At 74.4% G+C, this 115,343-nt stretch carries 71 protein-coding genes, 1 tRNA gene, 1 rRNA gene and 1 pseudogene (1 of these 74 running past the window's edge); 24 read left to right on the top strand and 50 right to left on the bottom strand.

All coding sequences use genetic code 11. The annotated features are described in order from the left end of the window. Both ACGF7U_RS29260 and ACGF7U_RS29255 read right to left on the bottom strand, forming a co-directional pair. Nucleotides 1-12,532, bottom strand: part of the annotated coding region (locus ACGF7U_RS29260) for a type I polyketide synthase (protein ID WP_393112132.1) (this coding region is incomplete at its 3' end). 700 nt of the annotated region lie to the left of the window's left edge; 12,532 of its 13,232 annotated nt are in view. Between the two features lie 43 nt (nucleotides 12,533-12,575). Then, a complete protein-coding gene (locus ACGF7U_RS29255) occupies nucleotides 12,576-18,155 on the bottom strand; it encodes a type I polyketide synthase (RefSeq protein ID WP_393112130.1) in 5,580 nt (1,859 codons plus the stop codon). Nucleotides 18,156-18,444: 289 nt separating this feature from the next. Here ACGF7U_RS29255 and ACGF7U_RS29250 point away from each other — a divergent pair, with 289 nt between their 5' ends. Continuing rightward, nucleotides 18,445-19,206, top strand: coding sequence for a thioesterase II family protein (locus tag ACGF7U_RS29250; RefSeq protein WP_393112128.1), 762 nt, complete (start codon nucleotides 18,445-18,447; stop codon nucleotides 19,204-19,206). Nucleotides 19,207-19,276: 70 nt separating this feature from the next. Here ACGF7U_RS29250 and ACGF7U_RS29245 read toward each other — a convergent pair whose 3' ends face one another. From ACGF7U_RS29245 to ACGF7U_RS29235, 3 genes are all read right to left on the bottom strand, one after another. Then, nucleotides 19,277-20,164 carry a class I SAM-dependent methyltransferase gene (locus ACGF7U_RS29245; protein WP_393112126.1) on the bottom strand — a complete coding sequence of 296 codons (888 nt, stop codon included), beginning with the start codon at nucleotides 20,162-20,164 and terminating at the stop codon, nucleotides 19,277-19,279. A 31-nt stretch (nucleotides 20,165-20,195) separates the two neighbouring features. Further along, entirely contained in the window at nucleotides 20,196-21,770 is a 1,575-nt protein-coding gene (locus ACGF7U_RS29240; protein WP_393112124.1) for a bifunctional 3-(3-hydroxy-phenyl)propionate/3-hydroxycinnamic acid hydroxylase, read from the bottom strand. 79 nt (nucleotides 21,771-21,849) lie between these two features. After that, the gene (locus ACGF7U_RS29235; RefSeq protein WP_393112122.1) at nucleotides 21,850-36,900 is read right to left on the bottom strand and encodes an SDR family NAD(P)-dependent oxidoreductase; all 15,051 of its coding nucleotides are present in this window, start codon (nucleotides 36,898-36,900) and stop codon (nucleotides 21,850-21,852) included. Nucleotides 36,901-37,196: 296 nt separating this feature from the next. Here ACGF7U_RS29235 and ACGF7U_RS29230 point away from each other — a divergent pair, with 296 nt between their 5' ends. The 5 genes from ACGF7U_RS29230 (at nucleotide 37,197) to ACGF7U_RS29210 (ending at nucleotide 39,993) form a co-directional block, all read left to right on the top strand. Further along, nucleotides 37,197-37,961, top strand: a complete 765-nt coding sequence (locus ACGF7U_RS29230; RefSeq protein WP_393112120.1) for a hypothetical protein — start codon at nucleotides 37,197-37,199, stop codon at nucleotides 37,959-37,961. Beyond that, on the top strand, nucleotides 37,942-38,982 hold the full coding sequence (locus tag ACGF7U_RS29225; RefSeq protein WP_393112118.1) for a 3-dehydroquinate synthase family protein: 1,041 nt from the start codon (nucleotides 37,942-37,944) through the stop codon (nucleotides 38,980-38,982). The genes ACGF7U_RS29230 and ACGF7U_RS29225 overlap by 20 nt, the downstream gene beginning before the upstream one ends. An 81-nt stretch (nucleotides 38,983-39,063) precedes the next feature. Beyond that, nucleotides 39,064-39,522 carry a DUF2975 domain-containing protein gene (locus tag ACGF7U_RS29220; protein WP_393112116.1) on the top strand — a complete coding sequence of 153 codons (459 nt, stop codon included), beginning with the start codon at nucleotides 39,064-39,066 and terminating at the stop codon, nucleotides 39,520-39,522. Beyond that, entirely contained in the window at nucleotides 39,522-39,728 is a 207-nt protein-coding gene (locus ACGF7U_RS29215; protein ID WP_091094605.1) for a helix-turn-helix transcriptional regulator, read from the top strand. The genes ACGF7U_RS29220 and ACGF7U_RS29215 overlap by 1 nt, the downstream gene beginning before the upstream one ends. Nucleotides 39,729-39,828: 100 nt before the next feature. Continuing rightward, entirely contained in the window at nucleotides 39,829-39,993 is a 165-nt protein-coding gene (locus ACGF7U_RS29210; RefSeq protein WP_393112114.1) for a hypothetical protein, read from the top strand. A 432-nt stretch (nucleotides 39,994-40,425) separates the two neighbouring features. Here ACGF7U_RS29210 and ACGF7U_RS29205 read toward each other — a convergent pair whose 3' ends face one another. Genes ACGF7U_RS29205 through ACGF7U_RS29195 form a run of 3 tightly spaced genes read right to left on the bottom strand, consistent with a single transcriptional unit; the run spans nucleotide 40,426 to nucleotide 43,455 of the window. Then, entirely contained in the window at nucleotides 40,426-41,121 is a 696-nt protein-coding gene (locus ACGF7U_RS29205; protein ID WP_393112112.1) for an HAD-IA family hydrolase, read from the bottom strand. Nucleotides 41,122-41,158: 37 nt separating this feature from the next. Beyond that, nucleotides 41,159-42,295: a Gfo/Idh/MocA family protein gene (locus tag ACGF7U_RS29200; protein ID WP_393112110.1), complete on the bottom strand. Its 1,137-nt coding sequence runs from the start codon at nucleotides 42,293-42,295 to the stop codon at nucleotides 41,159-41,161. Continuing rightward, nucleotides 42,292-43,455: a DegT/DnrJ/EryC1/StrS family aminotransferase gene (locus ACGF7U_RS29195; protein WP_393112108.1), complete on the bottom strand. Its 1,164-nt coding sequence runs from the start codon at nucleotides 43,453-43,455 to the stop codon at nucleotides 42,292-42,294. The genes ACGF7U_RS29200 and ACGF7U_RS29195 overlap by 4 nt, the downstream gene beginning before the upstream one ends. A gap of 326 nt (nucleotides 43,456-43,781) precedes the next feature. On the opposite strand from ACGF7U_RS29195, the gene ACGF7U_RS29190 reads away from it, so the two are divergent. The 4 genes from ACGF7U_RS29190 to ACGF7U_RS29175 all read left to right on the top strand — a co-directional run bounded on the left by ACGF7U_RS29190 (nucleotide 43,782) and on the right by ACGF7U_RS29175 (nucleotide 46,168). Continuing rightward, complete coding sequence (locus tag ACGF7U_RS29190; protein ID WP_393112106.1) at nucleotides 43,782-44,213, top strand: type II 3-dehydroquinate dehydratase; 432 nt, start codon at nucleotides 43,782-43,784, stop codon at nucleotides 44,211-44,213. 85 nt (nucleotides 44,214-44,298) lie between these two features. Continuing rightward, nucleotides 44,299-44,652, top strand: a complete 354-nt coding sequence (locus ACGF7U_RS29185; RefSeq protein ID WP_393112104.1) for a DoxX family protein — start codon at nucleotides 44,299-44,301, stop codon at nucleotides 44,650-44,652. A 7-nt stretch (nucleotides 44,653-44,659) separates the two neighbouring features. Continuing rightward, nucleotides 44,660-45,595, top strand: a complete 936-nt coding sequence (locus tag ACGF7U_RS29180) for an ROK family protein (RefSeq protein WP_393112102.1) — start codon at nucleotides 44,660-44,662, stop codon at nucleotides 45,593-45,595. Nucleotides 45,596-45,607: 12 nt separating this feature from the next. Beyond that, nucleotides 45,608-46,168: an NADPH-dependent FMN reductase gene (locus ACGF7U_RS29175; RefSeq protein ID WP_393112100.1), complete on the top strand. Its 561-nt coding sequence runs from the start codon at nucleotides 45,608-45,610 to the stop codon at nucleotides 46,166-46,168. A gap of 179 nt (nucleotides 46,169-46,347) precedes the next feature. On the opposite strand, the gene ACGF7U_RS29170 is transcribed toward ACGF7U_RS29175, so the two are convergent. Together ACGF7U_RS29170 and ACGF7U_RS29165 are read right to left on the bottom strand one after the other, a co-directional pair. Then, the gene (locus ACGF7U_RS29170) at nucleotides 46,348-47,853 is read right to left on the bottom strand and encodes an MFS transporter (protein ID WP_393112098.1); all 1,506 of its coding nucleotides are present in this window, start codon (nucleotides 47,851-47,853) and stop codon (nucleotides 46,348-46,350) included. Continuing rightward, entirely contained in the window at nucleotides 47,850-49,661 is a 1,812-nt protein-coding gene (locus ACGF7U_RS29165) for an IucA/IucC family protein (protein ID WP_393112096.1), read from the bottom strand. Before ACGF7U_RS29165 ends, ACGF7U_RS29170 begins: the two co-directional genes overlap by 4 nt. Nucleotides 49,662-49,761: 100 nt before the next feature. On the opposite strand from ACGF7U_RS29165, the gene ACGF7U_RS29160 reads away from it, so the two are divergent. Continuing rightward, on the top strand, nucleotides 49,762-50,964 hold the full coding sequence (locus ACGF7U_RS29160; RefSeq protein WP_393112094.1) for an RNA-guided endonuclease InsQ/TnpB family protein: 1,203 nt from the start codon (nucleotides 49,762-49,764) through the stop codon (nucleotides 50,962-50,964). Between the two features lie 14 nt (nucleotides 50,965-50,978). Here the strand turns inward: ACGF7U_RS29160 and ACGF7U_RS29155 are convergent, their stop codons facing one another. From ACGF7U_RS29155 to ACGF7U_RS29135, 5 genes are all read right to left on the bottom strand, one after another. Then, nucleotides 50,979-51,581 (bottom strand): GNAT family N-acetyltransferase, encoded by a 603-nt coding sequence (locus ACGF7U_RS29155; RefSeq protein WP_393112140.1) that lies wholly within the window; start codon nucleotides 51,579-51,581, stop codon nucleotides 50,979-50,981. Between the two features lie 5 nt (nucleotides 51,582-51,586). Further along, nucleotides 51,587-52,885, bottom strand: a complete 1,299-nt coding sequence (locus ACGF7U_RS29150; protein WP_393112092.1) for a lysine N(6)-hydroxylase/L-ornithine N(5)-oxygenase family protein — start codon at nucleotides 52,883-52,885, stop codon at nucleotides 51,587-51,589. A 28-nt stretch (nucleotides 52,886-52,913) separates the two neighbouring features. Further along, nucleotides 52,914-54,470: a pyridoxal phosphate-dependent decarboxylase family protein gene (locus ACGF7U_RS29145; RefSeq protein WP_393112090.1), complete on the bottom strand. Its 1,557-nt coding sequence runs from the start codon at nucleotides 54,468-54,470 to the stop codon at nucleotides 52,914-52,916. Nucleotides 54,471-54,613: 143 nt separating this feature from the next. After that, on the bottom strand, nucleotides 54,614-55,852 hold the full coding sequence (locus ACGF7U_RS29140; RefSeq protein WP_393112088.1) for an MFS transporter: 1,239 nt from the start codon (nucleotides 55,850-55,852) through the stop codon (nucleotides 54,614-54,616). Continuing rightward, nucleotides 55,849-56,559: a siderophore-interacting protein gene (locus ACGF7U_RS29135; protein ID WP_393112086.1), complete on the bottom strand. Its 711-nt coding sequence runs from the start codon at nucleotides 56,557-56,559 to the stop codon at nucleotides 55,849-55,851. Before ACGF7U_RS29135 ends, ACGF7U_RS29140 begins: the two co-directional genes overlap by 4 nt. 98 nt (nucleotides 56,560-56,657) lie before the next feature. On the opposite strand from ACGF7U_RS29135, the gene ACGF7U_RS29130 reads away from it, so the two are divergent. Together ACGF7U_RS29130 and ACGF7U_RS29125 are read left to right on the top strand one after the other, a co-directional pair. Then, entirely contained in the window at nucleotides 56,658-58,724 is a 2,067-nt protein-coding gene (locus ACGF7U_RS29130; RefSeq protein WP_393112084.1) for a penicillin acylase family protein, read from the top strand. Beyond that, entirely contained in the window at nucleotides 58,721-59,281 is a 561-nt protein-coding gene (locus ACGF7U_RS29125) for a GNAT family N-acetyltransferase (protein WP_393112082.1), read from the top strand. Before ACGF7U_RS29130 ends, ACGF7U_RS29125 begins: the two co-directional genes overlap by 4 nt. On the opposite strand, the gene ACGF7U_RS29120 is transcribed toward ACGF7U_RS29125, so the two are convergent. Further along, nucleotides 59,263-60,114, bottom strand: coding sequence for an ABC transporter permease (locus ACGF7U_RS29120; protein WP_393112080.1), 852 nt, complete (start codon nucleotides 60,112-60,114; stop codon nucleotides 59,263-59,265). The two genes, ACGF7U_RS29125 and ACGF7U_RS29120, sit on opposite strands and share 19 nt — an antisense overlap. A gap of 402 nt (nucleotides 60,115-60,516) precedes the next feature. Beyond that, complete coding sequence (locus ACGF7U_RS29115) at nucleotides 60,517-61,755, bottom strand: S8 family peptidase (RefSeq protein WP_393112078.1); 1,239 nt, start codon at nucleotides 61,753-61,755, stop codon at nucleotides 60,517-60,519. A 673-nt stretch (nucleotides 61,756-62,428) separates the two neighbouring features. Between ACGF7U_RS29115 and ACGF7U_RS29110 the strand changes: the two genes are divergently transcribed. Beyond that, nucleotides 62,429-63,271, top strand: coding sequence for a hypothetical protein (locus ACGF7U_RS29110; RefSeq protein ID WP_393112076.1), 843 nt, complete (start codon nucleotides 62,429-62,431; stop codon nucleotides 63,269-63,271). Nucleotides 63,272-63,451: 180 nt separating this feature from the next. Here ACGF7U_RS29110 and ACGF7U_RS29105 read toward each other — a convergent pair whose 3' ends face one another. Together ACGF7U_RS29105 and ACGF7U_RS29100 are read right to left on the bottom strand one after the other, a co-directional pair. Then, the gene (locus ACGF7U_RS29105) at nucleotides 63,452-65,089 is read right to left on the bottom strand and encodes an MDR family MFS transporter (protein WP_393112074.1); all 1,638 of its coding nucleotides are present in this window, start codon (nucleotides 65,087-65,089) and stop codon (nucleotides 63,452-63,454) included. Beyond that, nucleotides 65,086-65,565, bottom strand: a complete 480-nt coding sequence (locus ACGF7U_RS29100) for a MarR family winged helix-turn-helix transcriptional regulator (protein ID WP_393112072.1) — start codon at nucleotides 65,563-65,565, stop codon at nucleotides 65,086-65,088. The genes ACGF7U_RS29105 and ACGF7U_RS29100 overlap by 4 nt, the downstream gene beginning before the upstream one ends. Nucleotides 65,566-65,662: 97 nt before the next feature. On the opposite strand from ACGF7U_RS29100, the gene ACGF7U_RS29095 reads away from it, so the two are divergent. From ACGF7U_RS29095 to ACGF7U_RS29085, 3 genes are all read left to right on the top strand, one after another. Then, nucleotides 65,663-66,286, top strand: coding sequence for a TetR/AcrR family transcriptional regulator (locus ACGF7U_RS29095; protein ID WP_393112070.1), 624 nt, complete (start codon nucleotides 65,663-65,665; stop codon nucleotides 66,284-66,286). A 174-nt stretch (nucleotides 66,287-66,460) separates the two neighbouring features. Next, the gene (locus ACGF7U_RS29090; RefSeq protein ID WP_393112069.1) at nucleotides 66,461-66,886 is read left to right on the top strand and encodes a nuclear transport factor 2 family protein; all 426 of its coding nucleotides are present in this window, start codon (nucleotides 66,461-66,463) and stop codon (nucleotides 66,884-66,886) included. 286 nt (nucleotides 66,887-67,172) lie between these two features. Next, a complete protein-coding gene (locus ACGF7U_RS29085; protein ID WP_393112067.1) occupies nucleotides 67,173-68,438 on the top strand; it encodes a PP2C family protein-serine/threonine phosphatase in 1,266 nt (421 codons plus the stop codon). Nucleotides 68,439-68,498: 60 nt separating this feature from the next. On the opposite strand, the gene ACGF7U_RS29080 is transcribed toward ACGF7U_RS29085, so the two are convergent. Further along, a complete protein-coding gene (locus ACGF7U_RS29080) occupies nucleotides 68,499-68,765 on the bottom strand; it encodes a helix-turn-helix transcriptional regulator (protein ID WP_334523967.1) in 267 nt (88 codons plus the stop codon). A 75-nt stretch (nucleotides 68,766-68,840) separates the two neighbouring features. Between ACGF7U_RS29080 and map the strand changes: the two genes are divergently transcribed. Continuing rightward, nucleotides 68,841-69,659 (top strand): type I methionyl aminopeptidase, encoded by an 819-nt coding sequence (gene map / locus ACGF7U_RS29075; RefSeq protein WP_393112065.1) that lies wholly within the window; start codon nucleotides 68,841-68,843, stop codon nucleotides 69,657-69,659. Between the two features lie 578 nt (nucleotides 69,660-70,237). On the opposite strand, the gene ACGF7U_RS29070 is transcribed toward map, so the two are convergent. Together ACGF7U_RS29070 and ACGF7U_RS29065 are read right to left on the bottom strand one after the other, a co-directional pair. Further along, nucleotides 70,238-71,212: a serine hydrolase domain-containing protein gene (locus tag ACGF7U_RS29070; RefSeq protein ID WP_393112063.1), complete on the bottom strand. Its 975-nt coding sequence runs from the start codon at nucleotides 71,210-71,212 to the stop codon at nucleotides 70,238-70,240. 719 nt (nucleotides 71,213-71,931) lie between these two features. Next, complete coding sequence (locus ACGF7U_RS29065) at nucleotides 71,932-74,016, bottom strand: RICIN domain-containing protein (RefSeq protein ID WP_393112061.1); 2,085 nt, start codon at nucleotides 74,014-74,016, stop codon at nucleotides 71,932-71,934. Nucleotides 74,017-74,808: 792 nt separating this feature from the next. Here ACGF7U_RS29065 and ACGF7U_RS29060 point away from each other — a divergent pair. Then, complete coding sequence (locus tag ACGF7U_RS29060; protein ID WP_393112138.1) at nucleotides 74,809-76,326, top strand: glycoside hydrolase family 27 protein; 1,518 nt, start codon at nucleotides 74,809-74,811, stop codon at nucleotides 76,324-76,326. Between the two features lie 142 nt (nucleotides 76,327-76,468). Continuing rightward, on the top strand, nucleotides 76,469-78,235 hold the full coding sequence (locus ACGF7U_RS29055; protein ID WP_393112059.1) for a family 43 glycosylhydrolase: 1,767 nt from the start codon (nucleotides 76,469-76,471) through the stop codon (nucleotides 78,233-78,235). Between the two features lie 387 nt (nucleotides 78,236-78,622). On the opposite strand, the gene ACGF7U_RS29050 is transcribed toward ACGF7U_RS29055, so the two are convergent. The 11 genes and pseudogenes from ACGF7U_RS29050 to ald form a co-directional block, all read right to left on the bottom strand. Next, a complete protein-coding gene (locus ACGF7U_RS29050) occupies nucleotides 78,623-80,005 on the bottom strand; it encodes an RICIN domain-containing protein (RefSeq protein WP_393112057.1) in 1,383 nt (460 codons plus the stop codon). 194 nt (nucleotides 80,006-80,199) lie between these two features. After that, nucleotides 80,200-80,292: pseudogene (locus ACGF7U_RS29045) on the bottom strand (RICIN domain-containing protein); the annotation flags it as partial. Between the two features lie 927 nt (nucleotides 80,293-81,219). Further along, nucleotides 81,220-81,293 (bottom strand) — tRNA-Pro (locus ACGF7U_RS29040). 199 nt (nucleotides 81,294-81,492) lie between these two features. After that, nucleotides 81,493-82,896: a ribosome biogenesis GTPase Der gene (der, locus tag ACGF7U_RS29035; protein ID WP_393112055.1), complete on the bottom strand. Its 1,404-nt coding sequence runs from the start codon at nucleotides 82,894-82,896 to the stop codon at nucleotides 81,493-81,495. Further along, complete coding sequence (gene cmk, locus ACGF7U_RS29030) at nucleotides 82,893-83,573, bottom strand: (d)CMP kinase (protein WP_393112053.1); 681 nt, start codon at nucleotides 83,571-83,573, stop codon at nucleotides 82,893-82,895. Before cmk ends, der begins: the two co-directional genes overlap by 4 nt. A gap of 155 nt (nucleotides 83,574-83,728) precedes the next feature. Continuing rightward, complete coding sequence (locus tag ACGF7U_RS29025) at nucleotides 83,729-84,499, bottom strand: pseudouridine synthase (RefSeq protein ID WP_393112051.1); 771 nt, start codon at nucleotides 84,497-84,499, stop codon at nucleotides 83,729-83,731. Next, the gene (gene scpB / locus ACGF7U_RS29020) at nucleotides 84,486-85,499 is read right to left on the bottom strand and encodes an SMC-Scp complex subunit ScpB (RefSeq protein WP_393112049.1); all 1,014 of its coding nucleotides are present in this window, start codon (nucleotides 85,497-85,499) and stop codon (nucleotides 84,486-84,488) included. Before scpB ends, ACGF7U_RS29025 begins: the two co-directional genes overlap by 14 nt. Then, the gene (locus ACGF7U_RS29015; RefSeq protein WP_393112047.1) at nucleotides 85,496-86,533 is read right to left on the bottom strand and encodes a segregation and condensation protein A; all 1,038 of its coding nucleotides are present in this window, start codon (nucleotides 86,531-86,533) and stop codon (nucleotides 85,496-85,498) included. Before ACGF7U_RS29015 ends, scpB begins: the two co-directional genes overlap by 4 nt. Nucleotides 86,534-86,586: 53 nt before the next feature. Beyond that, nucleotides 86,587-87,510: a ParA family protein gene (locus tag ACGF7U_RS29010; RefSeq protein WP_036375269.1), complete on the bottom strand. Its 924-nt coding sequence runs from the start codon at nucleotides 87,508-87,510 to the stop codon at nucleotides 86,587-86,589. Nucleotides 87,511-87,736: 226 nt separating this feature from the next. Beyond that, nucleotides 87,737-88,702 (bottom strand): site-specific tyrosine recombinase XerD, encoded by a 966-nt coding sequence (locus ACGF7U_RS29005; protein WP_393112045.1) that lies wholly within the window; start codon nucleotides 88,700-88,702, stop codon nucleotides 87,737-87,739. Nucleotides 88,703-88,740: 38 nt separating this feature from the next. Next, nucleotides 88,741-89,856 (bottom strand): alanine dehydrogenase, encoded by a 1,116-nt coding sequence (ald, locus tag ACGF7U_RS29000; protein ID WP_393112043.1) that lies wholly within the window; start codon nucleotides 89,854-89,856, stop codon nucleotides 88,741-88,743. Nucleotides 89,857-90,081: 225 nt separating this feature from the next. Between ald and ACGF7U_RS28995 the strand changes: the two genes are divergently transcribed. After that, nucleotides 90,082-90,405 carry a TM2 domain-containing protein gene (locus tag ACGF7U_RS28995; RefSeq protein ID WP_393112136.1) on the top strand — a complete coding sequence of 108 codons (324 nt, stop codon included), beginning with the start codon at nucleotides 90,082-90,084 and terminating at the stop codon, nucleotides 90,403-90,405. Nucleotides 90,406-90,481: 76 nt separating this feature from the next. Here ACGF7U_RS28995 and ACGF7U_RS28990 read toward each other — a convergent pair whose 3' ends face one another. From ACGF7U_RS28990 to recN, 9 genes are all read right to left on the bottom strand, one after another. Beyond that, nucleotides 90,482-91,087, bottom strand: coding sequence for an NUDIX domain-containing protein (locus ACGF7U_RS28990; protein ID WP_393112041.1), 606 nt, complete (start codon nucleotides 91,085-91,087; stop codon nucleotides 90,482-90,484). After that, nucleotides 91,084-92,835: a CTP synthase gene (locus tag ACGF7U_RS28985; protein ID WP_393112039.1), complete on the bottom strand. Its 1,752-nt coding sequence runs from the start codon at nucleotides 92,833-92,835 to the stop codon at nucleotides 91,084-91,086. Before ACGF7U_RS28985 ends, ACGF7U_RS28990 begins: the two co-directional genes overlap by 4 nt. 150 nt (nucleotides 92,836-92,985) lie before the next feature. Next, nucleotides 92,986-95,394: a hypothetical protein gene (locus tag ACGF7U_RS28980; RefSeq protein WP_393112037.1), complete on the bottom strand. Its 2,409-nt coding sequence runs from the start codon at nucleotides 95,392-95,394 to the stop codon at nucleotides 92,986-92,988. Further along, the gene (locus tag ACGF7U_RS28975; protein WP_393112035.1) at nucleotides 95,394-96,584 is read right to left on the bottom strand and encodes a glycosyltransferase family 4 protein; all 1,191 of its coding nucleotides are present in this window, start codon (nucleotides 96,582-96,584) and stop codon (nucleotides 95,394-95,396) included. Before ACGF7U_RS28975 ends, ACGF7U_RS28980 begins: the two co-directional genes overlap by 1 nt. Before the next feature lie 55 nt (nucleotides 96,585-96,639). Continuing rightward, a complete protein-coding gene (gene murJ, locus ACGF7U_RS28970) occupies nucleotides 96,640-98,337 on the bottom strand; it encodes a murein biosynthesis integral membrane protein MurJ (RefSeq protein ID WP_393112033.1) in 1,698 nt (565 codons plus the stop codon). A 1-nt stretch (nucleotide 98,338) separates the two neighbouring features. Next, complete coding sequence (locus tag ACGF7U_RS28965; RefSeq protein ID WP_393112031.1) at nucleotides 98,339-99,205, bottom strand: hypothetical protein; 867 nt, start codon at nucleotides 99,203-99,205, stop codon at nucleotides 98,339-98,341. Between the two features lie 61 nt (nucleotides 99,206-99,266). After that, nucleotides 99,267-100,208, bottom strand: coding sequence for a copper transporter (locus ACGF7U_RS28960; protein ID WP_393112029.1), 942 nt, complete (start codon nucleotides 100,206-100,208; stop codon nucleotides 99,267-99,269). Between the two features lie 27 nt (nucleotides 100,209-100,235). Continuing rightward, nucleotides 100,236-101,414: a putative cytokinetic ring protein SteA gene (gene steA / locus ACGF7U_RS28955; protein WP_393112027.1), complete on the bottom strand. Its 1,179-nt coding sequence runs from the start codon at nucleotides 101,412-101,414 to the stop codon at nucleotides 100,236-100,238. A 119-nt stretch (nucleotides 101,415-101,533) separates the two neighbouring features. Further along, on the bottom strand, nucleotides 101,534-103,291 hold the full coding sequence (recN, locus tag ACGF7U_RS28950) for a DNA repair protein RecN (RefSeq protein WP_393112025.1): 1,758 nt from the start codon (nucleotides 103,289-103,291) through the stop codon (nucleotides 101,534-101,536). Nucleotides 103,292-103,381: 90 nt separating this feature from the next. Here recN and ACGF7U_RS28945 point away from each other — a divergent pair, with 90 nt between their 5' ends. Next, nucleotides 103,382-104,362: a TrmB family transcriptional regulator gene (locus ACGF7U_RS28945; RefSeq protein WP_393112023.1), complete on the top strand. Its 981-nt coding sequence runs from the start codon at nucleotides 103,382-103,384 to the stop codon at nucleotides 104,360-104,362. Between the two features lie 68 nt (nucleotides 104,363-104,430). Here the strand turns inward: ACGF7U_RS28945 and ACGF7U_RS28940 are convergent, their stop codons facing one another. The 5 genes from ACGF7U_RS28940 to ACGF7U_RS28920 all read right to left on the bottom strand — a co-directional run bounded on the left by ACGF7U_RS28940 (nucleotide 104,431) and on the right by ACGF7U_RS28920 (nucleotide 111,249). Then, entirely contained in the window at nucleotides 104,431-108,162 is a 3,732-nt protein-coding gene (locus tag ACGF7U_RS28940; protein WP_393112021.1) for a S8 family serine peptidase, read from the bottom strand. 297 nt (nucleotides 108,163-108,459) lie between these two features. After that, on the bottom strand, nucleotides 108,460-109,344 hold the full coding sequence (locus ACGF7U_RS28935) for an NAD kinase (RefSeq protein WP_393112019.1): 885 nt from the start codon (nucleotides 109,342-109,344) through the stop codon (nucleotides 108,460-108,462). 79 nt (nucleotides 109,345-109,423) lie between these two features. Beyond that, the gene (locus tag ACGF7U_RS28930) at nucleotides 109,424-110,284 is read right to left on the bottom strand and encodes a TlyA family RNA methyltransferase (protein ID WP_393112017.1); all 861 of its coding nucleotides are present in this window, start codon (nucleotides 110,282-110,284) and stop codon (nucleotides 109,424-109,426) included. Between the two features lie 22 nt (nucleotides 110,285-110,306). Continuing rightward, nucleotides 110,307-110,579, bottom strand: a complete 273-nt coding sequence (locus ACGF7U_RS28925; RefSeq protein WP_393112015.1) for a hypothetical protein — start codon at nucleotides 110,577-110,579, stop codon at nucleotides 110,307-110,309. 28 nt (nucleotides 110,580-110,607) lie between these two features. After that, the gene (locus ACGF7U_RS28920; RefSeq protein WP_393112013.1) at nucleotides 110,608-111,249 is read right to left on the bottom strand and encodes a phasin family protein; all 642 of its coding nucleotides are present in this window, start codon (nucleotides 111,247-111,249) and stop codon (nucleotides 110,608-110,610) included. Nucleotides 111,250-111,363: 114 nt separating this feature from the next. Here ACGF7U_RS28920 and ACGF7U_RS28915 point away from each other — a divergent pair, with 114 nt between their 5' ends. After that, nucleotides 111,364-111,702: an SCP2 sterol-binding domain-containing protein gene (locus tag ACGF7U_RS28915; protein WP_393112011.1), complete on the top strand. Its 339-nt coding sequence runs from the start codon at nucleotides 111,364-111,366 to the stop codon at nucleotides 111,700-111,702. An 85-nt stretch (nucleotides 111,703-111,787) separates the two neighbouring features. On the opposite strand, the gene ACGF7U_RS28910 is transcribed toward ACGF7U_RS28915, so the two are convergent. Together ACGF7U_RS28910 and ACGF7U_RS28905 are read right to left on the bottom strand one after the other, a co-directional pair. Further along, the gene (locus ACGF7U_RS28910; RefSeq protein WP_393112009.1) at nucleotides 111,788-112,804 is read right to left on the bottom strand and encodes an HAD-IIA family hydrolase; all 1,017 of its coding nucleotides are present in this window, start codon (nucleotides 112,802-112,804) and stop codon (nucleotides 111,788-111,790) included. Next, a complete protein-coding gene (locus ACGF7U_RS28905; RefSeq protein ID WP_393112134.1) occupies nucleotides 112,801-113,853 on the bottom strand; it encodes a Replicase polyprotein 1ab in 1,053 nt (350 codons plus the stop codon). The genes ACGF7U_RS28910 and ACGF7U_RS28905 overlap by 4 nt, the downstream gene beginning before the upstream one ends. Here ACGF7U_RS28905 and ACGF7U_RS28900 point away from each other — a divergent pair. Beyond that, nucleotides 113,812-115,158 (top strand): hypothetical protein, encoded by a 1,347-nt coding sequence (locus ACGF7U_RS28900; RefSeq protein ID WP_393112007.1) that lies wholly within the window; start codon nucleotides 113,812-113,814, stop codon nucleotides 115,156-115,158. The genes ACGF7U_RS28905 and ACGF7U_RS28900 overlap by 42 nt on opposite strands. Before the next feature lie 91 nt (nucleotides 115,159-115,249). Here the strand turns inward: ACGF7U_RS28900 and rrf are convergent. Continuing rightward, nucleotides 115,250-115,343 (bottom strand): 5S ribosomal RNA (rrf, locus tag ACGF7U_RS28895); the annotation flags it as partial.

Here is a 115,343-nt window from a genome sequence, read left to right as displayed (position 1 = left end):
CGTACGTGGGCAGGTCGACCACGCGCGGCCGGGCCCCGGCCTGCCCGTGGTACGCCGCCCAGTCGACCGGCACACCCGCCACCCACAACTGCCCGAGCGCCGAGGTCAACGCGCCAACCTCCGCCTGATCCCGCCGCAACGACGGAACCCGCCACACCGCACCGTCGGCGACGATCTCCGCCACCATCGCCGTCAACGTCGCGTCCGGCCCGACCTCCAGGAACGTGTCCACACCCTGCGCCCGCAGAGCCGCCACCCCGTCGGCGAACCGCACCGGCTGCCGCACGTGCCGCACCCAGTACTCGGGGTCCACCAGCTCCAGCGGATCCGCCACCGCACCCGTCACGTTCGACACCACCGGCACCCGCGGCACCCGCCAGTCCAGCCCCGCCACCACCGAGGCGAACTCGTCCAGCATCGGATCCATCAACCGCGAGTGGAACGCGTGACTGACCGACAACTCCTTGACCCGCCAGCCCCGCTCACGACACGCCGCCACCACCGAAGCGACCTCGCCGACGACACCCGACACCACCACCGACGCCGGACCATTCACCGCCGCGACATCCACCGCCACGCCCGTCAGGCCGATCAGCTCGGCGACGAGTTCCTCGGACGCCCCGACCGCCGCCATCACCCCACCAGCCGGCAGCGCCTGCATCAGCCTCCCGCGCGCCGCCACCAGAACACACGCGTCCGACAGCGACAGCATCCCCGCCACGTACGCCGCCGTCACCTCACCGATCGAGTGACCGGCGACGAAGTCCGCCCGCACACCCCAGGAGGCCAGCAACTCCCACAACGCCACCTCGACCGCGAACAAACCCGCCTGCGCAAACACCGTCTGATCCAACAGCTCGGCATCCGCAGATCCGGGCGCCGCGAACACCACCTCCCGCAACGGACGCGACAACAGCGGATCGATCTCCGCGCACACCCCGTCGAAGACGGAAGCGAACGCCGGGAACGCGTCGTACAACTCCCGGCCCATCCCGACCCGCTGCGAACCCTGCCCCGTGAACAACACCGCCCGACGACCCGCCGACACCACACCCGACGACCGACCCTCGACAACCCCGGCCAACCCCGCCAACAACTCCTCGACCGTCGAGCCCCACACCACCGCCCGGTGCTCCAACGCCGCCCGCGTCGTCGCCAACGACCAGGACACATCCGCCACCGACAGATCGGAACGATCCCGCACGAACGACGTCAGCCGCGCCGCCTGACCCACCAGACCCCGCGCCGAGCGCGCCGACACCACCCACGGCACCGGCACCGTGTCCGGTGACCCGGTCCGGCCGGTCTCGTCACCCGGAACCTTCCCCGGCACGGGCGCGGACTCTGCCGCAGCACCCTCCGGCTGCTCCAGGATGACGTGGGCGTTCGTGCCGGAGATGCCGAACGAGGACACCCCCGCCCGACGCGGACGACCCACCACAGGCCACTCCCGCGCCTGCGTCACCAACTCCACCGCACCCGACGACCAGTCCACATGCGACGACGGCGCATCCACGTGCAACGTCGCCGGCACCGTCCCACACCGCATCGCCATGACCATCTTGATGATGCCCGCCACCCCGGCCGCCGCCTGCGTGTGACCGATGTTCGACTTCACCGACCCGAGGAGCAGCGGCGTGGCCTCGCTGCGGCCCTGCCCGTACGTCGCCAACAGCGCCTGCGCCTCGATCGGGTCCCCGAGCCTGGTGCCGGTGCCGTGCGCCTCCACCACATCCACATCACCGGCCGACAACCCCGCCGACGCAAGCGCCTGCCGGATCACCCGCTGCTGCGACGGACCGTTCGGCGCCGTCAACCCGTTCGACGCCCCGTCCTGGTTCACCGCCGTGCCGCGCACCACCGCCAGAATCCGCCGACCCTCCCGCCGCGCGTCCGACAACCGCTGCACGACCAGGATTCCGACGCCCTCGCCCCACGCGGTGCCGTCCGCCGACTCGGCGAACGCCTTGCAACGGCCGTCCGCCGACAGCCCGCCCTGGCGGGAGAACTCGATGAAGGCGCCCGGAGTCGCCATCACGGTGACGCCGCCGGCCAGGGCCAGGTCGCACTCACCGGACCGCAACGCCTGCGCCGCCAGGTGCAGCGCCACCAACGACGACGAACACGCCGTGTCCACCGTCACCGCCGGCCCCTCGAAACCGAACGAGTACGCCACCCGACCCGACAGCACGCTCGCCGAGGCGCCGGTCGCGCCGTACCCGGCGAGCGACTCGCCGGCCTGACGCACGACGGTCTCGTAGTCCTGTCCGTTGGTGCCGGCGAACACCCCGACCCGGCTGCCGCGCAGCGCGAGGGGCTCGATCCGGGCGTCCTCGAACGCCTCCCAGGCGACCTCCAGCAGCAGCCGCTGCTGCGGGTCCATGGCGAGGGCCTCGCGGGGCGAGATCCCGAAGAACTCCGCGTCGAAGCCGCCCGCGTCGGCCAGGAACGCCCCGCGCGAGACGGAGGAGCCGGAGTGGGCCAGCGACTCCAGGTCCCAGTGCCGGTTGGCCGGGAAGTCCGACATGGCGTCGACGCCCGCCGCCAGCAGGCCCCAGAGCCCCTCCGGCGACTCGGCTCCGCCGGGGAACCGGCAGCCCATGCCGACGATGACGACCGGGTCGTCGCCGACGACGGGGCCGACGACGGCGGCGGCACCGGGAAGGGACTGCCCGCCGAGCAGTTCGGCGTGGATGTGCCCGGCGAGGGCGGCGGAGTTCGGGTAGTCGAACGCGAGCGTGCTCGGCAGCGCGAGGCCGGTGGCCGCGTCGAGCCGGTTGCGCAGCTCGACCGCCGCCAGCGAGGTGAAGCCCAGGTCCTGAAACGCTCGATCCGGCGCCACCCGCTCGGCGGACTCGTGGCCCAGCACGGCGGCGACCTCGGCGCGGACGAGGTCGCGGAGGGCACGCAACTGGTCGGCGCCGGACATCCCGGACAGGCGGAGACGCAGTTCGGCCGCCGGCACGGGAGCGTCGACGGCTGCCGCCGGGCCGGCGGCGGCGAGCAGGTCCCGGACCAGCGGGTCGTGGCGCCGACCGCCGGCGGCGGCGACCCGCGCCCAGTCGATGTCGGCCACCACGAGGTACGTCTCGTCGTGGTCGAGCGCCCGGAGGAGGGCGCGGACCGCCGTCTCCGGCGCCATCGCGCCGAACCCGGTGCGGGTGAGCCGCTGCTCGAACTCGCCGCCACTCACCCCACCGTCGGCCCACAGTCCCCAGGCGAGCGAGGTCGCCGGCAGCCCCTGCGCGCGACGCTGCTGGGCCAGTGCGTCGAGGAAGGCGTTGCCCGGAGCGTAGGTGGCCTGCCCGGCGCCGCCCATGAGCCCGGCGAGGGAGGAGAAGAGGACGAAGGCGGAGAGGTCCCGGTTCCGGGTCAGCTCGTCCAGGTTGCGGGCGGCGTCGACCTTCGCCCGCAGCGCGGTGGCCAGTTGGTCGACGCTCACGGCGTCGACCACGTTGTCGTCGAGCGCGGCGGCGGTGTGCACGACCGCGGTCAGCGGAAGCTCGTCGGGGATCGAGTCGAGCAGCGCCGCGAGCGCGGGGCGGTCGGCCACGTCGCAGGACGCGACGGTGACCCGGCTGCCGAGCCCGGTCAGTTCCTCGGCGAGGGCGGCGGCGCCCGGCGCCTCGCCACCCCGCCGGCTGACCAGCAGGAGGTGTTCGGCCCCTTCGGCGGCGAGCGCGCGGGCGACGTACGCGCCGAGCGCCCCGGTGCCGCCGGTGATCAGCACCGTGCCACGGGGCGTCCAGGATCGGCGCCGCCCGGCGTCCCGGTACGTGGCCCGGACCAGCCTGCGGGCGTGCCCGCCGGCCCGGCGCAGGGCGACCTCGTCCTCCCGACCGGCGCCGGTGATCAGCGTCCGGAGCCGGCGTACGACGTCCTGGTCGGGCTGCTCGGGCACGTCGACGAGCCCGCCCCAACGGTGCGGGTGCTCGGCCCGCAGCACGCTGCCGAAGCCCCACGCCATCGCCTGGACGGGGTCGACGTGCCGGTCCCGGGACCCGACGGAGACCGCGCCGCGGGTGGCGATCCAGAGCCGGGCGGCGATCCCGGCGTCCCCGAGCGCCTGCGCGAGCGCCACCGTGCCGGCGAGGCCCACCGGAACGGAGCCGGTCCCGGCGTGCGGTCGGCCGTCGAACGCGAGGAGGGAGAGCACGGGCAGCGCGTCGCCGTCGCGGCCGGCCGACGCCTCGGCGAGGTCGTGGGCGATCCGCTTCCGGTCGTACGCGGCGTCGACCTCGACGACCCGCGCGCCGGTGACGCCGAGGGCCGCCACCCAGTCCGTCACGGTCGCGTCCGCGTCGGCCGGTACGACGAGCAGGAACTCGGTGGCCTCGACGCGGTCGGGGGCGTCGGGAAGCGGCTGCCAGGTCACCCGGTAGCGCCAGGAGTCGAGGGCGACCTCGGCGTCCCGACGGCGTCGCCAGGTGGACAGCGCCGGCAGCACGTCCGCGAGCGGGGCGTCGGCGTCGACGGCCAGGCTCTCGGCGAGGGTCGCCACGTCCTCCGCCTCGATCGCGCGCCAGAAGTCCTCGTCGGCCGCGGTACGTCCGGCGGCGGGCGGGCGGTAGGACCGCGTCGCGGCGTTGATCCAGTAACGCCGATGGTCGAAGGCGTACGTGGGCAGGTCGACCACGCGCGGCCGGGCCCCGGCCTGCCCGTGGTACGCCGCCCAGTCAACGGGCACACCCGCCACCCACAACTGCCCGAGCGCCGAGGTCAACGCGCCGACCTCCGCCTGATCCCGCCGCGACGACGGAACCCGCCACACCGCACCGTCGGCGACGATCTCCGCCACCATCGCCGTCAACGTCGCGTCCGGCCCGATCTCCAGGAACGTGTCCACACCCTGCGCCCGCAAAGCCGCCACCCCGTCGGCGAACCGCACCGGCTGCCGCACGTGCCGCACCCAGTAGCCCGGATCGGTGACCTCACCGGCGTCCGCCACCGCGCCCGTCACGTTCGACACGACCGGGATCCTCGGCGGCTGCCAGTCCAGGCCCGCCACCACCAAGGCGAACTCGTCCAGCATCGGATCCATCAACCGCGAGTGGAACGCATGACTGACCGCGAGTTCCTTGACCCGCCAGCCCCGCTCACGACACGCCGCCACCACCGAAGCGACCTCGCCGACGACACCCGACACCACCACCGACGCCGGACCATTCACCGCCGCGACATCCACCGCCGCGCCCGTGAGGTCGATCAGCTCGGCAACCGATTCCTCGGACGCCCCGACCGCCGCCATCACGCCCCCGGCGGGCAGCGCCTGCATCAAGCGGCCCCGCGCGGCCACCAGAACACACGCGTCGGACAACGACAACATCCCCGCCACGTACGCCGCCGTCACCTCACCGATCGAATGACCCGCCAGGAAGTCCGCCCGCACACCCCACGACGACAGCAACTCCCACAACGCCACCTCGACCGCGAACAAACCCGCCTGCGCGAACACCGTCTGATCCAACAGCTCGGCATCCGCAGATCCGGGCGCCGCGAACACCACCTCCCGCAACGGACGCGACAACAGCGGATCGATCTCCGCGCACACCGCGTCGAAGGACGCCGCGAAGACGGGGAACGCCTCGTACAACTCCCGCCCCATCCCCACCCGCTGCGAACCCTGCCCCGTGAACAACACCGCCCGACGACCCGCCGACACCACACCCGACGACCGACCCTCGACAACCCCGGCCAACCCCGCCAACAACTCCTCGACCGTCGAGCCCCACACCACCGCCCGGTGCTCCAACGCCGCCCGCGTCGTCGCCAACGACCACGACACATCCACCACCGACACGTCAGACCGGTCCCGCACGAACGACACCAACCGCGCCGCCTGACCCACCAGACCCCGCGCCGAGCGCGCCGACACCACCCACGGCACCGGCACCCCGACGGGCGCGACGGGCGCCGGAGCGGACTCCGGCTCCCCCTGCTCGATGATCACGTGGGCGTTGGTGCCGGAGATGCCGAACGACGACACCCCCGCCCGACGCGGACGACCCACCGCCGGCCACTCACGCGGCCGCGTCACCAGCTCCACCGCGCCCGACGACCAATCCACGTGCGACGACGGCGCATCGACGTGCAGGGTCGCCGGCACGGTCCCGCGCCGCATCGCCATGATCATCTTGATCACGCCGGCCACCCCGGCCGCCGCCTGCGTGTGACCGATGTTCGACTTCACCGAACCGATAAGCAGCGGCTCGTCCCGCCCCTGGCCATAGGTCGCGAGCAGCGCCTGCGCCTCGATCGGGTCACCCAACGTGGTACCCGTACCGTGCGCCTCCACCACATCCACGTCACCGACGTCCAGCCGGGCGTTGGCGAGCGCCTGCCGAATCACCCGCTGCTGCGACGGACCGTTCGGCGCCGTCAACCCGTTCGACGCCCCGTCCTGGTTCACCGCCGTGCCGCGCACCACCGCCAGGATCTGCCGGCCCTCGCGCCGCGCGTCCGACAACCGCTGCACCAGCAGCACGCCCACGCCCTCGGACCAACCGGTGCCGTCCGCCGTGTCGGAGAAGGACTTGCACCGGCCGTCGGGCGCCATGCCCCGCTGCCGGGAGAAGTCGATGAACGTCTCGGGGGTCGCCATGACGGTGACGCCACCGGCGAGGGCCAGGTCGCACTCGCCGGACCGCAGGGCCTGCACCGCCAGGTGCAACGCCACCAGCGACGACGAACACGCCGTGTCCACCGTCACCGCCGGCCCCTCGAAACCGAACGAGTACGCCACCCGACCCGACAGCACGCTGCTCGCCGTGCCCACGCCGAGGTAGCCGTCGAGGGCCTCCGGCACGTCGGTCAGCCCGGCGGCGTGGTTGTGGTACATCATTCCGGCGAACACGCCGACCGGCCGGCCCCGCAGCGCGAGCGGGTCGATCCGGGCGTCCTCGATCGCTTCCCACGAGGTCTCCAGCAGCAGCCGCTGCTGCGGGTCCATGGCGAGGGCCTCGTGCGGCGAGATCTTGAACAGGTCGGCGTCGAAGTCACCGGCGTCGACCAGGAAGCCGCCCTCGCGGGCGTAGCTGCTGCCCCGACGCGTGCCGGACGGGTCGTACAGCTCCTCGACGTCCCACCCCCGGTCGGCGGGGAAGTCGGTGATGCCGTCCCCGCCGGCGACGAGGAGGTCCCACAGCTGCTCCGGGGAGCGTACGCCGCCGGGGTAGCGGCAGCTCATGCCGACGATCGCGATCGGCTCGTCGAGCGCCGCGACGGCGGCGACCGGGGCCAGCAGCGGGCCGGCGTCCGTGCCGGTCTCGGCGTCCAGGTGGTCGGCCAGGGCGAGCGGCGTCGGGTGGTCGAACACCAGGGTCGCCGGCAGCCGCAGGCCGGTCACCGCGCCCAGCCGGTTCCGCAGTTCGACGGCGGTCAGCGAGTCGAACCCCAGCTCGGTGAAGGGGCGACCGGCCTCGACGGCGGCGGCGTCGGCGTACCCGAGCACCGCCGCGACCTGGTCGAGGACGAGCCGCAGCAGGGCCGCGGCGCGCTCCTCGCGGTCGAGCCCGGCCAACTGCTCGGCCAGCGCGGTGGTCCCGGCCGGGCCGGTGCGCGCGGCGCGGCGGCGGGGCGCGCGGACCAGCCCACGCAGGACCGGCGGCAGGGTGCCCGCCTCGGCCTGGGCGCGCAGCGCCGGGCCGTCCAACGTCATCGGCACCGCCACCGGCCGGCCGGTGAGCAGGGCGGCGTCGAAGAGGGCGAGGCCGTCCGCCTGCGGGAGGGGTCGCACGCCCGCGCGGGCCAGCCGGTCGGTGTCGGCGCGGTCGAGGCCGGCGGTCATCCCGCCACCGGACTCGGCCCACGGCCCCCAGGCCAGGGAGAGCGCCGGGCGGCCCGCGGCCCGCCGCCGGTGCGCGAGCGCGTCGAGGTAGGCGTTGGCCGCCGCGTAGTTGGCCTGGCCGGGGCTGCCCGTCACGCCGGCCGCCGAGGAGTAGGTGACGAAGAGGCGCAGGTCCAGCCCGGCGGTCAGCTCGTGCAGGTGCGCGGCGGCGTCCACCTTGGGCCGGAGCACGTCGGCGAGGGATTCGGCGGTGAGCGCGGCCAGGGTGCGGTCGGCGAGCACGCCGGCGGTGTGCACGACGCCGGTCAGCGGGTGGGCCGGGTCGATCCGACCCAGCAGCGCGGCCAGGGCGTCCCGGTCGGCGGCGTCGCACGCCTCGACCGCCGCGCTCGCGCCCAGGTCGGCCAGCTCGGCGAGCAGGTCGGCGACGCCTTCCGCGTCGGCGCCGCGCCGACTGGTCAGCAGCAGGTGGCGGACCCCGTGCCGGGTGACCAGATGGCGGGCGACCAGCGCGCCCAGGGCGCCGGTGCCGCCGGTGACCAGGACCGTGCCGTCCGGGTCGAGCGCCGGTGCCGGGACGTCGGATTGCGGGGCGGCGACGAGCCGGGGCACCCGGACCACGCCGTCGCGCACCGCCGCCTGCGGCTCGTCGGCCGACAGCAGGCCGGCGAGGGCGGACGCGGAGCTGTCCCGGTCGTCGACGTCGACGACCAGGAACCGGCCGGGGTGCTCGGCCTGCGCGGAGCGGAGCAGACCCCAGACGGCCGCGCCGGCCAGGTCCGCCACCTCGGCGTCGTCGTCCACGGCGACGGCACCGCGGGTGAGCACCACCAGCCGGGATCCGCCGGTGTGCCGCTCGGCGGCGAGCCAGCCCTGGAGCACGCCGAGGACCTCGGCGAGCAGGTCGTGGACCGGGCCGGGGCCGGCCGCGGCGGTGCCGGCCACCGGGAACAGCACGACGTCGGGCACCCCGGCGTCGACCAGCGTGTCGAGGTCGGGGTGCCGGGCGGCGGTCACGCCGGCCGGCAGTGGCGCGGGGCGGTCGCCGAGTACGGCCCAGGTCGTGTCGTCCGCCGCGCCGGCGCCGCCGGCGTGCCGGGGCCAGTCGAGGCGGAACAGCGCGCGACGCCACGCGGACCCGCCGGGGCTCAACTCCCCGGCCGGCAGGGGCCGCAGCACCAGGGACCCGACCCGGGCGACCGGCTCGCCGGCGGCGTCCGCGACCAGCATGGCCACCGTGTCCGGGCCGGTGGGGGTGAGCCGTACCCGCAGCGCGTCGGCGCCGTGGGCGGAGAGCGTGACGGCGGACCAGGAGAACGGCAGCCGGGCCTGGCCGGGGTCGACGATGCCCAGCCCGACCGCCTGCACGGCGGCGTCGAGCAGCGCCGGGTGCAGCCCGTACCCACCGGCCTCGCCGGCCGCCGGCTCGGGCAGCGCCACCTCGGCGTACACGTCGGCGCCGAGCCGCCAGGCGGCGCGCAGCCCCTGGAAGGCCGGGCCGTACGCGAATCCCGCCTCCGCCGCCCGCCCGGTCAGCTCCGACACGTCGAGGGCGGTGGCCCCGGTCGGCGGCCAGTCCGCCAGCGTGCTGCCGCTCTCCCCCGGGTCGGGGGTGAGCAGGCCGGTGGCGTGCCGCACCCACAGGTCGTCGGTGCCGGACCGGCGGGCGTGGACGGTGAGCTGCCACGCGTCGCCGCCGGCCCGTTCGGCGGCGACCTGCACGTCGACGCCGCCGGTCTCGGGCAGCACCAGCGGCGCCTCCAGGGTCAGCTCGGCGAGCCGGTCGGCGCCGACCTCCGCGCCGGCCCGCAGCGCCAGCTCCACGAACCCGGTGCCGGGGAAGAGCACCACGTCGCGTACGGCGTGCTCGGCCAGCCAGGGCTGGCTCTGCACCGACAGCCGGCCGGTGAGGGTCACCTCGTCGCCGTCGGCCGAGCGGAACACCGCGCCGAGCAGCGGGTGGCCGGTCGGGGTCAGCCCGGTGGCGGTCACGTCGGCGGCCTGCGGCAGGGGCAGCAGCCAGTAGCGCTCGCGCTGGAACGCGTACGTGGGCAGGTCGACCGGCTCGGGCGGGCCGTCGAACAGGGCGGCCCAGTTCACGGGCACGCCCCGGGACCAGACGGTGGCGGCGGCGGCCAGCGCGGTCGCCGCCTCGTCGGAGTCGGCGCGCAGCACCGGGGCGCAGACCACCTGGTCCGCGCCGACGATCTCCTGGGTCAGCGCGGAGAGCACCCCGCCAGGTCCCACCTCGACGTACGCGCCGACGCCGAAATCGCGCAGGGTGGCGACGGCCGCGTCGAAGCGGACGGTGTCGCGGACGTTGCGCAGCCAGTACGCCGGGGAGGCGACCTCGTCGGGCGCGAGCACCGCGCCGGTCACGGTGGAGACCACGGGGATCCGCGGGGCGGCGAAGGTCAGCTGCCCGAGCACGTCGGCGAACGCGTCCAGCATCGGCTCCATCCGGGCGGAGTGGAACGCGTGGCTGACCCGCAGCCGCCTGGTGTTCCGGCCGAGGGCGGCGAAGTGCCCGGTGACCGCCAGCACGGCGTCCTCGTCGCCGGAGACGACGACGGACTCCGGGCCGTTGACGGCGGCCAGTCCGGCGCCGGCCGCCTCGGCGGCGGTGTCCAGGTGCTGGCGCACCTCCGCCTCGGTGGCGCGGATCGACACCATCGCGCCGCCGGCGGGCAGCGCCTGCATCAGGGTGCCCCGGGCGGCGACCAGGCGGGCGGCGTCCGGCAGCGACAGCACGCCCGCGACGTGCGCGGCGGCCACCTCGCCGACCGAGTGCCCGGCCACGAAGTCCGGCACGACGCCCCAGGACTCGACGAGCCGGTAGGCGGCCACCTCGACGGCGAACAGCGCCGCCTGGGCGTAGCTGGTGCGGTCGAGCACCTCGGCGGGACCGTCGAGCACGCCGCGCAGGGGCCGGTCGAGGTGTCGGTCCAGTTCGGCGCAGGCGGCGTCGAAGGCCGCGGCGAAGACCGGGAACGCGGCGTACAACCGCCGGCCCATCCCGGTCCGCTGGGCGCCCTGCCCGGTGCAGAGCACGGCGACGCGGGTGGGGCTGGCGACCCCGCGCCGCACGGACGCCGCCGGGACGCCGTCGGCCAGCGCGGTGAGCCCGGCGACCAGCCCGTCCCGGTCGGTCCCGAGCACCACGGCGCGGTGTTCCAGGGCGGACCGGCCGGCGGCCAGGGCCCGGCCCACCGCGGCCGGCGCGGCGTCGGGGTGGTCGGCGAGCCAGGAGCGCAGCCGGTCGGCCTGGGCGGTGAGCGCGGCGGCGCTGCGCGCGGAGACCACCCAGGGCAGCGGCTCGGGCCCGGTCACGGTGTCGGCCCCCGCGTCCGGCTGCGGCGCGGGCGGGGCGGCCTCGACGATGACGTGGGCGTTGGTCCCGCTGACGCCGAAGGAGGAGACCCCGGCCCGCATCGGCCGGGACCCGCGCGGCCACGGGCGTGGCTCGCGGAGCAGGCTCACCGCGCCGGCCGACCAGTCGACGTGCGGGGACGGCTCGTCGACGTGCAGGGTCCTCGGCAGGACGCCGTGCCGCATCGCCATGACCATCTTGATCACCCCGGCGACCCCGGCGGCGGCCTGGGTGTGCCCGAGGTTGGACTTGATCGAGCCGAGCCACAGGGGCTGGTCGGCGGCCCGGTCCCGGCCGTACGTGGCGAGCAGCGCCTGCGCCTCGATGGGGTCGCCGAGCCGGGTGCCGGTGCCGTGGGCCTCCACCGCGTCCACGTCGGCCGGGGAGAGCCGGGCGTTCGCGAGGGCCTGGCGGATCACCCGCTGCTGCGACGGGCCGTGCGGGGCGGTGAGGCCGTTCGACGCGCCGTCCTGGTTGACGGCGCTGCCGCGCACCACGGCGAGCACCCGGTGGCCGTGGCGCTGGGCGTCGGAGAGCCGTTCCAGCAGCAGCAGCCCGGCGCCCTCGCTCCAGCCGGTGCCGTCGGCGGCGGCGGCGAAGGACTTGCACCGCCCGTCCGGGGAGAGGCCCCGCTGGCGGCTGAAGCCGATGAACGTGTCGGGGCTGGACATGACGGTGACGCCGCCGGCCAGCGCGAGCGTGCACTCGCCGGAGCGCAGGGCCTGCACGGCGAGGTGCAGCGCCACCAGCGAGGAGGAGCAGGCGGTGTCGACGGTCACCGCCGGGCCCTCGAACCCGAAGGTGTACGCGATCCGGCCGGAGACGACGCTGCCGTGGTTGCCGGTGCCGACGAACGCCTCGACCTCCTCCGGCACGCCGTTGAGGCGGGAGACGTAGTCGTGGTACATGACGCCGGTGAAGACGCCGGTCCGGCTGCCCTTGAGCGAGTCGGCGGCGATGCCGGCCCGTTCGACGGCCTCCCAGGCGACCTCCAGCAGCAGCCGCTGCTGTGGGTCCATCGCCAGCGCCTCACGGGGGGAGATGCCGAAGAACGCGCCGTCGAACTCGCCGGCGTCGTGCAGGAACCCGCCCTCGCGGGTGTACGACTTGCCGTGCGCGTCCGGGTCGGGGTCGTAGAGGTTCTCCACGTCCCAGCCCCGGTCGGCCGGGAACGTCGTGACGGCGTCGGTGCCGGCCTCGACCAGCCGCCACAGCGCCTCGGGGGTGTCCACCCCGCCCGGGTAGCGACAGCTCATCCCCACGATCGCGATGGGCTCGTGGTTCTGCTCGTCGACGGCCCTCAGGCGTTCGCTGGTCTCGTGCAGGTCAGCGGTGACGCGCTTGAGGTACTCGCGGAGCTTGGCTTCGTTCGCCATCGGTTGATCACCTGTCGCTAAGGGGCAAGCGGCGGACTCGTGGTCAGGATCGGCCGAACTTCTGGTCGATGAAGTCGAACAGCTCGTCGTCCGAGGCGTCGTCGATGGCCTGGCTGACGTCGGCCGGCCGGTCGGTGGCGTCGCTCCACCTGGTGACCAGCGCCCGGAGGCGGACCGCCACGGCGGTCCGGGTCTCGTCGTCGCCGGCGAGCCGTTCCAGCTCGTCCGGCCCGGTCGCGGCGAACGCCGCCTCCAGCCGGTCCAGCTCGGCCAGCAGGTCCGACGCCGGCGCGGGCGGCGCGATGTCGGCCAGCAGGAAGTCGGCCAGCGCCGCGGGCGTGGGGCAGTCGAAGATCAGGCTCGCCGGCAGCCGGATCCCGGTGACGGAGGTCAGCCGGTTGCGCAGCTCCACCGCGGTCAGCGAGTCGAAGCCGAGGCCGGTGAACGTCTGCCCGGAGGGGATGACGGTGGCCGGCGGGTAGCCGAGCACGTCGACGACCTGCGCCTTGACGAGGTCCTCCACCAGCCGGCTGCGATCGGCCTCTGGCGTGCCGGCCAGCCGTCGGGCGAAGGACGGCCCACCCTCGGCGCCGCCGTCGGCGACGCGCCGCCGGGCCCGGACCAGGCCCCGCAGCGGTGCCGCGAGCTGGTTGGCGTCGGAGCGGCGGCGCAGCGCGGCGAGGTCGAGCAGCGCCGGCACGAGGTGCGGGCGGCCGCCGCGCAGGCTGGCGTCGAACAGGCGCAGCGCCTGGCCGGTGTCGAGCGGGCGGAGGCCGTTGCGGCCCATCCGCTGCCGCTGGGCGTCGTCGAGCCCGCCGGTCATCCCGCTGGCCTCGCCCCAGAGGCCCCAGGCCAGCGCGGTGGCGGCGAGGCCCGAGGCGCGCCGCTGGTGGGCGAGACCGTCCAGGAACGCGTTCGCGGCAGCGTAGTTGCCCTGTCCGGGGCCGCCGAGGACGCCGGCGACCGACGAGAAGAGGACGAACATCGACAGGTTCCGCCCCCGGGTCAGCTCGTGCAGACGCCAGGCGGCGTCGGCCTTGGCGGCCAACACGGTGGACAACCGCTCCGGCGTCAGCGCCGACACCACCGCGTCGTCGAGGACGCCGGCGGCGTGCACGACCCCGGTGAGCGGGTGCTCGGCGGGGACATCGGCCAGCAGGGCGGCGAGGCCGTCCGGGTCCGCCACGTCGCCGGCCACCAGCCGGACCTGCGCGCCCAGCGCGGCCAGCCCGCTCAGCAGCTCCGCCGCGCCGGGGGCGTCCGGCCCTCGCCGGCTGACCAGCAGCAGATGGCGCACCTTGTGCGCGGCGACCAGGTGTCGGGCCAGCAGGCCACCGAGCGCGCCGGTGGCGCCGGTGACCAGGACCGTGCCGTGGGGGTCGAGTTCGGCGCCCAGCGCCGCGTCGAGGGCGGCGGGCACGAGCCGGGGCGCCAGCACCCGATCGCCCCGGATCGCCAGCTGCGGTTCGCCGGTGGCGACCGCGCGGGCCACCAGCTCGACCGGGCCCTCGGGTCCGGCGGGCTCCGGTCGCTGTGCCTCGTCGAGGTCCACGAGCACGAAGCGGTCGGGGTGCTCCGCCTGGGCCGAGCGCAACAGGCCCCAGACCGCCGCGCCGGGCAGGTCGGTCACCCGGCCGGCGTCGCCGGCGGGGACGGCCCCGCGGGTCAGCACGACCAGCCGCCGGTCCGCCAGCCGGTCGTCGGCGAGCCAGCCCTGCACGGCGGTCAGCACGGTGGCGAGCCGGGCCCGGGTGGCGGTGGGGACCGGGTCGCCCCCGTCGTCGGCGTACGCCGCGAGCAGCACCAGCTCCGGGTCGAGCCGACCGGAGTCGACCGCCTCGGCCAGCTCGGTGAGCCCGAGCCTGTCGAGGCTGGCCGGGCCGGTCGGGGCGTCGCCGAGGAGCACCGCGCGGGCGGTCGCCGGGGCGCCCAGCGGCACGCTCTGCCAGACCACGTCGAACAGCGAGTCGACGTCCGCGCCGGCGCCGCGTACCTGGTCGGCGGTCACCGGGCGGGAGACCAGCGAGCCGATCCGGGCGACGGGGGCGCCGGCCGGGTCGGTCAGGGTCAGGGTGACCCCGCCGCCGCTGCGCCGGGCCCGCACCCGCAGCGCGGTCGCGCCGACCGCCGAGAGGGTGACGCCGGTCCAGGCGAAGGGCAGGCGTACGCCGGAAGCCTCCGGGTCCTCGTCGAGGAGGCCGACGACGTGCAACGCCGCGTCCAGCAGGGCGGGGTGGATGCCGAAGCCGTCGACCTCGGTGCCGTCGGGCAGCGCCACCTCGGCGCACACCTCGTCACCGGTACGCCAGACGGCGCGCAGGCCGCGGAAGACCGGGCCGTACTCGACGCCGAGGCGGGACAGCTCGGCGTAGACGGTGTCGACCGCGACGCCGACGGCGGGCGTGGGCGGCCAGGGCGCCGGGTCGGGCCCGTCGGGGTGCGGTGCGGCGGGTGAGAGGATCCCCGTCGCGTGGCGGTCCCATTCCCCGTCCGGGTCGGCTGCGGCCCGGGAGTGGATGGTGACCGGTCGGCGGCCCTCCTCGTCCGCCGCCCCCAACTTGACCTGCACCGCCCGGGCGCCCTGCTCGGGCAGCGCCAGCGGCGCCTCCAGCGTCAGCTCGTCCAGCGCGTCGCAGCCGACCTGGGCGCCCGCGTGCAGGACCATCTCGACCAGGGCGGCGCCCGGCACCACCACCGAGTCCCAGACGACGTGTTCGGCGAGCCACGGCTGGGTCTGCGCGGAAAGCTCGGTGCCGAAGATCCGGACGTCGTCGTCGGCCACCCGCACGGCGGCCCCGAGCAGGGCGTGGTCGACGGCATGGACACCGAGGCCGGGGGTCGCGACGCCGGCGGTCGCGGTGGCGTTGAGCCAGTAGCGCTGGTGGTCGAAGGCGTACGTGGGCAGCTCGACCGCGCGGGGCCGCGCCCCGGTGCCGGTGAGGTAGCCGGCCCAGTCGACGTGGCCGCCGGTGACGTAGCGCTCGGCGAGGGCGGTGAGCAGCGTGTCGACCTCGGGGTGGTCGGCGCGCAGCGTGGCGGTGAACCGGACGTCGCCGGCCGCCTCGACGCAGTCCTGCGCCATCGCGGTCAGTACGGCGTCGGGGCCGACCTCCAGGAAGTGCGTCACGTCCTGGAGGTGGAGGGTCCGTACCGCGTCGGCGAACCGCACCGGCTGGCGCACGTGCCGCACCCAGTAGCCCGGATCGGTGATCTCGCCGGCGTCCGCGACCGCACCCGTCACGTTCGACACGACCGGGATCCTCGGCGGCTGCCAGTCCAGGCCCGCCACCACCGAGGCGAACTCGTCCAGCATCGGATCCATCAACCGCGAGTGGAACGCATGACTGACCGCGAGTTCCTTGACCCGCCACCCCCGCTCACGACACGCCGCCACCACCGACGCGACCTCGCCGACGACACCCGACACCACCACCGACGCCGGACCATTCACCGCCGCGACATCCACCGCCGCGCCCGTCAGGCCGATCAGCTCGGCGACGAGTTCCTCGGACGCGCCGATCGCCGCCATCACCCCACCGGCCGGCAGCGCCTGCATCAACTTCCCGCGCGCCGCCACCAGCACACACGCGTCCGGCAGGGACAGCATCCCCGCCACGTACGCCGCCGTCACCTCACCGATCGAGTGACCGGCGACGAAGTCCGCCCGCACACCCCACGAGGCCAGCAACTCCCACAACGCCACCTCGACCGCGAACAAACCGGCCTGCGCGAAGACGGTCTGGTCCACCAGGCCCGCCTCGGGGGTACCCGGCTCGGCGAACACGGCATCCCGCAACGGACGCGGCAACAGCGGATCGAGGTGCCCACACACCTCGTCGAAGACGGAAGTGAACACCGGGAACGCGTCGTACAGCTCCCGGCCCATCCCGGCGCGCTGCGAACCCTGACCGGTGAACAGCACCGCCCGACGACCCGCCGACACCACACCCGACGACCGGCCCTCGACAACCCCGGCCAACCCCGCCGACAACTCCTCGACCGTCGAGCCCCACACCACCGCCCGGTGCTCCAACGCCGCCCTGGACGTCGCCAACGACCAGGACACATCCGACACCGACACGTCAGACCGGTCCCGCACGAACGACACCAACCGCGCCGCCTGACCCGCCAGACCCCGCGCCGAGCGCGCCGACACCACCCACGGCACCGGCAATCCCACCGGCACCGCCACCACCGGCACCGTGCCGACCTCGGACTCCGGCTCCGGCTCCGGCTCCGGCTCCGGCTCCGGCTGCTCCAGGATCACGTGGGCGTTCGTGCCGGAGATGCCGAACGAGGACACCCCCGCCCGACGCGGACGACCCACCACAGGCCACTCCCGGGCCTGCGTCACCAACTCCACCGCACCCGACGACCAGTCCACATGCGACGACGGCGCATCCACGTGCAACGTCGCCGGCACCGTCCCACACCGCATCGCCATGATCATCTTGATCACGCCGGCCACCCCGGCCGCCGCCTGCGTGTGACCGATGTTCGACTTGACCGAACCGAGGAGCAGCGGCTCGTCCCGCCCCTGGCCATAGGTCGCGAGCAGCGCCTGCGCCTCGATCGGGTCACCCAACGTGGTACCCGTGCCGTGCGCCTCCACCACATCCACGTCACCGACGTCCAGCCGGGCGTTGGCGAGCGCCTGCCGGATCACCCGCTGCTGCGACGGACCGTTCGGCGCCGTCAACCCGTTCGACGCCCCGTCCTGGTTCACCGCCGTGCCGCGCACCACCGCCAGAATCCGCCGACCCTCCCGCCGCGCGTCCGACAACCGCTGCACCAGCAGCACGCCCACGCCCTCGGCGAGCGCCGTGCCGTCCGCGGCCTCGGCGAACGCCCGGCACCGGGCCACCGGCGAGAGGTTGCCCTGCCGGGTGAAGTCGACGAAGACCGCCGGGGTCGGCATCACGGTGACGCCGCCGGCCAGGGCCAGGTCGCACTCCCCCGACCGCAGCGCCTGCACCGCCAGGTGCAACGCCACCAACGACGACGAACACGCCGTGTCCACCGTCACCGCCGGCCCCTCGAAACCGAACGAGTACGCCACCCGGCCCGACGCGATGCTGCCCGCGTTGCCGAGGCCCAGGTAGTCCTCCGCCCCCGCCGGCGGGGACTCCGGTGGGTGGGCGTACCCGCTGTGGGTCATGCCGGCGAAGACCCCGACGCGCGCGCCCTTCAGGCTGGTCGGGTCGATGCCGGCGGACTCGACCGCCTCCCAGGACGTCTCCAGCAGCAGCCGCTGCTGCGGGTCCATGGCGAGGGCCTCACGCGGCGACACCCCGAACAGCCGGGCGTCGAAGTCGGCGGCGTCGGGCAGGAACCCGCCCTCCCGCACCGAGGACGTGCCCGGCCGGGACCGCCCCGGGTCGTAGAGCGTGTCCAGGTCCCAGCCGCGGTCGGTCGGGAAGGAGGTGATGGCGTCCCCGCCGGCCGCGACGAGGTCCCACAGCTCCTCGGCCGTCCGCACCCCGCCCGGGAAACGGCAACCGGTGCCGACGATCGCGATCGGCTGCTGCGCCTCGGCCTCGACGTCGCGGAGCCGTTGCCGGGTCCGCCGCAGGTCGGCGGTGACTCTCTTCAGGTAATCCCGGAGCTTGTCTTCGGTGTCCATCAACCCAGCCCATCGCGATGCACGGCGGAGACTCGGCGTAAGCGACGGTACGAATGCGCAGAAGTCTCAGGCGACACCTGTATCTGTCGTTCGGCTCGCTCGGCCGAGAGCCACGAGGATCCCCATCTGCGGGGAGAAGTTATTGGTGCGCGCGAGCGCGGACAACCCCTAACCAGGCGGCTGGCCAGCTAGGGGTGTCCGGTCCCGACCCCGTCGCACTAGCGTCGCCTCGACCGGGTCTGCGTTCGGCCCGGTCGGGAACTCCAGCCGCCGGGAAGGACCGCCGAGGATGACCACGCCAGATATCGACAACGGCCTGTGGGTGCGACGCTTCCACCCGGCGCCGGGTGGCGCCAGGCGGCTGGTGTGTCTGCCCCACGCCGGCGGCTCGGCCAGCTTCTACTTCCCCGTCTCCCGCAGCCTCTCCCCCGCCGTCGAGGTGCTGGCGATCCAGTACCCGGGCCGGCAGGACCGCCGCCACGAGCCCTGCGTCGGCGACATCCACCAGCTCGCGCGGGAGGTCTTCACCGTGCTGCGGCCGTGGCTGGACGAGCCGGTGGCCATCTTCGGGCACAGCATGGGGGCCAGCGTCGGCTTCGAGCTGGCCCGGCTGATCGAGCAGGACGGCGGCGCGGCCGCGCACCTGTTCGCGTCCGGGCGTCGTGCGCCGTCGCAGGCGCGGCACGAGACCGTGCACCTGCTGGACGACGAGGGCCTGCTGGCCGACGTACGGAAGCTGAGCGGCACCAACCCGGCCGTCCTCGGCGACCAGGAGATGCTGCGGGCCGCGCTGCCGGCGATCCGCAGCGACTACCGGGCCGCGGAGACGTACACCTACCGGCCCGGTCCGCCGCTGAGCTGCCCGATCACGGTCTTCACCGGCGACGACGACCCGAAGACGACGGTCGAGGAGGCCCGCGCCTGGTCGACCCACACCACGGGGCCGTTCGACCTCAAGGTCTATCCGGGCGGGCACTTCTTCCTGGCCGAGCACCAGGCGGCGGTCCTGCGGGCGATCTCGACCGCCCTGACCGCGGCGCCGGCCATCTGATCCTGACCCGACGAGGGGCCCGTCCACCGGTGTCACGACCGGTCGGCGGGCCCCTCGTCCGTGGGCGGTGTCACCGCTTGTGGCCGACCGCGATCACGTAGTCGAGCTGCGCCAGCTCGCGCTTCATCAGGTCCTGGTTCTTCCAGTGCGCGGCCATGCTCTTGCGCACGGCGGGCTTGACCACGGCGCGGAACTCGGGGTCGTTGGTCCGGTCGGCCATGTACCGCCGCCAGCCCTCCCAGGTCTGGTCCTTGATCGACTGGACCTCCGGGTTGGCGAAGCCGGCCTCGACGAGCTCCTGCCGGTACGTGTCCCGGTCGTGCCAGTTCTCCTTCGGGATGCTGAACTTGACGAAGCTCAGCGGGCCCGACTGGATGGCCGCCCGGACCACGTCGGCGCTGACCGGGACGATGTCGGCCGTGGCCAGCACGCCGCCCGGGCGCAGCACCCGCAGCGCCTCGGCGAAGAACGCGCTGCGCGGGTAGAAGTGGAAGGCGGACTCCAGGGCCACCACCCGGTCGAAGGTGTTGTCCTCGAAGGGCAGTTCGGTCGCGCTGCCCAGGCGGAAGTCGGTCCGGTCCGCCAAGCCCTCCGCGCGCGCCCGGCGCTGCGCCGCCTCGACGTGGTGCGGGGTGATGTTGAGGCCGTACACCTTGCCGACCCGGCGCTCGCGCAGCCACTTGAAGTCCTGGTCGGCGTAGCCGAAGCCGACGTCGAGGACGGTGTCGTCGGGCTTGAGCCCGGCGGCGTCGGCCAGCTTGTCGGCCAGCGCCTCGGCCGCCGTGTCGAGGTCGGTCGCCCCGTCGGCCCAGTAGCCGACGTTCATGTAGTGGGTGCGGCGGGCCGCGAACTCCACGTCGGGCGACTGGATCTCGTAGAAGCGCCGGACCCGGGTGACGGGGTCGGCGGTGAAGACCGTGCGGATCGCCCGGCCGGCGATCTTCAGGTTCTCGAACATATGGGTTTCCTTCCGGTGGGTGGAATGCTGATCAGCCCCGCCGGACCTGCCGGCGCAGGTCCTCGACGAGCGCGCGCACACCCGCCGGGTCAGCGGCGGTGCCGAAGACGTAGAAGTCGGGCCGGACGAGCACCGCCACGGCGTCGTACCGCTTGAGGTGGGACAGGTAGACGTCGTCGAGGTCGAACGCGGTCAGCGCGCCCGGCCCGGCGGTGGGGGCGCCGGCGGGGAGCATCCGGACGACCCGGGCGTCGAGGGAGTCCAGGAAGGCGCGGGCGTCGGCGTCGAGCAGCCCGTCGGGATCCTCGGCGCAGACCAGGGCGAAGCCGGTGCCGACGACCTCGTCGAAGAGCCCGGACCGGCCGTCGACCTCCACCTGCCCCTGCGGCATCGGGGCGCCGGCGCCGGACGCGGCGGCCTCGTCGGCCCGGCCGTGCAGGATTCCGCCGACCAGCGGCTCCAGCAGCGACCGGGTCCGGGGCCGGGTGGTCCGGCGGCGCAGTTCGGCGAGCATGACGGCGTCCCGGCCGGCCGCGGCGGTGCGGTCGGTCTCGCAGATCACCGTGCCCGAGTCCATGGACATCCGGATGGCGTGCTGCACGTGGGCGCAGCGCTCCTCCTGGTAGGTGTCCAGCAGGGCCTCGTCGGCGAGGCCGCGGTGCACCAGGTCGAGCTTCCAGGCGAGGTTGAGCGCGTCCCGGAAGCCGGAACTCATCCCCTGCCCCATGAACGGCGGCATCACGTGCGCCGCGTCACCGGCGATGAGGATCCGGCCGCAGCGCCAGCGGTCGGCCGAGCACGCCTGGGTGGTGTAGACGCCGTACCGCTCCAGGGTCGCGTTGTCAGGTGTGATGTCGAAGAGGCCGAGCAGCCGCCAGACGCTCTCGACGCTCTCGAACTCCTCGCGGCTCTCCCCCGGCACCCGCATGAACTCCCACCGCCGGTGCCCCGGCCCGGCCGACACCGCGGTGCGGGGCCGCGCCGGGTCGCAGACCTGGAGGTTGTTCGGCTTGAACTCGCGGGCCTCGTGCGGCACGACGTCGCAGACCAGCCAGTCGTACGTGAAGCCGAGGTCGGTGACACCGCTGCCCAGGTGCTCGCGGACGAAGCTGTTGGCCCCGTCGCAGCCGACCACCCACCGGGCCGCGCGGACCTCCTCGCCGTCCGGCCCGGCGATGGTGACCTCGACCCGGTCGTCGTGCTCGGCCAGGCCGGTCACCTGGTACGGGCGCAGCACCGTGACACCCGGCAGCTCCGTCGCCCGCTCGGCGAGCAGCGCCTCGAGGCCCGGCTGGTAGAAGGAGACGGAGTCGGGCCAGCCCATCGGGCCGTCGCCGGTCACCTTCACGTGCAGCAGGGTCCGGCCGAAGCCGTTCTTGAACGTGTACTCCCCCGACGACTCCACCACCGGACCCAGCCGGTCGGCGACCCCGGCGGCGGCCAGGATCCGGCTCGCCTCCCCGTCGTACGACACGGCGCGCGGGAAGTTGTACGGCGTGGCCCACCGCTCGACCGCCGTGACGGTGAGACCCCGCTGCGCCAGCAGGATCGTGAGCATCTCGCCCACCGGGCCGTAGCCCACGATCAGCACGTCGGTCATCAGCATCGGTATCGGTTCCTCGCGGAGTCGGTCGGACACGGTGTCGGAAGGACGGCTCCCGCCGTCCGGGGCGGCCGGACGGCCGTCAGAGGCCGAGTTCGGCGTCGATGAGGTCGAAGATCTCGTCGTCGCTGGCCCGGTCGAGGTCGATGTCGAGGTCGGGGTCCCCGCCCGAGCCGGCGCGCATCGTCCGCCACTTGGCGATCAGCACCTCCAGCCGGGAGCCGATCTGGGCGTGCAGCTCCGGCTCGACGCTGGCCTCGGTCAGCGAGCGTTCCAGGTTCTCCAGGTCCGCGAGGACCGGCGGCACCTCGGGGCCGGTGTCCGGCGCGAGCTGGGCCAGCAGGAACACGGCCAGCGCGTTCGGGTCCGGGTAGTCGAAGATCAGTGTGGCCGGCAGGCGCAGGCCGGTCGCCGTGGTGAGCCGGTTGCGCAGCTCGACGGCGGTCAACGAGTCGAAGCCGATCTGGCTGAACGCCCGGCCGGGGGCGACCGCCGCGCGGCTGCCGTGCCCGAGCACGCTCGCCGCCTGCTCGCGGACCAGGTCGACCAGCAGGGTGTGCCGGTCGGGACCGGCCAGGGCCGCCAGCTCGTCGGCGAGGGTGCGGCCGCCGGTGGCCGGGGCGGCCGACCGGGCGCTGGGCCGTTCCCGCCGGGTCAGGCCGCGCAGCAGGGCCGGGGGCCGCTCGACCTCGCCGAGCGCGGCGACGTCGATCCTGGTCGGCACCAGCACCGGCTCGGCCGTCCGCAGGCCCGCGTCGAACAGGGCCATGCCCAGGTCGGACGGGATCGCGAGCTGCCCGTCCCGGGCGGTGATGCGGGGGTCGGTCCGGTCCAGCTTGGCGGTCATCTCGCTGGCCTGCTCCCACAGGCCCCAGGCCAGCGACCGGCCCGGCAGCCCTTCGGCGCGGCGCGCCAGGGCCAGCGCGTCGAGGAACGCGTTGGCCGCCGCGTAGTTCGCCTGGCCGGGCACGCCGAAGACGCCGGCGCCGGAGGAGAACAGCACGAATCCGGCCAGGTCGAGGTGCCGGGTCAGCTCGTGCAGGTGCCACGCGGCGTCGAGCTTCGGCGCGAAGACCGTGTCGAGGCGCTGCGGCGTCAGGGCGGTGACCACGCCGTCGTCGAGCACACCGGCGAGGTGCACGACCGCGGTCAGCGGGTGCCGCGGCGGCACCGCGGCCAGCACTCCGGCCAGGCTGTCCCGGTCGGACACGTCGGCCGCCACCACCGTGGCCTCGGCGCCCAGGGACCGCAGTTCGGCGACCGCCTCGGCCGCGCCGGGCGCCCGCTCGCCCCGGCGGCTGACCAGCAGCAGCCGCCGCACGCCGTGCGTCTCGACCAGTCGCCGGGCGACCAGGCGGCCCAGGGTCCCGGTGCCGCCGGTCAGCAGCACGGTGCCGTCGGGGTCCCACGCCCGGGGCATGGTGAGCACCACCTTGCCGACGTGCCGGGCCTGGCTGACGTACCGGAACGCCGCCGGCGCCTGGCGCACGTCCCACGCCTGGGTGGGCAGCGGGGTGAGCGCGCCGCGTTCGAAGAGCCCCAGCAGCACGACGAGCATGCGCTGCACCTCGTCGGGGTCCTCGAGGGTCAGGTCGAAGGCGGTGTAGTCGACCCCCGGATGGTCGGCGGCGACCCGGGCGGCGTCCCGGATGTCCGTCTTGCCCATCTCGACGAACCGCCCGCCGCGTGGCAGCAGCCGCAGCGAGGCGTCGACGAACTCGCGGGCCAACGAGTCCAGCACCACGTCGACGCCCCGGCCGCCGGTGACGTCGGCGAACCGGGTCTCGAAGTCGAGGGTGCGGGACGAGGCCAGGTGATCCTCGTCGATGCCCATCGCCCGCAGGGCGTCCCACTTGGCGGGGCTGGCGGTGGCGAACACCTCGGCGCCGAGGTGCCGGGCGAGTTGCACGGCGGCCATGCCGACGCCGCCGGCCGCCGCGTGCACCAGCACCGACTCGCCCTTGGTGAGCCCGGCCAGGTTGACCAGGCCGTGGTACGCGGTCAGGAAGACCACCGGCACGGACGCGGCCGCCACGTACGACCAGCCGGCCGGCATCGGGGCCAGCAGCCGGCGGTCGGTGACCGCGACGGGCCCGAAGCAGCCGACGAACACCCCGAACACCCGGTCGCCGGGCCGCAGGTCCGTCACCTCGGCGCCCACCTCGACGACCTCGCCGGCGCCCTCGCCGCCGAGCGGCCCGGCGTCGCCGGGGTAGAGACCGAGCGCGTTGAGCACGTCGCGGAAGTTCAGGCCGGCGGCGCGGACGCGGACCCGCACCTCGCGGGGGCCGAGGACGGCGTCGGCGGCGTCGGTCGGGCTCAGGGTGAGGTTCTCCAGGCTGCCGCGCACCGGCGCGTCCAGCCGCCACGCGGCGGCGGGCGGTGCGGTCAGCTCGCCCGCCGACCCGGCGCGCGCCAGTCGTGGCACGTACGCCACGCCGCCCCGGATCGCCGCCTGCGGCTCGGCCGCCGCCAGTAGCGCGGCGACCTGGTCGGGACCGATCCCGTCGCCGTCGACGTCGACGACGACCACCTGGTCCGGGTTCTCCGACTGGGCGGAGCGGACCAGTCCCCACACCGCCGCGGCGGCCGGGTCGGTCACCTCGCCGGCGGCGTGCACGGCCACCGCGCCGCGCGTCACCAGCAGCAGCCGCGACGCCGCCCAGCGGGGCTCGGCGAGCCAGCGCCGGATCACCTCGAGGGCCCGGACGGCGGCGCGGCGGGCCGCGCGGGGGGTGGGCTGCCCGGGTGCCGCGTCGAGCGGCACGAGCACGGCCCCGGGCAGGTCCAGTCCCGCGTCGACGGCGTCGGCGAGCCCGTCCAGCCCTGGATGCAGGGGGAACCCGTCGAGGCCGGGGGCGACCGCCACGGCCGTGACCGGGGCGACCCCGTCGACCGGCGGCAACGGCGTCCAGTCGACGCGGAACAGGGCGTCCCGGGTGGCCCGGTCGTCGGTGACGGCCAGCTCCGTGGCGGAGATCGGCCGCATCGTCAGGGCGGTCACGTCGGCGACCGGGGCGCCGGTCGGGTCGGCGGCGGTCAGCGCGATGGCGTACGGCGCGACCTGGGTGAGCCGGATCCGCAGCGCGGTCGCGCCGGTGGCGTGCAGGGTGACGCCGTTCCAGGCGAACGGCAGCAGCAACCGGCCGGCCCCCGCCTCGGCGAGACCGCCGAAGTGCGCGGCGTGCAGGGCGGCGTCGAGCAGGGCCGGGTGCAGCCCGTACCGGTCTGCGTCGACCCGCTGGGCCGCCGGCAACTCCACCTCGGCGTAGACCTCGTCGCCGCTGGTCCACACGGCCCGCAGCCCCTGGAACGCCGGCCCGTACGCGTAGCCGTCGGCGGCGAGGCCGGCGTAGAAGCCGGTCAGGTCGACGGGGCGGGCGTCGCGCGGCGGCCAGTCGGCGAGCTGCGGCGGCGGGGCGGGCTGGTCGGCGGAGAGGGTCGCGCTGGCGTGTCGGGTCCACGGGCTCCCGGCCGGGCCGTCGGCGGGCCGGGAGTGCAGGGTCACCGGGCGGCGTCCGTCGTCGCCGGTCGGGCCGACCGCCACCTGCACCTGGGTGGCGCCGGTGGCGGGCAGCGTCAGCGGGGCCTCGATGACCAGCTCGTCGAGGACGGGGTGACCGATCTCGTCGCCGGCGCGCAGGCAGAGCTCCACCAGCCCGGTGCCGGGCACCAGCACGCTCTCGGTCACCCGGTGGTCGGCCAGCCACGGCTGGGCGTCGGTCGACAGCCGCCCGGTGAACAGGTGTCCCCTCGCCTCGGCCAGCGGGACCGACGCGCCGAGCAGCGGGTGCCCGGCGGCGTCCAGGCCGGCGGCGCCGACGTCGCCGGGGCCGGAGACGGGCCGGGGCCAGTAGCGGCGGTGCACGAACGCGTACGTGGGCAGGTCGACCCGCCGGCCGCCGGCCAGCGCGGGCCGCCAGTCCACGGGTACCCCGCGCACGTGCAGCTGGGCCGCCGAGAGCAGGAACCGCTGCCGGTCGCCCTGGTCGCGGTGCACGGAGCCGACCACCACGGTCTCGCCGTCGTGCTCGGCGAGGGTCTCCTCGATGCCCACGGTGAGCACGGGGTGCGGGCTGCACTCGACGTACGTGTCGTGGCCCTGGGCGGCCAGCGACCGGACCGCCCGCGCCAACTCGACCGGCTGCCGCAGGTTGCGGTACCAGTAGTCGGGGCCCATCTCCTCGCCGTCGAGCCAGCGCAGGTCGGTGGTGGAGAACAGCGGCACGGCCGCCGGGCCGGGGGCGAGGCCCGCCAGCACCTCCGCCAGCTCGTCGCGGATGCGTTCCACCTGTGCCGAGTGCGAGGCGTAGTCGACCGCGATCCGGCGCACCCGGACCTGCTCGCCGGCCAGCTCCGCGAGGAGTTCCTCCACCGCCTCGGGCTCGCCGGAGACCACCACGGCGGCCGGGCCGTTCACGGCGGCCACCGCGATCCGGTCGCCGAACCGGGCGACCCGCTCCCGGACCGTGTCGGCGGGGAGCGCGACGGAGGCCATCGCCCCGTGCCCGGCCAGGGCCCGCAGCGCGCGGCTGCGCAGCGCCACCACCCGGGCGGCGTCGGGCAGCGAGAGCACCCCGGCGACGCAGGCGGCGGCGATCTCGCCCTGCGAGTGGCCGACCACGGCGGCCGGCTGCACGCCGTACGAGCGCCACAGCTCGGCCAGCGACACCATCATCGCGAACAGGGCGGGCTGCACGACGTCGACCTCGTCGAGGCCGGGCGCGCCGGGCGCCCGGCGCAGCACGTCCAGCAGCGACCAGTCGAGGTACGGCCGCAGCGCCGCGTCGCAGGCCGCCATCCGCTCGGCGAACACCGGGGCCTGGTCGAGCAGTTCCAGCCCCATGCCGAGCCACTGGGAGCCCTGGCCGGGGAAGACGAAGACGCACCGGCCGGCGGGCCCGGCGTCGCCGCGTACCACCGCCGGGTCGGGGCGGCCCTCGGCGAGCGCGTCGAGGGCGGCGGCGATCCGGTCCGGCTCGGCGCCGACCAGCACCGCCCGGCAGTCGAAGGTGCTCCGGCTGGTGGCCAGCGACCAGGCCACGTCGAGCGGAATCTGGTCGGGCCGCTCGGCGAGGTGGGCCCGCAGCCGGCGGGCCTGCCCGGCCAGCGCCTCGGGGGTGCGCGCGGACAGCAGCCACGGCAGCGCCCGGGCGCCGCCGGCGACGGCCGGCGGTGGGCTGGACCCGGCGGCGGCCTCCGCGAGCGGGGCGGACGCGGCGGCCGCCGCCGACAGCGGCGACGGCCCGACCGCGGGCTCCGGGGCCGGTGCCGGCTCGGCGACCGCCTCGACGATCACGTGGGCGTTGGTGCCGCTGATACCGAACGAGGAGACACCGGCGCGCGCCGGCCGGTCCGCCCGGGGCCACGGGCGGGCCTCGGTGAGCAGCTCCAGGGAGCCGGAGTCCCAGTCGACGCGCGAGCTGCGCCGCTCGGCGTGCAGGGTGCGGGGCAACCGGCCGTGCCGCATGGCGAGGACCATCTTCAGCACCCCGGCGACGCCGGCCGCGGCCTGGGTGTGCCCGAGGTTGGACTTGACCGAGCCGAGCAGCACCGGCGGGGTGTCGGCCGGGCGCTGCCCGTAGGTGGCGAGGATCGCCTCCGCCTCGATGGGGTCACCCAGCGACGTGCCGGTGCCGTGCGCCTCCACCACGTCCACGTCGGCGGGGGTCAGCCCGGCGGCGCCCAGCGCGGCCCGGATGACCCGCTCCTGGGACGGCCCGTTCGGGGCGGTCAGCCCGTTGGACGCCCCGTCCTGGTTGACGGCCGAGCCCCGGACCACGGCGAGGACCGGGTGGCCCCGACGGCGGGCCTCGGAGAGGCGTTCCACCACCAGCATCCCGACGCCCTCGGACATGCCGAAGCCGTCGGCGTCCTCGGCGAACGCCTTGCACCGCCCGTCGGCGGCGAGGCCGCGCTGGCGGCTGAACCCGGTCAACCCGGCGGGGGTGGACATCACGGACACGCCGCCGGCCAGGGCCAGGTCGCAGTCGCCCTGACGCAGCGCCTGGACGGCCAGGTGCAGCGCCACGAGGGACGCCGAGCAGGCGGTGTCCACGGTGACCGCCGGCCCCTCCAGCCCCAGCGCGTACGCGACCCGCCCGGACAGGACGCTGCCGGCGGTGCCGGTGAGCAGGTGCCCCTCGTCGGCGGTGACCTCGCCGTCGTCGGAGGTGACGCCCGGGGCGACCTGGTCGGCGTAGTCCTGGCCGTGCGTGCCGGCGAAGACGCCGGTGCGGCTGCCGCGCAGGGTGACCGGGTCGATGCCGGCGCGTTCCAACGCCTCCCACGAGGTCTCCAGCAGCAGCCGGTGCTGCGGATCCATCGCGAGGGCCTCGCGGGGGCTGATGCCGAAGAACGCGGCGTCGAAGTCGGCGATGCCGGTGAGGAACCCGCCGGCCCGCACGTACGTGCGGCCGGGCGTGCCGGGCACCGGGTCGAAGAGGTCGCCCAGCGGCCAGCCCCGGTCGTCGGGCAGGTCGCCGATGACGTCCCCGCCGGCGTCGAGCAGCCGCCACAGCTCCTCGGGCGAGCCGATGCCGCCGGGGAACCGGCAGGCCATCGCGACGATGGCGACCGGCTCGTCGAGGGCGACGGTGGTCGCGTCGGTGACCTCGGTGGCGGCGGTGCCGAGCAGGCGGGCGTGCAGGTGCGCGGCGAGCAGCTCCGGGGTGGGGTGGTTGAACACGGCGTGCGGGGCGAGCCGGACGCCGGTGACCGCGGTGAGCCGGTTGCTCAGTTCCACCGCCATCAGCGAGTCGAAGCCGAGCTCCTTGAACGGGCGGCGCGGCTCGACCTGTTCGGGGCCGGTGTGCCCGACCACGGTGGCGCACCGGGTGCGCACCAGGTCCAGCAGCAGGGCGGCGCGGTCGGGCTCGGCCAGCTCGGCCAGCCGGTCGGCGAAGCTCGCGGCGGAGGTGGGGGCGGAGCCGGCGTTGACGGCCCGGCGGGGCGGCGGGGGCAGCAGCGCCCGCAGCAGGGCGGGCACCTCGCCGGAGGCCCGGACGGCGGCCAGGTCCAGCCCGATCGGCACCAGCGCCGGCAGGTCGGCGTGCAGCGCGGCGTCGAGCAGGGCCAGGCCGGCGGCCGCGTCCAGGGGCCGGGTGCCGCCCCGGGCGAGGCGGGCCAGGTCGGCCGGGGTGAGCCGGCCGGCCATCCCGTCCTCGGTGGCCCACAGCCCCCAGGCCAGGGACGTCGCGGGCAGGCCGTGGGCACGCCGGTGCGCGGCGAGCGCGTCGAGGAAGGCGTTGCCGGCCGCGTAGTTGCCCTGGCCGGGGCTGCCGAAGGTGGCGGCGGCCGAGGAGAACAGCACGAACGCGGCCAGGTCAAGGCCGGCGGTCAGCTCGTGCAGGTGCCAGGCGCCGTGCACCTTGGACCGCAGGGCACGCTCCCAGCGGGCCGGGTCGAGGTCGGTGAGCAGCGCGTCGTCGGTGGCCCCGGCGGCGTGCACCACGGCGACCAGCCGGCCGGCCAGCGGGGTGACGACGGCGGCGAGGGCCGCCCGGTCGGCGACGTCGACCGCGACCACCCGGACGGTGACGCCGGCGTCGGCCAGCGCGTCCGTCCAGTCGGCGGCCCGGCCGGTGCGGTTGAGCAGGACCAGTTCGGCGACGCCGTGGACGGTGGCGAGGTGGGTGGCGACGTGCCGGCCGATCCCGCCCGTGCCGCCGGTGACCAGCACGGTCCCGCCGGCCAGCGCCGGGACCGGCGTCCCGGCCGGGGGGTGCTCGACCGGGCGGAGCCGGGGCAGCAGGACACGGCCGTCGCGGACCGCGACCTGGGGTTCGTCCGCCGCGACGGCCAGCGCCGACCGGACGGTGGCGTCGTCGGTGGCGTCGAGGCTGAGCAGCAGGAACCGGTCGGGATGCTCGGTCTGGGCGACCCGGACCAGCCCGGCCACCGGGGCGTGCGCCAGGTCGCCGTCGCGGACGGCGACGGCCAGGCGGGTGGTCTCCGCGCGGGGATCGGCCAGCCACCGCTGGAGCACGTCGAGGACGGCGAGGCCGACGGCGTGCGCCCGGTCGGGCACCGGGCGGCCCGGGTCGCCGTCGCCGACGCGCAGCACCAGCAGCGGCGGCAGCGGCCCGTCCGGGGGCGTGTCGTCGGCGAGCGTCCAGGTGGGCGCCGGCGTCGCCGGGAACGCCGCCGGCAGCCAGTCGACGGCGTACAGCCCGGCGGGGGCGGCCGCGGGCGTCGGGGCGTCGGCGGGCGGCAGCGCCAGCGGCCGCAGCACCACCCGGTCCACGTCGAGCACGGGCGCCCCGGCGTCGTCGACGGCGCTCAGCGTCACCGCGTCCGCCCCGGCCGGGGCCAGGCTGACGCGCAGCGCGTACGCGCCGGTGGCGTGGACGCGCACCCCCGCCCAGTCGACGGGCGTCAGCCGCGCGCCGGGCCCGGCACCCGCCTCGTCGCCGGGTGCGCTGTCGGCCTCGCCGGCGGGCGCGAAGTCGGCGAGCAGGAGCAGGCGTAGGGCGGCGTCCAGCACCTGCGGGTGCACGCCGTACCGCTCGGCGTCCGGGTCGCGCGCGTCCTCGGGCAGGCGTACGTCGACGAAGAGCCGGTCGGCGGCGACCCACGCGGAGCGGACCAGTTCCCCGGCGATCGCCCGGCGCTGCGGGGTGGTCAGGTCCAACGGCCGGGCCCCGGTGGGCGGCCAGGCCGGGGCGCGGACGCCGAGCCCGCTCTCCTGGTCGGCGGGGCCGAGCACCGCCTCGGCGACCTCTTGCCACGGCTGCCCGTCGCCGGTGCGGACGTGGCAGCGCGCCGCCCGGCGCCCCCGCTCGTCGGGCGCGGAGAGGTCGACCTGCACGTCGACGGTCAGCTCGGCGGGCAGCGGCACCGGCTCGGGGACGCTCAGCCGCTCCACCGTCGGGGCGCCGAGCCGCTCGCCGAGGTGGGTGAGCATGTCCAGCAGGGCGGTGGCGGGCAGCAGCGCCGGCGCGCCGTCCCCGGTGGCGGCCAGCCACGGCCGGGTCGCCGCCGAGAGCTGGCCGGTGCAGACCACCTGGCCGGTGCCGGCGACCGGCAGCATCCCGCCGAGCAGCGGATGCCCGGCGTCGGCCAGCCCGGCCCCGGCCGGGCCGCCGGCCGCGGAACCGGCGGGCAGCCAGTAGTGGCGGCGCTGGAAGGCGTACGTGGGCAGGTCGACCCGGCGGTGCGGGCCGGGGCCGGCGAGGGCGGCGCGGTCCACGGCGACGCCCCGCACGTGCAGCCGCGCCACGGCGGCGAGCAGCGCCTCCGGCTCGCCGGAGACGCCCCGCACGGCGGGCACGAACGCCAGCTCGTCGGCCTCGGCGCCCAGGCAGTCCTGGGCCATCGCGGTGAGCACGCCGGCCGGGCCGACCTCCAGGAAGGTGGTGACCCCCTGGCGGTGCAGGGCCCGCACGCCGTCCTGGAAGCGGACGGTCCCCCGCACGTGTGCCACCCAGTGGTCGGGCGAGCAGAGCCGGGCCGGGTCGACGGGGTGACCGGTCAGGTTGGACACCACGGGCAGGTGCGGGGTGCGGTAGGCCAGTCCCGCCGCCACCTCGCGGAACGCGTCGAGCATCGGCTCCATGCGCGGCGAGTGGAAGGCGTGCGACACCCGCAGCCGGCTGGTCCGCCGCCCGGCCGCGCGCAGGGTGGCCGCGACGGCGAGCACGGCGTCGGTGTCGCCGGAGATGACGACGCTGGTCGGGCCGTTGACGGCGGCGAGACCCACCCGGTCGGTCAGGTGGGCGGCGACCTCGGCCTCGTCGGCCTCGACGGCGACCATGGCGCCCCCGGCGGGCAGCTGCTGCATCAGCCGGGCCCGAGCGGCGACGAGCGCCGCCGCGTCGGCGAGGGCGAACACCCCGGCCACGTGTGCGGCGGTCAGCTCGCCGACGGAGTGCCCGAGCAGCGCGTCGGGGCGGACACCCCAGGACTCCAGCAGCCGGTACAGGGCCACCTCGAAGGCGAACAGCCCCGGCTGGGTGTAGAGGGTCTGGTCGAGCAGGTCGGCCAGCTCGCCGCCCTCGGGGGCGAGGACGACGTCCGCGACGGGGTGCGGGGCGTGGCCGGCGAGGCAGCGGTCGAGTTCGGCGCAGGCCGCGTCGAACGCCTCGGCGAAGACCGGGTACGCCGCGTGCAGTTCGCGGCCCATGCCGGCGCGCTGGCCGCCCTGCCCGCCGAAGAGCAGGCCGAGCCGGCCGTCGACGACCCGGCCCGTCAGCACGGACGACGCGTCCGGTTCGCTCCGGGTCAGGGCGGTCAGTCCGGCGCGCGCGGCGGCCGGGTCGCCGGCCAGCACCACGGCCCGGTGTTCGAGGGCGGCGCGGGTGGTGGCGAGCGCGTGGCCGACGTCGGCCGGGTCGACGTCCGCGCCGGGCCCGTCAAGCCAGGTCAGCAGACGGGCCGCCTGGTCGCGCAGGGCCTCGCCGGAGGCCGCGGCGAGCAGCCACGGCACGGGCCGGCGGCCGGTGGGCCCGGTGCCCGGCGTCCGCTCGTCGACCGCCGACGCCGTGCCGCCGGTGGACGCCGGGACCTCCGGGTCGGCCGGGGGCGCCGGGACCTCCGGGTCGGCGGGGGGCGCCTCGACGATGACGTGGGCGTTGGTGCCGCTGATGCCGAACGAGGAGATGCCGGCCCGCCGGGGCCGCCGCACCTCGGGCCACGGGCGGGCCTCGGTGAGCACCTCGACCGCACCGGCGGACCAGTCCACCTCGGACGTCGGGGCGTCCACGTGCAGGGTGCGGGGCAGCGTCCCGTGCCGCATGGCGAGCACCATCTTGATCACCCCGGCGGCGCCGGCGGCGGCCTGGGTGTGGCCGAGGTTGGACTTCAGCGAGCCCAGCCGCAGCGGCTCGGCGTCGCCGCGTCCGGCGCCGTACGTGGCGAGCAGCGCCTGCGCCTCGATCGGGTCGCCGAGCCGGGTGCCGGTGCCGTGCGCCTCGACGGCGTCCACGTCGGCGGCGGTGAGGCCGGCGGCGGCCAGCGCGCGGCGGATGACCCGCTCCTGGGCGGGGCCGTTGGGGGCGGTGAGCCCGTTGGACGCGCCGTCGGAGTTGACGGCCGATCCGCGCAGCACGGCGAGGACGGGGTGCCCGCGCCGGCGGGCGTCGGAGAGCCGCTCCAGCAGCAGCACCGCGACGCCCTCGGACCAGCCGGTGCCGTCGGCGCCCTCGGCGAACGCCTTGCACCGGCCGTCCGGGGCCAGGCCGCGCTGCCGGCTGAACTCGACGAACGCCTGCGGGGTGCCCATCACCGCCACGCCGCCGGCCACCGCGAGGGAGCAGTCCCCGGCGCGCAGCGCCTGGGCGGCCAGGTGCAGCGCCACCAGCGACGACGAGCACGCCGTGTCGACGGTGACCGCCGGCCCCTCCAGCCCCAGCGCGTACGCGACCCGGCCGGAGACGACGCTGCCGGCGGTGCCGACGCCGAGGTAGCCCTCGGTGCCGGGCGGCGCCTGGCGCAGGTTCGCGGCGTAGTCGTGGTGCATGACGCCGGTGAAGACGCCGGTGGCGCTGCCGCGCAGCGAGGTGGGGTCGATGCCGGCCCGCTCGAACAGCTCCCAGGACGTCTCCAGCAGCAGCCGCTGCTGCGGGTCCATGGCCAGCGCCTCGCGGGGGCTGATCGCGAACAGGGTGGCGTCGAAGTCCGCCGCGTCGGGCAGGAAGCCACCCACCCGGACGTACGAGGTGCCGGGGCGGTCGGGGTCGTCGGAGAACAGGCGCGCGAGGTCCCAGCCCCGGTCGGCGGGAAACTCGGTGAGCCCCTCCCGCCCCTGGTCGACCAGGTCCCACAGCTCCTCGGGGGAGCCGACGCCGCCGGGCAGCCGGCAGGCCATGGCGACGACGACCACCGGGTCGTCCGTCGTGGACGGTGCGGAGGGCCGGTCGGATACGGATGCGGGCTCCGGGGTGTCGCCGCGCAGCCGGGCGGCGAGGTGCCGGGCGAGGGCCTCCGGGCTGGGGTGGTCGAACGCGGCCGTGGCGGAGAGCCGTACGCCGGTGGCCCGGGCCAGCCGGTCGCGCAGGGAGACCGCGCTGACCGAGGTGAAGCCGAGTTCCTTGAAGGCCCGGGCCGGGCGGACGGTAGCCGGACCGGGCAGGCCGGCCACCTCGGCGGTGGCGGCGCGGACGAGGTCGAGCAGGAGCCGGTCGCCCTCGGCGGTGCTCAGCGCGGACAGCCGGCGGCGCAACTCGGCGGCGTCCCGGTCGTCCGCGGCGTCGCGGGCGGCCACCCGGGGCGTACGCCAGGCGGGGTGGGCGTCGGCGTGGCCCGCCGGACGGCCGAGCAGGACCAGGTCGTCACCGTCGTGGGCCACGTCGAACGCGGCGAGGTCGGCGCGCGCCTCCGCCGGTGAGCCACCGGCGGCCTGCCCGGTCGCAGGCGACGCCGACGACGTCCGGTCGCCGGTGTCCAGGTGTGCGGTCGTGCCCACGAGCCGAGCCGGGAGGCCGGCGGCCCGACGGTGGGCGAGCAGGGCGTGCAGGGCACCGACGGCCGAGGCCGCCCGCTCCCGGTCGGCGGCACCCAGCAGCAGGGCGGACGGCGCGAGGACGGTGAACGCGGTCCCCGGGCGCCGGGTCCCGGCGTCCAGCCCCGCGGCGAGGCCGAGCAGCCGGGCGACGGCGTCGTCGTCGGTCAGGTCGCCTGCGGACGGGCAGAGGAAGACCCCGCCGAGGGGTTCGTCACCCGCCCGGTCGGCGGGCAGCACGACGGCCTCGGCGCCGGCGGCGGTCAGCTCGGCGGCCAGGTCAGCCAGGGCGGGCGCGGCCGTGGCGTCGGCGTGCGGCAGCCGCAGCCGGCGGACGCGGTGGGCGGCGACGAGGTGCCGGGCCAGCGCCGCGCCGGTCGGCCCGTCGGCGCCGGTGACCACGACCGGGTGGGCCGGGTCGACCACGGCGGCCCCCCGCGCCGGCATGTTCGCGGGGGCGGGCGCGAGCACCGCGTGCCGGGCGGCCCCGGCGCGGAGCGCGACCTGCGCGGCCCCGGCGTCCACCGCGGCCGGCAGCAGGGCGATCGAGGCCGCGTCGCCGTCGTGGTCGATGAGCACGATCCGGTCCGGGTGCGCGGCCTGCAGGCAGCGCCCGAGGGCCTGGACCGCCCCGGCCGCCGGGTCGACCCCGGCCGCCACGCCGGGCGCGGGGGCGGGCTCGGGGGTCGTGCCGGTCGCGGCAGCGGCCTCGGCGGGGCCGTCGGACCCGGCGTCGCCGGCGGCGGTGGTCGCGTCGGATCCGGCATCGGGGTCTCGGGGCGGGGCCGTCAGCAGCACCAGGCGGGCGCCGGCGAACCGGTCGTCGTCGAGCCAGCCGCGCAGCCGGTCGGCGAGTTCCCCCGGCGCGGCGTCCGCCGGCTCGACCGCCAGGACCGTCACGTCGGGCACGTCCGGGTCGTCACGCAGGGCGGCGAGGTTCCGGTGGGCCCGGAACCGGTCCCCCGCCGACGCGGCGCGCAGCACCTCCACCAGGGCCGCGCTCGCGCCCCCGACGACCGCCCAGCGCCGGGTCGGGGCGGTCGCGGCCAGGGCCGCCGTGGGGACGGGCGACCCGACCGGCGCTACGGCGGTCAGGTCCAGCGGCTGCCAGGTGAGCCGGCTCAGCGTCTCGTGGTGGCTGCCGTTGACCGCGCGGAGCCGGGCGGGCCGGTCGAACAGCAGCCGGCGGGTGACCTTCCCGGAGGCGGTGCGGGGCACCTGACCGATCTCGTACAGCTCCTCCGGGACCTTGTGGTAGGAGAGCCTCTCCCGGCAGGCCGCGTACGCGGCCCGGGGGTCGAGACCCTCCGGCCCGGGCACCACGAACGCCACCGGCACCTCACCGAGCACGTCGTGCGGCCGGCCGGTCACCGCCACGTCGGCGACGCCGGGCACCGCGCGCAGCGCCTCCTCCACCTCGGCCGGGTGGATCTTCTCGCCGCCCCGAATGATCAGCTCCTGGTACCGACCGGTGACGAAGATGTTGCCTTCGGCGTCGCGACGCGCCAGGTCACCGGTGCGGTACCAGCCGTCGCGCAGCGCGGCGGCGGTGACCTCCGGCAGGCCGTGGTAACCGAGCATGAGGCTCGGCCCACGGACCCACACCTCGCCCTCGGCGCCGGTCGGCACGTCCAGGCCGGTCTGCGGGCTGACCAGGCGCACCTCGACGCCCGGCACCGCGAGCCCGCAGGACCCCTCGACGCGGGGCCGGTCGGGCCGGGTGACGGCGATCGAGCCGCAGGTCTCCGTGCTGCCGTACGCGTCGAGCAGCGGCGCGTCGAAGACCTCCTCGAAGGCCCGGCGCAGCGCGCCGGTCGTGATCGCCCCGCCGACCAGGCAGACCCGCAGGGCCGGGGCGCGGAAGCCGGTCTCCCGGGCGGCGGTGACCAGGTGGTGGTACATGGCCGGCACACCGGCGAGCACGGTGGCCTCGTCCTCGTCGACCGCGCGCAGCACGTCGTCGGCGGAGAAGCCGTCGACGAGCCGGGCCGTGGCGCCGACCGCGGTCACGCTGAGCACGCACCCGATGTGGGAGAGGCTGTGGAACAACGGCAACGGCCAGACCACCCGGTCGGCGGCGGTGAGCCCGGGGATCGGCACGTAGCAGGAGGCGACCGACCAGAGGCAGGTGCGCTGCGTGGAGAGCACGCCCTTGGGCCGGCCGGTGGTGCCGGAGGTGTAGAGCATCCAGGCGACCTCGTCGAGGCCCAGGTCGTCGCGGGCGTCCACGCCCGGCTCGGCGTCGACGAGTTCGCGCCAGGCGGTGACCCCGTCGGGCATCGGGCCGTCGCCGGTGGCCACCACCCGCAGGGCCGGCCGGTCGGCGCGCAGCCGCAGCAGCTGGTCGAGGTGCTGCGGGTCGGTGACCACCAGCACCGCGCCGGAGTCGTCCAGCAGGTGGGCCAGCTCGGCCTCGGTGCTGCGCGGGTTCAGCGGCACGCCGACCGCGGCGGCCCGCGTGACGGCGAGCCAGGTCTCCACCGTCTCCACCCGGTTGCCGAGGCAGAAGGCCACCCGGTCGCCGCGCCCGACGCCCGACGCCGCGAGGTGCCCGGCCAGCCGGCGGGTCCGCGCCGCCAGGTCGGCGTACCCGACCGCCCGGCGGTCGTCGCGGAACGCGACCTTGTCGCCGAACCTGGCGGCGTGTGCCGCGAGCAGATCGGGCAACGGCTGGATCAGGTCGCTCCGAAGCATGTCACCACATCCGTCCGTCGGCGAGACTCCTCGTCCGCGGCGTAGACCTCGCTCGCCGTAACGGCCCAAGTCTTCCGAGCGCCCCGCCGGCAACCTACCCCTGTCACCCCCTAAGTCGTCCCCAGATCCGGCCGCCGATCGGATGGCCGGACGCGCCGCAGGCCGATGATGGGGCGACCCCCGCGGACCGTCGAGCCACGTGCTCCACCCGCCCGTCAGCCGAGGTGCCGTCGTTGGAACGCTGCTGGTTGTTCGCCCGCTTGGCCGTGCCGGCCGACGGATGCCCGGAGGCGCGGGTGACCGAACTGGTCGGGACGGTCCTCACCGATCTGGTCGCCGCCGCCCGCCGGGCCGACCCGGGCACGCACTGGTTCTTCGATCCGGAGCGCTCCCCCGCCGCGCCGGGCCTGAGCGTCGGCCTCCACGCCGCCCCGGCCGCCCTCGACGCGGTACGGACGCGGCTGCTCGCGTACGACCCGCGGGTGTCCTTCGCCGCCGACCCGTACGCGGTCCGCGACGCCGCCCGGGGTGGCCCGCTCGCGTGCGCGGGCAGCGACCTGGCGCTGGCCCTGCTCGGTGGGGACGCTCCCTGGCTGGCCGGCGTCGAGCTGCCGCTGGCCGTGGCGCACCTGCGGCACCTGACCGGGCTGGTGCCGGCGGCCGACCGGCTGGCGTTCCTCTTCCTGCACTGGCAGGACCGCGGTCAGCGGCTCACCGGGGCGCAGCGGCGGGACCTGGCCGCGCAGGCGGACGCCGGGGCGGAGAAGATCGTCCTGGCCGCGGGCGACCTGCCGCTCGGCGGGTCGGTCGGCGCCGCGTGGCGGCGCTACCTGGACCGGGTCGCCGAGGTGGTCGGCCGGAACCACCCGGCAACCCCGTCCGGGTTCCTGCTGGCGCACCACGCCCAGCTCACCCACGAGCGGTGGGGCATCGGGCCGGACGTCGACTCGTTGGCCGCGCTGGCGCTGCGGCTGTCGATGGTCCGGGACCGCCCGGTCGTCGCCGCACCGGCCCCCGTTGCGCAGAGGAGGCAGCAGCCGCATGCACCCGCCCGCACCTGACCGTCCCGCCCCCGCCGAACCGGCGCGGATCGACGTGGCGCTCGGCGAGCGCGCGTACCCGGTGCTGATCGGCCCCGGCGTACGCCACCGGCTGCCGGCGGAGGTGGCACGGATCGGCGCCCGGCGGGTCGTGGTCGTCTCGGCCCGGCCGCCGCGGTGGACGCCGGATCCCGGGGTGCCGCACCGGGTGGTACCGGCCCGCGACGGCGAGCACGACAAGAACCTGGCCACGGTGGAGCAGCTCTGCCGGGCGTTCGCCGAGTTCGGGCTGACCCGCGCCGACGCGGTGGTCTCCTGCGGCGGCGGCACCACCACGGACGTGGTGGGGCTGGCCGCCGGCCTCTACCACCGGGGCATCGCGGTGATCCACCTGCCGACCTCGCTGCTCGCCCAGGTGGACGCCAGCGTCGGCGGCAAGACCGCGGTGAACCTGCCGGAGGGCAAGAACCTGGTCGGGGTCTACTGGCAGCCCCGGGCGGTGCTCTGCGACACCGAGCACCTGGGCACGCTGCCGGAGCGGGAGTGGCGCAACGGGTACGGGGAGGTCGCCCGGGCGCACTTCATCGGCGCGGGCGAGCTGCGCGGCCGGCCGGTGGCCGAGCAGATCGCCGCGTGCGTGGCGCTCAAGGCGCGGGTGGTGGCCGCCGACGAGCGCGACTCCGGGCTGCGGCACATCCTCAACTACGGCCACACGCTGGGGCACGCGCTGGAGCGGGCCACCGACTTCCGGCTGCGGCACGGCGAGGCGGTCGGCGTCGGCACGGTCTTCGCGGGCCGGTTGGCCGGCGCCCTCGGCCGCATCCGGGCCGACCGGGTGGCCGAGCACCACGAGGTGGTCGCGGGTTACGGCCTCGACACGACGCTGCCCGCCGGCGTCGGCCACGACGACCTGGTCGCGCTGATGCGGCGGGACAAGAAGGCCACCTCGGGCCTGTCCTTCGTCCTGGACGGCCCGGCGGGGCCGGACCTCGTCACCGACGTGCCCGAAGCCGCCGTCCGCGCCGCCCTCGCCGCCATGTGAGGTCGCGCGACAGTCGCCGAACCGATTGACTTTCGATAGGTTGCGAGCGATAGTCGATGCATGGTCGCAGAACATCGAGCGGTGGCCCCGCTCAGAGTCTTCCTCGTGTTGCTGTTCGGGATCCTGGTCATGCTCCAGACCTTCTCGCTGCCCGGGCAGTTCGCGCACATGGCCGAGGAGTCCCCCGAACACGCCTACCTCCGGTGGCCGATGACCGCCGTCGCCGTGTTCTGGGTGCTGTGCGTCCAGGTGGTGATCGTGTCCACCTGGAAGCTGCTGACCCTGGTCAGGAACGACCGCATCTTCAGTGACGCCTCGCTGGCATGGGTGGACGCGATCGTGTGGGCGATCGTCGCCGCCTGGGTGGTGCTGCTGGGCGTCTTCCTCTACGTCGGGTTCAACGCGACGGACCCCGGACTGCCACTCCTGTTGTTCCTGATGCTGGTCGGCGTCGCCGTGCTGGGCCTCCTGATGGTGGTGATGCGCGCGCTGCTGCGGCAGGCCACCACGCTGCGGACCGACATGGAAGCGGTGATCTGATGCCCATCGTCGTCCGCATCGACGTCGAGCTGGCGAAACGCAAGATGAGCGTCGGCGAGTTCGCCGAACGGGTGGGGCTCACGCCGGCGAACGTGGCGGTGCTGAAGAACGGTCGCGCCAAGGCCGTCCGCTTCAGCACCCTGGAGGCCATGTGCCGGGTGCTCGACTGCCAGCCCGGTGACCTGCTCGAGTGGGTCGAGGAATGACCATGACGCCGCACCCCGCGCGCGGCGCAGAGACATCGACCCGTCGGCCCGCGCACCCGCGGGGCCGGCGACGGGTCCGGCCCCGGAAGAAGGAGACCCCATGAAGTACGTCGTCGCCGTCGTCGCCGTCCTCGCCGTCGCGGTCGGCGTCGCCGGCATCGTGCTCGGGGAGGCCGACGACTCGCCGGGCCTCCAGCTCCTGGGCGCCCTGCTCGTCATCGGCGCGATCGGGTTCGGCGTGCGGGCCGCCCGGCGCGGCAGGTAGCAGCCGCCGCGGGAACCGCCGCCGCGCGGTCGGCCGGCCGCCGCGTGCACCGGATCGCCGAGCTTGGCCACGAGGTGGTCGCGCAGGTGCAGCTCGAACCGGCCGTCGCGTTGGGCATTCCGGTACGACTGCCGGGCGCGGGTGGCGACGAAGGGGTTGCCGTACAACTCCGCCGGCGGCCACCAGCCACACTCGCGCAGCCAGTCGCCCGCGACGGGATCGAGTTCGTCGACGGTGACTGCCCGGACGCTGCCGGGCGGATCGAGCCTGCTGGCGATGGCCCACAGCTCCTCGCAGACGGCCTGCTCGCTGGCGAAGACGACCGGCTCCGGGCCGTGCGTGTCCGGGGGAAAACGGGCGGGGCGGTTCGGGTCGCGGACGGTGACGTGCGCCGCGCGAACCCCTGTCGCGACCGGGTGCCGCCGGTGCGGGTCAGTGGACGAGGACGGCGGGGCAGTGCGCGAGCAGGTCCGTCGGGGCGTGCAGGACCAGGTCGGGACCGGCGGCGAGCAGCGCGGCGACGTCCCCGCCGTGCCAGGTGGTGGCGACCGCGGTCGCCCCGGCGTCCCGGCCGCTGAGCAGGTCGATGACCGCGTCGCCGACCATCATGGCCTGCCCCGGCGGCACGTCGAGGTGACCGAGGGCCTGGAGCACGATGTCCGGGGCGGGCTTCGGTCGGGCCACCTCGTCGGAGCCGATCACCTGGTCGAACAGGCTCAGCACGCCGAGCGTGTCGAGCAGCGAGCGGGCCCGGGGGCCCGCCTTGCCGGTGGCGATCGCCATCCGGATGCCCCGCTCGTGCAGCGTCTCCAGGGTCTCCCGGACGCCGGGGAAGAGCGGCACCAGGTGCGCCATGCGGTAGCTCTCCCGGACGAACGGCTCCTCCATCTCCAGCGGCAGCCCCATCAGCCGCATGATGTCCGGGAAGTACCGGCCCATGTGCCGGTTGTACTCCTCGAACGGCGCCGGCCCGTCCCCCACCACCTCGGCGTACGCGATGCTGAACGCCTCCCGCATGACGGCCGAGCTGTCGACGATGACGCCGTCGAGGTCGAACACGACCGCGCGGATCGGGCCGCGGACCGGCGACTGCGGGCTCACCTCGACGGTGGACGGTGGATGGCTCATGGCTGCTCCCGGAAGCGAGTGGGGTCGACGGTGGTTCTCACCGGTCGTGACGGCCCGCCAGCGCGTGCTGCCGCTCCGGCTCGGTGGGCCGGGCGGCGTGGTAGATCCGTTCGATGACGTCGATGGTCCGGCGCGCCTCGGCGACGGCGGCGCCCCGGCCGGCGGGGTCGGCGAGCAGCCCGGGTAGGGCGTCGAGCTGCCGGTCGTACTCGGCGCCGATCGCCTCCTCGCGCAGCGGCAGCCGGACGGTCTCGCCGTCGCGGGTGCGGGTCAGCATCGGCGTCGGCTCCCGGTTGGGGCTGAAGCCGAAGGTGCAGCGCAGCGTCGCCGAGCCCGCGGCGCCGTGCACGGTGATGGTGGTGCGGTCCAGCGACTCGTGCGACGCCCAGCAGGCGTGCAGGGCGACGGAGGAACCGGCGGCGGTGAGCAGGAAGCCCCGGGCGGTGTCCTCGACGTCTCCGGGGACGCGGCGACGACCTGCGGCGGCGTCGCCGCGCCAGGCGGCGTGGGCCGCGCCGTCGTTGACGAAGTCGTCGGAGACGCTGCCGATGGCGTGGGTGATCCGGGTCGGGCCGAGCAGCGGCAGCACCGTGTCGAGCAGGTGCCAGCCGAGGTCCACCAGCGCGCCCCCGCCGGAGAGGTCGCGCCGGGTGAACCAGCCGCCGGCGTCCGGCACGCCGCGCGCACGGACCCAGGCCACGTCGACGTGCCGGATCGGGCCCAGCTCACCGGCCGCCTCGGCCAGCGCGCGGACGTCGGCCCGGTAGCGGGCGGCGCTGCCGGCGAGCAGCACCGCCCCGCCGTCCCGCTCCGCCTCGGCGAGCAGGGTCGCCTCGGCGGAGGTCAGGCAGACCGGCTTCTCCAGGAACACCGGCACGCCCCGGCGCAGCAGCCGGGCGGCGACGGCGGCGTGGAGGTGGTTCGGCACGGCCACCACCACCAGGTCGGCCGCCCCGGCCGGAAGCTCGTCGACGTCGGCGTACGCGGCCGGGACGCGGTGGGTGTCGCGGGCCCGGTCGCGGACGCCGGGCTCCGGGTCGACCACGGCGGTCACCGCGAAGTCCGGGTGCGTGGCGAGCCGGGGCAGCCAGATCTCCCGCCCCGCCCACCCGAGGCCGGCCACCGCGACGCGTACCGGCCGGTCGGGCACGGTGGCCGGGGGCAGGGTGGTCATCCGGCGAGGATGTCGGCGAGCACGGCGGCGATGTCGTGCATCTGCTGCTCGGTGCCGAGCAGCGTGCGGTGGTGCAGCCAGATGCAGTCGGCGTGGATCTGCTCGACGTTGGGGCAGCGGGCGGCGATCGCCTCGACCGACTCGTCGGGGGCGCCGGCCTTCCAGAAGCCCTCGCACCGGTAGATCGCCCGAAACGCGACGAACGCCGGGACGCCCCGGGCGATGAGCGCGTCCACCACGGCGCGGCGGCGCTCGAGGGTGATCCCGGGGACGCGGAACATCGCCATGTAGTGCGGGTTGCGGTCGGTACGCGGATCGATGCCCTGCGGGACGACGCCGGGGACCTCGGCGAGCAGGCTCGCCAGCAGCGGCCAACGCTGCTCGCGCACCGCGATCTGGGCGTCGAGCCGGGAGAGCTGGGCGCGCAGCACGGCGGCGGTGAACTCGCCCATCCGGTAGTTCGAGCCGGTGGTGCTGTGCAGGTAGTCCCGGTCGGTGCGGGGCCGCCCGCAGCTGTGCACGAGGAACGCCCGCTCGCGCAGTTCCTCGTCGGGGAAGAGCACCGCGCCGCCCTCGCCGGCGGTCATCAGCTTGCCGTTCTGGAAGCTGAACGCGGCCACCGAGCCGAGTTCCCCGGCCCGCTTGCCCTGCCACTGTGCGCCCTGGGCGTGCGCGGCGTCCTGGAGCAGCGCCACCCCGGCGTCTGCGGTGATCTTGCTCAGCGCGTCCATGTCGGCGAACTGGCCGGCCATGTGCACCGGCATGACCACCTTCGTGCGGGGGGTGATGGCGGCCTCGACGGCGGCCGGGTCGACGCAGTAGGTGTCCAGGTCGACGTCGACCGGCACCGCGACCGCGCCGAGGCGCTGCGCGGCCAGCGAGGACGAGATGAACGTGAAGGCGGGGACGATCACCTCGGTGCCGGGCCCGACGCCGAGCACCTCCAGGGCGACCTCGAGGGCGTGGGTGCCGTTGGTGACGGCGAGCGCGTGCGGCGTGCCGTGGTAGGCGCCGAACTCCCGCTCGAAGGAGTCGACCTCGCTGCCGCCCATCCGCCACCACTGGCCCTGCTCGAGGGCGCGGATCAGTCCGGCGCGCTCCTCGTCGCCGTACTGCGGCCACTCCGGGAATTCCGACACCGTCGAGGGCTGACCACTCATGACTTCCCACTTCCCAACTCGGGCAGACCAGGGGCTTCGCCGGACATCGGGCGCGCCGACCCGGGACCGCCGGTACGCGGTCCGGGGGCGCCGGATGGCCGGATCGAGGTAGGTGACGCCCCCGTGGTGCCGGCGGCATCGCTTCAGCAGGGAGGACGGTAACCGAACGGCACGCCGGGTCACCGCCCCTAACAGCCCCTACGCACCCCTTACTCCGCCCGCCGCGGGGTCGTCGCCGGGTCGCCCGACGCCGCCCGCGTAGTAAGACTTCTGAGGACCAGTCATCGGGTCCTGTCGGGACAGGGCCGCGCCCCGCGAGGTGAAGCGTGTCGGACGTGCTGCTGCTGAACGGCCCGAACCTGGGCATCCTCGGCCGGCGGGAGCCGGAGATCTACGGCACCGACACCCTCGCCGACATCGAGCGGGCGGTCGGCGAGGAGGTCGCCGCGCGGGGCTGGCGGGTGGTGGCCGAGCAGCACGACTGCGAGGGCGCCCTGATCCGCGCGATCCAGGGCCGTTACGACACCGTCGGCGCAATCGTCAACCCGGGCGCGCTGATGATCGCCGGCTGGAGCCTGCGCGACGCGCTGGCCAACTACCCGCGGCCCTTCGTCGAGGTGCACCTGTCCAACGTCTGGGCCCGGGAGAGCTTCCGGCACGACTCGGTCATCGCCCCGCTGGCCAGCGGGGTCATCGTCGGGCTCGGGTCGCTGGGTTACCGGCTGGCCGCCCGCGCCCTGGTCGCGACCGTCCGGTGAGGACCCGGCAGGCAACCGTCCGACGCCGCCGACCGGGCGCCGGTACGGTCGTCCGCACGTTCCGACTCTCCCCGAAGGACCTCACGTGCGCATTCCCGTCATCGTCCTGACCCTCATCCTCGCCGCGGTCTTCCTGGGCACCGCCGTGCCCAAGCTCACCGGGCAGGCACAGATGCGCGAGCGGATGGAGCACCTCGGCGTCTCCCCCGGCCTGACCCGCGTGCTGGGGGTGCTGGAGCTCGCCGCGGTCGCCGGGCTGCTGCTCGGGCTGCTCTGGGCGCCGCTGGGCGTCGCGGCGGCGGTCGGTCTCGCCCTGCAGATGGTCGGCGCGGTGGTCTACCACGCCCGCGCCAAGGACCCGGCCGCCATGACGCTGACGCCGGCCGTCTTCGCCGTCGCCGCGCTGGCGCTGGCGTACCTGCACCTGCGGCAGGGCTGAGGCCGGCATGCCGGATCCGGCTCGGCGCGACGGCGTGCTCGGCATCGACGTCGGCGGCACCAAGGTGGCGCTGCGCGCCGAGGCGGCCGGCCGGCCGGCGTACGACCGGGTCTTCCGCTGGCCGCGCGGCGCCGACGCGGCGGCGGACCTGGCCGCGCTCGCCGCCGAGGTGTCCCGGCTGCGCGAGGCGTGGGGCCCGGTCGGCGCGGTCGGGGTGGCCATGCCGGCGACCACGGATCCGGGGGGCGCGGTCACGACGTGGCCCGGCCGGCCCAGCTGGGCGGGCCTGGACCTCGCCGGCGCGCTGCGCCGCCTCTTCCCCGACGCGGCGACGGCCGTCGCCGACGACGGCGACCTCGCCGCGCTGGCCGAGGCCCGGCGCGCCGGCCGCGACGACGTGGTCTACCTGGGCGTCGGCACCGGGGTCGGCGGCGGCGTGGTGCTGGCGGGACGGTCGGTGCCGGGCCGGTCCTCGGCGGAGGTCGGGCACATGGTCGTCGCCCTCGACGGCCCGCGCTGCGACTGCGGCCGGCGTGGCTGCCTCCAGTCCGTCGCCTCCGGCCCGGCCACCCTGCGACGGGCAGCCGACGGTCGGGGCGCCGAGGTGGGCTTCGACGACCTGCGCGACGGGCTGCGCGACGGCCGGGCCTGGGCGGTCGACGCGGTCGACGCGAGCTGCCGCGCCCTCGCGGCGGCGGTGGTGAGCCTCGGCGAACTGCTGGATCCGGCGGTGGCGATCGTCGGCGGCGGGTTCGCCGCCGGGCTGCCCGGCTTCGTTCCGCTCGTCGCCGAACGGGTCCGCTCGGCAGGCCGGCCCGGACGGGCGGCGCCGGCGGTGCTCCCTGCCGCCCTCGGTGGCCTGTCGTCCCTGCACGGCGCGGTGGAACTGGCCCGGGGCCTGACCGGCGCGCCGCTCCCCGCCCCTGCTGTCCCCACCCCGTGAAGGAGATCGACCATGGTCAGGATCGGTGTCATCGTCGGCAGCACGCGGCCCGGACGCAAGGCGGACGTCGTGGCCCGTTGGGTGCGCGACCTCGCCGCCAAGCGGGGGGACCTCACCGCCGAACTGGTCGACCTCGCCGACTACGGCCTGCCGCACTTCGACGAGGTGCTGCCCCCGTCGATGGCGCCGTCCACGCGTCCGGCCGTACGCCGGTGGGCGGCGACGATCGGCCGGTTCGACGGGTTCGTCTTCGTCACCCCGGAGTACAACCACTCGATCCCGGGCGTGCTGAAGGACGCCGTCGACTTCCTCTTCCAGGAGTGGCAGCACAAGTCCGCCGGTCTCGTCAGCTACGGCGTGCACGGCGGCACCCGGGCCGCGGAGCACCTGCGGCTGGTGCTCGGGCAGCTCGGGGTGGCCGACGTCCGGTCGCAGGTCGCGCTCTCCCTGACGGCCGACTTCGTGAACTTCCGGGACTTCCGGCCGGCGGCGCACCACGAGGAGGCCGTCAGCACCATGCTGGACCAGGTCGCCGCCTGGGCCGGCGCGCTGCGGACACTCCGCCGGCCCTGACGCGCCCACGCCGCCGGGCCCGACGCCGCCGGGACCGACACCGCCACGTCCGACGCCGCCGGGACCGACACCGCCACGTCCGACGCCGCCGGGACCGACACCGCCAAGTCGACGTCGCCGGGCGTGCCCACGCGGCCCGCGCGGCGGTGTCGCCGCCGGGCCTGGCGGTGCACGCGGGCTCAGCCGGTCCGCTCGGCGCGGCGCAACAGCGCGGCGGCGACGCAGCCGCCGGCGAAGACGGCCACGGCGCCGACCGTCTGGCCCGTCTCCAGCGCGGACCGGAACGCGTCGGCGACGAGCCCGCGTTCCGCCTCGGTGCGGGCCGCGGCCAGGGCGGCGGGGAACGATCCGGCCCCGGCCAGCGCGGCGGGCAGCAGGGCGGCGAACCTGGCGTTCAGGATCGCGCCGAGCACGGCGACGCCCAGGCTGCTGCCGACCTCCGTCATGGTGCCGTCCACCCCCGCCCCGGCCCCGGCCTTCTCCGGCGGGATCGCGCTCATCACCGCCTCGACGATGGCCGGATTGGCCAGGGCGCAACCGGCGCCCATCACGAGCAGCCCCGGCAGCAGCACGCCGTAGCCGTCCGTCGGGGCGTGGGTGATGAGGGCGAGACCGCCGGCGAGCAGCGTCATCCCGAGGGCGATCGACCGGGGCAGCCCCAGCCGCCGGATCACCCGGGCGGCGACCCCGGCCACGTTGAGCAGGACGATGGAGAGCGCGAACGGCACCATCCGCAGCCCCGCCTCCCAGGCCGGGTAGCCCCGCACGAACTGGAGGTGCTGGGTCAGCAGGAACAGCGCCCCGGTGGCGCCGAAGGTGATCAGGACGACCCCGGAGACCGCGCCCACGAAGCGGCGACTGCGGAAGAAGTGCATGTCCAGCATCGGGTCGGCGACCCGCCGCTCCCAGGCCACGAAGGCGGCGAGCAGGAGCACCCCCGCGCCCGCCGCGCCGAGCACCGGGGCGGCCGTCCAGCCCCGCTCCGGCCCCGCGATGATCGCGTAGACGACCGTGGTGAGGCCCGCCGTGGAGAGCAGCACCCCGCCGAGGTCGAGGCGTCCGCCGGTCGGACGGCGCGACTCGGGCACCAGCGTCCACGCCGCCACCAGGCAGACCAGCACGATCGGGACGTTGACCAGGAAGATCGCCCCCCACGGGAGGTGGGCGAGGACGAGCCCGCCGAAGGGCGGCCCGGCCGCGAACCCCAGCGCGCTCGCCGCCGCCCAGAGCCCGATCGCCCGGGACCGCTCGGCGTCGTCGAAGACCTGCATCGCCACCGCGAGGGTGGCGGTCACCAGGAGCGCGCCGCCGATCCCCATTCCGGCCCGGGCGGCGATCAGCTGGCCGCTGCTCTGGGCGAGCCCGGCGACCAACGACCCGAGCCCGAACAGCACGAGGCCGGCGAGGAGCATCCGGCGGCGGCCGTACCGGTCGGCGGCGCTGCCCGCGGTGAGCAGCAGTCCGCACTGGACCAGGGCGTACGCGTTGATCATCCACTGGACGTCGACGGTGCTGGCGGCCAGCTCGGTCGTGAGCACCGGGATCGCCACCGTCAGCACGGTGTTGTCGAGCACCACGGTGACCTGGGCGAGGCAGAGCACGCCGAGGATCAGCCACCGGCCCCGCACCCGGCCGCCAGCGCCGGCCGCCGGGGCGGCGGCCGGCGCGGCCGTGGTCACGGTCATCGGTTCGGCGCGAAGCGGGCGATGGGGTTGACCAGGGTGCCGACCAGTTGCAGCGCCGCCGACGGGTCGGCGAGATCGACCATCTGCCGGTTGTTGCGCAGCTGGAGCCGGTTCAGGCAGGACAGCGCGAACTCGGGGGCGAACAGGTCGTAGCGCCGCAGCCGGTCGGCCAGGTGGGGGACGCTGTCGGCGTACTCGGCGGCGCACTCGGCGACGGTCCGCCAGAAGGTCTCCTCGTCCAGCACGCCCTCGGTGACCAGGATCGCGCTGAGATAGCGCAGGAAGCAGTCGAAGACGTCGGTGAAGATGGACAGCAGCTTCATGTCCTCCGGGACGTCGGCCCGGACCCGCCGCACCTGTGGGGGCAGGTCCGCGTCCGGGTCCATCACCACGATCTCCTCGGCGATGTCCTTGAAGATGGCCCGCTCGACCGTACCGCCGTCCAGCACGAGGATGACGTTCTCGCCGTGCGGCATGAAGGCCAGGTCGTGGGCGTAGAAGCTGTGCAGCAGCGGGGTGAGGTAGGCGTCGAGGTAACGCCGCAGCCACACCCGCGGCGCCAGCCCCGACAGCGCGATCAGCGCGGCCGCGAACGAGCGACCGTCGCGGTCGGTGTGCAGCAGGGACGCCATGGTGGCCAGGCGCCGGCCCGGCTCCAGACCGGGCACCGGGCTCTCCCGCCACAGCGCGGCCAGCATCTTCCGGTACGGGGAGTACCGGTCGGTCGCCGCCTCGTACTCCAGGTGCCGGTACCCGATCGCGGCCCGCTCGCGGATGATCGACAGGCCGGTGCGCCGGAACACCTCGTCGCCGGCGATCAGGTCGGCGAGCCAGTCGTTGATGGCCGGCGTGGCCTCCATGTACGCGGCGGACAGCCCCCGCATGAAGCCCATGTTCAGCACGGACAGCGCCGTCTTGACGTAGTGCCGGGCCGGGTCGGTGACGTTGAAGAAGGTGCGGATGGACTGCTGGGCGAGGTACTCGTCCGGCCCCGGGCCCAGGCACACCAGCCGGCGCTGCGCCACCTCGGCGGCGAACGTGACGGAGATCCTGTTCCACCACTGCCACGGATGCACGGGGATGAGCAGGTAGTCGGCCGGGTCGAGGCCGAGCCCGGTCAGCGTGCCCGCGAAGGCGGCCAGGGTCTCGTCGCCGAGTTCCGCGCGGAGCAGCGCGTCGTAGTCGAGGTCGGCGGCGCAGGTGAAGGTCGTCCGGTCGCGGTGCGCGGCCAGCCAGATCAGGCGGACCGGGCGGGCGGCCTCCGGGGCGTACGCCCGGTATTCGTCGACGCCGAAGCCGATGCGGCCGTTGTTCGCGACGAAGCCCGGGTGCCCCTCGGTCATCTCGGTCTCGATGGTCTGGAAGTCCGCCCGGGCGAGTTCGGCGGCGCTCACCGCCGGCTTGTCGAGCTTGTAGGCGGTGCTGGCCAGGGTGGAGCTGATCTCCTCCAGGTAGACGGGGAGGATCTCGTCGCTGAGGCTTAGCGCGCCGCGCAGGTCGAGGCAGAACTCCAGAGCGTCCAGCGGCAGCTCGGCGTCGCCGCGGTGCCGGGTGATGCTGTCGGCGTCGATCCGCCAGTGGTCCAGGGCCAGCAAATCGGCGCTGAACCGGTAGACCACCTCGCCGTCGTCGCCGCGCACCTGGAAGAGGCGCTGCCCCGTCGTCGGGCCGTTAGGCCCGGCGGGGACCGCCTCGGGCGCGAGCAGCCGTTCGTGGGCGAACTCGGCCAGGGCCTTGCGGACCAGCAGCCGGTTGGCGCGGGCCCAGCTCTCCGGCGTCAGGTGAGCCACGGATGCGGAGGGGTTCACGGGATCACCGCCAGGATGTCTGGTCCTTCAGTGCGGGGAGGGATGGCGGACGCGTTGTCAACCATGTCTGTCCTTTCTGGTATGACTGGTCCCTGTGCGGATGGCGTACAGGTGTCGGGCGTACCCGACCCCGGAGCAGGCTGCGGTGCTGAATCGCACGTTCGGATGTGTACGTGTCGTCTGGAATCGCACTCTCGCTGCCCGTCACGCCCGCTGGCACGCCGAACGGAGATCCACCTCTTACGCGGAGACGGATCGGGCGTTGACGGAGATGAAGAAGCAGCCCGGCCTGGCGTTTCTGGGTGAGGTGTCGTCGGTGCCGTTGCAGCAGACCCTGCGGCACCAGCACACCGCCATGACCGCGTTCTTCGCCAAGCGGGCCCGGTATCCGCGGTACAAGTCGCGGCACGGCCGCCAGTCCGCCAGTTTCACCAGGTCGGCGTTCCGTCTGCGCGGCGGGAACCTGTCGCTGGGGAAGACACCCGGTGTGCTGCGGTTCGTGTGGTCCTGGCCGAACGTGGACGTGACGGCGCTGGATCCGACGATGGTGACGGTGTCGCGTGACCCGGACGGCCGCTGGTTCGTGACCCTCGCCGTCGACATCGAGGCACCCACCGCACCCGAACCCACCGGCGGGGTGGTGGGCGTGGACCTCGGCCTGACCGATTTCGCGGTGCTGTCCACCGGCGAGCGCATCCCACATCCGAGGCACATGGAACGGCGCGAACGCCGACTCAAGCGGTATCAGCGGATGATGGCCCGCCGGCAGAAGGGCTCCGCCAACCGCGCCAAAGCCAAACGGAGAGTCGCCCGGGCGCATTCGCGGGTACGTGACGCCCGCCGAGACTTCCTGCACCAGCAGTCCACCGCCCTGGTGCGCCGGTTCGCCGCCATCGCCGTGGAGGACCTGGCGGTGGCGAACATGGTCCGCAACCGGTCCCTCGCCAAAGCGATCTCGCGTACCGGTTGGGCCGAATTCCGCACTCTGCTCGCCTACAAGGCGCACCGCGACGGCCGCACCCTCGCCGTCGTGGACCGCTGGTATCCGTCGTCGAAGACGTGTTCGGCGTGCGGGCACCTGCTCGCCACACTCTCCCTCGGCACACGCTACTGGGCGTGTCCGGGTTGCGGCACCCGGCATGACCGGGACGTCAACGCCGCGAAGAACATCGCCGTCGCGGCCGGGCTGGCCGAGACACAAAACGCCTGCGGAGCGGACATCAGACACGAAGGACCTCCTTCCGTGCGGTCTGCCGTGAACCAGGAACCCCAACCCGCGAGGGTGGGAATCCCCCGCCCTTAGGCCGGGGGAGGATGTCAAGCGGGCAGGTCTCCTCGGGTTGCGGCGGGAGGGGCGTCGGCCGCGCCGGCGCCGGTCGCGCCCTCGAACTGGGCGCGGGTGCAGACGCTGAGCAGCGCGTCCTTCTCGGGCTTGGCGATCCGGCCGACGACGGTGAAGCCGACGGCCGCGTTGAGGGCGTGCACCGCCGTGTTGCGCACGTCGGGCTCCACCACGACCCGGCGGGTGGCCGGGTCGGCGAACAGCCACGCCATCACGGTGGTGATCACCGCGCGGGTGAAACCGTGCACCGGCGCGTCCGTGGGCGCGCAGAGGAAGTGCATGCCGACGTCGCCGTCGACCGCGTCGTGCAGGCCGACCAGCTCGACGTGCGCGGGGTCGTACCGCTCGGCGAGGAAGGCGGGCCGGCCCTCGTGCAGGCCGAGGAACGCGTCGTGGTGCGGGTGCGCGGCGATCCGTCCGTACTCCTCGGCGACCCGGGCCACGTCGGCGTCCTGCATCAGCCAGAACGCCGCCTTCGGGTGGGTCACCCAGCGGTGCAGCAGCGGGGCGTCGGCGTCCGGGTCGAGGGCACGCAGCGCGAACTCGCCGAGCCGGTCGTCGACGCGGCGGTAGACCACGTCGGTCACGACGCGACCCCGGCCGGCGCGCCGAAGTCCTGGAAGGCGATGCGCTTCTCGATCGGGTAGTGCTCGCGGCCGAGCATCTCCCGGATGATCCACGAGTTGCGGTACGGGCCCATGCCCAGGTCGGGCGAGGTGATGCTGTGCGTGTGGGTGCCGGCGTTCTGCAGGAAGATGCCCCGGCCGGTGTGGTCGATGCTGTAGTTGCGGGCCACGTCGAAGCGGCCGTGGCCGTCCCAGCGAATCCGGTCCCGCACCGGCTCCAGGAACTCGGGGACGCGGTAGTGGTAGCCGGTGGCCAGCACCAGCCCCTCGGTGGCCAGGGTGAAGTCGCGGTCCTGCTCGACGTTGCGCAGCCCCAGCGTGTACGTCCCGCTCGCCTCGTCGTACGCGGCGGTCGTCAGCGCGGTGTTGGTCAGCAGCCGGGTCCGCACGGGGCCGCCGATGCTCTTGGCGTAGAGCAGGTCGTAGATGTCGTTGATCAGGTCCGCGTTGATGCCCTTGAACAGCCCCTTCTGCGCGGACTCCAGCCGGTAGCGGGTCGCCTCCGGCAGGGCGTGGAAGTAGTCCACGTAGTCCGGCGAGGTCATCTCCAGGGTCAGCTTCGTGTATTCGAGCGGGAAGAACCGCGGCGACCGGGTGACCCAGTTCAGCTGGTAGCCGCCGCTGTCGATGTCGCCGAGCAGGTCGTGGTAGATCTCGGCAGCGCTCTGCCCGCTGCCGACCACGGTGATGCTCCGCTTGGCGCGCAGCGCCGCCCGGTGCTCCAGGTACCGCGAGTTGTGCACGACGTCGCCGCCGAGCTCCCGACAGGCGTCGGGCACGTGCGGCGGGGTGCCCGTGCCGAGTACGAGGTGCCGGGCCCGGTGGCTGACCTGCTCCCCCGTGGCGGCCACCGTCGCCCGCACGACGTAGTGCTCGTCGGCCGGGTCGAACTCGACCGAGGTGACCTGCTGCCCGAACCGGACGCTGCGCAGCTTGCCGGCGGCCCAGCGGCAGTAGTCGTCGTACTCGCTGCGCAGCGGGAAGAAGCTCTCCCGGATGTAGAACGGGTAGAGCCGCCCCGACTCCTTGAGGTAGGCCAGGAAGGAGTACGGGGAGGTCGGGTCGGCGAGCGTGACCAGGTCGGCGATGAACGGCGTCTGGAGGCGGGTGGAGTCCAGCAGCATCCCGGGGTGCCAGCTGAAGCTCTCCCGCGCCTCCAGGAAGAGGCCGTCGAGGTCGTCGATCGGCTCGGTCAGGCACGCCAGGCCCAGGTTGTACGGGCCCAGCCCGACGGCGATGAAGTCGTACGTCGACATGTGGTTCTCCAAGGCGGGGGGTGGATCGTCAGCCGACGGGGCAGGACAGCTCGGCGGTGGCCCTGGTCTGCGCGTACCAGCCGGCGTGCTCGGCGACGAGGTCGAGGACGTGGGCGATGTCGTCCAGCGTGGTCTCGGGGTTGAGCAGGGTGAACTTGAGGTAGTGCGCGCCGTCGACCTTGGTCCCGGCGACGAGCCCGGCGCCGGAGGCCGCCAGCGCCTCGCGGGCGTACAGGTTGGCGTCGTCGACGACGTCCCGGCCGGCGCCGGTCGGCAGGTAGCGGAAGACCACGGTGCTCAACTGCGAGCGGGTGACCACCTCGAAGCGGGGATCCCCGGTGAGCATCTGCCAGGCGTCGGCGGCGCGGTCGACCACCTCGTCGAAGAGCGCGCCGATCGCGTCCGGACCCATGATCCGCAGCGTCAGCCAGAGCTTCAGGGCGTCGAAGCGGCGGGTGGTCTGGAGGCTCTTGTCGACCTGGTTGGGGATGCGCTGCTCGACCATCCGGGCCGGGTTGAGGTAGTCGGCGTGCCAGGTGGCGTGCCGCAGCACCCGCCGGTCGCGCACCAGCAGCGCGCTGGAGCTGACCGGCTGGAAGAAGGACTTGTGGTAGTCGACGGTGACCGAGTCGGCCCGCTCGATGCCGTCGAGCAGGTGCCGCCGGGTCGGCGACACCAGCAGCCCGCAGCCGTACGCGGCGTCGACGTGCAACCAGACGCCGGCGGCCGCGCAGATGTCGGCGATCCGCGGCAGCGGGTCGATGGTGCCGAAGTCGGTGGTGCCGGCGGTGGCCACCACGGCCATCACCACCAGCCCCTCCCGCCGGCAGCGGTCGATCTCGTGGGCCAGTTCCTCCGTACGCATCCGCCGGTCGCCGTCGGTGGGCACGGTGACCACCGCGTCCGCGCCGAGGCCGAGCAGCTTGGCCGCCTTCTGCACGCTGAAGTGGCCGGCCGCCGAGGTGAGGATGCGCAGCCGGGACAGCAGCTCCGGCCGTGCCGGGCGCTCCGTCGACCGGCCGACCTCCCGGGCGCAGCTCTCCTCGCGGGCCAGCAGCATCGCCTGCAGGTTGGACTGGGTGCCGCCGCTGGTGAACACGCCGTCGGCGGCCGGCCCGAGGCCGATCCGCTCGGCCGTCCAGTCGATGAGCCGGCGCTCGATCAGCGTGCCCCCGGCGCTCTGGTCCCAGGTGTCCAGGGAGGAGTTGACGGCGCTGAGGACCGCCTCGGCGAGCAGGGCGGGGATCACCACCGGACAGTTGAGGTGCGCCAGGTAGCGGGGGTGGTGGAAGAAGACGGCGTCGCGCAGGTAGACGTCCTGGAGCTCGTCGAGCGCGGCACCGGTGTCGCCCAGCGGCCGGTCCAGGTCGATGCCGGCGATCCGCGGCGCCAGCTCGTCCGGTGTCACCCCCGTGAACGGCCGGTCCGCGCCGGCCACCCGGGTCGCCACCCGGTCGATCCCGGCGGCGAGCACGCGCCGATAGTCCTCGACCGAGCCGGCGGTGAACAGGTGGGCGCGGGCGCCGTCGGTGCCGGGGGTCGCCCCGGTCGACGGTGCCTGGACGGTGGATCCGGGCAGGCTCATGCGGGTCCTCAACGGTCGGGAGTGGACACGGTGGCGGGGGACGGTGGACGTCGCCTTCCGCGCGTGATCCGGTGATCGAGCGAACTTAGGTTACCCTAACCTAAGTTCGTGTCAACATTGTTGCCGCGTTATATCGATCTCGCTCAGTTCGGCGCGGTCGCCAACACCCGGTCTGCGGGGGTCGCCCCGGCGGGGCGCCGGAGCCGCCGCTGGTGCGCCACGCCCGTCGCGACGCCGAGCGCCACCAGGACGACGGAGGCCACCGCGACCGCGGGGTAGCCGACCAGGTCGGCCGCGGCGAGCGCGAGGGAGGCGGCGACGAACGAGCAGACCAGCCCGAACGACGACAGCACGGTGAAGTCGGTGCCGCCCGTGCCGGGCCGGGAGTAGTCCATGTTGACCGTGTAGAGCACGACGTTGGCGACCGTGTAGGCGGCCATGAAGCAGCACAGCGCCGCGACCGTCCCGCCGAGCGGGGCCCGGCCGTTCATCAGCGGCAGCAGCAGCACCGTGGACACGGCCAACGCCGCTCCCCCGGCGACGAGCACGCCGGCGCGCCCGAACCGGCCGATCCCGGCCCCGGCGAGCAGACCGGCCACGATGGCCGGCGCGCTGGTGACCACGCCGGTCACCACGCCGATGCGTCCCAGCGACCAGCCGGCGTCGACCAGGGCCGGCGTGACGAGGGCGTACGCCGCACCGGCTCCGGTGTAGACCAGCGGGACCACGGCGAAGGTCCACCACCGGCAGCCGGGCTGGCCGAACACGGACAGCAGCGCCCGGTACGCCTGGCCGGTGCGGACGCGGTCCACGCGGGCGGGCTCCCGGAACCGCCACACCACCAGCAGGCCGACGGCGGTCAGCGCGACCAGCAGCAGGATGGCGGGCACCCAGCCGAACCGGTCGTAGACGATCACACAGGCGCCGCCGCCGAGCAGGTTGCCCGCGTAGCTCGCGGCGACCTGGATCCCGTTGCCGGCGCCCCGCGACCGCTCGGACAGCAGCCGGACGGCGACCGCGTCGACGGCGATGTCCTGCGTCGCGGAGAGGAAGACGTACGCGACGCAGATCGCGACGACCGGGCCGAGCTGCTCGGCCGGGCGACCGAACGGCAGCAGGGACAGCAGGGCCAGCACCAGGCCGGCCTGCAGCACCAGCAGCCAGGAGCGGTAGTGCCCGCGCCGGCGCGAGCCGTACCGGTCGAGGATCGGCGCCCAGAGGAACTTGACCGGCCAGACCAGGCCGACGAACTGCAGCAGCGCCAGCGTGTCGAGGGACGTGCCGCCGTCGCGCAGGATGGCGGTCAGCCCGACGGTGATGAAGCCGACGCCGAGGTACTGGGTGACGTAGAGCGTGGTGAGCGTGCCGAGCCGACCCTTCACCGCGCGCTCCAGTAGGCCAGCGAGGTGAGCTGGTGCTTGCCGACGCCCAGCGTCCGCCGCACGTGCTTGGTGATGCCGCGCGTGCTGGCCGCCTCGCAGGCCACCCAGTAGTGCGCGTCGTCGGCGGCGGGCAGGGCGGCGCAGACGGTGTCGACCAGGTGCCGCCCGCCGTCGCGGCGCGGCACCCAGGTGACCTCGTGCCGGTCCCGGGCGCGCGGCGTCAGGGCCTTCTCTCCCTCGTCGGCGTACTCCAGCCACACCGTCGCCGGGACGTCGGGGGCCGCGTCCAGCAGGCTGTTCACCGCCGGCAGCGAGGCGGCGTCGCCGATCAGGTAGAGGTGGCGCGGGGCGGGGTCCGGCAGGCTGAACGCGCTGCCCTGCATCGTGGCGTCGATGGTGTCGCCCGGCTTGGCGGCGGCGGCCCAACGGGCGGCGCACCCGTCGTGGATGGCGAACTCGAGGTCGAACCGGCCGGTCGCCGGGTCCGGGTCGACGAGGGTGTACGCGCGCTGGTGCGGACGGCCGTCGTTGTCGAACCACAGCCGGACCCACATGGTGGGGTGGACGCCGTACGCCTCCAGCAGCCCGCCGCCGTCCATGCGCAGCCGGCGGTAGTTCCCGCCGACCGACTCGGTGCCGAGCACGGTCAGCCGGAAGTCGCGGCCGCCCATCGCCTTCAGCACCAGGGCTTCCCAGTTTCGCTTCACGCACCCCTCCAGGTAAGGTCTGCCTCAGTTAGGGGAGGGTAACCTAAGTTGATGTTCCTGTGGCAGGCGGTACGGCCGCCCGTGCGACCAGGGCCGCGATGACCGGCGTCTATCGTGACCGATGGGGGATCCCGCACCTGCGCGCCGACACCGTCGACGACCTCGCCCGGCTCCAGGGGCGGGTGGCCGCCGTCGACCGGGCCTGGCAGATCGAGGTCGAGCGGTGGCGCTCGGAGGGCCGCCTCGCGGAGCACGTCGGCCCCGCCGAGCTGGGGTGGGACAGGTTCGCCCGCCGGGCCCGCCTCGACGACACCGCGCGGCGCTGCTTCGACGGGCTCACCCCCGCCACCCGCCGGTGGGTCACCGCCTACGTCGACGGCGTCAACGAGGGGCTCGCCGAGGGCGCTGCGGCGGCGCCCGAGTTCGCGGCGGTCGGCTGCGCGCCGGGCCCCTGGCGGCCGTGGTCGCCGCTCGGCGTCTTCCTCGTCCAGCACGTGCTCTTCTCCACCTTCCCGAACAAGCTGTGGCACGCCCACGTCGCCGCCGCCCTCGGCCCGGCGGCGACCGGGCTGTTCGCCGTCGAGGGCCCCGGCGGGTCGGGCAGCAACGCCTGGGTGGTGCCCGGCGCCCCCGTGACCGGCCGGGCACCGGTCGTCGCCGGAGACCCGCACCGCATCCTCGAACTGCCCGGCATCTACCAGCAGGTGCGCCTCGCCTGCCCCGAGTTCGACGTGTTCGGCTTCGCGTTCCCCGGCGTTCCGGGCCTGCCCCACTTCGGGCACGCGGGCGAGGTGGCCTGGGCGGTCACCAACGCGATGGCCGACTACCAGGACCTCTACCGGGAGGAGCTGCGCCACGAGGGCGACCGGGTGCTGGTCCGCGACGCGGACGGCTGGGTGCCGGCGCACCGCCACGTCGAGCGCATCGAGGTGCGCGGCGGCGAGCCGGAGTCCGTCGAGGTGATCGAGACGCCCCGCGGGCCGGTCGTCGACCACGACCGGAGCACCGGCGAGGCGATCAGCCTGCGCACGCCGGGCCGGGTGGAGGGACGCCTCGGCTTCGACGCGCTGCTTCCGCTGCTGCGGGCGCGCAGCGTCGGCGACGTCGCCGACGCGCTGCGGGACTGGGTCGAGCCGGTCAACAGCGTCCTCGTCGCCGACCGGCACGGGGCGGTGGCCCAACTGGTCGCCGGGCTCGTGCCGATCCGCGACGAGCGGTGCCGGCGGGAGCCGGTGCCCGGCTGGGACCCGCGCTACCGGTGGCACGGGAGCTACGCGCCACCGCGCCGCACCGCCGTCGACGGTGTCGCGGTCTGCGCCAACGACCGCCGTGCCGACACCGCCGATCTCGGCGCCGACTTCGCCCCGCCGCACCGGGCCCGCCGCATCCGCGCCCTGCTGGCCGACGGCGCCGGCCCGGAGGCCGTACACACCGACACCCGGCTGGAGGCCGCGACCCTGCGCGGCGTGCTCGCTCGCCTCGACCCCGACGGCCTCGGCGAGCCGGCGCGGCGCCTACGGGAGCGGCTGATCGCCTGGGACGGGCGGATGCGGGCCGACAGCACGGACGCCGGCGCCTTCGCCGCCTGGCGCGCGGCCCTGGCCCGCCGGCTGCACGACCATCCGTGCCTGCGCCCGCTGCACGCCCCGAGCGCGTTCGACGCGCTGTTCGCGCCGTGGACCGACCCGCTGTCGCGCATCGGCCACGCCCTCGACGGCGTGGTCGCCGGGCTGCACCGCCTCGGCGGCGACGTCGACCCGGTCGCCGCCGAGGCCCTGGCGGACGTCGCGGCGGGCGACCCGCCCGGGCCGTGGGGCGGTCGGCACGTGCTGCACCCGGTGCACCTCGGGGTGGAGCCGGCGGTCGACGCGGCGGTACGCGCGATGCGGGCGCGGGTCGCGCTGGCCGGCGACACCGAGTGCGTGCTGGCCACCTCCAGCGTCCCCGGAGTGTCCGACGCGTGCTGGCGCGGCCCGGTGGCCCGCTACGTGTGGGACCTCGCCGACCGCGCGAACAGCCGCTGGATCGTCCCGTTCGGCGCCTCCGGGCGGCCCGGCGACCCGCACTTCGACGACCAACTGCCACTGTGGGCCGGCGGCGAACTGGCCCCGGTGGTCACCGACTGGCGAGAACTGACCCCGCAACCAGGAGCAGGTGCACCATGACATACCAGGAGAAGATTTCCGGATTCGGCGAACTGTCGCTCGTCGTGCTGGACCCGAAGAGCCACGCCGAGCTGGTGCACGGGTGGGTGACCGAGCCCCGGGCGTCGTTCTGGGGTATGGGGTCGTACTCGGTCGACGACGTGCGGGAGATCTACGAGTTCGTCGACGGGCTCGCCACCCACCACGCGTACCTGATCATGCTCGACGACGCGCCGATCGGCCTGTTCCAGACCTACGAGCCGGCGGCGGACCCGGTCGGCGAGCGCTACGACGTCCGGCCCGGCGACGTCGGGATGCACCTGCTGCTCGCGCCCGGTGCCCACCCGCCGCGCGGCCTCACCACCGCCGTCGGCCCCGCCCTCGCCCGCTTCCTGTTCAGCGACCCCACCCGGCAGCGGATCGTGGTCGAGCCCGACGTGCGCAACCAGCGCGCGCTGGACCGACTGGAGCGGGAGGGCTTCACCTTCGGCGACGAGATCGACATGCCCGACAAGCGCGCCCGGTTGGCGTTCCTCACCCGGGCCCGGTTCGAGTCGGATCATCCCGTGCCGGTCTGAGGGCCGGCGGCTCCGGGCCGCCCTCGTCGCAGCCCGGTCCGGACCCGCCCGCCGCCGCCCTCCCTGCGCAGGTCGAACGGGAGCAGCTCCGGCCGGGCCGGGCGCAGCCGGCCACGGGCCGCCAACTCGACGGTGAGGAGGACCGCGACCGCCTCCACGGCGAGGAGCCCGACCAGCACGACGAGCTGCGTGATCCCGGCCGTGAGCGGGCTCGCGCCGCCCAGCAGCACCCCGACGAACGCGCCCGGCAGCGTCACCAGGCCCACCGTGCGGGTCTGGTCCAGCGCCGGCACCAGCGCCTGCCCGGCCACCGGGCGGCACACGAGCAGCACCGCGTCCCGCGGCGCCAGTCCCAGCGCCAGGGCGGCCTCCACCTCTCCCCCGCGGGCGGTCAGCTCGTCCAGGACCCGCCGACCCGCCAGCGACGTCGCGGTCATCGCCCCGCCGATGAGGATGCCCGCCACCGGGATGACGGCGATCCCCCGCAGCGGCACGAGCCCGCCCGCCAGCAGCCCCGCCACCACGGCCATGCTCCCCGCCGCGATCGGCACGCCGGCCCACCAGTTCCAGCCGCCGGTGATCCGCCGGCCCGAGGTGGCGGCCGCCACCACGCACATCAGGACGACGAAGGCGGCCGTCGCCCACAGCGACACCACGATGGCGGTGATCAGCAACGACACGGCCGCCAACTGGATGGCGGCGCGGCCCGTGGCGACGAGCACCTGTCGGCCCTGACCGAGCCCGCCGACCCTGACCACGACGGCCGCCACCACGGCCAGGGCCACCAGGGCGGCAGCCAGCTCCGGGCCCACCACCAGCATCGTCGAGGACATGCGGCAAGTCTGCCCGGGCGCACCCGGCCGGAAGCGGCGCCCCCTGCGGAGACGGATTCTGTCGCCGGCGAGGCCCCGCCGGCGTGGGCGGGGCCTCGCGGTCGGGACGGCCGGTCAGGCGGTGGGGAAGCTGTCCGGGGGTGCGGATGCGGTCCCGCATGAGGGCCCCCGACTGGCTGAGCACGCCGGTGCCGGCGTACGTGCCGCCGGCGCAGGTGCCCGGCCGGAACGCGGCGCTGCCCTCGGCCTTGTCCGAGTAGGTCCAGTTCGCGTAGCTGATCTTCAGCCGGTCCAGCAGGTCGAGCCAGGCGGTGCTGCTGGCGACGTCGACCGCGCTGGCCCCCGGACGCGCACCGGCCCCGAGGCGTTCCGCCTCGGGGCCGGTGTGGTGACGGCGTCGGATCAGAAGGTCGGCGCGAGGTAGAGCAGCCGGTTCGGCGAGCCGGTGCCGGGGTTGGTGATCACGTTGGGCGTGGCCTGGCTGACCAGGTACGAGTGGACCTGGGCGGGCGTCCAGCTCGGGTTGACGCTGAGCACCCGGGCGGCCGCACCCGCGACGTGCGGCGAGGCCATCGAGGTGCCGCTGATCGACGAGGTGGCGGTGTCGCTGGTGGACCACGCCGACAGGACGCCGACGCCGGGGGCGAAGATGTCGGTGCAGGTGCCCCAGTTGGAGAACGAGGCCCGCGCGTCGTTGCTCTGCGAGGCGTTGACGGTCAGCGCCGTCGGGACGGAGGCCGGCGAGAAGTTGCAGGCGTTGGCGTTCGAGTTGCCGGAGGCCACGGCGTAGGTGATGCCGTCGGCGATCGAGTTCGCCACCGCGGTGTTCAGGGACGCGTTGTAGGAGCCGCCGAGGCTCATGTTCGCCACCGCCGGCTGACCCGCCTGGTGGTTCGAGGTCACCCAGTTGATGCCGGCGATGACCTGCGCCCAGGTGCCGCTGCCCTGGCAGTTCAGCACCCGGACACCCACCAGCCGGACGTTCTTCGCCACCCCGTACGTGTTGCCGCCGACGGTGCCCGCGACGTGGGTGCCGTGGCCGTTGCAGTCGGTGGCCGGCAGCGCGTTGTCGACCGCGTCGAAGCCGTCGACCGCCTGGCCGGCGAAGTCGACGTGGGTGGTCCGGATGCCCGTGTCGATGACGTACGCGGTGACACCGGTGCCGCTGCTGTTGTAGGTGTACGAGCGGCTCAGCGGCAGGGCCCGCTGGTCGATGCGGTCGAGGCCCCACGGCGGGTTGCTCTGGGTGGCCGCCATCGTCACCGTGTGGTTCTGCTCGACGTAGTCGACAGCGGGGTGCGCGGCGAGACGCTTGGCGGCCCGCTCCGACAGCCGCAGCTCGAAGCCGTTGAGCGCGTCGCCGTAGACGTGCCCCACCGTCCCGCCGAACCGCGCGGCCAGCGTGCCGGCGGCGCTGCGCACCTCGGCCTGCCGGGTGCCGGCGCGACCGCCGACGCCGCTGTCCTTGAGCACCACGATGTAGCTGCCGGTCACGGCCGTCGCGCCGCCGGCGCCGCGGATCTCGCCGGTCGCCGGGGCGGCTGTCGCCGGAGCGCCGATCATGGCGGTGACCATGGCGGCGCCGGCGAGCACGCCGACGGCGCCGGCGAGCATCCGCCGCTGAGTGCGAGGGAGTGTCATCTCCCGGTCCTCCTACTGTCGTGGCCTGCGGGCGGCTCGTGGCGCACCCGGGAGGCGGTGGACGATGAGAGAACCTTAGCCATCATATTTACGGTGGTATATTTCCTTGGTGTTCACAATATGAGGACGATGTTGACGAGTTTCGACGTGAATGCCTTGCGTGACCGACGTGAACGCCTCACGCGAGGAGAGATGCACTCCGGCACCGACGACTGCGGCGCTCCTGCCGGCCGCCATCCTCGCGCCACTCGGCCCGCCCGCGGGCCCGCGCACGACGACGACGCCCAGCCGGCGGTACGCTGCGGCTCCCCGACCCGACCCGCGGGCGACAGCTCGCGACGCCGGCACGGCGGCGTCCACATCGCGGGCCAACGGGACGAGTGATCCGCGTCACCGCGGTGAACCCGTCGGCCGCAGCGCCGGGCACCCGCGCGGCCCGCGGGCCGATTCCCGCTCCGCGGCCCGGATCCGCGTCTCCGACGCCTCCGGGTCGCCGCCGACTCCATTGACGTACGGAAGTCGGCTTCTGCACGCAGCGTGACCGCCCGGGATTCCGGAGACGACGACCGGACCTCGGCCCCGCTCGCCGGCAACTGTCGCGATTTGGAGCGCTCACTACCCTGTTGCTTGATCCCCGTGCCTGGGCACACGTCGACAGCGATAAGGGCTTCAGATGACCGACAGTCACCCTCCGTACGGAGGGCAGCCGGATCCGAACGTCACCCCGTGGAGCGGGCCGCCGGCCCCGCAGAGCGGGTATCCCGGATACGGCCAGCCAGGGCAGCCACCGCAGTTCGGGGCCCCCGTCCCGCCGCCGCAGAAGTCGAACAAGGGCCTGATCATCGGCCTGTCCGCGGCCGCCGTGGTGATCCTGCTCGTGCTCTGCGGCGCCGGAGTCGGCTTCGTCCTCGTCAACAACGACGACGACGATCCCACCCCGGTCGCGTCCGCCACCCCGAACACGACCAGCAGCAACCCGGGCACGGACGCCTCCCCCACCCCGGGCGAGCCCGAGCCCAACAACAACGCGGTGACCGCCCGCTACTCCAGCGACCTCGGCGACGTCTGCGAGGGCAGCCAGATCCTGAACGCGGCGCCCTACTCGGGCCCGTCCGGCGCCAAGGCGTACGTCTTCTCGAACAACCCCGACCGGCTGACGTTCTGGTCGTCGAAGTCGGTCGCCTCGAACAAGCCGTACTACGCCAAGAGCGCCGACTTCGAGACGGTGTCGGTCGTCGGCTGCCTGAAGTTCGTGGAGGGCAGCGAGGGCGCGCCCAAGAAGTGCCAGTACAAGGACAGCTCGGACAAGCAGGTCACCATCGACTACGTCTCGTCGCGCTACACGCTGACGTTCTACGCCGCGAAGACCGGCGAGAAGATCGGTGACGGCGGCACCGTGAGCGCCCCGGCGAACCGGTGCCCGAGCTTCATCTCGTACAACAAGAACACCATGAAGGCGTACGCGTCGCCGGACACCGGCACCATCGAGGCCGCGCTGGACAAGTTCCTGTCCTGACCGGCACGGTCGAGATCGGGGAGGGACGGGCCACCGTTCCTCCCCGATCGCGTTTCCGCCGTCCGCGCGGGCCCGTGTCGGGGGCTCGCCGGACCGCGCGCACCAACGACCGCCCGCGGACGCGACCGGGGCCGCCACCGTCTCGACGGACGGTGGCGGCCCGGTCGCGTGGGATCGGCCTCAGCGGCGCGCCGACGCCTTCCTCACCACGGCGTCCCCGTCCACCTGGTCGAAGGCGGGAGCGCCGTCGACGGCGTCGGCGGCGACGGCAGCCGCGGTGGCGGCGTCCGGCAGGTCCAGGCTGGTACGCAGGGTGACCGGCTTGAGCAGCGCCGCGGCGACGACGCCGACGACGGCGATGGCCGCGGAGATGAGGAAGATGTGGCCGGTGGCGTCGCCGTACGCGGCCCGCACGATCTGCTGGACCACGGCCGGCATGGCGTCGACGTTGAGGTTGCCGGACCCCCCACCGGAGGCGGGGATGCCCGCGGCGGCGAGGTCGGTGGTGATCCGGTCGGTGACCTGACGGGCGAGGACCGCGCCGAGCACCGACACCCCGATGGTGCCGCCGAGTGAACGGAAGAACGCCACGGTGGAACTGGCCGCGCCGATGTCCTTGAGGGAAACGGTGTTCTGCACGGCCAGGACGAGGTTCTGCATGGTCATGCCGACCCCGACGCCGACGACGAACATGGCGGCGCCGAGCAGCACCAGCGACGTCTGGTGGTCGATCGTGCCGAGCAGGGCGAACCCGATCACGAGCACGACCGCCCCGAACACGATGTACGGCTTGATCCTGCCCGTCTTCGTGATCAGTCGACCGGCGACGATCGACGAGCCGAGGACGCCGGCCATCATCGGGATCGTGAGCAGCCCGGCCTCCGTCGGGCTGTAGCCGCGGCCGATCTGGAAGTACTGGCCGAGGAAGACGGCGCCGCCGAACATGGCCATGCCGACCGCCAGGCTGCCGAGGATGGCCAGGGCGGTGGTGCGCTGCCGGACCAGGGCGAGCGGGACCACCGGCTCCTGCGCCCGCGCCTCGACCCGGACGGCCAGGGCGAGCAGGACGGCCGCGCCGCCCACCATCGCCGCGGTCTGCCAGGAGAGCCAGGCGAACGAGTCGTCGACGAAGGAGATCCAGATGAGCAGCACGCTGACCCCGGCGGCGATCAGGGTCGCGCCCAGGTAGTCGATCTTCACGTTGTCGCGGCGGGCCGTCGGCAGGTGCAGGGTGACCTGGAGCAGGATCAGCGCGATGACGGCGACGGGCACGCCGACGAAGAAGCACCAGCGCCAGCCGAGCCAGGACGTGTCGACGATGAGGCCGCCCAGCAGCGGGCCGCCGACCGTCGCCACCGCCATCACGCCGCCGAGGTAGCCGTTGTAACGGCCCCGCTCGCGCGGCGGGATCATCGCCGCGATGGCGACCTGGACGAGCGCCTGGAGGCCGCCGACCCCGATGCCCTGGAACGCGCGGGCGGCGATGAGCTGGCCGGCGGTCTGCGCGAAGCCGGCAAGCACCGAGCCGACCAGGAAGACCACGATGGCGACCTGCACCAGCAGCTTCTTGTTGAACAGGTCGGCGAGCTTGCCCCAGATCGGGGTGGTCGCGGTCGCGGTGAGCAGGGTGGCGGTGACCACCCACGTGTACTGGGTCTGCGACCCGTTCAGCGCACCGATGATCTTCGGCAGCGCCGTCGAGACGACGGTGCCGCTCAGCATGGCGACGAACAACACCAGCAGCAGGCCGCTGAGCGCCTCGAGCGTCTGCCGATGGGTCATCGGCGTGTCGCCGGTCGTCGTGGTGGGTGCGCTCATCGCGCGGCCTCCAGGTTGTCGTGGTGTCCGAGGGCGGTCTCGATGTCGCGGGTGAACCGGCCGATGGCCGTGCTCAGCGCCGCCATCTCGGCGGGCGTCCAGTCGGCGAGCGCCCGGTCGAGCACCCCGCCGTACCAGTCGAAGATCTCGGCGAGGGCGGCCCGGCCGTCGGGGGTGACGGCCAGGACCCTGGCCCGCATGTCGGTCGGGTCGGCACGCCGCTCGACCAGACCGAGCCCGACGAGCGAGGCGATGGCGCGGCTGATCGTCGACGGGTCCAGGCCGGTGCGGGCGGCGAGCTCCCGCGCGTGGCAGCCGGGGGGAAGCTGGTCGATCTGCATGAGCATGCCGGCCAGGCCGAGCGGCACGAGCGGCCGGACGTCGGCCCGGCGGCGCCGGATCAGCCGTACGGTGCGGACGAGTTCGTGCAGCCTGGTGCCGAGTTGACGAGCGGTGCCGTCCACCGTTCCCCCCACATCGCAGATGGTTGCCGCACACAAGCATCTGCCGATCTTGCTCAATGCGCAAGTTTGCGCGATGAGAAACGGGTCACGCCGCGACTAGGCTGTCGGCATGGAGGAGTCCACCGGGCTACGGGAGCGCAAGAAGGCGGCGACCCGCCTCGCCCTGCACGAGGCGGCCCTGCGCCTGGCCACCGAGCACGGGCTCGACCGCGTCACCGTCGAGGCGATCGCCGACGCCGCGAACGTGTCCCGCCGCACGTTCTCCAACTACTTCTCCAGCAAGGAGGAGGCGATCTTCCACGGCGACGCCGTACGGCTGCGCCGGCTGCTGGAACTGGTCCGCCAGCAGCCGCCCGACGATCCCCCGTGGCGCGCGCTGAGCCGCGCCGCCGAGCAGCTCGCCGACGAGGCGTACGGCGACGACCCGCCCCCCTGGCTGGTCCGCCGCCGCCAGTTGCGGGGACACCCGGGACTCGTCGCCCAGCAGGTCGCGGCGTACACCACCATCGAGCGCGACCTCGCCGACGAGTTCGCACACCGGCTGGCCGGCCCCGACCCGGAACTGCGCTCCCGGGTGCTGGCGGCGACCTTCCTGGCCGGCCTGCGCGTCGCCGTCCAACACTGGACCGACCACCCCGACGGGCCGCTGCGCGACGTCATCCGGACCGCGCTCGCGCAGGCGGCGTCCGCACCGACCGTCGAGGTAACCGGCGCCCCACCCGGCGGCGGCTGACCCCCAGGTTGGCGGATTCGCGTCAGGGCAGGTCGGGCGCGCCGCCACCCGGCGGCGCACAGGTCCGCCGGCGAGGGCATCGGCGCCGTACGGCCCCGGGCGGCCAACGGCCGGTGCTAGCGTCCAGATGCGCAGGCCACCACGCAGACCTCCGTTCGGACGGAAGGTTGGGCTATGGACGAGACCGCGGCACGGGCGATGATCAAAGCCCACTTCGACGCCTCGAACGTCAGCGCACCCGGCGGCGGGCCGGGCGACGACATCGCCCGCGCCTCCGAGATCTACGCCGACGACGCGGTGCTGGAGTGGCCCCAGGGCCGCGAGCGCATCCGCGGCAAGGCGAACATCACCGCCTTCAGGTCCAGCTACCCCGCCCGCCAGGAGTTCCAGTTGCACCGGACCACCGGCTGCGGGGATCTGTGGGTCAACGAGTACACCATCCGGTACGACGACCGCCCCATGATGGCCGTCGGGATCATGGAGTTCCGCGACGGAAAGGTCGTCCGCGAACGCATCTACTTCGGGGAGCCCTGGGAGCCGCCGGCCTGGCGGGCGCAGTGGGTCGAGCGGATGGAACCGTTTACTCAGGCGTCCGCGTGATCGCCCGACGCCCGCCGGCGACGCCGAAGGGCCAGGAGGTGACGACCGCCCCCGGGCGACGTCCTCGTTGCTCCCGTCGTCCTGGTGGGATGGTCGGCCTCCGGGGACACCGGGCCGGCCGCCCTCTGACCTGTGTCCGGGCGGCGCTGAGCCCGGGCGCAGTCCCGGGACCGGCGTAGCCGACGCCGGACGGCCGGGCGCCGGCGTTAGCCCGCGCCGGACAGCCGGGCGCCGGCGTAGCCCACGCCGCACGGCCCGGCATCTCCGTCGGCCTATGCTCTGGCGTGTGAACGGGAAGCGGTGGAGCGGCATGGACCTGGGCAACGTGCTGCGCGCCGTCGAGGACGCCGCCCCCGTCGACGCGGTGGAGGCGGTGACCCGGGGCATCGGCGTCGACCTCGGGGCGCTGTGGGTGTCGTTCCTCGTCGCGGACATGAGCGGCCGGGCCCTCGTACGCCTGGCCCACGACGTTCCCCTCGCAGACCGGCCCGGCAGACGCCGCCAGGACCAGGACGTCGCCACCGTGCTGCCTTTCGACGGCGGCCCGCAGGAACAGGCACTGCGCTCCCAGCGCGTGCAGGTCCGTTCGAGCGGTGGTCATCACGTCGTGATGGCGCCCGTCACGCAACGCGGCGAGGCCATCGGACTGCTGGAGATCGCCTTGCCGGCCGAGCCGGACGACGAGGCCCTGGCCGAGATCTCCCGGGCCGCACACGCGCTGGCGTTCGTGGTGATCGCCGCCCGGCGGCACACCGACCTCTTCGAATGGGGTCAGCGGACCACCCCGTTCACCCTCGCCGCGGAGATCCAGCGCCGGCTCCTGCCCTCCTCGTTCACCTGCGAGGCCGGCTCGTTCACCCTCTCCGCGTGGCTGGAGCCGGCGGCCAGCATCGGCGGAGACACCTTCGACTACAGCCTCGCGCGCAACCTGCTGCACCTGAGCATCACCGACGCGGTGGGCCACGGCGTGCACAGCGCCCTGACCGCGACGCTCTGCGTCGGCAGTCTGCGCCACACCCGCCGCCGCGGCCACACACTCCTCGAGCAGGCCCGGGCCGCGAACTCGGCGCTGATCCAGGACCCGCCCGGAGGGTTCGCCTTCGCCACCGGGCTGCTCGGCCGGCTCGACCTGCGCACCGGCGTGCTGGCCATGGTCAACGCCGGCCACCCCACCCCGCTCCTGGTGCGCGACGGAGCCGTCCAGCCCATCGCGCTACCGGTCGATGCGCCATTCGGCGTACTGCGAGACGGGACCTACCGCACGACCGACGTCCCGCTGCGTCCGGACGATCGACTCATCCTGCTCACCGACGGCATGCTGGAACGCGGCGCCGCCCGCCTCGACCTGCCCGCACGGCTGCCCGGCCTCGCCGACCTGCATCCCAGGGAGGTCGTCCGCGTGCTCGGCGACGCCGTCCTCGACGTCGCCGGACCCACCCTGCCCGACGACGCCTGCATGCTCGTCCTCGACTGGCACGGCGACCACGGCGACGACCGCCTCACCACGGCCGGCGCCGACCCCCACCGAGCGAGTGCCTCCCGTACGTCCTGAGAGCCGGCCGCCGTCATCCACCACGATCAAACGCCTGCCGTTCGCCCGGACGGCGGGCCGCTAGGACGCCTGGCGGACGCGCATGTCGGCCAGCCAGACGTCGGCCAGGTCGCTGAGTGGGACGTCGAGGGCCTGGCTGAGGCAGACCACAGTGCCGAACGCCGGTGCGGGAAGGCGACCCGCCTCGATCTTGCGCAGCGTCTCGGGGGAGATGCCGGCTGCCAGGGCCACCTCGACGAGGCTGCGGCCGGCCCGCGCGGCCCGGAGGGCGGCCCCGAGGCGCTGGCCCGCTGCGATCTGTTCGGCGGTGAGTGGTTGGCGAACCATGCCAGCAGGATAGCCCTCCGGAGCATCCCGACCCAGCATGGTATAAAAATACCGCACAGGGAGAGGGAGGCTGTCGTGATCGAGCTCAAGTCCGCCGAGGAGATCGACCGGATGGCGGTGGCCGGCCAGTTCGTCGGCGAACTGCTCGCCGAGCTGAGCGGTGTCGCCACCGTCGGCGTCAACCTGATGGACCTGGAACACCACGCCCGCCGCCGGATCGCCGAACGCGGCGCCGAATCCTGCTACTGGGACTACGCCCCTTCGTTCGGCCGCGGCCCGTTCCGCAACGTGCTGTGCCTGTCGGTCAACGACGCGGTGCTGCACGGTCTGCCGCACGACTACGTTCTGCGGGACGGTGACCTGCTCAGCATCGACATGGCTGCCGGCATCGACGGCTGGGTCGCCGACTCCGCACTCTCCGTCATCGTCGGCACCCCCGACCCGGCCGACCTGAAGCTGATCGAGGCCACCGAGGTCGCACTGGAGGCCGGCATCGCCGCCGCCCAGCCCGGCGGCCGCCTCGGCGACATCTCCGCCGCGATCGGCGAGGTCGCCCACTCCTACGGCTACGGCGTCAACGCCGAGTTCGGCGGCCACGGCATCGGCCGCACCATGCACGAGGCCCCGCACGTACCCAACAACGGCCGTGCCCGCCGGGGCCTGAAACTCCAGCCCGGCCTCACCATCGCCATCGAGCCCTGGTTCTGCCGCTCCACCGACAGAATCAGGTTCGACAAGGACGGCTGGACCATCCGCTCCGCCGACGGCTCCCGCACCGCCCACTCCGAACACACGGTCGCCATCACGGCTGCCGGCCCCCAGGTCCTGACCCGCCGCCCCACCCACGGCAGTACCTCGGCCGGCCCCACCAAGAAGGCCGCCGCAGCCTCCTGACCCCCTGCCCGCCTCGGTGTGACTCGGGGCGTCGCTTCGTCCACGTCAACCGTCCAGCAGACGCTAGGTGTCGGGTCTCAGGACCATGCGGCACGCCCACCGCCGTCGGCCACAGCAAGCGGCGGCTCCGTGAAGCGGCCAGGACGTCGGCGGAACGGCTCACTCAGAGGGCTGACGCTCCGGACAGCCAGCGGGCAGCCGGTTGGCCACCAGGTCCTGGCTCGGCACGATCAGCCTTTCTGACAGACAGACGATCTCGTGTCGGCACCCGTGCTCGTGCATCGAGCCGCGAAGTTCTAACCGCTCCCTACGACAGCCGCATCGCCAGATCCCAGACCGCCCCCAGCCGATCACCACCACTACGATGCCCCCGATATCCCTAGGCCACCTGTCCGGCATCAACTGGAACGGAAACGTCAAGCATCAGCTGGGACTCGGCACGCCAGCAGCCGACGTGTCCTGTCACGGGACTGCTTGACGCTCGCGTCCCACCTGATGCCCGACATGATCCTCAAGAGGGGTCGCGGGGACCCTCACGGTCCGCGACAGGGGCGCGCATCGCGGCATGTGCGCGCATTTCAGGCTGCGAAGCGGTCAATGGCTGTTGCGAGGTCCTGCCCAGTCAGGTTCTGCTGCATGTCGCTGAGGACTCTTGCCACGGCGGGGAGCGCGCGCTGCTGGTTGGTGAGGACAACGCTCACGTAGTCCTTGTCGGGAACCAGTAGCATCGCGGCCCGGTATCCGGGCAGGCGCCCGTTGAGGTACATCTGGCCCGAAGGGCCGAGCGCCCATCCGAGGCCGTATGTCATGGAGTCGTCCGGCGTGGTGCGCGGTCGGCGGATCTCCTGCAGAAGGGCCGGGTCGCCGAGGAGTCCTTCGCCGAGTGCCAGAAGATCCGAGACACACGACCACAAGCCTCCGCTGGGGCGGCGCGAGTGTGGGTAGTCGCTTCGCGGGAGCTCGGTCGGGCCGTCCCACCCGGTGACTGAGTCGCGCGGTGCGTCGAAACCTGTTCGGAAGAGGCGCCAAGGTTCGAGCAGCTTCTTCTTCAACGCGGTCTCGTATGAAGCGCCGTTGAGGGCCGCGAGGATCGCGCCGGCCAGGAAGTAGTTGCCGTTGTAGTAGGACCAGTGGGCCCCGGGCTCTTTTTCGTTCCCGGCGCGTACTACGAGCCGGGCCGCCTCGTTGAGCGCGTGGCGCCCGTCCCCCAGGGTGGCGACGGTGCTCGAGTCCACGGACTCGCGCAGCCCCGAGACCTGCCCGAGGATCTGCTCGACGGTGAGGCTCGTATCCGCTCGCCAGTCAGGCGCGAGGTCTGGCAGCAGCTCGATGGCAGGGGTACTCAGCGGGACGTCGTGCTCTCGCAGTGTCAGAACGAGCGCACCGGAGGTGAAGGTCTTCGTCAACGACGCGATCCGGAAGCACGAATCCGAGGTCACCTGGACCGCCCCGCGAGTAGCCACACTTCTTGTCCCCGCGACGGACAGCCCCGCTACAACGGCCGGAACGCCATGGAGGTTGACCTGCTTGTCGAGCACGTCCTGGAGATTCACGGAAAGGATCCTGCCAGCCGCTGCCAAGCCGCCGCCGGGCGGCCATGAGGACCCGAGCTGTCACCTTGACGCTCGCGTCCCACCTGATGCCCGACATGATCCCCAAGGGAGTCGCGATGCACCTCACGATCCGCGACAGGGGCGCGCACCGCGGCATGATCGCGCGGTCCGAGCGGGTCGGTTAGAACTGTGGCTGGTCAACTGGCCGGCTATCCGGGAGGACCAGGATGCGATGGAGGCCGTGTATCGGGCAGCGATCGCAGCCGGTGACGTTCAATCGTTGCCGTCATTGGCGGCGCTGCGCGCCCGGCAGGGCGACACGGCCGAAGCTCGCGTGTTGTTCACGGCCGCCGGGTCGGTTCCGGTGGGCGGTCACGATGACGGCGGTGCCACGGCGTGTGGTCCGCCGTACCAGCCCGACGTGCTCAGCGTGAACGTCTGGCGGGTGCCGGGGGCGTAGATCACCGCAGCGGTCCCGGAGACGGCACCGTAGGTGCCGGTGGCGAGGAAGCCGAGGGTACGCGGCCCCGGAGACAGGTCGTGTCCGGCGCGGCGGAGGGGTCGGACGGCCGGAAGGCGGTGGCGGGGCCCGCTGGTCGTCGGCGTCGGCCAGCGGGCCCCTGGAGGTGGGAGCGGTACGGCGCTGCTCCGCTCCCACCCCGCGCAGGTGCGATCACCACACGGTGGTGTCCCCTACGTACTCGGGGTCCCGACCGACGTCACGGCGTCGCCAGGGTGAACCGGCGCACCGTCACCGCGCCGCCCAACGACTGGGTGGCGTAGTTGAAGATGCCGAACCGGTATCCCATGAAGAACTGCCAGGCGTTGTTGAGGGTGAGCGCGTTGCCCAGCGGGACGAAGGTGACCCCGTCGGTGCTGTACGAGAACCTCGCCTGCCGCCCCGAGCCGGGCCGGATGTCGGCGTTGGCCCGCAACCAGATCCGTCCGCCGGACACCGGGGCGCCGGCGATCTCGGTTCCCTTGCCGGTGGTGTTCCAGTTGTCGGTGCCCATGGTCAGGCCGTTGGTCATGACCACGCGGGTGGCCCCGTTGTCCCGTTTGACGCCGATCCACGCCGAGGTGTCGCGCAGCATCGCCAACCCGGCCCGGTCGCCGTCACGCATGGTGGAGTAGTCCAACTCGATGGTGCCCGTCGAGGTCGGGCCCTGGATCCGGTGGGTCAGCGTGTTGCGCGCCCGGTAGAGGTCGTCGGTCACCGAGGCGGTCTGCAGGCGCAGCCCGTCGTTCACCGACCACCGGCTGTCGTCCGGGTTGTGGTTCCACTCGTACTGGACGGCGAGGGTGGTGCCGGGGAAGGTGTCGGTGCCGGTGAGCGGCTTGACCGGGCGCGACGGCAGCGGGTTGGGGTAGTTGACGCCCCAGGAGCCGTTGACCGTCTGCACCTGGGGCCAGCCGTCGCTGGTCCAGGTGATGGGGGCCAGCGTCGGCATCCGACCACCGGGGTAGGCGTCGGTGAAGGCCATGTAGTACCAGGCGCCGTTCGGGGTCTGCACGAGCCCGCCCTGGTGTGGCACTCCGCCGCCGGAGATCGGGCCCGGCATGTTGAGCAGCACCTGCCGCTGCTCGTACGGCCCGAACGGGCCGTTGGTGGACTTGAGCACGTACTGGCCGTTCGCGGGGCGGGTGAGCCAGATGTAGTAGGCGCCGTTGCGCTTGTAGAACCGGGCGCCCTCCAGCGTGCCGATGCTCGACGGTGTCTGGTACACCTGCTGGGCCCGCACCTGGGTACGCCCGTCGGCCGACAACTGCGCCACGCTGATCGTGCCGTTGCCGTACGCGACGTACATGGTGTCGTTGTCGTCGATCAGCATCCCGGCGTCGTAGTAGCAGTGGGGGATGGTGGTGTGCCGGCTCCAGGCACCGTCGACGGCGGAGGCGGTGTAGATGTGCGTCTGGGCGAAGTCGATGCAGCCGGCCCAGTAGAAGGTCCGGTTGCTCGGCCGGTAGTTCAGCGTGGATGCCCAGATGCCGTCCACGTACGCGTGGCTGCCGCCGGCCATGTCGTACTTCGTGCCGAAGTCCAGCCGGGGCACCGAGTGCCCGGCGAACTCCCAGTTCACCAGGTCCCACGACCGCAACACCGGGGCGCCGGGCGAGTAGTGCATGGTGGAGGCGGACATGTAGTAGACGCCGCCGACCCGGATGATGTCGACGTCGGCGAAGTCCTGCCAGACGACCGGGTTGGTGAAGGTGCCACCGGGGTTTCCGCCGTCGCCGACGCGGACCAGTTGCCACTGCTGGTGGCTGCCGTCGAAGTCGTCGTACTGCACGACGTTGCCACCGTCGGCGGTCGAGGCGTTCTGCACCTCCACCACCTTGTTCGAGTTCCGGTTGACCAACCGCACGTAACCACCCGCCGAATCGGCTAGCCGGAACTGCTGGTTGGTCCCGTTGCGATCGGCCCACTGCACCACGCTCGCGCCGTTGGCCGTGGAGGCCCCGGAGACGTCCAGCACCTTGCCGGAGTGCCGCGACCTCAACCGGTAGTAGCCGCCACCGGAGTCGACGAACTGCCACTGCTGCCAGTTCCCGTCGTTACGCGACCACTGCGCGATCCGCGCGCCGTCGTTCGTGGCCATGTTGTACAGATCCAACACCTTGCCGCTGTTGCGATTCACCAACACGTACCAGGCATTCGTGTCCACCGTCGCCGCCGACACCGGCGACGGGGACACCGCAACGAACGTGCCGCCGATCAGCACGGCCACCACGACCGCGGCGATGCGGGACAGCCACCCACGCCGCCCTGACACAGCCCAGGTGAGACCACCGCTGGTAAGCATGATCCTCCTTCAGAAGACAACCAGGAGCCGGAGTCGGTCGGTCGAGCCGTCATCAGGCAGCAGACGACCACCAGGTCTGATCCGCAGCGCGTCGTGATCGTCGACAGGTCGGTGCGCCTCTGCCCAGGAGGCGCAGCCCGAACGACCCGCGAGGGTTACGATCTTCGATCCGGCGAGGCCGAGACGGTCCACCGCTCCGCTCCATCGACTGTGAGCGATAACATGCTGGCAGTCAAGGCGTAACCTCGGGCAGAGCCGCCATTTCGTGGAGCGACAGGCCCGCGCCCCGATCCGGCACTCCCGATCACACCGGTCCTGATCTACGGAGAAGCCGCCTCAGTCCGTCATCGCAGGGCAACCTACCGACGCTCCCCCAGCGACATAATCTGTTTCCAATTTACACAGATTGATGTGAGCGATAACATCGCTGCAATCGTCCCCGTCATCGCGAACGGCAGCCCGGCTGGAGCCGACGGGCTGGCAACAGCGGGCGACCGACGCGACCAGAGCATCGTCGCCTCGGCTCCACACGTCGCCGGGCGGCCTCTCGCACCGCAACCTGCCGCGAGCACGGACGGGCACAACCGTCCCCGCCGTACCGATCAGTCACGGCACCGGCTACCGACCGCCGACGCCGGAGCTCCCGAGGAGGAACACGTGTACAGACGCAGGAGATTCTTGACCGCTGCCCTGGGCGTCCTGGCGGTGGCGGCCGCGACCGCCTTCGCCGGCGGTGTCGTCGCGCCGCAACCGGCGCAGGCGCTGAACAACGGCGTCGCCCGCACCCCGCCGATGGGCTGGAACACCTGGAACACCTTCGGCTGCTCCATCAACGAGACGCTCATCCGCCAGATGGCCGACTCGATCGTGACCAGCGGCCTGCGGGACCTCGGGTACAAGTACGTCGTCGTCGACGACTGCTGGTTCAACCCCAACCGGGACGCGCAAGGCAACCTGCAGGCCCACCCCGAGCGGTTCCCGAGCGGGATGAAGGCGCTCGGGGACTACCTGCACGCGCGGGGCTTGCTGTTCGGCCTCTACCAGGCTCCGCTGGATCAGACCTGCGCCCAGTACTTCGATGCCTTCCCGGGCTCCACCGGGAGTCTGGGGCACGAGTACCAGGACGCCCGGCAGTTCGCCGCCTGGGGCGTCGACTACCTGAAGTACGACTGGTGTTCGCCGACCGGGACGATAAACGACCAGGTCGCCCGGTTCGGCATCATGCGCGACGCGCTGGCCGCCACCGGCCGGCCGATCGTCTACAGCATCAACCCGAACAGCATCCACGAGAAGACCGGGCCGCAGCGCAACTGGAGCGACGTGGCGAACCTCTGGCGCACCACCGAGGACATCACCAACGCGTGGAACACCGGCCAGACCAACGGCTACCCGATGGGCATCCAGAACATCGTCAACGTCAACGTGCCGCTGGCCGGTTACGCCGCACCGGGCGGGTTCAACGACCCGGACATGCTGGAGGTCGGCAACGGCGGCATGAGCGACACCGAGATGCGCAGCCACTTCGCGCTCTGGTCGGTGATGGCGGCGCCGCTCATGATGGGCAACGACCTGCGCTCGGCGAACGCGGCGACGTTGGCGATCCTGAAGAACCAGAACCTGGTCGCCATCAACCAGGACCCGCTCGGCCTCCAGGCGGTCCAGGTCTCCAACGACGGTACCCGGCGGATCCTGACCAAGCGGCTGACCAACGGCGACGTCGCCGTCGCCCTGTTCAACCAGGGCAACTCCACCACGACGATCGCCACCACCGCGGCGGCGATCGGCAAGACCGGCAGCTCGTTCACCCTGCGGGACGCGTGGACCAACGCCACCTCCACGACGACCGGGAGCATCTCCGCGAGCGTCCCGGCACACGGCACCGTGGTGTTCCGGGTCAGCGGTGGCGGCACCACCGACCCGCCGCCCCCGACCACGTTCCGGCTGCGCAGCGAGTCGGCAGGGCGTTGCCTCGACGTCGACAACGCCAACACCGCCAACGGCACCGGCACCCTGATCTGGGACTGCCACGGCAACGCCAACCAGCAGATCAGCCAGGACGGCCAGACGCTGCGGATCCTCGGCAAGTGCCTGGACGTCCCGACCAGCGCGGCCAACGGCACCCGGGTGCAGATCTGGGACTGCCACGGCGGCACCAACCAGCAGTGGACGTTGAACAGCAACGGCACGGTCAGCAACGTCCGCTCCCCGTCGCTCTGCCTCGACGTCAACAACGGCGGCACGGCCAGCGGCACGGCGGTGATCCTCTGGTCCTGCCACGGCGACGCGAACCAGCGTTGGAGCCGGGTGTGACCTCCGGTCGCTGACCTCGGCCCGGCCGGGTGGACGGCACGTCCACCCGGCCAGCCCACCGATCAGTGAAAACCGCTCGACAATCTGGGGGTACATCATGGAACAACGAGCTCCGCGCCGGGCCCGAAAGGGATTCCGCCGCATGGTCGCCGCAATCGCGAGCCTTGCCTGCGCAGTCGCTGTGCTGCCGGGTACGGCGCGCGCCGACAACCCGATCGTGCAGAACATCTACACCGCTGACCCGGCGCCGATGGTGCACAACGGCCGGGTGTACGTCTACACCGGGCACGACGAGGACGGCTCCACCTATTTCACGATGCGCGAGTGGCGGGTGTACTCGTCCGCCGACATGGTGAACTGGACGGATCATGGCGTACCCATGAACCTGGCGACCTTCGCCTGGGCGGACGCCAACGCCTGGGCCGGCCAGGTCGTGGCCCGCAACGGGAAGTTCTACTGGTACGTGCCCGTACGCCAGCGCTCGAACGGACAGATGGTCATCGGAGTCGGGGTGGCGGACAGTCCCACCGGTCCCTTCCGCGACGCGCTCGGTCGACCACTCGTCGGCAACGGCGAGATCGACCCGCACGCCTTCATCGACGACGACGGTCAGGCGTACCTGTACTGGGGCAACCCGAACCTGTGGTACGTGCGGCTCAACCCCGACATGATCTCGTTCTCGGGCGGTGCGACCCAGATCCCGCTCACCACCGCCGGGTACGGCACCCGCACCGGCAACCCCAGCCGGCCGACCCTCTACGAGGAAGGCCCCTGGGTCTACAAGCGGAACGGTCTCTACTACAACGTCTTCGCGGCGGAGTGCTGCTCCGAGTTCATCGGCTACTCGACCGCGCCCGGCCCCACGGGACCCTGGACGTACCGCGGGACCATCATGCCCCGACAGGGCAGCAGCTTCACCAACCACGCCGGTGTCATCGACTTCAACGGCGGGTCGTACTTCTTCTACCACAACGGCGCGCTGCCCGGCGGCGGCGGCTACACCCGCTCCGTCGCGGTGGAGCGGTTCACCTACAACTCCAACGGCACCTTTCCCACGATCAACATGACCGCTGCGGGCCCTCCTCAGGTCGGCACGCTGAACCCGTACGTCCGGCAGGAGGCCGAGACGATCGCCTGGGGCTCCGGCATCGAGACCGAGCCGTCCAGCGAGGGCGGCATGAACGTCGGCTGGATCGAGAACGGCGACACCATCAAGGTCAAGGGGGTGGCCTTCGGCGCCGGTGCCGCGTCCTTCACCGCGCGGGTCGCCTCCGCCACGAGCGGAGGTCGCATCGAGGTGCGGCTGGACAGTGCGAGCGGCCCGCTCGTCGGCACCTGCACCGTGGGTGGCACCGGCGGCTGGCAGACCTGGACGAACACCACGTGCGGCGTGAGCGGAGCCACCGGTACGCACGACCTCCACCTGCGCTTCGCCGGCGGCAGCGGCAACCTGTTCAACGTGAACTGGTGGCAGTTCGGCGGCGGCGGCGCCTCGCCGTCGTACCGGATCACCAACCGCAACAGTGGGCAGGTCATCGACGTCCAGCAGCCCAACCTCGACAACCTCGCCGTGATCGGTCAGTGGACCGGCAACGGCTCGACCTGGCAACAGTGGCGCTTCCTCGACGCCGGCAACGGGGCGGTGCGGCTGCAGAGCGTCAACAGCGGCAAGTGCGTCGACGTCCTGAACGCCTCGGTGGCCGACGGTGCCCAGATCGTGCAGTACACGTGCCACGAGGGCCTGAACCAGGTGTTCACCTGGCGATCGACCGGCAGCGGCTACTACGAACTGGTGAACGTCCACAGCAACAAGTGCCTGGGCGTGGTCGGCGGCTCCACCGCTCTCGGCGCCGCGCTCGAGCAGCGTACGTGCACCTCGGCGACCAGCATGCAGTGGTCGCGCGCCTGAACGGACCGACGGTGGGCTGGGTGGTGGCGGTCCCCCGTCACCACCCAGCGCTGACCGGCTGACCGGCTACGCGCGCCGGTGGACCGGATCACGAGCTCGTCGACGACCACGACCGGGCCTTCCACGACACCTGTGCGTGGCGTCCAACCGCGGCCACCGGCGCAGCTACGAGCGCATCGCCGCGCACGACCCGGACGGCGGGGCCGAGGCCATGTTCGCCCACATCACCGAGGCATGGCTGGTCCCGCAGCGGTTCGGGCAAGCCGGCCCGCCTGCAACACTGACCCGGCCAGGAGGCCGGCGCTCAGGATCCTCGCCATCCCGGCCCGACGTCGGCCGACGTCGACCCCCGCATCGCGGGAGCCGGCGCCGCCCGACCCGTCCGCGTCACGAGAACTGCGCGAAGAACCTCCAGATCTCGCCCTTGGTCCAGGTGGTGACACCACTCTCGGCGTACGTCCCGTCCACCGGTCCGGGCATGTGACCGTTGTCGTACGCGGCCCACTGGACCGGGTAGCCGGCCCTGCAGCCGGAGTAGGCGGTCGTGATGTGCGTACGGCTGCCCGGCCCCGGCTCGGGCGGGTTCTGGGCGGTGCACCCGTTGTTCCGGACGAACGTGTCGCGCAACGAACGCCCCTGCGAGATGTTCAGCACGTTGTCCGAGATGCCGTGCAACCCGAAGTACGCGATGGGCTGCGTACCACCGCTACACCCGCTGATCTGTGCGCCGGAGATGACCGCGACCGCCCGGAAGACAGTGGCCCGCGCGCAGGCGAGCGCATAGCTCATGCCGCCGCCCCAACTGAAGCCGAGGGCGAACCGCTGCCTCGGGTTGACGCAGAGGTCACTCTCGATCCGCCTGATCATGTCGTCGACGAAGGTGACGTCCTCACCGCCGGCGTTGCCCCAGCCGTTGCCGAGTCCCTGGGGCGCGACCAGGATCGCGCTGTTGTTCGACTGCTCCTGCTGCCCGTAGTAGGACCAGGCCGTCCCACTGGTGCCGCCCGAGGAGATTTCCTGCATGGTGCCGCCGCGCCAGTGGAACGCGAAGATCAGCCGGTAGGGGTTGTTGCTGTTGTAGTTGACGGGCACCCGCAGGATGAAGGAGCGGCTCTTGCCGTTGCTCTGAATCGTGTGCGTGCCGCTGGACAGCGTCGGGGCCCTACCGCACCCGGTGCCTCCCGGCGGCGGATCGTCGCCGCCCGCGCGGACGAGCTGCCACTGCTGGTTGGCGCCGTTCCAGTCGGCGTACTGCACGATGTTGCCACCGTCGGCGGTGGAGGCACCCTGCACCTCCACGGCCTTGCCGCTGTGCCGGCTGATCAGCCGGACGTGACCCCCGTCAGAGTCCGCGAGCCGAAACTGCTGGTTCGTCGCGTTGGTGTCGGACCACTGCACGATCGCTCCGCCGTCGGCGGTCGACCAGTTGTACACGTCGAGGACCTTGCCGGAGTGCCGGGACTTCAGCCTGTAGTAGCCGCCACCCGAGTCCAGGAACTGCCACTGCTGATTCGCCCCGTCGTTCCGCGTCCACTGGCTGATCCGCGCACCGTCGTTGGTGGCCGAGGCGTAGAGGTCCAGCACCTTGCCGCTGTTCCTGTTCACCAGGACGTACCAGGCGCTGGTGTCCACGGTCGCCGCGGCCGCGGGGGCCGCGTTCACGGCGACCAACGTGCCGGCCGCGATGACCGCCGCAGCCGCTGCGGCCAGCCCTGACCGCCAGCGACGTCTCGATGGAAGGGCGGGACGAGCCGCACCGATGGCACTCATGGTCCACTCCTCTGGTCGGGGTCACCCGCGAGCGGAACGCACGCGGATGGCCTGGTGTGCGTGCCGACGCCCGGCGTCAGCACGGTGTTCGTCGTACGGGCGCGATGCGGCCACCGGCGCACGTCCCTGGCCGGTGGCCCGCCTGCGGTGGCGCGAACGGATGCCGTCCGCGCCACCGAACGGAAGACCAGCTACCCGATACGGATCAGTTGCCACTGCTGGTTGTTGCCGCCCCAGTCGGTGTACTGGACGACGTTCGCCCCGTCGCTGGTGGAAGCGCCCTGCAGTCCGGTCGCTGTCGCCAGCGGATGTCCTGGGATGACGTCCGCATGCCCTGGGGGACGTCATGATCGCGAGGTCGACCAGCGAGGGCTCGCCCGGTGAGCCGCGGCAGAAGTCATCCTCGACATCGAGGGTGAGCGATAACATCGCCGTCGTCAAGCCGTAGCTAATCATCAATATCTGAGCATCTAGAGGCACCCATCCATCAGAGCTGCCCAGCCGCTCGGCCACGCCCGCCTCACGAAATGCTCGCCGAGCCGGATCGGATCGCTACCGAGGGCGCGACCGGCTGCGATCCTGTTATCGCTCACAGATGTCCAACAGGGCTACCCCGGGCTGACGACGGTCGCCGATCACTGGGCCTCGACACCGCCACGTCCACGGCGGCCGACGCCATCTACAACCTGCGGTTCAACCCCATCGAGGACGCGCCGAAGCTCGCCGACCGACCGTCAGACACACCTACACCAGCGCGGCACCAAACCGCGCACCGACCTGCCGCCGCCGGGGCTGACGGGCCGCGATCCGCAGGGAGACGAGCAGCGCGGCGAGGAAAATCGACATCGCGGGCTGCGCCCGAGGCACGACCCGGGTGGTGACGGCGCCCGTACGCCGTCGGCGCGAGCGTCTCTCAGGCCGCGTAGTCGACGGCATGCCAGCAACCATCGCGCATACCGTGTGGTCCCCACCTGGTCCCCGGACGCTGACACCCTGAGCGACCGCAGCACGCGGTTTAGGAAGTGTGGACAAGGGCGGAAGTCGCCTTGATCCAGAGAGCGAACGATTCGGCAGGCATCCCGGCTGGACGCTTGAGACTTGACCACCGGTGAAGGAGCGCTATCAGACGGCGCACTTGACCGGCGTGGTCCCCAGAAAGCCGGAAAGCTGGCCCGATGCTTCGGACCAGCCCTCTGACCTGCTGTTTCACCTTGTCGGGACGGCCGGATTCGAACCGACGACCCCTTGACCCCCAGTCAAGTGCGCTACCAAGCTGCGCCACGTCCCGATGCCCCCGCCGGGTTCTCCCCGCGGCAGCCGGTACAGCTTAGCGCAGGATCATCCCGTTCCCCGCATCGGCCCCTCCCGTACCGCCGGCGCGCCGACCACCTCACCACCCGTACAGCGTCCTAGGAGGATAGGTGGGATGAGGGGACGAAAAATGCCGGGTGGGAGGTGTGCTCCCACCCGGCATCGTCGGGCCGGGGTCAGCCGTGGGCCTTGCCGCGGCCGCCGGGGCCGAGCTTCTTGCGGGGGCGTACCGAGATCTCGATCGGGCTGCCCTCGAAGCCGAACTCCTCGCGCAGCTTGCGCTCAACGAAGCGCTGGTAGCCCGCGTCCAGCGGAGCGGTGGTGAACAGCACGAAGCGCGGCGGGGCCACGCCCGCCTGGGTGGCGAAGAGGATCTTCGGCGCCCGGCCGCCGCGCACCGGGTGCGGGGTGGCCTGCACCAGCGCGGTCAGCCACGAGTTGAGCTGCGCGGTCGGCACCCGGGTTTCCCAGCTCGCCAGGGCCTTGCGCAGCGCCGGCGCGAGCTTGTCCACCGCCCGGCCCGTCCGCGCCGACAGGTTGAGTCGGATCGCCCACGGGATGCGGCGCAGCTCGCGCTCGATCTCCTTGTCCAGGTAGTACCGGCGGTCGCCGTCGACCAGGTCCCACTTGTTGAAGGCGATCACCAGCGCCCGCCCGGTCTCGGTGACCATGGACAGGATCCGCTGGTCCTGCTCGCTGATGACCTCGCTGGCGTCGAGCAGCACCACGGCCACCTCGGCGGCCTCGATCGCCGAGGCGGTGCGCAGGCTGGCGTAGTACTCGGTGCCGCTGGCCTTGCCCACCCGCTTGCGCAGGCCCGCCGTGTCGACCAGCTGCCAGGTCTCGCCGCCGATCTCGACGAGGCTGTCGACCGGGTCCACGGTGGTGCCGGCGACCGAGTCGACGACGGCCCGCTCCTCCCCCGAGAAACGGTTCAGCAGGCTGGACTTGCCGACGTTCGGCCGGCCGACGAGGGCCACCCGGCGCGGCCCGCGCGGGCGGTTCTCGACGATCTTCGGGGCCTCCGGCAGCGCGTCCATGATGGCGTCGAGCAGCTCGCCCGAGCCGCGGCCGTGCAGCGCCGAGACCGGGTACGGCTCGCCGAGGCCGAGTGACCACAGCGAGGTGGCCTCCATCTCGATGGAGGTGTTGTCGGCCTTGTTGGCGACCAGGATCACCGGCTTGGCGCTGCGGCGCAGCATCCGCACCGCCGCCTCGTCCACATCGGTCGAGCCGACCATCGCGTCCACGACGAACAGCACCACGTCGGCGGTGGCGACCGCCGCCTCGGCCTGCGCCGCGATCGCGGCCGCCCGGTCCTTGGCGTCGGGCTCCCACCCGCCGGTGTCCACCACGGTGAACTGCCGGCCGGCCCACTGCGCGTCGTACGGGACGCGGTCCCGGGTCACCCCGGGGATGTCCTCGACGACCGCCTGCCGGCGGCCGATGATGCGGTTGACCAGGGTCGACTTGCCCACGTTGGGACGGCCGACCACGGCCACGACCGGCTGCGGGCCGGTCGGTTCCTCCGCGTCGAGATCCGGTTCCCGCAGCTCCACCCAACCGTCGGCGTCGGTCATGCCACTCCCCGTTCGGTCAGCAGGCCGCGCAGCCGCTCGACGACCTCGTCGATGCCCAGCTCGGTCGTGTCCAGCACCACGGCGTCGGCGGCCTGGGTCAGCGGGTCGGCCTTGCGGGTCGAGTCGAGCCGGTCCCGCCGGGCCAGGTCGGCGGCGGTGGCCGCCACGTCGGTGGCGTCCTCGGCGCTACGCCGGGCGGCCCGGGCCTCCTCGGAGGCGGTGAGGTAGACCTTCAGGTCGGCGTCCGGCGCCACCACGGACCCGATGTCGCGGCCCTCGACCACGATGCGGCCGGCGTTCGCGATCATCTCGCGCTGCCGGGTTACCAGCAGCGCGCGCACGGCCGGCACGGCGGCCACGGCGGAGACCGCCCCGGTCACCTCCGGGCCGCGGATCTCGGCGTCGACGTTCACGCCGTCGGCGGTCACGCCGTACCCCTTCGGGTCGGTGCCGATGCGCAGGTCCACCTCGCCGGCGACCTTGGCCACCGACTCGGCGTCGGCCAGGTCGACGCCGGAGCGCAGCACCGCCCAGGTGATGGCCCGGTACATGGCACCGGTGTCCAGGTAGCGGGCACCGAGGCCGACGGCGAGCCGCCGGGAGACGGTGGACTTACCCGAACCGGACGGCCCGTCCACAGCGACCACGCAGCGCCCGGCCCGTACGTTTTCCTCCACCGTTGTCCTCCTCAGCCCGTACCTCACGAGACGCCCATCGCGTCCCGCGAGCGGTTGTCCAAACGTTCTCAATGATGCCCGGCGCCGCGCGGGGTCGCCGCCGGCCGCCGGGCCGTCACGGAGCCTACCGGCAGCCGTACCCCCGAACCCGGCGGTCAGTCACCCACGGCCTTGAACAGGGCGGCGACCTCCGCGTTGGTCAGCCGCCGGGTGCGCCCGGCGCGCAGGTCGCCCAGCCGGATCGGCCCGATGGCGGTACGCACCAGCCGGCTCACCGGGTGGCCGACCTCGGCGAGCAGCCGCCGGACGATGTGCTTGCGCCCCTCGTGCAGGGTCAGCTCCACCTGGGCGGTCCGTCCCAGCGTGTCCACCACCCGGAAGGAGTCGACCTTCGCGGGGCCGTCCTCCAGCTCCACGCCGGCCGTCAGCCGCTTGCCGAGGTTGCGCGGGACCGGCCCGGACACCTCGCAGAGATAGGTCTTCTGCACCCCGTACGACGGGTGCATGAGCTTGTGCGCGAGGGTGCCGTCGTTGGTGAGCAGCAGCAGACCCTCGCTGTCGGCGTCGAGCCGGCCGACGTGGTAGACCCGCTGCTCCACCCGGTTGCCGAGGAAGTCGGCGAGCGCGGTGCGCCCCTTCTCGTCCGCCATCGTGGAGACGACCCCGCGGGGCTTGTTCATGGCCAGGTAGACCAGGCGGGTGTCGGCGACGAGGCGCTCGCCGTCGACGTGGATGACGGCGGTGGCCGGGTCGACCTTGTCGCCGAGCTGGGCGACCCGCCCGTTGACGGTGACCCGGCGGCGGAAGATCAGGTCCTCGCAGGCGCGCCGGGAGCCGACGCCGGCGGCGGCCAGCACCTTCTGGAGGCGCTCGGCCCCCTCGAAGACAGGCGCGTCGGGGCGGGGTGTGCGGTCATCGCGTGGCATCGGCAAGCTCTTCTACGTCGTCGGGAAGGAACGGGGCCAGCGGCGGGAGGTCGTCGACGCTGTTCAGCCCGAGCTTCTCCAGGAACATCGTGGTGGTCCGGTAGAGGAACGCCCCGCTGTCCGGTTCGGCGCCGCACTCCTCCACCAGCCCGCGGGAGACCAGGGTACGGATCACCCCGTCGCAGTTGACACCCCGGATGGCGGAGATCCGCGACCGGGTGACCGGCTGCTTGTAGGCGACCACGGCGAGTGTCTCCAGCGCGGCCTGGGTCAGCCGCACGGACTGCCCGTCAAGCACGAACCGTTCCACGTAGGTCGCGTATTCCGGCCGGGTGTAGAGACGCCAGCCACCCGCCGCCCGGCGCAGCTCGAAGCCGTGCCCGGCGGCGGTGTAGCCCGCGGCGATCTCGTCCAGCATCGGGCCGATCCGCTCGGCGGGCTGCTCCAGCACCTGGGCGAGGGTCAGCTCGCTGACCGGCTCGTCCACCACCAGCAGGATCGCCTCCAGCGCGCCACGCAGCTCCGCGTCGTCCAGTTCCGGCGCGGGCTCGGGCGCCTGCGTCGCCCGCCGCCGGGCCCTCGACGCCTTCTCCGGTACGCCGCCACCCGCGCCCTCCCCCGCCGGCACCCGCGCCACGCCCCCGGCCGGCACGTCCCCGACCGCCGGCCCGGCCGCCACCCGCCCGGCCGCCGCAGGCCCCTCGGAGATCTTGGTAGCTTTCGGCCCCTCTGGGGGCGACAACCCACCAAGATCTCCGGCACCACCTTCGACGGCGCCGAGGGCGGCCTCGACGACGGTGTCGGTGTCAGGATCGGCGACGGTGTCGGTGTCGGTGTCGGCGTCGGCGACAGCATCAGTGCCGGGGGCGGCCTCGGCGTCGCTGTCGGTTCCGGAGACGGCGCCGGGGGTGGTGGTGGCGGGGGGCGTGGGGCGTTGCCAGGGCGGCACCCAGGCGGCCGCCTGGTCGGCCAGGGAGTCCCGACGCTCGTCGCTGCTCATCCCGCTGTTCCTTCCTCGTTCCCGTCCGGTCGCCCCGCCGCTCCCGACGGCTCGGCCTGGGTGCCGGCGGCCGGAGCACCACCGGCCGGATCCTCGGCGGGCGCCCCGGTCGTGGCGGGGCTCACCGCCGGTTCGGCGGGGGTGCCGGCGTACTCGTCGATGTGCAGATCCGGGCCACCGTCGGCGGGGCCGGTCCAGCGTACGGTCAGCTCCTCCAGCGCCTGCTCCTGAACGAAGGCGACGAGCCCCTCCCGGTAGAGCTCCAGCAGGGCCAGGAACCGGGCCACCACCTCGAGGGTGACGTCGCAGTCGGCGCAGAGCAGCGAGAAGGTGGCCGTGCCGGCCCGGCGCAGCCGCTCGGTGAGGATCGCCGCGTGCTCGCGGACGCTGACCCGGACCATGTGCACGTGGGCGATGGAGACCTCGGGCGTCGGCTTCGGGGTCATCGCCTTGACGGCCAACCTGAGCAGCCGCTCCGGGCCGATGCCGAGCACCAGGTCGGGCAGCGCCTCGGCGTACCGGGGCTCCAGGGTGACGGCGCGGGGATAGCGCCGGCCGCCGACCTCCTCCAGCGCGGCGATGTGCGCCGCCGCCTCCTTGTACGCCTTGTACTGCAACAGCCGGGCGAAGAGCAGGTCCCGCGCCTCCAGCAGGGCGAGGTCCTCCTCGTCCTCGACGTCGGCGGCGGGCAGCAGCCGGGCCGCCTTCAGGTCGAGCAGGGTGGCCGCGATCAGCAGGAACTCGCTGGTCTCGTCGAGGTCCCACTGGTCGCCCATGGCCCGGATGTAGGCGATGAACTCGTCGGTGACCTTGTGCAGCGCCACCTCGGTGACATCGAGCTTGTGCTTGCTGATGAGTTGCAGCAGCAGGTCGAACGGGCCGGTGAAGTTGGACAGCCGGACGGTGAAGCCGCCGCCGGGCTCCGCCGCCTCGGGCACGCCGGCCGGATCGGTCGGCACCTCGGCGGCGGCCTCGGCGGCCCGCACGGGCGGCTGCTCCGGCGTCGTGGGCGGATCGAGGGGCGGCGCGGTCACCGGAAGACCGTAGTCCACGCCCCGGACGCCTCGGCGCGAAGGTGCACCCCGGCCTACCGCTCCGCCTGGGCGGCGATCACCTCGCGGGCCAGCTGGCGGTAGTTGCGGGCGCCGGACGAGGCCGGGTCGAGCGTGGTGATCGGCGCGCCGGCGACGGTCGACTCGGGGAACTTGACGGTCTTGGTGATGACCGTCTGGTAGACCTTGTCGCCGAACGCCTCCACCACCCGCTGGAGCACCTGCCGGCAGTGGGTGGTGCGGCTGTCGTACATGGTGGCGAGGATGCCCTCGAGCTCCAGGTCGAAGTTGAGCCGCTCGCGCACCTTGTCGATGGTGTCCAGCAGCAGGGCGACACCGCGCAGGCTGAAGAACTCGCACTCCAGCGGGATGAGCACGCCGTGCGCGACGGTCAGCGCGTTGATCGCCAGCAGGCCCAGCGAGGGCTGGCAGTCGATCAGGATGTAGTCGTATTCCTTGCGGATGGACCGCAGCACCCGGGCGAGGGCCATCTCGCGGGCGACCTCGTTGACCAGCTGGATCTCGGCCGCCGAGAGGTCGATGTTGGCCGGCAGCAGGTGCAGCCCCGCCACGTCCGTCTTGATCAGGACGTCCTCGGCGGTGACGTCGTCCTGCATGAGCAGGTTGTAGACCGACAGGTCCAGGTTGTGCGGGTTGACGCCCAGCCCGACCGAGAGCGCGCCCTGCGGATCGAAATCGACGAGCAGCACCTTGCGGCCGTACTCGGCCAGCGCGGCGCCCAGGTTGATGGTCGTGGTGGTCTTGCCCACGCCGCCCTTCTGGTTGGCCATCGCGATGATCCGGGCCGGGCCGTGCCGATCGGTCGGCATCGGCTCCGGGATCGGCTTGCGCATCGTGTACGCCGCCGGATCCGCCGGACCGAGATCCGCCCCGAGCGTGGCCTGCTGCTCGCGGAGCTCCGACGTCCAGGTCTCGGCACGGTCACCGTTGCCAGCCATGTCTTCGTTGCCCCCTCCCGACGACCACCCGGCGTCGGAGCCGTCCGACGTCCTTCGCGGCGCCGCTGCGCACCCCGGTCCGCCTGCCCCAGGAGGTCCGCGCCGATGCCGACTGTACGCCACCGGTCCGCGGGCCGGTCGCACCCGCTCGGCGTGTCGCCGCCCCGCCGACCAGGCCACCCCCGGCGGTCCGGCCGGCGCGGGCCGGCCGGACGGCTGGAACCGGTCAGCCGCGCGCCCGGGGATGGGCGGTGGCGTACACCTCGCGCAGCCGTTCCACGGTCACCAGCGTGTAGACCTGGGTGGTCGTCACCGAGGCGTGGCCGAGCAGCTCCTGCACCACCCGCACGTCCGCGCCGCCGTCGAGCAGGTGGGTGGCGTACGAGTGGCGCAGGGTGTGCGGGGAGACCGCCTGCGGCCCGTCGACCGGCAGGCCGGCCCGCTGGGCGGCGCGGCGCAGGATGGTCCACGCCCCCTGCCGGGACAGCGCGCCGCCGCGGGCGTTGAGGAACACCGCCGGGGTGCCCCGGCCGGCGGCGGCCAGCCCGGGCCGGGCCCGCACCAGCCAGGCGCGCAGCGCCTCGACCGCGTACCCGCCGATCGGCACCAGCCGGGTGCGGCCGCCCTTGCCGCGCAGGACGACCGTGCCCTCGTCGACGTCGAGGTCGTCAACGGCCGCCCCCACCGCCTCGGAGATCCGCGCCCCGGTGCCGTACAGGAACTCCAGCAGCGCCCGGTCGCGCAGCGCGAGCGGCGCGCCCTCGCCGGTGGCCGTCACGGCGCCGGCGGTCTCCAGCAGCCGGACCACGTCGTCCACCGGCAGCGCGCGGGGCAGCCGGCGCGGTGGGGTGGGCGGACGGACGTCGCGGCTGGGGTCGGCGCCGGCCAGCCCCTCGCGCAGCGCGAAGCGGTGCAGCCCGCGCACCGCGCTGGCCGCCCGCGCGGCCGAGGAGACGGCCAGCGGCGGGTGCGCGTCGTCGCCGGCCCGCAGCCGGGCCAGGTGCTCCTCGACCTGGCCGGGGCCGACCGCCGCCAGGTCCGGGACCCCGGCCGCCGCCAGGGTGGCCAGGTAGCGCTCCAGGTCCCGGCGGTACGACGACAGCGTGTTCGCCGACAGGCCGCGCTCGACCGTCAGGTGGTCGAGGTAGCCGCGCACGGCACGGCGCAGGGCCGGCGCGGGCTCCACGCCCACGCCGGCCCCGTCCGGTGTCCCGGTCAGCCCGCCGCCTCTCAGGCCAGCGCGTCGGCCAGCGACAGGGCCGGCATGCCGTGCGCCTCGGCGACCGGGCCGTAGGTGACCTGGCCGTCGTGGGTGTTGAGGCCCAGCGCCAGCGCCGGGTCGCGGCGCAGCGCCTCGCGCCAACCGTGGTTGGCCAGTTCCAGGGCGTACGGCAGGGTGACGTTGGTCAGCGCGTAGGTGCTGGTGTGCGGCACCGCGCCCGGCATGTTCGCCACGCAGTAGAAGATCGACTCGTGCACCTTGTAGGTCGGGTCGGCGTGCGTGGTGGGACGCGAGTCCTCGAAGCAGCCGCCCTGGTCGATGGAGATGTCGACCAGCACGCTGCCCGGCTTCATCCGGGAGACCAGCTCGTTGGAGATCAGGGTCGGGGCCTTCGCGCCGGGCACCAGCACCGCGCCGATGACCAGGTCGGCGTCGAGCACGGCGCGCTCGATCTCGTACGCGTTGGAGGCGACCGTCTGGAGGTGGCCGCGGTAGATGGCGTCGGCCTGGCGCAGCCGGGCGACGTTCTTGTCCAGCAGCAGCACCTCGGCCTGCAGGCCCAGCGCGATCGCGGCGGCGTTCATGCCGGAGACGCCGGCGCCGATGACCACGGTCTTGGCCGCGTACACGCCCGAGACGCCGCCCATCAGGATGCCGCGCCCGCCGCCCTGCCGCTGGAGGTGGTACGCGCCGACCTGCGGGGCCAGCCGGCCGGCCACCTCGGACATCGGGGCGAGCAGCGGTAGCGACCGGTCGGGCAGCTCGACGGTCTCGTAGGCGATGCCGGTGACCTTGCGGTCGACCAGCGCGTCGGTGCACGCCTTCGAGGCGGCCAGGTGCAGGTAGGTGAAGAGCACCTGCCCCTCACGCATGCGGTGGTACTCCTCGGCGACCGGCTCCTTGACCTTGAGCACCAGCTCGGCGGTGTCCCACACGTCGTCGGCGGTGGCCAGGATCTTGGCCCCGGCGGCGGCGAACTCGTCGTCGCTGATGCTGGATCCGACCCCGGCGCCGGACTCGACGAAGACCTGGTGACCGTTGCGGACGAACTCGTTGACGCCCGCCGGCGTGATCGCCACGCGGTACTCGTGGTTCTTGACCTCGCGTGGGATTCCGACCTTCACGATGCAGACACCTCTCTTCGGGGCTGCTCTCCCCCGACTGCTCGGCGCCACGACGGCCCCTTTGCCGCCGCGGTCCACCGGTCCCGCCGGCGGCAGTCTAGGCGCGCCGCCGCCCTCGGTGAGCCAGCACAGTGCCATCCGGTGCCCGTCCACCCTGACGAAGTGTCAGGCGTGGACCCGGCCAGCGGTGGGACATCACCTCAGCCGTCAGGACAGTGTTCGTCCATTATCGTCCCACTTACCGGGTGCCGCTGCGGACAGGACGCGAGTCGATCACTAAGGTGTCGCCTCATGACCACTCCTCCTTACCAGCCCGGGTATCCCCAGGGCGTTTCCGACAAGAGCAAGGTCGTCGCCGGCGTTCTCGGCATCCTGCTCGGCGGCTTCGGCGTCGGCCGGTTCTACATGGGCGACACCAAGACCGGCGTCCTCCAGCTCGTGGTGACCCTCGTGACCTGCGGTCTCGGCGGCATCTGGGGCGTCATCGACGGCATCCTGATCCTGGTCAACGGTGGCGTTGACGGCCAGGGACGTCCGCTGCGCGACTGATCCGACCCGAGACGACGAGGGGGCCGCGCGGACGAACCGCACGGCCCCTTCTCACGTACCGCTCCGCGCGGCCGGCTCAGCGCGGCGGCGGGGTGTCCGCCCGGCGCAGCGCCGACCAGCCGGTGTCGCGGGCCCGGGCGGCGGCGAGCAGCCCGGCCACGCACGACGCGTTGGTGATCTCCCCCGCGAGCACCATGCCGACCGCCTCGTCGAGGTCGATCCGGACGACCTGGAGGTCGGCCTCCTCGTCGCGGCGCTCGTGGCGCTGCTCCGCCGGCACGTCCGCGAGGTCCCGGGCCAGGAACACCCGGACCAGCTCGTTGGTGAACCCCGGCGAGCTGTGCAGGTCGACGAGGACGTCGATCCGCCCGGCGGTCAGGTCGACCTCCTCGGCCAGCTCCCTGGCCGCCGCGGCGGCCAGGTCCTCCCCGGAGACGTCGGTCAGCCCCGCGGGCAGCTCCCACAGGTGCCGCCCCACAGGGTGGCGGTACTGGCGGATCAGCACCACCTGACCGGCCGCGTCGAGCGCCACCACGGCCACCGCGCCGACGTGCCGGACGAAGTCGCGGACCCCCGTCCCGCCGCCCGGCATGGTCACCTCCTCGCTGACCACGTCGAAGATCCGGCCCCGGTAGCGCTCGGTGCGGGAACGCACCTCGTAGCGGTGCTCGACGGCGCTCACGAGGCCGACGCCGCCTTCGCGGCGGCGCCGCCGTTGCGGGCGGCCTTCTTCGCCGCCGCGCCCTCCGCCGGCTCCAGGTCCACCGGGAGCTGGTCTGCCTCGGAGTACGCCACCGCCGCCTTGACGAAGGAGGCGAACAGCGGGTGCGGCCGGGTCGGCCGGCTCTTCAGCTCCGGGTGCGCCTGGGTCGCCACGAAGTACGGGTGCAGGCCGCGGTCCAGCTCGATGAACTCGACCAGCCGCCCGTCCGGCGAGGTGCCCGAGATGTGCAGGCCCGCCTTGGTCAGCGCGTCGCGGTAGGCGTTGTTCACCTCGTACCGGTGCCGGTGCCGCTCGCTGACCTCGGTGCTGCCGTACGCCTCGGCGACCAGCGAGCCCTCGGTCAGCCTGGCCGGGTACGCCCCGAGCCGCATCGTGCCGCCCAGGTCGCCCTTGCCGGCGACGATGTCCTCCTGGTCGGCCATCGTGGCGATGACCGGGTGCTTCGCCTCCTCGTCGAACTCCAACGAGTTGGCGCCCTCCAGGCCGGCCAGGTGCCGGGCCACCTCGATGGTCATGCACTGCAGGCCGAGGCAGAGGCCGAGCAGCGGGATGCCGTTCTCCCGGGCGTACCGGGCGGTGCCGATCTTGCCCTCGATGCCGCGCACCCCGAAGCCGCCGGGGATGACGATGCCGTCCACGCCGGCCAGGGCGGCCGCGGCGCCGGTCGGGGTGACGCACTCGTCGCTGGGCACCCAGCGCAGCTGCACCCGGGCCCGGTGGCCGAAGCCGGCGGCCCGGATCGCCTCGCTCACCGACAAATACGCGTCGGGCAGGTCGACGTACTTGCCGACCACGGCGACGGTGACGGTGTGCCGGGGCTGGTGCACCCGGTCCAGCAGGTCGTCCCAGCTGGCCCAGTCCACGTCCCGGAAGGAGAGGCCGAGCCGCCGCACCACGTACGCGTCGAGGCCCTCGCGGTGCAGCACCTTGGGGATGTCGTAGATGCTCGGCGCGTCCGGGGCGGCGGTGACCGCCTCGCGGTCGACGTCGCAGTAGAGCGACAGCTTCTGCTTGACCTTGTCGGGGATCTCCCGGTCGCAGCGCAGCACCAGCGCGTCCGGCTGGATGCCGATGCTGCGCAGCTGGGCCACCGAGTGCTGGGTCGGCTTGGTCTTCAGCTCGCCCGACGGCGCCAGGTAGGGCACCAGCGAGACGTGCAGGTAGAAGCAGTTGTCCCGGCCCAGGTCGTGGCGGACCTGCCGGATGGCCTCCAGGAACGGCAGCGACTCGATGTCGCCGACCGTGCCGCCGACCTCGGTGATCACCACGTCCGGCACCTGGCCGTCGTCGTCCGGGTCGGCCATCGCCAGGATCCGGGACTTGATCTCGTTGGTGATGTGCGGGATGACCTGGACGGTGTCGCCCAGGTACTCGCCGCGCCGCTCCTTGGCGATCACGTCGGAGTAGATCTGGCCGGTGGTGACGTTCGCCTTGCCGGAGAGCGCCCGGTCCAGGAACCGCTCGTAGTGCCCGACGTCGAGGTCGGTCTCGGCGCCGTCCTCGGTGACGAAGACCTCGCCGTGCTGGAACGGGTTCATCGTCCCCGGGTCGACGTTGAGGTAGGGGTCGAGCTTCTGCATGACCACGCGCAGCCCGCGCGCGGTGAGCAGGTTGCCGAGGCTGGAGGCGGTGAGCCCCTTACCCAGCGAGGAGGCGACGCCCCCGGTGACGAAAATGTGCCTGGTCGTCCGTGCTGAAGGGGCCAAGGCCTGCTCCCGTGTCGTCCGTCGCGGTCGTGCAGACCGCCGTGCCGATCAGCAAAGTGATCACGCGATCCACGGGATTCCACGGTAACACCTCACCCACCCCCGCCGCCGGGCGCACCCGCACCGGCCGCCGGGTGTCACCGGACCGGCTCAGGACGCCGTGACCTCGGTCGATGCCCGGCCGGCCGGCGCGCGCCCACCGTCGCCCGTCCCGGTCGCCGGCCCGTCCGCGCCGGACCCGGCAGCCGGGCCCGCGCCGGGCCCGGTAGCCGGGGCCGCGGTGCGCGCGGGTGGGGAGCCGGCCGGGGCGTCCGGCCCGGTGCCCGGGTCCGCGGCGCGGGCGGCGGTCGGGCCGGCACCCGCCGGCCCCTGGCGGTCCGGGTCGCCGTCGTCCGGTCCCCCGCCGCCGCCCGGCCCCTCGCCGGCCCCGCCCGGCCCGCCGTCGCGCTGGCGGGCCGCGTCGGGCAGGGTGCGGTCGGTGGAGTGGTCCAGCACCCGCAACGCCGCCAGCGCGGCCATCGGCACCACCAGGGCGCCCGCCGCGCCGGCCACGTCGAGGGCGTCGCCGCCGAGCAGCCCGCCGATCACCGCGGCCACGGCGGTGCCCGCCATCGCCGCCCGGATCGCCGGGTAGATGCCGAACAGCCGCATCAGCCCGCCCCACGGCTGGAGCAGGGCGAACCAGACCAGCAGGGCGCCGGCCAGGGCCAGCACGGTCAGCGGGCTGTTGACCAGCGTCTCGAAGTTGGCCGTGCTGGAGCGGTGCACGGTGAGCCCGCCGGTGCCGTCGCCGACGGCGGCCAGGAACCGGCCCAGGCTGCCCCGCTCGGCGGCGGGGCGGCGCAGGTCCAGCACCGCGAAGCCGATGGTCAGCGCCAGCCCGGCCATGCTCGCCCAGACCAGCCGGCTGATCGTCAGCCAGCCGCCGGCGCTGATCGCGGCGGCGACGCTCAACCCCGCGGTCAACGCGATCGCTCCGATCGAGTCGGCACCCAGGTACGGGCTGCCGACGACCACCACCGCCGCGCCGCCCACGGCCACCACGACCATCGGCCGCCACGACCGGCGGACCCGCTGGGCCAACCATCCCGCGCTCAGCAGCGCGCCGGCCAGGAACACCCCGAGCCCGACCGTGCCCAGCCCGGCGTACCGGCCACCCTCCAGGGCGGAGTAGCCGACCACCCCGTTGAGCTGGAGGCGGGCGCCGGTGAGCACGTCCACCCCGACGGCCAGCGTGGTCAGGCCGGCCACCGCGCCGAGCGGGCCGAGGGTGCTCGCGTGCCCCGGCGCCAACCGGACCACCGCGGTCGCGGCGACCAGCAGCAGAACGGTCACCCCGGCGAAGTAGACGCCGGCGTGGTCGCCGCGCCACCACGGGACCGCGTCGGCGAGCAGCGCGGCCGGGACGGCCAGGGCGGCGGCGATCAGCAGCAGCTCGACGACCGCCACCACCCGCCGCGACACCGGCTCCGGCCCGTACGGGCCGGCGTGCCGGCGGGCCCGGCGCAGCAGCGGCAGCACCGCCACCGCCAGCAGCACCTGCGCGCCGGCCAGCAGGGCGAAGAACCAGTCCGCCACCCGGCGCTGGGCGGCCGCCTCCCGGTCGGCGTCGGCGGGCTGGGCGATCGCGGTGGCCAGGTCCGCCGGCCGCCCGCCGACCGACTCGGCCGGCCGGCCGAGGAACAGCCGCTCGGGCATCGGCCGGCCCAGCGCGGTGAGCGCGGTCGGCGCGAGGTCGACCAGTTGCAGGTAGCCCTCCCGGCCGGTGCTGGCCGAGGTGAGCCACCCGCGTTCCCAGCCCGGCCCGTCGGCGACGGCCACGTGCAGCCGGGACGGCACGTCGGTGTCGGACACCCCGGCGACGAACACCAGCGAGCGGGGCGGCCGGGCGGCGAGCACCCGGGCCAGCCGGGCGTCGGCCTCGCGGGCCGCCGCGGCCCGGTCCGCCGGGTTGTCGCCGGCGACCGTGCCGAGGTCGACGATGCTCAGCACGCACGAGCCGAGCAGCTCGGCGGGGTCCTCGGGCAGCGCGGCCGCGTACCGGTCGACCCGGCCGAACGGTCGGGCGGCGGCGACCGCGGCGCCCGGCCCCACCGCCACCGAGCAGCGCACCGACTCCGCCAGCGCGCCGGGCACCGTGCCCCACGCCAGCCGCTCCTGGTTGTACCGGACGACGCCCTCCTGGTCGGGCAGGTTCGCGCCGATCCGGTCGGGCTGCTCCACGGTCACCGCCGTCGGGGGGCAGCCTCCGGCCTGCCGGTTGCCGTTCCACGCGGCGTAGCTGCCCGCGCCGAGGGTCAGCCAGCCGTCCACGGGACAGGTCGGCCGGTGCGCGGAGCGCACCGAGAGGGAGCCGATGGAGCCGTCCCGGGCCATCCGCCACAGCGTCGGAGTGGTCTCCGGGTCGACGTCCTCCCAGCGCAGCCCCGCCACGCCGGCCAGCACGACGAAGTCGGCGGTACGCTCGGGCGCCGCCCGCTCGGGCCGGGCGCTCAGCGCCGTGATGCCGAGCGCCACCACGACCAGGGTCAGCAGGGCCGGGGCGAGTCTGCGCAGCATCACCGGCGTCCCGTCGACGGGGCGTGGCCGTCCCGGCCGGGCTCCGCGGGCCCGCCGTCGGCGCCGGGGGCCGCCGCGTCCGGGGCCAGCTCGGCGTAGAGCGCCGCCAGTTGCGCGAGGGTGTCCGCCTCGCTGGGCCAGGTCGCGGCCCGCGCGGCGCCGCGGCGGCCCAGGTCGGCCCGGGCTGCCTCGTCGTCGAGCAGGGCGCGCACCGCCCCGTCGACCGCGTCCACGTCCCCGGACGGCACCAGCACCGCCGCGTCGCCGACCAGCTCCGGCAGGCCGCCGACGGCGGTCGCCACCAGCGGCACGCCGGCCCGCATCGCCTCCTGCGCGAAGAGCTGGCGGGCCTCCCAGTCGCTGGTCACCAGCGCCAGGTCGGCCCCGGCGAGCAGGTCGGCCACGTCGGTGCGGTGCCCGAGCAGGGTCACCGGGGCCCGGGCGGCGGAGATCCGGGCGGCCAGCGGCAGGTAGGCCGGGCCACTGCCGGCGATCACCACGACCGGCGCCGGGGACCGGGTGCGCCACCGGGCGGCCGCGTCGACCAGCACGTCGTACCGCTTCTGCGGGTGCAGCCGGCCGACCGAGAGGACGAGCGGCTGGTCCGGGCGGACGCCGAACTCGGCGCGGACGGCGGCCCGACGGCGGCGCGGCGCGGGCAGCGCCGGCGCGGCGACCGGGGCGAGCCGGGCGTCCGCCGCGCCCAGCCCGGCGGCCCGCTCGACCAGGTCGGCGGAGGCCCCGAGCGCCACCCGGGCGCCCCGGGCGACGACCCGCTCGACGAGGCGGGACACGCCGCCGCGCAACCCGCCGGCGAGCACCGCGTTGTGCCAGGTGACCACGAGTGGCGCGGCCGGCCGGGCGAGCACGGCGACCAGCCCGGCGCGCAGCCCGTGGGCGTGCAGCACGTCGACCGGTTCGGCGGCGAGCGTCCGGCGCAACGCGGTGACCGCGCGGGCGTCGGCCGGGGTCGGGCTGGCGGGGATCTCCACCGCCCGGAACCGGGCGCCGACGCCGGTGAAGTCGAACTGCTCCTGCGTCGCGGCGGGCCCGCAGACCAGCACGGAGGCGCCCGCGGCGGTCAGCCCCCGGGCGAGCGAACGGACGTGCTGCCCCACCCCGCCGGTGCTGGAGGCGAGCAGCAGGGCCACCGTGCCGCGCCAGCCGGTGTCCGGTGTCGGTTCCGTCACCGCGACCACCCTCGCTCGTCGGTCGCCGCCGGCCGGTCACCCGTCCTGCACCCGCTCACCGGGACACCGTCTCCTTCCCGTCACCCCGTTCCGGGGGGATCTCGCCCGCACCCGTCCCTTCGGCGGGGGCCACCGGCCCGCGCCGGCCCCGGCCCAGCCGCCGGAGCACCCCGGCGAGCAGCGGTCGCACGTCCCGCCGGTCGACCAGCCAGACGACGGCGAGGAACACGACGCCGACCAGGACTCCGGACAGCATGCCCTGCACGAGCGCGGCCGGTGTCGTCGGGGTGCCGTCGCCGGCCGCGTCCAGCCAACGGGCGGCGCCTGACCCGGCGAGCGCGGCCAGGGCCCCGGCGAGCAGCCCGGCTGCGCCGGCCCGCGTGACGCCGGCGAGCGCGCCGGCCCCGGCCGAGCGGAGCACGGCGACGAGCAGCAGGCCGCCGAGCAGCAGCATGCCGACCGAGTTGGCCAGGGTGACGGCCAGCACCCGGTCCGCCACCGGGAACAGGGCCGCCAGCGGCACCGCCGCCACCGGCACGGCCAGCCAGCCGGCGCTGATCGCCACCGTGGCGGGGCGGGTGTCGCCGCGGGCGTAGAGGGCCCGGGAGAGCACCGCGAAGAGGCCGTAGCCGAGCAGCCCGGGGGCGAAGCCGGCGATCCCGGCGGCCGTGGACCCGGGATCGGTCGGGTAGAAGAAGGCGGCCACCGGCCCGGCCGTGCCCACCAGCGCCGCCGCGCCGAGGCAGCTGAACAGCAGCACCCCGCGCACCGTCGAGGAGAGCGTGCGCCGGTAGTCGTCCTCGTCCCCGGCGGCCGCCGCGGTCGCCAGCGTCGGGTACGCCGCCACCGCCAGCGGCACCGCCAGCACCGCCCACGGCAGCAGGAACATGGTCTGGGCCAGGTTGAACACCTGCGGCGAGCCGGTCGGGCCGCCGGAGACCCGGTTCAGCAGCACCAGCAGCGCGATCTGCTGCGCGGTGACGGTGACCGCGCCGGCCAGCGCCAGCCCCGTGACCCGGGCCCGGACGTCGGGCGGGAACGCGTACCCCGGGCGCAGCCGCAGCCCCAGCCGGCGCAGCGGGACCAGCAGCGACAGCGACAGCACCACCACGCCGGCCGTGGTGCCGGCGGAGAGGATCAGCTCGCCGCCGCGGCTCACCTGCGCCACGCTCGCCCCGCGCCCCTCGGCACCGCCGAAGGCGAGGTAGACCACGATCACGGTGAGGCTGGACAGCAGCGGCGCGATCACCGGCCAGGCGAACCGGCGGTGCGCCTGGAGCACGCCGGTCAGCACGATGCCGATGCCGTAGAGCGGCAACTGCGGGGCGAAGACCCGCAGCATCCGCGCGCCGGCGGCCACCTCGGCCGCCGAGCGCCCCTCGCTGATCAGCGACACGAGGGGGTCGGCGGCCACCGCGACCAGCACGGCCAGCGGCACCAGCAGGGTGACCGTCCAGGTGAGCAGGGCGCCCGTGGTGGCGGCCACCGCGCGCCGGTCCCCGGCCGCGACGGGCCCGGCCAGCAGCGGTACGACCAGACTCGCCAGCGCGCCGCCCGCGACGACCTCGAAGATGATGTTCGGGACCGTGTTGGCGATCACGTACATGCCGCCGAGGTCGCTCTTCTGCACGACCCAGGTGAAGACGGCGGTGCGACCGAAGCCGGCGAGCCGGCTGAGGACGGTGAGGACGGCGATGAGCGCGGCCGCTCCGGCGACGCGGCCGGCGCCGGCGAGGGGTGCCGGGGTCGTCACGTCAGTCGGCGCGACGGCCCAGCGCGTCGAGCTCGCGCAGCCCCGGGGTGCGCTGGATGACCTGGGTGAAGCTGACCTTCTCGCTGGCCGCGGTGAGGCCGGCGAGCACGGCGAGCAGCCCGGCCCGCCCGACCGGGCCGGTGCGGGCGGCCAGCGCCACGCCGAGCAGCGCGCCGAGCGCGTTGGCGCCGCTGTCGCCGAGCATCACGTCCTCGCCGAGGTCGGCGGGGAGCAGCCCGGCCGCGGCGCCGACCGCGCCGGCGGCGATCCCGCCGTGCGGGCCACCGGCGAGCGGGGCGCCGAGCAGGATGCCGGACTTCAGTGCACGGCCGGGGCGCAGGTCGAGCAGGTTGAGCAGGTTCGCGGTGCCGGCGATCACGCCCGCGCCGAGCAGCACGTCGACGCCCCGGCCCAGGGCGCCCTGCCGCTGGCGGCGCCGGTGCCCGGCGACCCGGGGGTCGGCGGCGAGCAGCGCGGCGGCGCCGAGACCGGCCGCGCCCACCCCGACGATCTTGACGAGCCCGGCGGTGACCCGGCCCTCGCGCAGCGCGGCCAGGTGACCGGCGAAGCCCTTGGCGGCCTTCTGCTCCGGCCGCGCCCCGACCACGTCGTCGTAGAGCCCGACCGCCCCGGCGCCCACCCCGGCGACCAGGGCGGCGGCGCCCGAGGACGCGCTGGAGGCGCCGAACGCGCCCGCCCCGGCGGCGCCGGCGGCGAGCGCGGGCCCGGCGGCCAGGGTCACCGTGCGGCCCCGGAAGTTGGTCCGGTCCAGCGCCGGCCCGGCCGGCGACGTGCGCACCTCGCGCAGCGCGTACCGGGCGACGGCGGCACCCGCGCCGGCGATCAACAGTCGACCGAGCGTGCTCACGCGGCCCCCTCCCGCCGAACGTGGCAGTACGTGGATCCGGACACCGGGGTACGTCGTTCGCTCACTGGGGCAGTCTAGGCAGCAGGGACGCCGCGTTGTCGCCGACGCCGTACTGCCCGGCCTTCTTCTCGTTCACCTGCTGCACCAGCGCGAGGGAGGTGACCAGCTGCCCCTGGACGGTGTTGGCGTTGTCGACGGTGGAGATGGACTGCACCAGCACGGGGTCGCTCCGGACGGCGGCCACCAGGTTGCCGCCGGCCGAGCCGTTGCCGGCGACGACGATCGTCCCCGTCCGGTCGAACTGCTCGGCGACCTTGAGCACCGACTCGTCCTTCTTCGCCGAGTCCTTGTCGACGTACGGCTGCCCGCTCACCACGACGACGGCCTCCGCCGACGCGCTGACCCGCTCCTCGGTGGTCAGGTAGTTGGCATTGGTGTACGCGGCCAGCACCGCCCGCCGGTCGGCCTCGCTGACGGGCGTCGCGCCGGGCGCCCGGTCCAACAGGACGCTGGCCAGCAGCGCGCTGGACGTCTCCACCCCGTGCCCGTTGCCGGGCAGCCCGGAGGTCGGCGCGCTGGTCGGCCGCGCGGCGGTGACCGCCAGCTCCAGCAGGTTGTTGTTGTTGTCCGGGTTGATGAACTTGTCCTGCAGGTCGACGCGGCCGGTCACCTCGGCCCCGGCCAGCTGGAGCATCTTGACCACGCCCTCGGTGTGGTCGCGCCCGGTGGGCAGGCTGAGCACCAGCACCCGCTTGCCGGTGAGCTTGCCGGGCAGGACCACCTCCGCCATCTGGGCCGCGAAGTCCTCCTCGAGCTCCAGCTCGCGCTCCATGTTCTGGACCAACTGGCGCATCTGCTGGTTGTCCTTGCGCAGCTCGTTGACGTTTTCCTTCAGCGAGTCGGCCACCGGGCCGTTCAGGGCGGCGGTGCCGACCACCAGCCCGATCGCCAACGCCAGGAAGACCGCGGTCAGGGACACCACGTGGTACCGGAAGTTGATCACACCTGCAGCCTCTTGGTCGGTCGGACGCTAGAAAAGTTGTTCAAGCTGGAACACGAAATTGTTCCACCACTCGGAGACCACGCCCAAATACGCCTTGCCGACGGTGGAGACCGCCACGGCGGAGGCCATCGCCGCGATCGCGGAGAGCACCAGCAGCAGCAGCGAGGAGCCCGAGATGCTCTGCCGGTAGAGCCGGCTCACGCCCTTGGCGTCGACCAGCTTGCCGCCGACCTTCAGCCGGGTCAGGAACGTCGAGGCCATGCCGCCGCGCCCCTTGTCGAGGAACTCGACCAGCGTGGCATGCGTGCCGACGGCGACCAGCAGCGAGGCGCCCTTCTCGTCGGCCAGCAGCATGGCCAGGTCCTCGCTGGTCGCCGCCGCCGGGAAGGTGACCGCCGACACGCCGAGCCCGGTGACCCGGGCCAGGCCGGGCGCCCGCCCGTCCGGGTAGGCGTGCACGACCACCTCGGCGCCGCAGCGCAACACGTCGTCGGTGACCGAGTCCATGTCGCCGATGATCATGTCCGGCGTGTAGCCGGCCTCCACCAGCGCGTCCGCGCCGCCGTCGACCCCGATCAGCACCGGCTTGAACTCGCGGATGTAGGGGCGCAGCACGTCCAGGTCGGCCTTGTAGTCGTAGCCGCGCACCACGATCAGGCAGTGCCGCCCCTGCATCTCGGTCTGGATCTCCGGCACGCCGACGCCGTCGAGGAGCAGGTCGCGCTCCTGCTTGAGGTAGTCCATCGTGTTCGCGGCGAACGCCTCGAGCTGGACCGACAGGCCCTCCCGGGCGTCGGCCATCGCCTTGGCCACCGTCTCGGCGTCCTGGAGGCTGCCGTGCGCGACCGGATCGTCGCCGACGTAGACGGTGTTGCCCTCGATGCGGACGGTGTCGCCCTCGCGGATCCGCTCGAAGATCCCCTCGCCCAGGTCGTCCAGGAGCGGGATGCCCGCGCCGATCAGCACCTCGGGGCCGAGGTTGGGGTAGCGGCCGGAGACCGACGGCTTGGCGTTGAGCACGGCGGCGACACCGACGGCGACGAGCGAGTCGGCGGCCACCCGGTCGAGGTCGACGTGGTCGATGACCGCGATGTCACCGGGGCGGAGCCGGCCGACCAGGCGCTTCGTCCGGCGGTCCAGGCGCGCGGTGCCGAGGATTCTGCCCGGTTCCGCGTTCCGGGTCCGGCGCAACGTGGGTAGACGCATCGTGACCATCCTGGCATGTGAGGCAGGCATTTCTGTCGCGACATGCCTGAGCAGGGCCGCCTACCCAGGGAAACACACCAGCGCGCAGGGCGGTGTGCCTGTGCTCACAATCGCCGACCTCACGGGCGCCTTTCCCGGGCCGCCACGGCGAGAAGCTCCTCGGCGTGGGCGATACCCAGGTCGGAATCGGGCAAACCCGCGAGCATCCGCGCCAGTTCGCGGGCGCGTTCGGTGTCCTCCACCACGCGGACCCCGCTCGTGGTGACCGCCCCGCCGGTGTCCTTCGCCACCACCAGGTGGCGGTCGGCGAACGCGGCGACCTGCGGCAGGTGGGTGACCACGAGCACCTGGTGGCTGCGGGCCAGCCGGGCCAGCCGGCGGCCGATCTCCACCGCGGCCTGGCCGCCGACCCCGGCGTCCACCTCGTCGAAGACCAGCGTGGGCGGCCCACCCGAGCCGGCGAAGACCACCTCGATGGCGAGCATCACCCGGGACAGCTCACCGCCGGAGGCGCCGCGCTGCAACGGCAGCGAGGGCGCGCCGGGGTGGGCCAGCAGGCGCAGCTCGACCTCGTCGCCGCCGTCCGGGCCGATGCCGACCTCGGCGCCGTTGACCGGCAGGGTCGGCTCGGCGCGGCCGGCCGGCCGGGGCAGCACCGCGACCTCGATGCGGGCGTGCGGCATGGCCAGGCCGGCCAGCTCGACGGTGACCTGCTCGGCGAAGCGGGTCGCCGCCTCCTGCCGGGACGTCGACACCCGGCCGGCCAGGTCGGCCACCTCGCCGGCCAGCCGCGACGACTCCCGCTCCAGCTCGTCGAGGAGCTCGTCGGAGGTGTCCAGGTCGGACAGCCGGGTGCGGGCCCGCTCCGCCCAGGCGATCACCCCGTCGACGTCGTCGGCGTACTTGCGGGTCAGTGCGCGCAGCGCCGCCCGGCGCTCGTAGATCGCCTGCAACCGGGCCGGGTCGGCGTCCAGCGCGGCGAGGTAGGCCGACAGCTCGGCGGAGACGTCCGTCACCAGGGTGGCCGCCTCCTCCAGCCGCCCCGCCAGCTCGCCGAGCGCCGGATCCGTGCCGGCCTGCGCCTCCAGGGTGCGCCGGGCCGTGCCGAGCAGCGTCGTGGCGTCGGGGGTCTCGTCGGTCGCCTCGACGCCACCGGCCACGCACTGGTGGGCGATCTGCGCCGCCGTGCGCAGCCCCTCGGCGTGCTCCAGCCGCTGCGCCTCCGCCTTCAGCTCGTCGTCCTCGCCGGGCTGCGGGTCGACCCGGGTGATCTCGTCCAGGCCGAGCCGCAGCAGGTCGGCCTCCTGGTTGCGCTCGCGGGCGTTGCGCCGCCGGTCGGTCAGGTCGTCGACCACCGCGCGCCAGCGCGTGTACGCCTCGCGCAGCGCGTCGAGCAGCTTCTCGTGCTCCGCGCCGGCGAACCGGTCCAGCGCGGCCCGCTGCTCGGCGGGGCGCAGCAGCCGCAGCTGGTCGGACTGACCGTGCACCGCGACGACCTGCTCGCCCACCTCGCTGAGCATGGACACCGGCATGCTGCGCCCGCCCAGGTGCGCCCGGGACCGGCCCTCCACGGTGACCGTGCGGCTGAGCAGCACCGAGCCGTCCTCGTCGGGCTCGCCCCCGGCGTCGACGATCCGGGCGTGCACGGTGGCGGCGACCCGGCCGCCGAGGCGCAGCCGGCCCTCCACCACCGCCCGGCCGGGCTGGGCCCGGACCCGCCCCGCGTCGGCGCGGCCACCGAAGAGCAGGCCGAGGCCGGTGACCACCATGGTCTTGCCCGCACCGGTCTCGCCGGTGATGACGTTCATGCCGCCGGTCAACGGCAGCGTGGTGTCCTCGATGACGCCCAGTCCGGTGATGCGCAGCTCTTCCAGCACAGCATCCGACAGTAGACGCGGCCCCCGACAGTTGACCAGCCGGCGACGCGGCGTCGTGGCCTGCCCGGCGGCGTCGTACAGTTCAGCCCGGTGTTGGACGTGATCGGCCTGGCCCCGGACGAGGAAGAGCTGTACCGCTGCCTCGTCCAGCTCACCGTGGCCCGACCCGACGAGCTGGCCCGGCGGCTGCGCCGCCCGCGCGCCGCGGTCGTCGCCCAACTCGACGCGCTGCGCGGCAAGGGGCTGGTCCTGCCCGCCGGTCCCGACCCGGGCGGGCCGGTGCGACCACTGGCGCCCGACGTCGCCCTCGGCGGGACGCTGCTGCGCCACCAGGAGGCGCTGGAGGCGGCCCGGGTGGCGATCAGCCGGCTGACGGAGGAGTACCGCTCCGGCCTGCGCCGGCACGACGCCGACCACCTCGTCGAGGTGATCACGGGTGCCGGCGCGCTCCGGGAACGGCTGCGGGACCTGCAGAACGCCGCGCGCAGCGAGGTGCTCTGGTTCTGCCGGGCCAACCCGCTGGCGATGCCCGGGCAGGAGAACGTCGAGGAGTTCGACGCGCTGGCCCGCGGGGTGCGCTACCGGGCCATCTACGAGCGCGACATGCTCCTCGAACCGGGCGCCCTGGCGGACGTCGAGCAGGGCGTACGCGCCGGAGAGCAGGCCCGGGTGGCGGACCGGCTGCCGGTCCGGCTGGCCATCGTGGACGCCCGGACGGCGATCTGCCCGCTGGTGCCGGAACGGGACAGCGGGGAGCCGAGCGCCGCGGTGATCGGCCGCAGCCAGCTACTGGACGCGCTGCTCGCCCTCTTCGAGAGCCACTGGCGGGTCGCCACGCCGCTGCGGCCGGGCGGCACGTTGGCGGGCGCCGCCGACGGGGACCGCCCGGACGCCGACGAGGTCCGGCTGCTCTCGCTCTTCGTCGCCGGGGTGCCGGACAAGTCCATCGCCTCCCAGCTCGGGGTGAGCCGGCGTACCGTGCAGCGCCGGCTGGCCGACCTGATGGCGGTCGCCGGGGTGGACACCCGGCCGGGGCTGGCCTACCAGGCCGCCCGGCGCGGCTGGCTCTGAACCGGCGCTGCTCCGGGCGGTGACCACGGGGCGGGACGGCCGGACCGGCCGTCCCGCCCCGCGCCCGCTCAGCGCAGGCCGTACGCGTCGGTCACGGTCTGGTCGACGGCGTTGCCGGCACGGTCGGTGGCGTGTACCCGCAGCGACACCGCGCCCCGGCCGGCGGGCACCAGCGCGGTGTACCGGGTGCCCGAGCCGCGCACCGGCACCGACCGCCAGGTCGCCCCGGCGTCGAACGACACCTCCACCCGCAGGCGGGTGCCCTGCGGGGCCGGCACGCCGGCCGGCTGGCGGAGCGTCAGGCCGAGCCGGTGCCCGCGCGCGCCGGCCACCTCGCCCCGCAGGTCGGCGGGCACCTGGTACTCCACCTGGAGCAGCGGCAGCGGCTGCGCCGCGTCACCGGCCGGGCGGGCCGAGCCGAACTGCCAGCTCGTCTCGGTCCGGGTGGCCCGGCGCCACTCCTCCGACGAGCGGCGGGTGGTCACGTCCAACCGGTACCGGGCGGCGTCCGGCGTGGTGGCCACCGGCGCCCAGCCGCCGCTCAGGTCGGCGATCTGCTGCCCGTCCCGGCTGAGCCGGGCCTCGACCGCGTCCCGCTCCTCGCTTGTCCCCGCGAGGCCGTGGTGCCCGTCGGCGTCGACGAACTCGGCGACCCGCAGGTCCAGGACGTCCCCGGTACGCCTGGGCACCGGGGCGCCGGGAACTGCCGGCACCGCGGGCCGGACCACCGGGGCGTACCAGAACTCGGTGACCCGGTCGGTGGCGGCGTACCGGCGTGGCCGCTCGGTCAGCCCGCCGAGCAGCTTGCCGGAGTTCGAGAAGGTGAGCCGGTGCAGGACCCGCTGCTGCCACCAGGAGTCCCCGGCGCTGACCCACTCCCGCCGGGCGGTGCCGGTACGCACCAGCCGCTGGTCGTCGTTCCAGGAGTACTCCTGCCACGGCCGCCAGCCGAACCGCTGCTCCTTGGTCCAGTCGAACCCGCCGGTGTCGGCGTAACGCGCGGTCACCTCGGCGGTGTTCGCCGCGGTCACCCGGTGCACGATCCGCTCCGGCACCCGGCCCTTCGACACCTGGAACACGTCGTACAGGTAGGGGCTGTCCACGGTCAACGCCAGGTCCAGCGTGGCGCGTCCGGCCCGGGCCGCCGCGACGATCCGCTGGCCGTCGTCGTACGCCACCACCAGGGCGGGGATGGGCAACCGGTCGCCGGTCGGGGTCCAGACCGTCCAGGCGCTCGAGTCCGCCGGGCGGACGATCAGCGCCACCGCCACCCCGGCCGCGGCGGCCGCCGCGACCTGCTCCTCCTCCGAGCGCTCCGGATCGGCGACGAGCAGCGCGGTCGCGCCCCGGGCCCGGGCCAGTTCGGCGGGGGTCCCGGTGCCGGCCCAGACCAGCGGCAGCTTCCGCCGGCCGGCGGGGGCAGGGGACCGGTTCAGCAGGTTGATGTCCAGCGGGCCGGCCACCCCGCTCACGGTGGCGTCCACCATCGGTTTGACCAGCTGCCAGCGGGAGGAGAACTCGAACTCGCCCCGGGTGACCCGGCGGGTCGGTGTCACGTTGACCTGCTGGATGGTGCTGAACGTCATCACTCCGTGGTCGACCTGCCGGCCGTTGCCGAAGACCCGGTGCTCGTAGAAGCTGATCGACGAGCGCTGCTCCGCCGGCTTCGGCGTCTCGATCCGCACCGGCGTGCCCCTGCGCGGGTCGAGCACCACGGTGAGGTCCCGGTCCACCGTCAGCTCCGGGTCGGTGACCAGGGTGATCTGCTCGTCCAGTGGGGCGCCGTGCTCGATGAGCGCCTGAAGCAGGTACGGGCCCTCCTCGACCCGCACCTGCGACTCACCGGCGATCCAACCGAGGTGATCGGATTCGGGGTGCTCGCCGAAGAGGGTGGCCACCGGCGCCACGCCGGGCTGCCCGGCCATGTCCAGCGCGCGCAGGGTCACGGTGTGCAGCGGGCCGTTGAGGGTGAACCCGACGGCGGTGCGCACCGAGACGCCGTCCGCGCCGGTCGCCACCAGCCAGCCGCCGTGCGGGCCGCGGTCCAGCTTCGCGGGATCCGTGCGCAGCGGCACGGTGGCGCTGCCGCCGGCGGGCACGGTGACCTCGGTGGCGCCGACGGACACGCCGTCGGCCTCGGCCGCGCCGCTGTCCAGGTTGCGCAGCTCGATGGCGAGCCGCAGCGTCTGCGCCGTCGTGGTGCCGTTGGTGTACGTGACGGTCCGTTCCGTCGCCCCGCTGCCGGCGGCGATCCGGCCGAAGTCGGCGGTGGCCGTGCCGTACACCCGCTGGCCCAGCGCCCGGGTCACGTCGACCCGGCCGGCGCCCTGCTCGAAGACGGTCAGCGCGGGGTTGTTCTTCGCGGTGCTGACCAGGGCGTCCTTGAGCTGGCCGGCGGTCCAGTCCGGGTGGTCCTGGGCGAGGATGGCGGCCGCGCCGGCAACGTGCGGGGTGGCCATCGAGGTGCCGGACGCGCCGGTGTACGCCTCCCCCACCGGGGTGCCCATGGTGGTGCCGGCGGCACGGGCGGCGACGATGGCGACGCCCGGCGCGGTGATCTCCGGCTTCAGGCCGCTGTCGCCGACCCGCGGCCCACGGCTGGAGAAGTCGGCCAGTTGGTCGGCGCGGTCGACCGCGCCGACGGTGAGCGCCGCGGTCGCCGCGCCGGGGGTGCCGACGGTGCGGGCCGCGCCGTCGTTGCCGGCGGCGACCACGAAGAGCGCACCGGTCTGTGCGGTCAGGTCGTCGAGGGCCTGGCTCATCGGGTCGGTGCCGTCGGTGGGGCTGCCGCCGAGGCTCATGTTGACCACCCTGGCGCCGGAGTGGGCGGCCCACTCCATGCCGGCGATGATGGCCGACTCGTAGCCGCTGCCGCCGTCGTCGAGAACCTTGCCGATCAGCAACTGCGCGCCGGGAGCGACGCCCTTGCGCAGCCCGCCGGAGGCGACGCCGCTGCCGGCGATCGTGGCCGCCACGTGGGTGCCGTGCCCGTGCCCGTCACCGGCGCTCCCGCTGCCGGAGAAGTCCTGGCTGCCGGCGATCCGGCCGGCCAGGTCGGGGTGCGCGGCGTCGGCCCCCGTGTCGAGCACCGCGACCCGCACACCGGCGCCGTCGCGGCCGGCCGACCAGGCGGTCGGCGCGCCGATCTGCGACACACTGTGCTCCAGCACCGGGCGGACCCGTCCGTCCAGCCACACCCGGGCGATGCCGGCGCCGAACCGGGCCGCGTCGGCACCGGTGGCGCGACCGGCCGGGGCGGCCCGCAGCGTGCTCCACAGGCCGCCGAGGTCGCCCTTGTCGACGCGCAGGGACGCGCCGTTGATGCTCTTCAACGGCCGGGCGGCGGTGGCGCCGGCGAGCGAGCGGACCCGCCCGGCGGCCGGCTCCCGGTAGCGCACGATCAGCGGGAGCGCGCCCTGGTCGGCGTCGCCGTACCCGGCCGCGGCCAACTCCTGCACGTCGAAGAGGTCCGGGTCGAGCACCCCGGCGGAGAGGTACGGCACGACGTCGCTGGGGACGATCCGCACCCCGCCGTCGACCTCGGTGCTGTGGAAGGTGACCCGGTCGCGGCCGGGGCCGGGGCGGACCGTGGCGGCCACCCGCCCGGACGCGGCCGGGGCCAGCTCGACCTGGTCACCGGTGATCAGCGTGATACGGACGGGCGCGGCGCCGCCCGGGGCGGGTGTGCCCGGGTTCGGGCCGGTGGGCCGGGCGGGCGGGGCGGCGGACGCCGGGGCGGCGAGTCCGACCACCAGCGCGCCGACCGCGCCGGCGGCGAGCCAGCGTGGGGGCCAGTGCATGCGATGCGCTCCTCTACTCCAGGGCCGGCACCCGTGGGAGCCGGCCGATCGGAGTCTGCGACAGAGATCATCGTGTGGTCACTAGCCACGGTGCGCCGCACCGGCGACATGTCGCCAGGTGGACACGGGCGGGCCGGCACCCGGACCGGCCCGCCCCGTGCTCGCCGGCGGACCGCCCACCGGCCCCGACCCGTGCTCGCCGGCGGACCGCCCACCGGCCCCGGCCGGTGCCCGCCGGCGGGCCGGCCGGTCTGGGCCGCGGGGACGACGGGCCGAGCGGCCGGGGGACGGTCGCGGTCAGCGGCGGTTGCCGCGCCAGCCGTGCACGGGCAGGTCGAACTTCGCCACCAGCCGGTCGGTGAACGGGCGGTCCCGCAGCCGGACGATGCGCACGGGCAGCGCGCCGCGCCGCACGGTGACCCGCGCCCCGGGCGGCAGGTCGTAGACGCGCCGGCCGTCGCAGGACAGCACCGCAAGGGTGGTGAACGGGTCGACGGTGATGGCGAACGTGGAGGTGGGCGCGGTGACCAGCGGTCGGCTGAACAGCGCGTGCGCGCTGATCGGGACCAGGAGCAGTGCCTCCACCTCGGGCCAGACCACCGGCCCGCCGCCGGAGAACGCGTACGCCGTCGAGCCGGTGGGGGTCGCGCAGACCACGCCGTCGCAGCCGTAGCGGGACAGCGGGCGACCGTCCACGTCGACGAGGAGTTCCAGCATCTGGGCGCGCTCGCCCTTCTCGACGCTGATCTCGTTGAGCGCCCAGGACTCGATGGTCGGGCCGCCGTCGAACTCGGCGGTCACGTCGAGGGTGAGCCGCTCGTCCACGGTGTAGTTGCGGTCCACCACGTCCCGCACCGCGCTGTCGAGGTCGTCGATCTCCGCCTCGGCGAGGAAGCCGACCTTGCCGAGGTTGATGCCGAGCAGCGGCGCCTTCGCCGGCCGGGCCAGCTCCGCCGCGCGCAGGAACGTGCCGTCCCCGCCGAGCGCGAAGACGATCTCCGCGCCCTCGGCCGCCTGCGGGCCGGTCACCGGGACCACGCCGGGCAGGTCGAGGTCGTCGGCCTCCTCCGCGACGACCCGCACCTCGAACCCGGCCGCGATGAGGTCGGCGGCCACCGCCCGCGCGTGCTCGGTGCTGCGGCGGCGGCCGGTGTGCGTGACCAGCAGGGCGGTGCGGCTCACCGGGACGGCCGTCCCGTCGCGCCCACCCGCACCCCGCACCGTCGCGGCGCAGCCGCGACCGCGGGGCTCGCCAGCTCGCTCACCCGGCCACCTCCTCCGTCGCCGCGTCCGGCAGGCCGCCGGACGGCGCCGAGCCCTGCGGCCCGGCAGTCACCACGGCACGCACCCGCTCCGGATCGGCCGGCGGTGCGTCCCGGCGTAACCATACGAAGAACTCGACGTTGCCGCTCGGCCCCGGCAGCGGGCTGGCGGCCACGTCGGCCAGACCGAGGTCGAGGCGCGCCGCCGCGGCGGCCACGTCCAGAACCGCCTCGGCGCGCAGCGCCGGGTCGCGGACCACCCCGCCGGCGCCGACCCGCTCCTTGCCGACCTCGAACTGCGGCTTCACCATCAGCGCGAGGTCGCCGTCGGGCCGGGTGCACCCGGCCAGCGCCGGCAGCACCAGCCGCAGCGAGATGAACGACAGGTCGGCGACCGTGAGGTCGACCGGCCCGCCGATGATCTCCGGCGTCAGCGTACGGACGTTGGTGCGCTCGAAGACCCGCACCCGGGGGTCGTTGCGCAGCGGCCACGCGAGCTGCCCGTAGCCGACGTCGACGGCGACCACCTCGGCCGCGTCGGCGCGCAGCAGGACGTCGGTGAAGCCGCCGGTCGAGGCGCCCGCGTCCAGGCAGCGCCGGCCGGCGACCCCCAGCCCACCGGGGGCGAACGCGGCCAGCGCGCCGGCCAGCTTGTGCCCGCCCCGGGAGACGTACTCCGAGCTGGGGTCCTCGCCGGTGACCAGCAGCGGGTCGGCGGGGTCGACCATCGCGGCGGGCTTGCGGGCGGGCACCCCGCGCAACTGGACCCGGCCGGCCTCCACCAGCGCGGCGGCCTGCTCCCGGGAGCGGGCCAGACCGCGGCGGACGAGTTCGGCGTCCAGCCGGTTACGACGTGCCATGCGTGGTTCTTCTCCGGTCCGGTCAGGCCTGGTCGATGGTGGCGAGGGTTTCCCGCAGCGTCTCGTACGCCGCCTCGTACTGCGCGACCTGGTCGGCCGGGGCGAGCGTCGCGGCGTTGGCCATCGCCCGCACGGCGGCCTCGACGGCGGGATGGCGTATGTCGTCGAGGTCCTCGGGCGGCTCGGGGCGTGGCGGCGGCCCCGGTCGCGGTCCGGGCGTGGGGGCCGGCCGGACGCCGGGGGGCGGGCCGGGACGGGCGCCGGGCGGCGGGCCGGGTCGGTACGGGCCGGTCACGAGCCGCTCCCGGCCGGCGTGGGGCGGGTCACGCCCCACCGCCCGGCTGATCCGGGTGGCCCGGCGCCTTCTTCACCGGCCGGGCCGGCTCCACGTCGGTGGCCTCGGCCGGGGCCACGGCCGACGGGGCCCGCTTCGCCACCGCCTTCTTCGCCACCGCCTTCTTGGCCACGGCCTTCTTCGCCACCGCCTTCTTGGCCACCGCCTTCCTGGCCACCGGCTGCGCCGCGGCGGAGCCCTCCGACGCGGCGGGGGGCGCGGCCGGCTCGGCGGCGCCCGGGGCGGCCGGCCTCGCGCCGGTGCCGGACGGCGCCTCGGACGTCGTGGGCGACGGGGTGACGGTCGCGGCCGGCGGGGCGGCGAGGGTCGTCCTGGCCTCCCGGAGCTGACGCTCCAGCTCGTGCACCCGGCGGGTCAGCTCGGCGACCTCGTCGGCGGTGGCCAGCCCCACCGCACCGAGGGCCCGGTCGACCTCGAACCGGACCAGCTTGGTCAGCGCCTCCCGGTTCGCCGCGCCGGTGGAGACGAGTTCCTCGGCGAGCGCCTGCAGCTGGGCGGCGGTCGCCCCGCCGGAGCCGACGAGGCGGCGCGCCGCGTCCTGGGCCTTCTTCCGGGGCGCCTCCGTCAGGCCCATGGCCAGCTCGAGGTAGGCGCGCCACGCGTCCTGCATGCCTGAGTCCTTCCGCGGGGCGGGGGGTGTGCAGGTGTCACGCTACCGGGCACCCCACGACGCCCCGTGCGGTACGGTGCCGGGGACGGCGTGGCGAACGGCAAGGGAGCGATCGTGGCCAGCGTGGACGAGTGCCGGCAGGCGTTGCAGGATCTGGCCGCCCGGTTGGACCGCAACGCGGAGACGGTGCGGGAGAAGATCGACCTGGACCGGACGCTGGCCTGCCGGATCACCGACCTCGACACCGCCTTTCACGGCCGGCTCACCGGCGGCCGCCTGGTCGACCTGGCCGACGGCGACGATCCGAAGGCCAAGATCGCGCTGAGCACGAGCAGCGACGACCTGCTCGCGTTGGTGCGCGGTGAGCTCGACGTCACCCGCGCGGTCACGTCCCGGCGTGTGTCGATCAAGGCCAACCCACTCGACCTGATGAAGCTGCGCAAGCTGCTCTGATCGCGGGCCGCGCGGCCGACGCGATGCGACCGCACGCCCCCGGCGGCGATGCCATCGCGTGCCCGGCGTGATGCGGTCGGGTCGCTCAGGCGGAGAGGCCGAGCGCGGTCAGGGCCTGCGTGGCCTGCGCCGAGCCGGGGCGCACCCGCGCCGGCTCCGCGGACCAGGCGGCCGCACAGAGCGCCGCCAGCGCGTCCAGCGGGCGGCCGGCGCCGGACAGTTCCAGCGCGCCGTCCCGCGCCGCCACCGACCACCCGCCGGTGTCCGCCGCGCCCGGGACCCGCACCACCGCCGCCGGGTCGAAGAGCCCGGCCAGGTCCATCGAGACGTACGTCGGCCGCCGCGGCGGAGGGGCGGCCAGCAGTTCGGCCGCGTCGCTGACGCCGGTGAGCACCAGCAGGCTGTCCAGCCCCGCCCGACGGGCGCCCTCGATGTCGGTGTCGAGCCGGTCGCCGACCACCAGCGCCCGGCCCCCGCCGACGCGGCGGGCCGCGGTGGCGAACAGCGCCGGCTCGGGCTTGCCGACCACCACGTCGGGATCGCGGCCGAGCGCGGTCCGCAGCGCGGCGACCAGCGCGCCGTTTCCCGGCAACGGTCCCCGACCGCTGGGCAGCGTCCGGTCGGTGTTGGTGGCGACCCAGGTCGCCCCGCCGCGCACGGCCACCGATGCCTCGGCCAGGTCCACCCAGCCGACCTGCGGCCCGTACCCCTGCACCACCGCGACCGGCGACTCGTCGGCCCGCGACACCGGCGTCAGGCCGGCCGCGCGGACCTCGGCCCGCAGCGCCTCGGCGCCGACCACCAGCACCGCGGCGCCGGCGGGGAGCCGGTCGCGGAGCAGCTCGGCGGCGGCTGCCGCGGAGGTGAGCACCTCCTCCGGCCGGGCGGGGACGCCCATCCCGGTCAGCAGGTCGGCCACCTCGCTGGAGCGGCGCGAGGCGTTGTTGGTCGCGTACGCGACCGCCCGCCCCTCCGCGTGCAGCCGGCCGACCGCCTCGACCGCGCCGGGGATCGGCCGGTCGATCAGGTAGATCACGCCATCGAGGTCGAAGACGACCAGGGCGTACCCGTCGACCAGCCGCTCCCCGGTGCCCGTCGTCATCGCTGCGCGGCGTCCGACTCGCCGGTGCCGTCCGTCGCGGTGACGTCGCCGTCGGCCGCGCCGTCGGCGACGTCGGTGTCGGCGACGTCGGTGTCGGCGACGGCGGTGTCGGTGACGTCCGTCGCGGTGCCGTCGGCGTCGGTGACGCCGGTTGCGGTGCGGTCCGCGGCGGGACCGGCCGCGACAGCGCGCGCCTCGTCGTCGGTCAGCTCGTCCTCGGCCAGATCGTCCGTCGGCACGGCCGCGGCCTCGTCCCGCCGCTCGTCCGCGATTCCGGCCTGCTCCGGCTCGTCGACGGTGCCGGCCTGGCCCTGTCGCTCGTCGTCGCGGTCGGCGGGCTCGCTCTCACCGGTCAGGTCGGCGTCCGGACGGGCCGGCACCGCACCCGGGGTCCCGGGACCGGAGGCGATCGCCTCGGGGGAATCCTCGTCCTCCTCGTCGCCCTCGATCACCACACCGTCGAGTTCCAGCAGGCGCTCCGCGGCGTCGGTCTCGCCCTCCGCGTCCACGTCAGCCGCCCGGGAGAACCACTCGCGGGCCTCCTCGCGACGACCGACCGCGAGGAGCGCATCGGCGTACGCGTAGCGCAGCCGGGCCGTCCACGGCTCGGCCGCCTCGGTGGTCAGCTCGGGAACCTGGAGCATGGCCACCGCGGCGTCCTTCTGGCCGAGGTCGCCGCGCGCACCGGCCGCCACGATCAGCAGCTCGATCGTCACGGCCTGGTCCAGCTTCTCCCGGTCCGCGCCACGGAACAGGTCGATCGCCCGCTCCGGCCGGCCCAGGGCCCGCTCGCAGTCCGCCAGCACGGCCAGGTGGCTCTGCAGCCCGGTCATCCGGTGGTACGTGCGCAGCTCCGCGATCGCGGTCTGCCACTCCCCCGCGTGGTACGCGGCCAGACCCACCGCCTCGCGGACAGCGGCGATCCGGGACGCCAGCCGACGAGCGGCCAGCGCGTGCGCCAGCGCCTCCGCCGGGTCCTCGTCGATCAACTGGCCCGTGGCCACGAGGTGTCGGGCAACCGTCTCGGCGACCGGCTTGGCCAGCGACAGCAACTCGGCCCGGACGTCCTTGTCGAGGTCGGTGGCGACGATCTCGTCGGGCAGCGCCGGTGCCTGGGTGCGCTCGCCCTCCGCCTCCGGACGTTCCCGTCGCTCGTCGCGGCGCTCACCGCCACGGTAGCCGCCCTCGCGGTCACCACCACGGAAGCCACCCTCGCGGCGCTCACCACCCCGGTAGCCGCCTTCGCGACGCTCGCCACCGCCATAGCCGCCTTCGCGGCGGAAGCCGCCCTCGCGGTCACCGCCCCGGAAGCCGCCCTCGCGACGATCGCCGCCACGGAAGCCACCCTCGCGGTCACCGCCCCGGAAGCCACCGCCCGGACGCTCGCCGCCCTCGCGACGGAAGCCACCCTCCCGGCGCTCACCACCACGGAAACCGCCCTCACGGTCACCACCGCGGTAGCCACCGCCCGGACGCTCGCCGCCCTCGCGACGGAAGCCACCCTCCCGGCGCTCACCACCACGGAAGCCGCCCTCGCGGTCACCGCCACGGAAGCCACCCTCGCGACGATCGCCGCCACGGAAACCGCCCTCACGGTCACCACCGCGGAAACCGCCCTCGCGACGATCGCCGCCACGGAAGCCGCCCTCGCGGTCACCGCCGCGGAAGCCACCGCCCGGACGCTCGCCGCCTTCACGGCGATCGCCACCGCGGAAACCGCCCTCACGGCGCTCACCGCCACGGAAACCGCCCTCACGGTCACCACCGCGGAAGCCACCGCCCGGACGCTCGCCGCCTTCACGACGATCTCCGCCACGGAAGCCCTCGCGGTCACCGCCGCGGAAACCGCCCTCGCGACGGTCGTCCCGCCCAGCGCCACCCTCGCGGGGCGGACCCGAACGGAAGCCACCCTCGCGACGCTCACCGCCGCGGAAACCGCCCTCACGGCGGTCACCATCGCTGCGGAAGCCGCCCTGACGATCGCCGCCGTCACGGCGGAAGCCACCCTCGCGCGGCGGACCCGAACGGAAGCCACCCTCGCGACGATCGCCGCCGCGGAAACCGCCCTCGCGGTCACCGCCGCGGAAGCCACCCTCGCGGCGCTCACCGCCACGGGAGGCGTCGCGGTCACCACGGAAACCGCCCTGGCGCTCGCCGCCATCACGACGGGGGGCGCCGCCGTCGCGGGAACCGGACCGGAAGCCACCCTCGCGGCGGTCACCGCCGGCGTACCCGCCGCGCTGACCGTCCCGGTCGTTCCGGTACGAGGGTCCGTCGCCGCGGCGCGGGGCGCCCTCGCGCCCGCCCGAGCGGTCGTCGTTACGACGGGGACGATCTCCGCCCTGCGATCCTGAACTCACAGGTACATCCTTCCTCATTGCGCCACCTATGGCGCTACGCAGTCGAGGGCCGACCCGGATGGGGCGGCCCTCGACTGGAATGATTGTCCGGCGGTGTCCTACTCTCCCACACCCTCCCGAGTGCAGTACCATCGGCGCTGGAGGGCTTAGCTTCCGGGTTCGGAATGTAACCGGGCGTT

This window comes from Micromonospora sp. NPDC047670 (assembly GCF_043204915.1).
Taxonomy (GTDB): Bacteria; Actinomycetota; Actinomycetes; order Mycobacteriales; family Micromonosporaceae; genus Micromonospora.
This window is presented reverse-complemented; position numbering and strand designations above follow the sequence as displayed.

What these genes read in the sequence shown, in the direction of transcription:
- ACGF7U_RS29025 (WP_393112051.1), bottom strand. Translation starts at nt 84,499, where the DNA reads ATGCCACGCGATGACCGCACACCCCGCCCCGACGCGCCTGTCTTCGAG.
- der (WP_393112055.1), bottom strand. Translation starts at nt 82,896, where the DNA reads ATGACCGACGCCGACGGTTGGGTGGAGCTGCGGGAACCGGATCTCGAC.
- ACGF7U_RS29080 (WP_334523967.1), bottom strand. Translation starts at nt 68,765, where the DNA reads ATGGTTCGCCAACCACTCACCGCCGAACAGATCGCAGCGGGCCAGCGC.
- ACGF7U_RS29065 (WP_393112061.1), bottom strand. Translation starts at nt 74,016, where the DNA reads ATGCTTACCAGCGGTGGTCTCACCTGGGCTGTGTCAGGGCGGCGTGGG.
- ACGF7U_RS29090 (WP_393112069.1), top strand. Translation starts at nt 66,461, where the DNA reads ATGGACGAGACCGCGGCACGGGCGATGATCAAAGCCCACTTCGACGCC.
- scpB (WP_393112049.1), bottom strand. Translation starts at nt 85,499, where the DNA reads ATGAGCAGCGACGAGCGTCGGGACTCCCTGGCCGACCAGGCGGCCGCC.
- ACGF7U_RS28940 (WP_393112021.1), bottom strand. Translation starts at nt 108,162, where the DNA reads ATGCACTGGCCCCCACGCTGGCTCGCCGCCGGCGCGGTCGGCGCGCTG.
- ACGF7U_RS29105 (WP_393112074.1), bottom strand. Translation starts at nt 65,089, where the DNA reads ATGAGCGCACCCACCACGACGACCGGCGACACGCCGATGACCCATCGG.
- ACGF7U_RS29200 (WP_393112110.1), bottom strand. Translation starts at nt 42,295, where the DNA reads ATGACCACCCTGCCCCCGGCCACCGTGCCCGACCGGCCGGTACGCGTC.
- ACGF7U_RS29255 (WP_393112130.1), bottom strand. Translation starts at nt 18,155, where the DNA reads ATGGACACCGAAGACAAGCTCCGGGATTACCTGAAGAGAGTCACCGCC.
- ACGF7U_RS28930 (WP_393112017.1), bottom strand. Translation starts at nt 110,284, where the DNA reads ATGGCACGTCGTAACCGGCTGGACGCCGAACTCGTCCGCCGCGGTCTG.
- ACGF7U_RS29060 (WP_393112138.1), top strand. Translation starts at nt 74,809, where the DNA reads ATGGGCTGGAACACCTGGAACACCTTCGGCTGCTCCATCAACGAGACG.
- ACGF7U_RS29180 (WP_393112102.1), top strand. Translation starts at nt 44,660, where the DNA reads ATGCCGGATCCGGCTCGGCGCGACGGCGTGCTCGGCATCGACGTCGGC.
- ACGF7U_RS29215 (WP_091094605.1), top strand. Translation starts at nt 39,522, where the DNA reads ATGCCCATCGTCGTCCGCATCGACGTCGAGCTGGCGAAACGCAAGATG.
- ACGF7U_RS29240 (WP_393112124.1), bottom strand. Translation starts at nt 21,770, where the DNA reads ATGCTGATGACCGACGTGCTGATCGTGGGCTACGGCCCGGTGGGCGAG.
- ACGF7U_RS29225 (WP_393112118.1), top strand. Translation starts at nt 37,942, where the DNA reads ATGCACCCGCCCGCACCTGACCGTCCCGCCCCCGCCGAACCGGCGCGG.
- ACGF7U_RS29115 (WP_393112078.1), bottom strand. Translation starts at nt 61,755, where the DNA reads ATGACACTCCCTCGCACTCAGCGGCGGATGCTCGCCGGCGCCGTCGGC.
- ACGF7U_RS28980 (WP_393112037.1), bottom strand. Translation starts at nt 95,394, where the DNA reads ATGCTGCGCAGACTCGCCCCGGCCCTGCTGACCCTGGTCGTGGTGGCG.
- ACGF7U_RS29195 (WP_393112108.1), bottom strand. Translation starts at nt 43,455, where the DNA reads ATGAGTGGTCAGCCCTCGACGGTGTCGGAATTCCCGGAGTGGCCGCAG.
- ACGF7U_RS29245 (WP_393112126.1), bottom strand. Translation starts at nt 20,164, where the DNA reads ATGTTCGAGAACCTGAAGATCGCCGGCCGGGCGATCCGCACGGTCTTC.
- ACGF7U_RS29205 (WP_393112112.1), bottom strand. Translation starts at nt 41,121, where the DNA reads ATGAGCCATCCACCGTCCACCGTCGAGGTGAGCCCGCAGTCGCCGGTC.
- ACGF7U_RS29010 (WP_036375269.1), bottom strand. Translation starts at nt 87,510, where the DNA reads ATGGCTGGCAACGGTGACCGTGCCGAGACCTGGACGTCGGAGCTCCGC.
- ACGF7U_RS29210 (WP_393112114.1), top strand. Translation starts at nt 39,829, where the DNA reads ATGAAGTACGTCGTCGCCGTCGTCGCCGTCCTCGCCGTCGCGGTCGGC.
- ACGF7U_RS29170 (WP_393112098.1), bottom strand. Translation starts at nt 47,853, where the DNA reads ATGACCGTGACCACGGCCGCGCCGGCCGCCGCCCCGGCGGCCGGCGCT.
- ACGF7U_RS29110 (WP_393112076.1), top strand. Translation starts at nt 62,429, where the DNA reads ATGACCGACAGTCACCCTCCGTACGGAGGGCAGCCGGATCCGAACGTC.
- ACGF7U_RS29125 (WP_393112082.1), top strand. Translation starts at nt 58,721, where the DNA reads ATGACATACCAGGAGAAGATTTCCGGATTCGGCGAACTGTCGCTCGTC.
- ACGF7U_RS29130 (WP_393112084.1), top strand. Translation starts at nt 56,658, where the DNA reads ATGACCGGCGTCTATCGTGACCGATGGGGGATCCCGCACCTGCGCGCC.
- ACGF7U_RS29120 (WP_393112080.1), bottom strand. Translation starts at nt 60,114, where the DNA reads ATGTCCTCGACGATGCTGGTGGTGGGCCCGGAGCTGGCTGCCGCCCTG.
- ACGF7U_RS28920 (WP_393112013.1), bottom strand. Translation starts at nt 111,249, where the DNA reads ATGCAGGACGCGTGGCGCGCCTACCTCGAGCTGGCCATGGGCCTGACG.
- ACGF7U_RS29250 (WP_393112128.1), top strand. Translation starts at nt 18,445, where the DNA reads ATGACCACGCCAGATATCGACAACGGCCTGTGGGTGCGACGCTTCCAC.
- ACGF7U_RS28910 (WP_393112009.1), bottom strand. Translation starts at nt 112,804, where the DNA reads ATGACGACGGGCACCGGGGAGCGGCTGGTCGACGGGTACGCCCTGGTC.
- ACGF7U_RS29095 (WP_393112070.1), top strand. Translation starts at nt 65,663, where the DNA reads ATGGAGGAGTCCACCGGGCTACGGGAGCGCAAGAAGGCGGCGACCCGC.
- ACGF7U_RS29235 (WP_393112122.1), bottom strand. Translation starts at nt 36,900, where the DNA reads ATGCTTCGGAGCGACCTGATCCAGCCGTTGCCCGATCTGCTCGCGGCA.
- ACGF7U_RS29050 (WP_393112057.1), bottom strand. Translation starts at nt 80,005, where the DNA reads ATGAGTGCCATCGGTGCGGCTCGTCCCGCCCTTCCATCGAGACGTCGC.
- ACGF7U_RS29160 (WP_393112094.1), top strand. Translation starts at nt 49,762, where the DNA reads ATGGCGTACAGGTGTCGGGCGTACCCGACCCCGGAGCAGGCTGCGGTG.
- ACGF7U_RS29150 (WP_393112092.1), bottom strand. Translation starts at nt 52,885, where the DNA reads ATGTCGACGTACGACTTCATCGCCGTCGGGCTGGGCCCGTACAACCTG.
- ACGF7U_RS29055 (WP_393112059.1), top strand. Translation starts at nt 76,469, where the DNA reads ATGGTCGCCGCAATCGCGAGCCTTGCCTGCGCAGTCGCTGTGCTGCCG.
- ACGF7U_RS29145 (WP_393112090.1), bottom strand. Translation starts at nt 54,470, where the DNA reads ATGAGCCTGCCCGGATCCACCGTCCAGGCACCGTCGACCGGGGCGACC.
- steA (WP_393112027.1), bottom strand. Translation starts at nt 101,414, where the DNA reads ATGCGTCTACCCACGTTGCGCCGGACCCGGAACGCGGAACCGGGCAGA.
- ACGF7U_RS29175 (WP_393112100.1), top strand. Translation starts at nt 45,608, where the DNA reads ATGGTCAGGATCGGTGTCATCGTCGGCAGCACGCGGCCCGGACGCAAG.